This window comes from Pseudomonas sp. PDNC002 (assembly GCF_016919445.1).
Lineage (GTDB): Bacteria > Pseudomonadota > Gammaproteobacteria > Pseudomonadales > Pseudomonadaceae > Pseudomonas.
In genome coordinates this window covers 5,793,750-5,903,221 of the sequence record NZ_CP070356.1, presented here as the reverse complement: position 1 = coordinate 5,903,221, position 109,472 = coordinate 5,793,750, and the positions used below count along the sequence as shown (strand labels likewise).

The following is a 109,472-nucleotide window of genomic DNA, read 5'->3' as shown; positions in this document are numbered from 1 at the left end:
TTCGACCAGGGCTCGGTCGGAAACCGGGCTGCCGTCCACCGCTACCAGAATGCGCTCGTACATGATGTGTTCCTCAATGAGTGGCTTGGTAAGAAAACTCTATCCCTCCGAGGGCGAGATTCCCTTGCGCAGCGTCAATGGTAGTCGGTGTCCCCGAATGTGCCGGGAATAGAGCGGCGTAACGAGGTGTTTCGGTGTCACGGGGCGTAGGAGCAACTGTCTTTTCGGGGAAGTCCGTGCCGGTGCTTTCCCCTCACCCCAGCCCTCTCCCCAGGGGGAGGGAGCTGATCGTGCCGGCTGACACCGAAGATTCATCCTGCACCGAACGGTCCCCTCTCCCCCTGGGAGAGGGTTAGGGGGAGGGCTGACCGGAGCGCGGACCGATCAGGCAGGAGCGGACTCTGTCCGCGATCGTGTCATCCACGCGTCTGTCTTGCCCACGGAGCCGCCGATTCGACATCGCGGACGGAGTGCTCCTACGCGGACCGGCATGGATAGGCGCCCATGAAAAAAGCCGCCACCGGTTACCCGGTGGCGGCTTCTTCAACACTGCTGCTGCGCGGTCAGCCGGCGACCAGCACGCGGATCGCTTCCAGGCGCAGCGAAGCCTTGTCCAACATCGCCAGGCTGTCGTCACGCTGCTTGCGCACGGCCTCCAGCTCGCTGTCGCGCACGCTGGGGTTGACGGCTTTCAGTGCGGTCAGGCGCGCCAGCTCTTCGTCCAGGGTCGCTTTCAACTGCTGGCGAGCCAGCTCCACGCGCTCGGCATGGCGCGGAGTGATCTTGGTCTCGGCCACGGCGAACTGCTTGGCCAGCACATCGCGCTGGGCCTGCACGAACTTGTTGGCACTCGCGCGCGGCACGGCTTCCAGCTGGTCGTTGAGGGTATCGAAGGACACGCGGGCGGACAGGTCGTTGCCGTTGGCATCCATCAGGCAGCGCAGCGCCACCGGCGGCAGGAAGCGGCCCAGTTGCAGCTTGCGCGGCGCCACGGCCTCGCTGACGAACAGCAGTTCCAGCAGCACGGTGCCCGGCTTGAGTGCCTTGTTCTTGATCAGCGCCACCGAGGTGTTGCCCAGCGAGCCGGACAGCACCAGGTCCATGCCGCCTTGCACCATGGGGTGTTCCCAGGTGAGGAACTGCATGTCTTCGCGGGCCAGGGCCTGGGCGCGGTCGTAGGTGACGGTCACGCCTTCGTCGTCGCCCAGCGGGAAGCTGGCGTCGAGCATCTTCTCGCTCGGACGCAGGATCAGGGCGTTCTCGGAGTGGTCCTCGCTGTCGATGCCGTAAGTGTCGAACAGGCGCTCCATGTAGATCGGCAGGGCGAACTGGTCGTCCTGTTCCTCGATCTCGGCCACCAGCGCCTCGCCTTCGCCGGCACCGCCGGAGTTCAGCTCCAGCAGGCGGTCGCGACCGCTGTGCATCTCGGCTTCCAGGGCTTCGCGGGCGGCGGTGCCTTCGGCCAGCAGGGCGGCGAAGGCATCGTCGTCGCCGCCGTCCAGCAGCTCCACCAGGCGCGGACCGAAGCGATGCTGCAGGGCGTTGCCGGTGGGGCAGGTGTTGAGGAAGGCGTTCAGCGCCTGGTGGTACCACTGGAACAGACGTTCCTGCGGGCTGTTCTCCAGGTGCGGCACGTGAATCTGGATGGTGTGCTTCTGGCCGATCCGGTCCAGGCGGCCGATGCGCTGTTCCAGCTGGTCCGGGTGGGCTGGCAGGTCGAACAGCACCAGGTGATGGGCGAACTGGAAGTTGCGGCCTTCGCTACCGATTTCCGAGCAGATCAGCACCTGGGCGCCGAACTCTTCATCGGCGAAGTAGGCGGCGGCGCGGTCACGTTCGAGGATGCTCATGCCCTCGTGGAACACGGTGGCCGGGATGCCGGACCTCAGGCGCAGGGCGTCGCCCAGGTCCATGGCGGTCTCGGCGTGGGCGCAGATCACCAGCACCTTGTACTGCTTGAGCATCTTCAGGGTGTCGATCAGCCACTCGACGCGCGGGTCGAAGCGCCACCAGCGGTTGTTTTCGTCGCCGTCGTCGGCCTGGGCCTGGAAGCTGACTTCCGGGTAGAGGTCCGGGTGCTCGCCCAGCGGCAGTTCCATGTACTCGATCGGGTTGGTCAGTACGTAAGGATGCAGCTGGCGCTCCGGGAAACCCTGCACAGCGGCGCGGGTGTTGCGGAACAGCACGCGGCCGGTGCCGTGGCGATCGAGCAGCTCGCGCACCAGGCGCGCGCGGGCTTCTTCGTTGCCGCTCTCGACGCTGGCCAGCAGGTCGTCGCCCTCGTTGCCGAGGAAGCCGTGGATGGCCTGGCGCGCGGCGGGGGAGAGGGTGCCCTGGTCGATCAGTTCCTGCACCGCCTCGGCGACCGGGCGGTATTGGCTGCTTTCGGCGCGGAAGGCGTCCAGGTCGTGGAAGCGGTCCGGGTCGAGCAGGCGCAGACGAGCGAAGTGGCTGTCCAGGCCGAGCTGTTCCGGGGTCGCGGTGAGCAGCAGCACGCCGGGAATGACCTGGGAGAGTTGCTCGACCAGTTGGTATTCCGGGCTGGCCTGTTCCGGATGCCAGACCAGGTGATGCGCCTCGTCCACCACCAGCAGGTCCCAGCCGGCGGCAAAGGCGGCGTCCTGGGCCTTTTCATCCTCGCGCAGCCATTCCAGCGCCACCAGGGCCAGTTGGGTGTCTTCGAAGGGATTGCTGGCATCGCTCTCGACGAAGCGCTCGCGGTCGAACAGCGCGACTTCCAGGTTGAAGCGTCGGCGCATCTCCACCAGCCACTGGTGCTGGAGGTTTTCCGGTACCAGGATCAGCACGCGGCTGGCGCGGCCGGAGAGCAGTTGGCGATGGATCACCAGGCCCGCTTCGATGGTCTTGCCCAGGCCCACTTCGTCGGCCAGCAGAACGCGCGGCGCCATGCGGTCGGCGACTTCGCGGGCGATGTGCAACTGGTGGGCAATGGGTTGCGCGCGGGCGCCGCCCAGGCCCCAGAGCGGGGATTGCAGCAGGCGGGTGCGGTGTTCCAGGGTGTGGTAGCGCAGGCCGAACCAGGACATCGGGTCGATCTGCCCGGCGAACAGGCGGTCGCTGGCCAGGCGGAACTGGATGAAGTTCGACAGCTGGGTTTCCGGGACGGTGTGCTGCTCGTTCTGCGCGGTGAGACCGTGGTAGATCAGCAGGCCGTCGACCTCGTCCACTTCGCGGACGGTCATCTTCCAGCCTTCGAAATGGGTGATTTCGTCGCCCGGTGCGAAGCGCACACGGGTCAGCGGCGCATTGCGCTCGGCGTACTGGCGGGTATCACCGGTAGCCGGATAGAGCACCGTGAGCATGCGGCCGTCCAGAGCGAGGATGGTCCCCAGCCCAAGTTCCGCTTCACTGTCACTGATCCAGCGTTGACCGGGTTGATACTGCGCCATGGACACCTCCCAAAAAAAGCCGGCTATGGTACCGGAACGCGCAGCGTTCAGCGATGGCGATCGACGCCTCCGGTCGTCCGAAATGTCGCTGGGGCCGCCGGCAGGTGCCGGGTTTCACGGCAGATTCATCGCGAATCGAAGAAAGTGTAGCGAGGCGGGCTCAAGTCTCTAGCGATCCCGCCGATAGCCTGACCAGAGGACTTCCCACTGTGCTTCCCGTAGGAGCATCCGGATGCTGCCGCTTGTCCCACCCAGTCTGACACCCGTCACTGCCCAGCAGGACGTGCCCAGGCCGCGACCCGATGTCGCCCCGGTGACCCCGCCTGCTCCCAGCGCGGGAAATGCCGGCGTGGAGCTGGAGCGTCGCCCCGACGAGCAGGCGTTGAAGGAGGAATACCAGCGCCGCCGCAAACGCCGCCAATTGGCCGATGGCACGCCGGAGGGCGAGGCGCTGGAGGAGCTGGAGGAAGTCGAGGAACTGGGCGACGAGTTACAGGCCGCGCCGCGCAAGGGGTTGTGGATCGATGTCGAGGTCTGACGGGCTGGTCCGGCGCGGTAAACTCACCATTGTGCTGATCACCCCGAGCCTCCGATGCTGTTCGACGACGCCCCCATCCTGCTGCCTGATGCCCAGCTGCGCCTGATACCCGACTGGTGCGAGCCGGGGCTGGCCGAGCGTTGGCTGGAGCACTTGCTGGCCGAGACGCCCTGGGAACGACCGGTCGTGCACCTGCATGGGCGCGACTACCCGGTGCCGCGCCTGGTCAACTGGTACGGCGATCCCGAGGCCTTCTATACCTATTCCGGCCTGACCCACGCGCCGCTGCCCTGGACGCCGCTGCTGGCCGATATCCGTGCCCGCGTCGAAGAGACGGCGGGACAGCGCTTCAACGGCGTGCTGCTCAACTACTACCGCGACGGCCAGGACTCCATGGGCTGGCACAGCGACGACGAGCCCGAACTGGGGCGCAACCCGGTGGTGGCGTCCCTGAACCTGGGCGGCACGCGGCGCTTCGACCTGCGGCGCAAGGGACGAAACACAATCGAACATTCCATCGAGCTGTCTGGCGGTTCGCTGCTGGTCATGTCCGGCGCGACACAGCATTATTGGCAACATCAGGTCGCCAAGACGCGCCGCCCGGTCGCGCCCCGACTGAATCTGACTTTCCGCCTGGTGCATGCCCTGCCATGAGCAACGACGACAAGCTGATCGACTTCACCGCCGAGCGCGACAAGCGCATCCACGACGTGCACGAAAAGCGCCTGCAGGACGTGCGCAAGGCCTTCGAGCAGGCGCTGCCGCTGGCCAAGTCGCGCAAGAAGGGCAAGAACAAGCCGAAGAAGCGCTGAGCTTCTTCACATTCAGACGCCCGTTTTACCCGCAAAACCCCGCTCTGCGCGGCTTCCCGCCGCACCCGACCCCCTCCGAAACTTGACCTGCGTCAGTGCTCCGGCCCTCCCCGGAAAGCGCCTTGTCGACCATTGATCCAGGTCAAATTGCCCCGCCCGGCCACCGGTAATCTGCACACATCCCCAGACGATGTAGGCAACAGGAGGCCAGCATCATGTTCATCGACGAAGTGGTTCTAGCAGGCATCCTTACCGTCGGACTGATGGTTGTTTTCTTCGGTGGGGTCGGAATTTTCATCTGGAAGGACAGCAACAAGAAAAGCTGATTCCTACAGATACACAGAGCACGCAAGGCACTTCGGGCGACTTAGGTCGCCCGTTTTTTTTTGCCTCGACGAAAGTCGGGATGACATATTGTTAGCTTGCTAATAATATTATCGACAACAATCCAGTCATCCCGTTGCCGGCTATCTTTACCCGATAGACCCGGACCCTTTCGAGAGACCGCGTGCGACCTACGCTACAGGCATTCCTCGCGCCGGATACGCTGGCGCTGAAATTCGCGATCAAGACCCTCCTGGCCGGCGGCCTGGCGCTCTGGTGCGCCTTTCGTTTCGACCTGGAACAGCCGCAGTGGGCGCTGATGACCGTGTTCATCGTGTCCCAGCCACTGTCGGGCATGGTCGTCGCGAAGGGGCTGTTCCGCCTGATCGGCACCTTGTTCGGAACCGCCATGTCGGTGGTGTTCATCGCGCTCTTCGCCCAGACGCCCTGGCTGTTCCTGCTGGTCATCTCGCTGTGGCTTGGCCTCTGTACGGCGGCCTCGACCAGCCTTCGCAACCATGTTTCGTATGCTTTCGTGCTGTCGGGCTACACCGTGGCGATCATCGGGCTGCCGGCGATTTCGCACCCGCTGGACGTCTTCGACCAGGCGGTGGCGCGCAGTACGGAAATCTGCCTGGGGATTCTCTGCGCCTCCGCGGTCAGTGCCATCCTCTGGCCGCGCCGGGTCGAGGCCAACCTCGACAAGCAGGCCCGCGCCACCTGGCTCAGCGGGATGCGCGCCGCGCGCAGCGAGATCGACGCCGACGCGCGGGAAATCAAGGGCCTGCTGCTGGCGCTGGGCAAGATCGTGGAAGTCGACGTGCAGCGCGACCACGCCTGGTTCGAAGGCTATCGCGGGCGCATGCGTTCGCGGGCGTTGCGGATTCTCTCCCGCGACCTGCTCAGCCTGCTGCGCACCGCACGCGGCGTGGCACGCCAGCGCAGCGTACTGGACGCCGAGGATCGCGCACGTCTGCAACCCTGGATCGATGAGCTGCGCGCCGTGCTGGAGGACCCGCAGGTCGAGGCCATGCGCTCGCTGCAGGAGCGGTTGCAACTGGCGGGGCTGGACGAGAGCTATTCCAACGACCTGCGCTACTGCCTGACCCGTTGCGCGCTGCTGCTGCTCAAGGCGCTCGGCTCGGAGCGGACCATGCAGGCGGTATCGGATGGGCGCGTCGACGACGTCGCCACCGGCACCCTGTCCTGGCATCGCGATTGGCTGATGGCGCTGTTCTACGGTTCGCGCAGCGCCCTCGCGCTGCTGGGCATGTCGGCGTTCTGGATGGCCACCGCGTGGCCCGCGGCAACCGGCGGCATGCTGCTGGCGGCGGTGATCTGCAGCCTGTTCGCCAATCGCGACAATGCCGTCGCCATCGGCCTGGGCTTCCTGCGCGGCATCCTCTATGCAATTCCCGCGGCGGCCATCGTCAGCCAGTGGCTGCTGCCGCAATGGAACGGTTTCCCGTTGCTCTGCGTGGCGCTGGGCGTGCCGCTGTTCTTCGCCGCGCTGGGGATGGCGACGCCGGCCCTGGCGGGTACCGCCACCTCGTTCTCGATCCACTTCATCACCCTGGTGGCGCCCAGCAACGTGATGAAGTACGACCTCGCCAATCTGCTCAACTCCGCCCAGGGTATCGTCATCGGCGTGGGCTTCGCGGTGCTGGTGTTCCGCCTGTTGACGCTGCCGGCCAACTGGCTCAACCGCCGACTGATCCAGGCCACCTGCGAAGATCTCGGGCGCCTGACGCGGCGGCCGCTGGCCGAGGCGGAAAACTGGTTCGGCGGGCGTATGGCCGACCGCCTGATTCGCCTGGCGCGGCACTACACGCTGCTGCCCAGGACGGAGCAGCGGCGCTGGCAGGACGGCCTGCTGGCGTTGGACCTGGGTAACGAACTGATCCACCTGCGCGCCTGCCTCAACGGTGCCCAGGGCCAATTGCGCAAGCGCCGCGACGTGTTCCTCGGCGCACTTGCCGGCGTGCTGGAGAAAGGCCCCGGGGCTGGGCGCGAGCAGCGCCTGGAGACATTGTGCCCAGCGCTGGAAGAGGCGCTCGCCCGCGATCTGCAGGGCGATAACGAACCCAACCGCCTGGCCCGTGCCGCGCTGGCGCAACTGCGCCACACCTGGCGCCAGTGGTGCCGCCTGGAGGAGCCCCATGGGACTGCATGAGTTCGCCTGGGGCGGCATCTACATCGGCCCGCTGTTCATCTATGCGTTGCTGGCGCTGGGGCTGACCCTGGTCCTGCGCTTGCTGCTGCAGACCACGCCATTCGGGCGCTGGATCTGGCATGAAGCCTTGTTCGACTGTGCCCTGTTCGTGCTGATCCTGTGCGGCATCACCTGGGCGCTGAGTGGAACACCTTGAGAGGAGACGCTGTATGCGCGGATACCTTCGCGTAGCCATTACCCTGATCCTGGTCGCCGCCGCGATACTGGCCGGCACCTGGCTCTGGCGCTACTACATGCTGTCGCCGTGGACCCGCGATGCGCGGGTGCGCGCCGATGTGGTGGTGATCTCGCCGGACGTGTCCGGCTGGGTGACCGACCTGGCCGTGCAGGACAACCAGCAGGTCAAGGCCGGCGACCTGATCATGCGCATCGACCACGAGCGCTACGCCGCCAACCTGGAGCAGGCCAAGGCCGTGGCCGAGACCCGCCACCAGCAGTACCTGCTGCGTGTGAGCGAGGCATCGCGGCGCAGCAAACTGGGCATCGCCGCGATCAGCGCCGAGGACAAGGAAACCGCGCAGATCAACGCCGCCATCGCCAAGAGCGAGTACGACGAGGCGCAGGCCCAGGTGCGCCTGGCGCAACTGAATCTGACCCGCAGCGAAATGCGCGCCCCGCGTGACGGCCAGGTGACCAACCTGCGCCTGGCCCAGGGCAACTACGCCCAGGCCGGCCAGCCGGTGATGGCGCTGGTGGACCAGAAGTCCTTCTACGTCACCGCCTATTTCGAGGAAACCAAGCTGCCCGGCATCCGCGTCGGCCAGCATGCCCAGGTAGTCCTGATGAGTGGCGACACGCCCATCGACGGCACCGTGGAAAGCATCAGCAGCGGCATCACCGACCGCAACACGACGCCCGACAGCCAATTGCTGGCCAACGTCGAACCGACCTTCAACTGGGTGCGCCTGGCCCAACGCATCCCGGTGCGCATCCGCCTGGACAAGTTGCCCGACGGCGTACACCTGAGCGCCGGGATGACCGCCAGCGTCACCGTGAAGGCGCACTGAACCCCGCTGCCTGCGGTTCGCGTGCGAACCAGCAGGACAGCGCCGCGCACAGCACCGATACCGCCACCAGGCCGATGCCGACCCAGGGCGTCCAGGCGATGCCCGCCAGGCTGATCACCGCGCCACCCAGCGCCGCGCCGAGGGCCACGCCCAGGTGCATGGCCGAGGTGTTCAGCGCCACGCCCGCGCTGCCGCTGGCGGGATCGCTGGCCAGCAGGTAGCTCTGCACCGCTGGCGAAATCATCCAGCTGATGGTGCTCCAGACCATCAGCGCCACCAGCAACAGCCAGGGATGCCCGAGGCTCAGCGGGATCGCCGTCATCGCCAGGGCGAACGACACCGGCACCACGACCAGTGCACGGCGATGGCCGAGGTGGTCGCTCAGCCAGCCGCCCAGGTAACCGCCACCGATGGCCGCGAGGCCGATCAGCAGCAGGGTGAGGGCGATGCCCTGGCTGTCGGTGATCCCGGCGACCTGCTGGAACCACGGCGTGATGTAGGCGAACAGGGTGAAGTGCCCGCCCAACAGGAGGATCGACACCAGTTGCGCCAGGTTCAGCGCCGGGCTGCGCAGTTGACGTTTGTAGGCCGCGCCATTGGCCGGGCTGTCCAGCGCGCGGCGGGGCAGGGCGATCAGCAGCAGGGCGGCCAGGGGCAGCGAGTAGAGGGCGATGGCGGCGAAGATCCAGCGCCAGCCGAACCAGTCGTTGACCAGCACGCCGGCCGGTACGCCGAACACCAGCGAACCGCTGATGCCCATGAAGATCAGGCCGATGGCGCGCCCGCGCTGGGCCGGCGGCGCCAGCTCCACCGCCAGCAGGCTGGCCTGCATGATCAGCAGCCCGCAGCAGGCGGCCATGCCGATGCGCATCAACAGCAGCGTGGTGTAGCCAGGGCTCAGCGCTGCGCCAGCGTTGAATGCGGCGAATACGAGCAGGGTGATCACCAGCAGCCGTCGGCAATCGGCGCCACGGGTCAGCCAGCCGAGCAGCGGCGCGGCGATGGCGAAACTCAGGGAAAACAGGCTGGTGAGCTGGCCGGCGAGGCTGAGGGAGACGTGCAGGTCGGCGGCGAGCGAGGGCAGGATGCCGGTAAGAATGGCCTCGGCGAGGCCCGCGGCGAAGGTGCAGAGCGATAGCAATAGCAGTCGAAGGTCCATGGCGGCTCCGATTCCCGGTGAGGGGTTTCGGGCACGAAGCCTTCGGTTATCCCGGATGGATATGAGGTGACGGGGGCAGGGTAGTCGAGCGGGAAACTGTATACAAGTTTCCGGGGCCGGATGGCCGGCCCCGGAGCGTCCGTCAGCCGATGGTGATCGGCGGCAGGACAGGCAGTTCGATGTTGAGTTTCTCAGCGGGCGCCATCACTTCGGCCTCGCCTTTCACCACGGCTTTGCCGTCCTGGTTGAGCACCACGGTGCCGATGCGCACGCGGTTCTTCGGCAGCTTTTCCAGCACTTCCAGTTCCACCGTCAGTTCGTCACCGAGCTTCACCGGGCGGGTGAACGTCAGGTTCTGGCCGAGGTAGATGGTGCCCGGGCCGGGCAGGGTGGTGGCGATCGCCGCGCTGATCAGCGCGCCGGTGAGCATGCCGTGGGCGATGCGCTCCTTGAACTGGGTGGTGGCGGCGTAGTCGGCGTCCAGGTGCACCGGGTTGCGGTCGCCGGAGACCTCGGCGAACAGCTGGATGTCGCGCTCGCCGACGCTGCGCTTGAAGTTGGCCTTCTGGCCGACTTCGAGTTCTTCATAGGGGACGTTCTGCACGGAAGTCATAGGGGTTCCTCGGATTTCTCGACCTGCGGGACCGGGCACTGCACGCCCAGCCAGTCGATCAGGTTGTGGATGACCTCGTCGCGGTTGCTCTCGTTGAACAACTCGTGGCGAGCGTCGGGATAAATCTTCAGTTGGACGTCACGAACCCCGGCGCGGGTCATCGCCTGGGCGAGATCGCGCAGGCGCTTGCCCTGGCTCACCGGGTCGCGTTCGCCGCCGATTACCAGTACGGGCAGGTCGTTGCGGATGCGCGACAGGTGCTCCACCGGAGTGATGTCGGCCAGGCCGCCGAGCAGGTCCACCCACAGCTGGTTGCTGCAGCGGAAGCCGCAGAGCGGGTCGGCGACGTACTTGTCGACTTCGACCGGGTCGCGGCTGAGCCAGTCGAAGGCGGTGCGATTGGGCTTGAAGGCCTTGTTGAACGAGCCGAAGGACAGGAAGTCGATCAGCGCGCTGTGCCCCAGCGGGCCCTGGCGCCAGCGTTCGAAGCGGGCGATGGCGCGGGCGCTTTTGTACAGCGCGACCGGCTGGTAGTTGGAGCCGGAGAGCACCGCCGCCTTCACGCTGGCGCTGTGCTGCATCAGGTAGGCGCTGCCGATGTAGCTGCCCATGCTGTGGCCGAGCAGGATGATCGGCAAGTCCGGGTGTTCCTCGCGCACATGCTGGTTGAGCGTGTGCAGGTCGCCGATCACCTTGCCCCAGCCGCCGCGATCGGCGTAATGGCCCAGCTCGCCGTTCTCGGCGGTGCGGCCGTGGCCGCGCTGATCGATGGCATAGAGGTGATAGCCGGCGGCGTTCAGCGCCAGCCCCAGGCGCTCGTAGCGGCCGGCGTGCTCGGCCATGCCGTGGGACAGCATCAGGGCGCCGCGGGACGGGCCTTCCGGCGCCCAGTGGCGGGTGTAGAGCGGTGTCTCGTCGCTGGCGGCAAGCCAGTAGGCGGCGTAGGGCATGGGGTCCATCCTTGTTCTTGTTCGTCGATTCTTATTGGAATGGGGGCCATGGAACGGGCCGGATGGGGCGATTCTGCCACGCCGAGACATCTTCTGTATGGATTGCTGACAGCGCCCTGATGGTGTCGTGTAAGGCCCGTCCTAGGCGGCCGTCAGCTCTATCCCGCGCCATGCCGGGATGGTGGCGCAAGATTCACGCAGTCTATGACGCCGCCTGGAGTCTTTGCGATGACCAAAGGAACTGCTAGCTTCCGTCGAATGACCGCAATGACGGTTCGGTTTCGCTCAGGTATGAGGACAAGAATAAATGCAACCTGATTTCTGGAACGACAAACGCCCGGCCGGCGTGCCCAGCGACATTGACCTGACCGCCTACAAGTCGGTGGTGGAAGTCTTCGAACGCTCCTGCAAGAAGTTCGCCGACCGCCCGGCCTTCAGCAACATGGGCGTGACCCTGACCTACGCCGAGCTGGATCGCCTGTCCGCCGCCTTCGGCGCGTACCTGCAGAAGCACACCGACCTCAAGCCCGGCGACCGCATCGCCGTGCAGATGCCGAACATCCTGCAATACCCCATCGCCGTGTTCGGTGCCCTGCGCGCCGGCCTCATCGTGGTCAACACCAACCCGCTCTACACTGCTCGCGAGATGCGCCACCAGTTCAAGGATTCCGGCGCCCGCGCGCTGGTCTACGTGAACCTGTTCGGCAAGCTGGTGCAGGAAGTGCTGCCCGATACCGGCATCGAGTACCTGATCGAAGCCCAGATGGGCGACCTGCAGCCAACGCTTAAGGGCCTGCTGGTCAACACCGTGGTCAAGTACGTGAAGAAGATGGTGCCGGAGTACAACCTGCCCCAGGCCGTCTCCTTCAAGTCGGCCCTGCGCCAGGGCCGCGGCCACGGCCTGCAGCCGGTCAAGGTCGGCCTGGAAGACATCGCGGTGCTGCAGTACACCGGCGGCACCACCGGCGTGGCCAAGGGCGCCATGCTCACCCACGGCAACCTGGTGGCCAACATGCAGCAGGTGCATGCCTGCCTGCAGCAGCATGGCCCGGACGGCAAGCCGCTGATGCAGGTCGGCAACGAGGTGATGATCGCGCCGCTGCCGCTGTACCACATCTATGCCTTCACCGCGAACTGCATGTGCATGATGGTCAACGGCAACCACAACGTGCTGATCAGCAACCCGCGCGACATCCCCGGCTTCATCAAGGAACTGAAGAAGTGGCGCTTCTCCGCGCTGCTGGGCCTGAACACCCTGTTCGTCGCCCTGATGGACCGCCCGGAATTCAAGGAGCTGGACTTCTCCAACCTGAAGGTCACCAACTCCGGCGGCACCGCGCTGGTCACCGCCACCGCCGAGCGCTGGAAGGCCATGACCGGCTGCACCGTCGTCGAGGGCTATGGCCTTACCGAGACCTCCCCGGTGGTCAGCACCAACCCCTACGGCGACCAGGCGCGCCTGGGCACCGTTGGCATCCCGGTGCCGGGCACCGCGCTGAAAGTGATCGACGACGACGGCAATGACGTCGGCCTGGGCGAACGCGGTGAGCTATGCGTGAAGGGCCCGCAGGTGATGAAGGGCTACTGGCAGCGCGAAGAAGCCACCGCCGAGGTGCTGGACGCCGATGGCTGGCTGCGCACCGGCGACATCGCGGTGATCGACCCGGACGGCTTCACCCGCATCGTCGACCGCAAGAAGGACCTGATCATCGTCTCCGGCTTCAACGTCTACCCCAACGAGATCGAAGACGTGGTCATGGCCCACCCGAAAGTCGCCAACTGCGCGGCGGTCGGCGTGCCGGACGAGAAATCCGGCGAGGCGGTGAAACTCTTCGTCGTGGCCCGCGAGGGCGGCGTGACCGTCGAGGAGCTCAAGGCCTACTGCAAGGAAAACTTCACCGGCTACAAGGTGCCCAAGCACATCGTGCTGAAAGACGCCTTGCCGATGACTCCGGTGGGCAAGATCCTGCGCCGGGAGCTGCGCGAAACCGCCTGAGTCGAGCGTGAATGAAAAAGGGGGCTGATCTTGGATCAGCCCCCTTTTTATTTATGGCGGGTTGTCGGCCAGCCCTAGTCAACCACCGCAGCCGCCACAGCAGCCGTCCTTCTTGCGCAGAATCTCGTAGAGATCGTCCTTGAGCTGCAGTTTCTGCTTCTTCAGCGACTCGATGGTGTCGTGCGATGCGGGGGTGATGCCGGCTTCCATGTTCTTGATCTCCTGGTCGAGATCGTTGTGACTATGGAAGAGCTTGGCGAAATGCGGGTCCTCGGCTTTGAGGCGGGTAATCTTTTCACGGTATTCGGGAAACATGAGGGTTCTCCAGGAGAGGGCAGTAGCACTTTGCGAGATCCCGACCTGGATAGTGTTGAGGTAGATCAGTGAAGGCGCCGCGTGGAGCGGGGCGAAACCGCCTGATCGGACTCCGACGATCTACCCCGTCATGGCGACCGGTCCGGCGACCATTTCCCATCCTTTTTGCCGGTTTCATTTCCCTGAAATCCACTTTGTCAGACAATCCAACAAGGCTGCGAGCCTTCTGGGACGGGCTTTTCCGACGAATGGAAGGTTGGTGACCGGAAAGCCTGTCTCTGGTCATTTTTCTTACGGGCAAGCCTGTGTTTGGTGCTGGTCGCTGTTTATCAAAGCTGATAATCTCGGCCCGCTTTTCGCTCCCCGAGCAGGGGAAAGCGACATAAACACAACAAAGAACCGCGAACGCGGTAAAGATGAGCTGTTGCTTAGGAGTGGGCTTCCATGACCGACAATTTCTGGAAGGACAAATACCCAGTGGGGATCGCTGCCGAGATCAACGCTGACCAGTACCCGAACATCCTCGCGGTACTCAAAGAATCCTGCCAACGTTTTGCAGACAAGCCTGCCTTCAGCAACCTGGGCAAGACCCTGACCTACGGTGAGATGTACAAGCTCTCCGGGGACTTCGCCGCCTACCTGCAGCAACACACCGATCTCAAGCCCGGCGACCGCATCGCCGTGCAACTGCCCAACGTGCTCCAGTACCCGGTCGTGGTCTTCGGCGCCATGCGCGCCGGCCTGGTCGTGGTCAACACCAACCCGCTGTACACCGCGCGGGAAATGGAGCACCAGTTCAACGACTCCGGCGCCAAGGCGCTGGTGTGCCTGGCGAACATGGCGCACCTGGCCGAGGAAGTGCTGCCCAAGACCGGCATCCGCAACGTCATCGTCACCGAAGTGGGTGACATGCTGCCGCCGCTCAAGCGCTTCATCGTCAATTTCGTGGTCAAGAACATCAAGAAGATGGTCCCGGCCTACAACATCGCCAACGCGCAGAAGCTCACCGACGTCCTGGCCAAGGGCCGTGGCAAGGCGGTGAAGGAAGTCTCGCCGCACAACGACGACGTCGCCGTGCTGCAGTACACCGGTGGCACCACCGGCGTGGCCAAGGGCGCGATGCTGACCCACCGCAACCTGGTCGCCAACATGCTGCAGTGCAAGGCACTGATGGGCGCCAACCTCAACGAAGGTTGCGAGATCCTCATCACCCCGCTGCCGCTGTACCACATCTACGCCTTCACCTTCCATTGCATGGCGATGATGCTCACCGGCAACCACAACATCCTGGTAACCAACCCGCGCGACCTGGCCAGCATGGTCAAGGAACTGTCGCAGTGGAAGTTCACCGGTTTCGTTGGCCTGAACACCCTGTTCGTCGGCCTGTGCAACAACGAAGGCTTCCGCAAGCTGGACTTCTCCGCGCTGAAGCTGACCCTCTCCGGCGGCATGGCTCTGCAACAGGCCGCTGCCGAGCGCTGGAAAGACGTCACCGGCTGCGCCATCTGCGAAGGCTACGGCATGACCGAAACCAGTCCGGTGGTCTCGGTGAACCCGTTCCAGAACATCCAGATCGGCACCATCGGCATCCCGGTTCCGTCGACCCAGTGCAAGGTCATCAGCGATGACGGCCAGGACCTGCCGCTGGGCGAGCGTGGCGAGCTGTGCGTCAAGGGCCCGCAGGTGATGAAAGGCTACTGGCAGCGCCAGGAAGCCACCGACGAGATCCTCGACAAGGACGGCTGGCTGCGTACCGGCGACATCGCGATCATCCAGGAAGACGGCTACATGCGTATCGTCGACCGCAAGAAGGACATGATCCTGGTGTCGGGCTTCAACGTGTACCCCAACGAGCTGGAAGATGTGCTCGCCACCCTGCCGGGCGTGCTGCAGTGCGCCGCCATCGGTATCCCGGACGAGAAATCCGGCGAGGCGATCAAGGTCTTCGTGGTGTCCAAGCCGGGCGTCACCCTGACCAAGGAGCAAGTCATGCAGCACATGCACGACAACCTCACCGGCTACAAGCGTCCCAAGTCCGTGGAGTTCCGTGACAGCCTGCCGACCACCAACGTCGGCAAGATCCTGCGCCGCGAATTGCGCGACGAAGAGCTCAAGAAGATCAGGGCCTAAGCCGATATACAAGAAACCCGCCGCAAGGCGGGTTTTTTGATGGGGCAAGGAAGCCATGTCCCTTATCCGCCTGAGGTGAACGCCTTGAACACTGCCCTCCGTTTGCGCGCCAAGGTCCTGCTCCTGGCCATCGTGCCGATCCTGATCCTCACCCTGCTGTTGTGCGCCATCGCCACCGTCGCGCTGAAGCAGTTGGCGACGCAGCAGGAAGCGCAGATCCGCGAGAACCTGACCCAGGATCGCGAAGCCCAGCTGAAGAATTTCGTCGATGTGGCGCTGGCCGCCGTCGGCCCGGTCTATCAGGCCGCAGCCCAGGGCGATGCTCAGGCCCGCGAGCAGGGCATAGCGATCCTCAAGCGTCTCGAGTACGGCAAGGGCGGCTACTTCTGGGGCTACGACACCCGCGCCGTACGTGTCTTCCAGGGCACCAGCGACGAGCGCCTGGGGGAAGATTTCAGCGGCTATCGCGACCCCAACGGCGTCTATGCCATCCGCGAGTTGGTCAGCGCTGGCCAGGGCGGCCAGCACTATGTGCGCTACAGCTTCACCCTGCCCGGCGGCAACACCGTCGTACCGAAGATCGGCTACGCCCACTATCTGTCCAAGTGGAACCTGGTATTCGGCACCTCGCTGAACCTTGACGACGTCGAGCGCGAAGTGAAGGAAGCCGGCGCCGCCTTCGACGCCAAGATAGACAACCTGCTGCTGCTCATGGGCGGAGCGGCCCTGGCGCTGGTGGTGGTGATCGGCCTGCTCGCCGGGCTGTTCAGCCGCACCATCGTCCAGCCCATCGTCCAGGTGCGCGACAACCTCGACGACATGGCCGCCGGCGACGGCAACCTGACCCACCGTCTGAACCTCGGCCGCCACGACGAACTGGGTGAACTGGCCGGCTCCTTCAACCGCTTCGTCGAGAAGATCCACGTGCTGGTGCAGCAGGTGGCCGGCACCACGAATCAGTTGTCCGGACTGGTGGGCGACGTGGCCCAGCAGGCGCAGCGCTCCGAGCGCGCGATGGACGGCCAGCGCCATGAGACCGACCAGGTTGCCACCGCCATCAACGAAATGACCGCCGCCGCCCAGGAAGTGGCGCGCAGCGCGCAACAGGCGGCCGACGCCGCCCAGCAGACCGACCGTGAGGGTCAGGCCGCCAAGCGCGAGGTGGACCTGTGCGTGGCGCAGATCAACGACCTGGCTGGCGAGGTGCGTAGCAGCAGCGATTCCCTCGACACGCTGCGCAAGGACGTGCAGGGCATCGTTGGCGTGCTGGAAGTGATCCGCTCCATCGCCGAACAGACCAACCTGCTGGCGCTCAACGCGGCCATCGAGGCCGCCCGCGCCGGTGAGGCCGGGCGTGGTTTCGCCGTGGTCGCCGATGAGGTCCGTGCGCTGGCCAGCCGCACCCAGCAGAGCACCGGCGAAATCCAGCAGATGATCGACCGCCTGCAGGGCACCACCGCCGGCTCGGTGAACGCCATGCAGCGCGCCAGCGAGATGGCCGAGCGCACCCGCGGCCAGGCCAACCAGGCCGGCCAGTCGCTGGATGCCATCGCCCAGCTGATCGGCACCATCAACTCGATGAACGCGCAGATCGCCAGCGCCGCCGAAGAGCAGACCGCCGTGGCCGAGGAGATCAACCGCAGCGTGCACCAGATCGCTGGCGGCGTGGAAAGTGTCGCCGACGATGCGGCCAAGGGCGCGCGCACCGCGACCGAGCTGAACGGGCTGGGCGAGCGCCTGCGCCAGCTCGTGGGGCAGTTCCGCATCTGATCCGGGCGGGGCGCAACGCCCCGCCAATCCAGGCCGCGACGCAATCGGCGTGGCGGCCCTTGCCGGTCCTCTGCGACAATCCCCGGATTGTCGCCATGACAGCCCATTTTCCGGGACCGGCCACGCTCGTTTGCGCTGCGCCGCTTCCCGCGCATACGCCAGCGAAGCCGATGACCCCAGAAACCACGCCGACTCCCGATCAACTCCTGCAGCGCATGGATCATGCGCTGATCCGCGACCGCCATCGCCTGCGCCGGCAGCTCCACGAACTGCGCAAGCACCCGGACGACGCCAAGCTGGCGCAGTGGGCCGAACGCTTCCAGGCCTCCTGCGCCAAGGTCGAGGCGCGCCGCGCGAGCATTCCGAAGATTCGCTACGACGACAGCCTGCCGATTGCCGCCAAGCGCGACGAGATCAAGGCCGCGCTGGAAAAGAGCCAGGTGGTGGTGATTGCCGGCGAAACCGGTTCGGGCAAGACCACCCAGCTGCCGAAGATCTGCCTGGAGCTGGGCCGCGGCACCCACGGCCTGATCGGCCACACCCAGCCGCGCCGCCTCGCCGCGCGTAGCGTGGCGACCCGCGTTGCCGAGGAAATCGGCACGCCGCTGGGCTCGCTGGTCGGCTACCAGGTGCGCTTCGAGGACCAGAGCGACGAAAGCACGCTGATCAAGCTGATGACCGACGGCATCCTGCTGGCCGAGACCCAGCATGACCGCTATCTGGAACGCTACGACACGATCATCGTCGACGAAGCCCACGAACGCAGCCTGAACATCGACTTCCTGCTCGGCTTCCTCAAGACGCTGCTGCCGCGTCGGCCCGACCTCAAACTGATCATCACCTCGGCGACCATCGATCTGGAGCGTTTCTCCAAGCACTTTGGCGACGCACCGATCGTCGAGGTCTCGGGCCGTACCTACCCGGTGGACACCTGGTACCGCCCGCTCGCCGCGGAAGTGGACGAGGACGGCGAAGCCCTGTTCGACGACCTGTCCGTGGACCAGGGCATCCTCCGTGCGCTGGACGAGATCGCCGCCCACGAACGTGAGATCGGCAAGCGTCCCGGCGACGTGCTGGTATTCCTCCCCGGCGAGCGCGAGATTCGCGACGCCGCCGATATGCTGCGCAAGGCCAACCTGCGCCACACCGAAGTGTTGCCGCTGTATGCGCGCCTGACGCCGGCCGAGCAGCAGAAGATTTTCGCGCCCATGCCGGGGCGCAAGATCGTGCTCGCCACCAACGTCGCCGAGACCTCGCTGACCGTGCCGGGCATCCGCTACGTGATCGACAGTGGCACCGCGCGCATCAGCCGCTACAGCTACCGCGCCAAGGTCCAGCGTCTGCCCATCGAAGCCGTTTCGCAGGCCAGCGCCAACCAGCGCAAGGGCCGTTGCGGCCGGGTCGAGCCGGGCATCTGCGTGCGCCTGTACAGCGAGGAAGACTTCAACGGCCGCCCGGCCTTTACCGATCCGGAGATTCTGCGCACCAACCTCGCGGCGGTGATCCTGCAGATGCTCCACCTGCGCCTGGGCGACATCGAGGCCTTCCCCTTCATCGAGCCGCCGGATGGCAAGGCGATCAACGACGGCTTCACCCTGCTGCAGGAACTCTCGGCAGTGAACCGCGAGGGCCAGCTCACGCCGCTGGGCCGCCAGCTCGCGCGCCTGCCCATCGACCCGCGCCTGGGCCGCATGCTGCTGGAAGCGGCGCAACTGGGCAGCCTGCCGGAAGTCCTCACCGTGGCCAGCGCGCTATCCGTGCAGGACCCGCGCGAGCGGCCGATGGATCGCCAGCAGGCCGCCGACCAGGCCCACGCCCAGTGGAAAGACCCGGACTCGGACTTCGCCGCGCTGATCAACCTCTGGCGCGGCTTCGAGGAGCAGCGCCAGGCGCTGGGCTCCAACCCGCTGCGCAATTGGTGCCGGAAGAACTTCCTGAATTACCTGCGCCTGCGCGAGTGGCGCGATGCACACCGCCAGTTGACGCTGATCTGCCGCGAATTGCAGCTGCCTTTCGGCTCGAAGTCGGACGGTGCCCAGCGCAAGAACGAACCCGTCCGCGAGCAGGCCAAGCCGCACGACAACCGTGGCCGCCAGCCGGTCGCCAAGGCGGATGAGCCGAAGGCCCGCGACATCGACTACGCCGCCGTGCACAAGGCGATCCTCTCCGGCCTGCTCAGCCAGATCGGCCAGAAGGCGGAGGAGGGCGACTACCTCGGCGCGCGCCAGCGGCGCTTCTGGATTCATCCCTCCAGCGTGATCGGCCGCAAGAAGCCGCAGTGGATCATGGCCGCCGAGCTGGTGGAGACCACCAAGCTGTTCGCCCGCATGGTCGCCAAGATCGAGCCGGACTGGCTGGAACCGCTGGCTGGGCATCTGGTGAAGAAGAACTACCTGGAACCGCATTGGGAGAAACGCCGCGGCCAGGTGGTGGCCTACGAGCAGGTCACCCTGTACGGCCTGATCATCATCGGCCGCCGCGCCGTGCATTACGGCCCGATCGATGCGCCGGTGTCCCGCGAGATGTTCATCCGCGAGGCGCTGGTGCGCGGCGAGATCAACAGCCGTGCCAAGTGCCTGTCGGCCAACCGCCAGTTGCTGGAGAAGCTCGACGAGCTGGAAGCCAAGGCGCGCCGGCGTGACATCCTCGCCGATGAGGAAACCCTGTTCGCCTACTACGACGAACGCCTGCCGGCGGACATCTACCAGTCCGCCAGCTTCGAGAAATGGTACGAGCGCGAGCACAAGGCAAAACCGGACCTGCTGATCATGCGCGAGGAAGATGTCCTCGCGCGCGATGCCAGTGAAGTCACTGCCGGTCTTTACCCGGATCGCCTGCAACTGGGTGAGCTGCAGTTGCCGCTGACCTACCATTTCGAACCGGGCCACGTGCGTGACGGCGTGACCCTGCGCGTGCCGGCGCCACTGTTGCCGCAACTGCCCGCCGAACGCCTGGAATGGCTGGTGCCGGGCCTGCTGGAGGCCAAGTGCATCGAGCTGGTGCGCAGCCTGCCCAAGGCGATCCGCAAGAACTTCGTGCCGGTGCCGGACTTCGTCCGCGCCGCGCAGGGCAAGATGGTCTTTGCCGAGGGCGCGTTGTCCGAATCCCTCGGCCGCGAGCTGCAGCGCATGACCGGCAGCCGCGTGCCGGAAGAGGCCTGGGCGGAGGCCGAGACCCAGGTGGAAAGCCACCTGCGCATGAACATCGAAGTGGTCGACGCCCGTGGCAAGTTCCTTGGCGAGGGCCGCGATCTGGCGGAACTCACCGCGCGCTTCGCCGAGGCCAGCCAGGCTGCGCTGGCGATCCCGCAGGCGGACAAGCCGCAGAAACCGGTGGAAGCCAAGGGCTTCGCCGGGGTGGCGGAAAAGGTCCAGCAGAAGGTTGCCGGGCTGTCGATGACGGTCTATCCGGCGTTGGTGGAAGAGGCCGGCGTGGTGAAGGAAAACCGCTTCCCGACCCAGGCCGAGGCCGACTACCAGCACCGTCGCGCCCTGCAGCGACTGCTATTGCAACAGCTCGCCGAGCCGGCGAAGTTCCTGCGCAGCAAGCTGCCGGGGCAGACCGACATGGGCCTGCTCTACCGTGAGCTGGGCCGCGTCGAGTCGTTGGTCGAAGACATCCTGCTGGCCAGCCTGGACAGCGCCATTCTCGAGGGGGAAGCCAACCTGCCGCGCGATGGCGCCGGACTCGCGTCGCTGGCCGAGAAGAAGCGCGGCGCCTGGACCGAGCACGCCGAACGCATCGCCCGCCTGACCCTGGAAATCCTCAAGCTTTGGCACGGCCTGCAGAAGCGCTTCAAGGGCAAGGTCGACCTCGCCATGACGGTGCCGCTCAACGACGTGAAGGGGCAGTTGGCCAAGCTGGTCTACCCCGGCTTCGTGCGCGACACGCCGCTGGAGTGGCTGAAGGAAATCCCGCGTTACCTGAAGGCTGTCGAGCAGCGTCTGGACAAGGTCGCAGGCCAAGTCCAGCGCGACCGCGTGTGGAGCGGCGAGATGGCCGGCTACTGGGAACAGTATTCGGCGCGCCTGGCCAAGCACGCCCAGGAAGGCAAGCGCGACCCCGAGCTGGTGCTCTATCGCTGGATGCTGGAGGAGTACCGCGTTTCGCTGTTCGCCCAGCAGTTGGGGACGAAGCTACCGGTGTCGGACAAGCGCCTGTCGAAGCAGTGGAGCCAGGTCGAGGCCTGATTCTGTGGGAGCGAGCTTGCTCGCGACCGGCTCGCCGATGACTCTGGTAGTCGGCTGGGGTCCCTTCCCTCACCCTAACCCTCTCCCAGAGGGAGAGGGGACTGATCGGTGTGGACGGGAAATGGCAGCGTTAGCCGGAACCTGAGTTGCCGGCTGAAACCTGAACGTTCAGTTTGCACGGACAACCCCCTCTCCCCCTGGGAGAGGGCTGGGGTGAGGGGCGCCGCAAGGCGGCTCTGCCCCGAACCTCAATCCCGCTTCGGAATCGACAGCCCCCGCTGCACCGCCGGCCGCGCCAGGAAACGCTCCAGCACGCGCTTCACATTGGCAAATTTGTCGAACTCCACCAGCTCGCCCGCCTCATAGAAACCAATCAGGTTACGAATCCACGGGAAGGTGGCGATGTCGGCGATGGTGTAGCGCTCGCCCATGATCCAGTCGCGGCCTTCCAGGCGCTGGTCGAGCACGCCCAGCAGGCGCTTGGCTTCGTCCACATAGCGCTGCAGCGGGCGCTTGTCCTCGTAGTCCTTGCCGGCGAATTTGTTGAAGAATCCGATCTGGCCGAACATCGGGCCGATCCCACCCATCTGGAACATCAGCCACTGCAGCGTCTCGTAGCGACCGCTGGCGCCGGGGGCGATCAGCGAGTCGGTCTTGTCGGCCAGGTAGACCAGGATCGCGCCGGACTCGAACAGCGCCAGCGGTTTGCCGTCCGGGCCGTTGGGATCGAGGATTGCGGGGATCTTGTTGTTCGGGTTCAGCGAGAGGAATTCGGGGGACATCTGGTCATTGCGTTCGAAGCTGACCAGGTGCGGCTCGTAGGGCAAACCCAGCTCTTCCAGCATGATCGACACCTTCACGCCGTTGGGCGTGGGCAGCGAATACAGCTGCAGGCGGTCAGGGTGCTCGGCGGGCCATTTCTGAGTGATAGGGAACGCGGAAAGGTCTGACATGCATGCTCCGGTCAGGGTGCGAGAAAGGCCTCAGGATAGCCCTCCCCACGCCACCGGTCATGACCCGCGCGCGACAAAAAGGTATGGTGCGGCCCCATAGTCACCGGAGAAGGAACCCACCATGAGTCTGCAAGGCACCTACGATCCGCAGAACATCTTCGCCCAGATCATTCGCGGCGAGGCCCCCTGCTTCAAGCTGTACGAGGACGACGACGTGCTCGCCTTCCTCGATCTGTTCCCGCAGTCCTACGGCCATGCCCTGGTGATTCCGAAGAATTCGCCGGCGCGCAACATCCTCGAAGTCGACGCCGATGCGCTGGCCAAGGTGATGCGCGTGGTGCAGCGCCTGACCGGCGTGATCGTCGAAGAGCTGAATCCCGATGGCGTGCAGGTCGCCCAGTTCAACGGCGCGCCGGCCGGGCAGACGGTGTTCCACATCCACGTGCACATCGTTCCGCGCTACGCCGGCGAGGGCCTGGGTATCCACGCGGCGAACAAGGCCGATGCGGGGGAGTTGGAGAAGCTGCAAGCGCGCCTCGTTGCCCGTCTGAACGGCTGAGGCGCGCCCGTGCGGTCGAGGACTTACTCGACCGCCGGCTTGATATCGAAGCCGGTGCGGTTGTCGCTGACGATGCGGAAGGCGTTGTTGCCGTCCGGTTCGAGCGGTACCAGCAATTCGCGGCGCAGCATGGCCTTGCTGCACAGGCCGTCGCCGTCCTTGTCGCCGATGATGCCCACCACATGCTTGCCCGCCGGTACGTGGAAGCTGGCCGACTCGCCCTTGCCGATCCGCGCCGCGATTTCATGGTCGATGGTGACGGCGACGTAGCAGCCGCCGCCGATATAGCCCACGTCGCGGGTGACGTCGACCTTGACGCTGTCCTTGCCCGGTTGCTGGTAGGCCAGCAAACGGTCCGCGGGTACGGGGTGGACTTCATCGGCCTGGTAAGAGGCACAACCGGAGATCGCGAGCACGGACAGAGCGGCAAGAATCGAACGCATGGACTTCCTCCACAGATGATGCAGCGAAGGCTAGTCCATCCGGCGGGCTTCTGTCGGTTTGGCAACGCATTGTAGGAATTTGGAGTAGTCTTCAGGGACGTGGAGCGGGCAGGATAGCCCGGAGATCGCCATTCAGGACGACCCCGCGGACGGTCGAGCCAAGGAGCAGGGCGTGATGCACCGCAACAGCGACCCCGAGCAGATGTTCGAATCCACCGCCGGCCCGACCGGCCTGGAGGAAGCCGATCATCGACTGCTGATGCGCCTTATCTTCACCTGCACCGGGGCGACCCTGGGGCTGTTCTCGATCCTCCAGTTCTTCGCCGGCAATTACTGGCTGGCCGGCGCCGAACTGACCACGTGTGGCCTGCTGTTGTGGGCGACACAGCGGCTCAAGCGGGTGACGCGCCTGGTGCCGTGGATCATCGCCTACCTGCTGCCCACCTTCTGTTTCATCCTCTACATCATCGTCATGCCCAACGCCTCGGCCACGGCCTTCGTCTGGGTCTACCTGATGCCGGTGATGGCCTACCTGCTGCTGGGGAAACTGCGCGGCTTCCTGCTCGCCGTCCCGTTCATGCTGATCGCCACGGTGATGTACCTGCGCGCCAACCAGGTGCACCTCGATGCGCCGGGGCTGATCGATATCGGCAATGGCATCTTCTGCGGCGTGCTGGTGATCGCCTTCATGCACGTCTACGAAGGGCGCCGCGCGGAGGCCTACAAACAGTTGCGCCAGTTGGCCCTGACCGACGCGCTGACCGGTGTAGCCAGTCGCGAGAGTTTCCAGCGCGCCCTGCAGCGCTGCATCCAGGAAGCGGCACGCTACGACACCCGCCTGGTGCTGGTGGTGCTGGATGTCGATCACTTCAAGAACATCAACGACCAGTGGGGCCACGACGCCGGCGACAAGGCGCTGCAGCACCTGTGCAATCGCCTGCGCCATCGCCTGCGCGCCACCGACCTGATCGGCCGGCTCGGCGGTGAGGAATTCGGCCTGCTGTTGCCCTTCACCGATCGTTTCGATGCGCAGCCGCTGGTGGAATCCCTACGCCGTGAAATCGCCGAGGCGCCGTTACAGTACCAGGGGCAGCGCATCCCGATTTCCGCCACCTTCGGCCTCGCCGAGTGGCCGTGCGACGGGCTGGATGCGGACGAGCTCTACCGCTGCACCGACCGCCGCCTGTATCGCGGCAAGGCCGAAGGGCGCAACCGCCTGGTCTACACCGATCCGGCCTGAGCACGTCGCGCCGCGATGGGTTCCGCCACCCGCGCATAGGCAGCACGCACCCGTCGTGCCATGCGCCGTTCCACCCACTCATAGCTCAGCCAGGACAGCAGCAGTATCGCCGGTACGCTGAGGCCCAGTGTCTGGTACGGCGTCAGGCCCAGCCGCTCGTGCAGCCAATAGGCCGCCAGCCACAGCACGATCACATGCAGCAGGTACACCGAGTAGGACCAGTCGCCCAGCGCGTGCAGCACCTTGTTGCGCTCGAACAACGGCTCCAGGGCCACGCAGGCGGCGAGCAGCGCGGCGGCGGGCAGGCCCCAGGTGAGCAGGCGCCACGGATGGTCGGCGGGGAACAGCGCGATGGTCGCCACCGCCCCGGCCACCATCGTCAGGGCCAGCGGTCTGGGCAGGTTCAACCAGCCGCGCCGGTACAGCGCCGCGAGGCCCAGGCCGAGCAGGAACTCGAAGATGATCGGATTGCGGTAGAAGTTGCTGATCCAGGGTTCGCGCGCCAGCACCTGTGCCACCAGCAGTACCAGCGCGGTCACCAGCCACGCTCGCCAGCGCTCGGCGACCAGAAAGGAGAGGGCGAACAAGGCGTAGAAGAGCATCTCGAAATTCAACGTCCAGCCCACCGGTAGCACCGGGTAGAGGCCGAAGCCGCCGGGGTTCTGGCTGGGAATGAAGAGCATCGACAGCAGCAGCGATTTGCCGCCGACGCCATACACCGGCATCACATCGGCGAAGGCGTGGATGATCAGTGCGGTGATCGCCGTGTACAGCCAATAGGCCGGGGCGACACGGGCCAGGCGCTGGACCAGGAAGGTCAGCGGCGACATCGGTCGCCCGGCGCTGGAGAGATGGATCACGAAGCCACTCAGGACGAAGAAGATGTCGACGCCGACCTGGCCGCGCGTGGAGAGCAATCTGCCGCCGAGGCTGTCGGCGTGGAAATCGAAGAACACCTGCATGAAGTGATGGAACACCACCAGCCAGGCGGCCAGTGCCCGCAGTGCCTGAAGCGAAACCAGCATGGGTGGGCGAGCCCTCCGTCTGTGGATAAAAGAAAAGGGCGCGACTCTGCGCGCCCCTTTCCTCGACAGTACGGCTTCGCCGATCGTTCACCGAGCCTGCTGGACGGTCGCCGCCGACATCGCCGGTCCGCGCTCCAGGCGCAGGCACAGCAGCGCCGTGGCGATAGCCGCGACCGGCAGCAGCGCGCCGACCCAGGGCAGCGCGGCGAGGCCGGGGCCATGGTCGATGGTCATGCCGCCGAGCCAGGCGCCCAGGGCGTTGCCCAGGTTGAACGCGGCGATGTTGAAACTGGCCGCCACGCTCTGCCCGGCCCCGTGGGCCTTCTCCAGCACCCACATCTGCAGCGGCGGCACAGTGGCGAAACCGGCGGCGCCGAGCAGGGCGATGAACACGATCACCGCGATCTTGTTGTCCAGGGCGAAGCTCATCAGGCCCAGCACCACCGCCAGCGCCAGCATGCTGCCGAGCAGGGTGGGCACCAGCTTGCGATCGGCCAGCTTGCCGCCGAGCAGGTTGCCCAGCACCAGGCCACCGCCGAACACCAGCAGCACCGGCGACACGGCGCTCTCGGAGAACCCGGCCAGGCGAGTGAGCAGCGGCGACACGTAGCTGAACACGGTAAACACGCCGCCGAAGCCGAGCACCGTGGTCAACAGGCCGAGCAGCACGGCCGGGCGCTTCAGCACGCGGAAGTCGTCGCGCAGGTTGCCGGCGGCGGGCGGGGCGCTGTCACGCGGCAGGTAGATCGCCAGGATCGCCAGGGCCAGTACGCCGATGCCGGTGACCACCCAGAAGGCCGCGCGCCAGCCATAGAGTTGGCCGAGCCAGGTGCCCAGGGGTACGCCGAGGATGGTGGCGACGGTGAGGCCGGTGAACATCAGGGCGATGGCGGAGGCGCGGCGTTCGGCCGGCACCAGGCTGGTGGCGACCACCGAGCCGACGCCGAAGAAGGTGCCGTGGGCGAAGGAGGTCAGCACCCGCGCCGCCATCAGCGTGGCATAGTCCGGCGCCAGGGCACAGGCCAGGTTGCCGAGGGTGAAGATCACCATCAGCCCGAGCAGAGTGTTGCGTTGCGGCCAGCGCGCGGTGAGGGCAGTGAGCAGCGGCGCGCCGAGCACCACGCCCAGCGCGTAGCCGGAGATCAGCAGGCCGGCGGCGGAGATCGACACACCGAAGTCCTGGCCGACCTCCAGCAGCAATCCCATGATCACGAATTCGGTAACGCCGATGCCAAAGGCACCGGCGGTCAAGGCATACAAGGCAATGGGCACGATGGCTCTCCCAGATGATTCGTAGAATGGGCGCCACCTTATCCCCGTGCGTATTGCTGATATAGACTGCCTTTGAGCAAATCACCTGTGAATTGAATTCAACATGGCCCGGCCCGACGTCAATCGCTTCGGCGAAATGGAAGTGTTCATCCGCGTGGTGGAAACCGGTGGTTTCACTGCCGCCGCGCAGCAATGCGGCATGACACCGTCCGCAGTGAGCAAGCTGGTGGCGCGCCTGGAAGATCGCCTCGGCGCGCGACTGTTCAATCGCTCCACCCGGCGCCAGCAGCTCACGGCCGAAGGCGCAGCCTTCTACGAACGCAGCCTGCGCATCCTCGCCGACCTGGACGAAGCCGAGCGTGAAGCCTCGGCCAGTGCCGAGCCGCAGGGCAGGGTACGCATCAGCTGCAACCTGCCGGTTGGCCGGCAATTCCTGATCCCCGCGCTGCCGCTGTTCTTTGAGCGTCACCCCGGCGTCAGCCTCGATCTGCAACTGACCGATGAAGTGGTGGATCTGCTGGAAGTCCGCGCCGACGTGGCCGTGCGCAGCGGCCCGCTGCAAGACTCGCGGCTGGTGGCGCGCTCGCTGGGTGAGTCCGGGCACAAGATCGTTGCCGCGCCCGAGTATCTGTCGCGGCACGGCGCGCCGCAGCATCCGCGTGAACTGGGCGGATACAACTGCGTGGGCTTCAGCTACCGGCGCGTCGAGCCGGACTGGCCGTTCCTCGGCAAGCAGGCGGGTGATCCGGAGCCCAGCGGCAACCTGCTGGCCAGCGATGGCGACAGCGTGCGCCATCTGGCGCTGGCGGGACTGGGACTGGCACGGTTGGCAGAGTTTCAGGTGCGCGAGGATATCGCCGCCGGACGGCTGGTGGAGGTGCTGGCGGACTTCAACCCCGGCGACCGCAAGCCGATGCACGCGCTTTACCTGGGCAAGCCGGGTCACCTACCCGCGCGGGTGCGCGCTGTGCTCGACTTCCTCGCCGAGCACGTGCGCATCGACTGACTCAGGCCGCTTCGAGCAGCGCCAGGGTGTCGGTCGCGCCCATCATCTTCGCCGCGGCCAATGGCGTCAGGCCGCTGGCATCGCGGGCCTCGCGGTTGGCACCGTGTTCCAGCAGGCAGCGGACGATCTCCGGGCGGTTGAACATGGCGGCCATCATCAAGGCGGTCTTGCCGTCGGGAGAGGCGCCTTCCACCTGGGCGCCTCGGCGCAGCAGCAGGCGCACCATCTCCAGGTCACCCTTGAAAGCGGCGCCAGCCAGCGGCGTCTGCCCGGCGTTGTTGCGCAGGTCCGGGTCGGCGCCGTGGTCGAGCAGCGCCGCCACCGTGTCGTGGTGGCCGTAGTAACTGGCCAGCATCAGCAGGCTGTCGCCCTTGTGATTGCGCAGGTTGGCCGGCAGCCCCTGGCGGAGCAGGTCGATCAGGCGCTCGGTATCGCCCTGGCGGGCCAGATCGATCACCTGATTGGCGAATTCCAGGGTCTGTTCATCCATTTCCGGGCGGATTGCTTCGCTCATCCTGAAGTCTCCATGGCTAGGTCGGGAATGCTCCGAAGGATAAGGATTGACGCGCGCGGGCGCGCTAACGCCGTCCCTATGATGCCGGTGGAAAAAATCAATCCGTTGCCTCAAGGCAGGCTCGACGTGATCTGCGTCCGTAAACTTGCCGGATTGTCATCTTCGTGTGGGCGACTTTTCGGCGAAATTTGCAGCATAATCAGCGACCAGCGGTTGCACCCGGGTGACACCGCGAACCGCCGGGCGGCCAAAGGTGTCGCCCACCCCGAGGGATGGCAAACTGCCCGGTTGCGGGGATCGCCATCCCGACGCCTTCGCGCCACGATGCGAAGGCCTACGAATATCCAGTGCCGGCCACCGCGCGGGCACCTTGATGCCTAACCATGCTGCCGGGCCCGGTGGCCCAGATTGAGAAGAGGATTGACCGTGCATAAAGTCGTGATCAGCGGAACTGGCCTGTATACCCCGCCGTTCAGCATCTCCAACGATGAACTGGTGGAATCCTTCAACAGCTACGTCCGCAGCTACAACGACCAGCACGCCGACGCTATCGCCAAGGGCGAAGTGGAAGCACTCTCCGAGTCCAGCTCGGCGTTCATCGAGAAGGCTTCCGGCATCAAGAGCCGCTTCGTGGTGAACAAGGAAGGCATCCTCGACCCGCAGCGCATGGCGCCGCGCATTCCGGAACGCTCCAACGAAGACTGGGGCATCCTCTGCGAGATGGCCGCCCATGCCGCGAAGGAAGCCCTGCAGCGCGCCGGCCGCAAGCCCGAGGACATCGACGGCGTGATCGTCGCCTGCTCCAACCTGCAGCGCGCCTACCCGGCCGTGGCCATCGAAGTGCAGGCCGCCCTTGGCATCCAGGGCTTCGGCTACGACATGAACGTCGCCTGCTCCTCGGCCACCTTCGGCATCCAGGCCGCGGTGAACAGCGTGCAGCTGGGCCAGGCCCGGGCCATCCTGATGGTCAACCCGGAAATCTGCACCGGCCACCTGAACTTCCGCGACCGCGACAGCCACTTCATCTTCGGCGACGCCGCCACCGCCGTGGTCATCGAGCGCGCCGACCAGGCGATCTCCAAGCACCAGTTCGACGTGGTCAGCACCAAGCTGCTGACCCAGTTCTCCAACAACATCCGCAACAACTTCGGCTTCCTCAACCGCGCGGCGGAAGAGGGCATCGGCACCCGCGACAAGCTGTTCGTCCAGGAAGGCCGCAAGGTGTTCAAGGACGTCTGCCCGATGGTGGCCGAGCTGATCGGCGAGCACCTGGCGCAGAACGACATCCCGGTCAGCGACGTGAAGCGCTTCTGGCTGCACCAGGCCAACCTCAACATGAACCTGCTGATCACCCGCAAGCTGATCGGCCGCGACGCCGAAGCCCACGAAGCGCCGGTGATCCTCGACACCTACGCCAACACCAGCTCGGCCGGTTCGGTCATCGCCTTCCACAAATACCAGGACGACCTGCCCGCCGGCTCCATCGGCGTGCTGAGCTCGTTCGGCGCCGGTTACTCCATCGGCAGCGTGATCCTGCGCAAGCGCTGATCGTGCAGAGCGACGACAGCGAGCTGTTGTCGCGCCTGCTGGCCGGAGACCAGCAGGCCTTCCGCACCCTGGTAGCCGCCTACCAGGGCGCGATGCGCGCCGTGGCCATCGCCATCGTCGGCAGCACCCACGCCGACGAAGTGGTGCAGGACGCCTGGCTCGCCGCCGTGCGCAACCTGGACGGTTTCCAGGGGCGCTCCAGCCTCAAGACCTGGCTGCTGACCATTACGGCCAACACCGCCAAATCCCGCCTGCGCAAGGTCCGCCGCGACGTCTCGCTCGACGACCTGCCCGCGCCCCACGGCAGCATCGACGATAGCCGTTTCGCCGCCGACGGCCATTGGAGTGCCGCGCCCTTGGCCTGGCACGAGGACTCGCCCGAAGCCCTGCTGGCGGAAGACGAACTGCGCGAATGCCTGGAAAAGACCCTGCTCAGCCTGTCCGACCTGCAACGCAGCGTGTTGCTCCTGCGCGAACGCCAGGGGCTGGAATTGGAGGAGATCTGTAATCTGCTGGAGGTTTCGCTCTCCAATGTGCGGGTGCTGCTGCATCGCGCACGGCTGAAGGTATTCGCCACCGTGGAGCACTTCGAGGAGACCGGGGAATGTTGACCTGCAAGGAACTGGTGGCCCGCTCCAGCGACCTGCTGGACGAACAGCTGGGCTGGCGCGAGAAGCTCGCGCTGCGCCGGCACCTGTTGCTGTGCCGCAACTGCCGGCGTTACTTGCGGCAGATGCGCCTGACCCAGGCGACCCTGCGCCTGCTACCAGAACCGCCTCGCCCGGACTCGGAGCGCCTGGCTGACCATCTCGCCGAACTGCGCCGGGACAGCGCGCGCCGCTGAGCGGGCACGCTCTTCGTAGGAGCGGACCTTGTCCGCGAAAATCTGACCGCCGCGTCCCGACGCCGAGCGACTGGCTGACCATCTCGCCGAGCTGCGCCGGGACAGCGCGCGCCGCCGAGTGGGCACGCTCTTCGTAGGAGCGGACCTTGCCCGCGAAAATCTGACCGGCGCGTTCTGAACACCCCGACAGAAAGCGAAACCGATCGCGACCAGAACCGCCGCGTCCCGACGCCGAGCGACTGGCTGACCATCTCGCCGAGCTGCGCCGGGACAGAGCGCGCCGCTGAGCGGGCACGCTTTTCGTAGGAGCGGACCTTGTCCGCGAAAATCTGACCGGCGCGTTCTGAACACCCCGGCAGAAAGCGAAACCGATCGCAGACAGAGTCCGCCCCTACGCCGTTTGGTTGCTTCAGGCGGAGGCCTGCGCCCGCCACGCATCCAGCCCACCTGACAGCGCCCACGTACGCGCATGCCCGGATGCGTTCAGCCGTTCCGCCAACATCGCCGCGGAAAGCTCGCGCGGGCAGGCGCAATAGATCACCACGTCGCGGTCGCCCAGGCTCCCGCGCAATTCATCCAGTGGCGCGTCGATGTTGAACGCGATAGACCCGGGAATCGCCTCATCGTCGAACTGCGCACGCACATCCAGAATCAGCGGCGGCTTGCCGGCGTCCAGGCGGGCGCGCAGCTCATCGACGCTGATCCGTGGAATCCGCGAAGTGCGGCGCAGCAGGTTGGCGCGCTGCCAGAGCTTCCAGGCGATGAACAGGGCGAAAGCCCCCAGCAGCGCCGCGATGCCGACGCTGGCGTACTGCGTCAGCCAGCCGAGGACGCGATCCACCGCCGAGCTGAAGATGCTGCCGAGCATCAGCGCGGAGCCGGCCCAGAGCGCCGCTCCAGCGCAGTCGTAGGCAAGGAAGCGCGGCAGCGGCGTGCGCATCATGCCGGCCATCGTGGTGGTCAGCGCGCTGGCGCCGGGGAGGAAGCGCGAGATCAGCAGCGCGCGCGGGCCGATACGCAGATACAGGCTCTGGCTCTGGCGGATGCAGCTGTCCGGTGACAGCGACACCTTGCACACGCTGCGCAGCATGAAACCGCCGAAGCGCCTGCCGGCGCAGAACCAGATCAAATCGGCGATCAGGCAGGCGCACACCGCCACCGCCAGCGCCTCGCCCAGGGGGACGCCGCTGCCTTGCAGGGCGAGGGCACCCGCAACGATCAGCGCCGGATAAGCCGGAATCGGCAGGCCGAGCTGTTCCAGCAGGACGTTGAAGAACAGCAGGGTCAGACCGTGCTGCTGGATCAGGGGTTGCAGTTCATGCATGGGGTAGCCCGAGCGAGAAGGTCGATCAGGGGAGGCGATAGCATACCGGCAAAGCGGCCTTCAGAAACCGCCTGCAAGCCTAGTGGCACATGGCCTAGGACCGTTATTCGATAAAGAAATCAAAAGTTCCTCTGTAATAAAAGTTTTATCTAGGAGCAACTGATCTGAAATAACCCCTCGCCAAGATTCCCAGCAACACAAACGGGGGCCGCCAGAACGGCCTGTGCGAGTCCTTGGGGGGCGCGCAGCAGCCAGGCACTCGGCGTGTTCAACGCAAATACCATTAAGGGGAATCTTCGATGATCCGTAAGCACTTCGCCGGTTACGCCGCCACTGCCCTGGCACTGGCCGTTTCCGCCCAGGCTTTCGCAGGCACAGTCACCACCGATGGCGCCGATATCGTTATCAAGACCAAAGGCGGCCTTGAGGTCGGTACCACCGACAAAGAATTCAGCTTCAAGCTGGGTGGCCGTCTGCAAGCGGATTACAGCCGCTTCGATGGTTTCTACACCAAGAACGGCAACGACGGTGACGGCGCCTACTTCCGCCGCGCCTACCTGGAACTGGGCGGCACTGTCTACAAAGACTGGAAATACCAGATCAACTACGACATGTCCCACAACTCGGGTAACGCTGACAACGGTTACTTCGACGAGGCTTCCTTCAGCTACACCGGCTTCAGCCCGGTCACTCTGAAGTTCGGCCGCTTCGACCCGGACTTCGGTCTGGAAAAAGCCACCAGCTCCAAGTGGGTCACCGCCACCGAGCGTACTTCGGCCTACGAACTGGCTGACTGGATCAACACCCACCAGGACGGCCTGGGTGCCCAGGTTGGCGGCGTGATCGCCAACATGGCCTACGTCGATGCCGGCGTGTACGCCAAAGATGCTGACGACACCGACGGCGACAGCGTCAAGCAGTTCAACTTCCGCGGCGTGTTCGCACCGATGAACACCGACGGCAATGTCCTGCACATCGGTGTGGATTACGCATACCGCGACCTGGATGACGTAGCCTTCGACTCCCGCATCCGTCCGCGTCTGGGCATGCGTGGTATCGCCACCAACGGCGGTAACGATGCTGGCGACAACGGCAACCGCGCCACCTTCGGCGGCGCCACCCTCAGCCCGGCCGGTTCCTACAAGGACGACTCCACCTGGGGTGGTGAATTCGCCTACGCCATCGGCCCGTTCTCCGCTCAGGCTGAATACCTGAAGCGCAAACTGAAAGCCGATGCCGCTGCCTTCGAAGACATCAAGGCTGACGGCTACTACGGCCAACTGGCCTACACCATCACCGGTGAATCCCGCGTGTACAAGCTCGATGGCGCCAAGTTCGACACCATCAAGCCGTCCAACAAGGAAATCGGTGCCTGGGAAGTCTTCTACCGTTACGACCACATCAAGGTGGATGACCCGAACGTGGTCGTGGCGACTGCCACCCGCGACGTGGGCGACACCAAGGCCAGCACCAACACCATCGGTGTGAACTGGTACGCCAACGAGGCGGTGAAGGTTTCCCTCGACTACGTCCACGTCAAGACCGACGGCATCCGCAACGCCAACGGTGATGACGACGGCAACGGTGTCGTAGGCCGCCTGCAGTACGTGTTCTAAGAACAACTCGCTGTACCGTTGACTCCTTTGTGTGAACCCCCGCCTCGGCGGGGGTTTTTTTATGGGAGCCGGGAAATTGCTTGCGAATGAGCGCCGAACATCCCGCTTGTGTAGGAGCGGATTCATCCGCGATTGGCCCGCCTCACGTCGAGGATGAAATCATCGCGTACAAGATCAACAGCCCCTCACCCTGACTCTCTCCCGGGGGGAGAGGGGACCGTGCGGTGCAGGATGAAACCCTCGCGTCAGTCGGCTCGGGCTGCCCCCTCTCCCCCAGGGAGAGGGCTGGGGTGAGGGGGATGCATCGGTATGGACTTCCCTGAATAAGACAGTTGCTCCTACACCCGTGCTGGATTAGCGGAGCAAGGGCCCAGCCGGGCGCCGGCGGAATTCGAACTCGAGCAACTCGTCGAATGGATTGCCCATTTCCAGTCGCGTCCAGCCCAGCTTGATGAGGAAAGCCAGAGCCCCTGGGTTGTCCGGCCTCACGCTGGCCCGCCACAAGGGGCTGCTCTGCAGTTCCGGTCGGCTCATCGTCAGCGCCATCACCGTGCGCCCGACGCCGGAGCCGCGCAACTCCGGGCGCACGGCAAGGTCGGTGACGAAGTAGTACGGATGCGCTGGGTTGGGCAGGCAAATCCCCACCACCGCCACCAGTAGGTCGCCACGCAGAATGCTGTACTGAGCCTTTTCCGCATCGCTCAGCACCTGTTCCAACCAGTAACTATCCATCGGGCCCAATTGCGCGTAGAGCACCGGATCGTCGAACCAGCTTTCGTACGGCGGAATGTCCTCGGCCTGGAAACGGCGAATCTTCATGCGGGCGCTCTCCGTGGGCGCTGCGCGACGTTTCACACTGGCATCCATTGGGCGATTGCGTCAATCGACCCTGAGCGCTCGCGTCATTGAGGCCGCGCGCACCCAGCACCTACCCTGCGGGCACTCAACCCACCGGGAGTCGATCATGCTGCGCAATCACTTCGAGACCGAGCACAACCTGTTCCGCGATGCGTTCCGAGCTTTCCTCAACAAGGAAGTCGTGCCCCACCAGGAAGAATGGGAAGACGCCGGCGTGGTGGATCGCAGCGTCTGGCGCAAGGCAGGGGAGATGGGCTTCCTGCTGCCCTGGGCGGAAGAAGAGTACGGCGGCACCGGTCTGAAGGATTTCCGCTACGAACAGATCATGTGTGAGGAACTGGCCGCCATCAACGAGCCGGGCTTCATGATCCCGCTGCACTCGGCGCTGTGCGGCCCCTACATTGCCGAGTACGGCAACGCCGAGCAGAAGGCCCGCTGGCTACCGGGGATCATCCGTGGCGAGAGCATCCTGGCGGTGGCGATGACCGAGCCGTCCGCTGGCTCCGACCTGGCCGGCATGCGCACCACGGCGGTGGACAAGGGCGATCATTACGTCCTCAACGGCTCCAAGGTGTTCATCTCCAACGGTCTGCTGGCCGACCTGGTGATCGTTGCCGCGAAGACCGATCCGGCGAACAAGCACGCCATGGGCTTGTTCGTCGTTGAGCGCGGCATGGAAGGCTTCGAGCGCGGGCGCAACCTGAAGAAACTGGGCATGAAGAGCCAGGACACCGCCGAGCTGTTCTTCAACAACGTGAAAGTGCCGAAGGAAAACCTGCTGGGCGACGCCAAGGGCGGCTTCTTCTACCTGATGAACATGCTGGCCCAGGAGCGCCTGACCAACGCCTGTGGCGCGGTGGCTGGCGCCGAGGCGGCGTTGAACACCACCATCGACTACGTGAAGGAGCGCAAGGCGTTCGACCGCCCGGTGGCGCATTTCCAGAACACCCGCTTCAAACTCGCCGAGATGCGCACCCAGATCGACGTGGCGCAAGTCTTCACCGACCGCTGCGTGATGGACCACAATCAGAAGAAACTCACCCCCGAAGTGGCCGCCGAGGCCAAGCTGTTCACCACCGAACTGCTGTGCAAGGTGGTCGACGAAGGCGTGCAACTGCACGGCGGCTGGGGTTACATGTGGGAGTATCCGATCTGCAAGATGTACGCGAACGCGCGCATCCAGCGCATCTTCGCCGGTACCTCGGAGATCATGAAAGAGATCATCAGCCGCGGCATGAAGCTCTGAGGCGCGGCGCCCACGCATCGATTGAGCGAAACAGGAGTGCCCATGAACGGCCCGCTCGCCTCCCTGAAGATCCTCGATTTCTCCACCCTGCTGCCGGGGCCGTTCGCCTCGTTGCTGCTGGCGGACATGGGCGCGCAGGTGCTGCGCGTGGAGTCGCCCACGCGCATGGACCTGGTGCGCGTGCTGCCGCCGCACGTGGATGGCACCTCCGCCAGCCACGCCTACCTCAACCGCAACAAGCGTTGCATTGCGCTGGACCTCAAGCAGGCGCAGGCGGTGGAGGTGGTGAAGCAACTGGTGCAGGAATACGACATCGTGCTGGAGCAGTTCCGTCCCGGCGTGATGGACAAGCTGGGCGTGGGCTACGAAGCGCTCAAGGCGATCAACCCGAAGCTGATCTACGTGTCGATCACCGGCTACGGTCAGACCGGGCCGTTCCGTGATCGCGCCGGGCATGACATCAACTACCTGGCGCTGGCCGGCGTGGCCAGCTACACCGGGCGGCGCGAGAGCGGTCCGTTGCCCTTGGGCGTGCAACTGGCCGATATCGGCGGCGGCTCGCTGCATGGCGTGATGGGCTTGCTGGCGGCGGTCATCCACCGGCAGCAGACGGGGGAGGGGCAGCAGGTCGACGTGAGCATGACCGACTGCGCCTTCAGCCTGCACGGCATGGCCGGCGCCGGCTATCTCGCCGCTGGCGTCGAGCCGCAGATGGAGAATCTCGCGCTCAACGGCGGCAGCTTCTACGACTACTACCGCACACGCGATGGCCGCTGGTTCTCAGTGGGCAGCCTGGAGCCGCAGTTCATGCAGCAGTTCTGCGCCGCCATCGGCCGCCCGGAGCTGGCCGCGCGCGGGCTGTCGCCCAAGCCGGAGGACCAGCAGGCGCTCAAGCGCGAAATCGCCATCGAATTCGAGAATCGCGATTTCCACGATTGGCAGGAGCGCTTCGCGGCGCTGGACGCGTGCGTCGAGCCGATGCTGTCCCTCGCCGAAGCGGTGGAACATCCGCAATTGCGCGAGCGTGGCGTGGTCACGCGGGTGCCCACTGGCAAGGGCGGGGAGCAGCTGCAGGCGGCTTGCCCGATCCGGTTCTCCGCCGGCCTGCCCGAGCCGCGCCATATCGGCGCTGCGCTGGGAGCGCACACGGCCGAGGTGATGGCGGAGTTGGGCTATTCGACCGAGCAGGTCGAGGCGTTGAAGGCGGCGAAAGTCATCGCCTGAGCGATATCACTCGCGGCGGGTTTCGCCGGTGAACACCAGGGTCGCGCGGCATCGCCGGCAATAGTAGCGGCGACCCTGGGCGACCAGGTTGTGACGCTGGGATGAGAAGGGGAATTCATTGCCCTCGCCGCAGTGGCAGCGATACAGGTAGCGAGTGGCGCGGCGGCGCTTGATCTCGTAGGTGTGGCAGCGGTCCGGCGGCAGCCCGTAGATGCCGCGCATGATCAGTTGCCACTCCTCGCCGTGGGGGCGAATGCGCGGACCGAACATCTGGTGGGCGATCAAGTGCGCCACTTCATGGGCCACGGTCTGCTGCAGGAAGTGTTCGTGGTTTTCCCGGTACAACTGCGGGTTGAAACGCAGCAGGTTTTCATCCAGGTGGGCGACGCCGGCCTTCTGGCCGCGTAGCCGGAAGCTCACTTCCGGGCGGGGAAAGCGCCGCTGGAAGAAGACTTCGGCCTGCTGGTAGCAGGCTTCGATGCGAGCGTTGAGCTGTTCAGGCATACAGTGGTTCTCCGACGGGGCCAGATTATGCCCGCAGTCGAAGCGTGGGTGGAGGATTTCTCGCGCCCGCTCGTCCGGCCCGCAGATTCAGGCAAGCCTGGCGAGTTTCAGGCAAGCACCGCTTTCTGTAGGAGCAAGCAAGCTCACTCCTACAGGATCTACCTGTGCATCGATGCAAGTCAGCCTTCGCGGACAAGGTCCGCTCCTACACAGCACCCACATGCTCTTGTAGGAGCGGATCTCATCCGCGACCCGGCCGCCAGGCCGGCCCAAAGAGCCCCCACAATATCCCCCAACAAGAAACCACCGAACAAACGAAAACCGGGCCACATGGGCCCGGTCTATCGTTTCAAGGTTGCGTATCAGGTGTACTCCGGCCCTCGGTGCGAGGCAGCCTTCGCGGACAAGGACCGCCCCCTCACGACAACCGCATGCTCTTCGTAGGAGCGGATCTCATCCGCGACCCGGCCGCCAGGCCGGCAAAAATCCCCCCACAAGAAACCACCGAACAAACGAAAATCGGGCCACACAGGCCCGGTCTGTCGCTTCAACGTTGCGTATCAGGCGTATTCCGGCCCTCGGTGCGAGGCAGCCTGCGCGGACAAGCTCCGCTCCTACACAGCAACCGCATGCTTTTGTAGGAGCGGATCTCATCCGCGATCCGGCCGCCAGGCCGGCCAAAAGAGCCCCCACAAAATCCCTCAACAAGAACCCACCGAACAAACGAAAACCAGGCCACATGGGCCCGGTCTATCGTTTCAAGGTTGCATATCAGGCGTATTCCGGCCCTCGGTGCGAGGCAGCCTTCGCGGACAAGGTCCGCTCCTACACGGCACCCGCATGCTCTTGTAGGAGCGGATCTCATCCGCGACCCGGCCGCCAGGCCGGCCAAAAGAGCCCCACAATATCCCCCAACAAGAACCCACCGAACAAACGAAAATCGGGCCACACAGGCCCGGTCTGTCGCTTCAACGTTGCGTATCAGGCGTATTCCGGCCCTCGGTGCGAGGCAGCCTTCGCGGACAAGGTCCGCTCCTACACGGCAACCGCATGCTTTTGTAGGAGCGGACCTTGTCCGCGATCCGGCCGCCAGGCCGGCCAAAAGAGCCCCCAACCAAATCCCCCCAACAAAAAACCACCGACCAAACGAAAACCGGGCCACATGGGCCCGGTCAGTCGTTTCAACGTTGCGTATCAGGTGTACTCCGGCCCGACGCCGCTGCCCCAGAGGATGACCGACAGGGCCATCATCGCCACCAGCACCACCAGTCCCACCGCCAGCACCGAGCTGGAGAACAGGAACCCTTCATCCTTGGGAATGTTCATGAAGGTCGGGATGCCGACGTAAAGCAGGTAGACCGTGTAGCAGATCGCGGCGGTGCCGATGATCATGCCCAGCCATAGGTGCGGATAGAGCGCCGCCAGCCCGCCGATGAACAGCGGAGTCGCGGTGTACGCAGCGAACACGATGCATTGGGTCAGCGATGGCGAAGCGTCGTACGTACGAGCCATCCAGTGGATGAAGGCGCCCATCACGGCGACGCCGGCGAGCATGGCGATATAAGTCATGATGGTCAGCTGTATCGCGCTGGCGGCGGTCAGCTTGACCGGTCCCGCATTGCCCAATACCCAGCCAACCTGCGTGGTGCCGATGTAGGCGGAAATGACCGGGATGGCAGCGAGGATCAGGACGTGGGTCAGATACATGTGGCTGATGGATTCTTCCTCGCCACGGATGTCCTGCCATTCCTGATCGGGATGGGTGAAGAGCCCCCACACATGATGGATCATGTCAGCATTCTCCTCTTCTTATAGAAGGTCGCCCCCCAGCAAGGCGCCTGATTCGCGTAGCCAGCGACATCCGGTGCCCGGCCGACCAATGCGACCTTATGACGCAGTATAGGAATGGCGGGATGCCACGTCGTCGGAGGGTTTAGAGCAAATGGAAGTTTCAGGGGCGGCTGTAATAGCGCTCCAGAATTTCCATTGCCTTGTTGATCGACTGCAATCGCGTGGTGCTGCCACCCCGGTCGGGGTGATGCTGGCTCACCAGTTGCCGGTAGCGCAGCTTGATCAGCGCATAGTCCACCGGGCCGTCTTCCAGTTCGAAGAGGGCCAGGGCGGCGGCCTTTTCTTCGTTCCCCTGCATGCGCGTCCAGAAGCTTTCCAGCAGCTTCTCCACGTCGCGTTCGGTGGTTTCCTTCAGATGCTTCTCGTCGAGATAGTAGACGCGCAGGGCGTCCTGCTCGCCCAGCGCCTGCGCCCCACTTATATAAGGAGAGAGACGAATCTGCAGTGGCCCTATCTCCAGGTGCGCTGCGTTGTCCGCCCAGAGCCGGTCACGCAAGCGGTACAGCGCGTTGAATACCAGGAAGTGCGTGCGGAACAGCACCAGCTTGTCGATCAGCGGCAGGTTGGGAACATGGGTGGAATGGCGCGCCTTCAGCTGCTGGATCAGCTGGAACTCGGAAATTCCGTCAGGCGACTCGCGCAGCAACTGCAGGAGTTGGTCGGCGAGATCGAGGCCAGGGTCGAGGTCGGTGGTCATGCTGTCAGATTAGCAGCAGCTCGATCTGGAGAACGGGCATACATCGCCTTGCGCATCGAAACGCGAGCGCGATCCGCCAGCAGGACGGCAGGGAGCGCTTGGGCACGTGAAGACGGACTACGGCGGAATGTGATGAGGGGAGGGCCGACTGATCCGGCATTCCCTCCGCGCGTCATGGAACGAGAAAAGGCACCCGAAGGTGCCTTTTCATCCAGAGAGGTTTCCGCTCGCCCGAACAGCGGGGGCTGTCAGGCGAGCGTCAGGTACGCATCACTGGTAGGTCAACCGCAACTCGACGATCCCTTGGACCTGGCCGCCGGTCACTGCCGCCGGGCTACCTTTGAGGTAGTAGGAGACGCGCAGGGGAAGCGGCAGCGCGGTGTTGCCCGAGGCGTTGTTATAACCCGCCAATGAGTAACTGCCGCTGTTCAGGACTATAGGATTACCCAGGCTGCTGGTCAGGCGCAGCCCGACGCCGTTGGCCTTGTCCGCTCCGGTATAGCCATTGTCGAAGGTGCCGTTGCTCGCATCGAGGATCGTGCTGAGCGGGCTCAGCGACCACAGGACGTTGTTCATCCCGGCGTCGCAGTTGAACGTGAACTGGAAGGGCGTGTCCTTGGGCGTCGCGGTGCCGGTGAAGTCGCTCTTCATCACCGGGTCCAGGTTCACAATCTGGTTCCCGACGGTGCAGGTGGGGGAAACGAACGACACCGATCCGAAGCTGTAGGTGGCAGTGCTCCCCACTTGTGCGTTTAGCTGTAAATGGGCCGCAGAAAGGTTCCCATCACCAGCCACCGTGTTCTTGAACATACCGGCCGACAGCACTGACCTTCCGGTCATGGTCCCGGAGCTGATGGCGCCCAGTTGCATCAGCCTCATCTCGACCTTCAAACCGTATGGTCGGTTCTGGTAGGCGGGCCAGGTCGGATCGGTGGAGGTAGCCGCCATTCCGCAAGCATAGGTTTGTGAATAGGTTGAGTTGGTCGGATATCCAAAGCTCGTATTTGAATACGTGATATCGAAAGGGCCAAATGTGGGGCATGGACCATCAGGCGTAAACGTCCAGCGTATCTCCACGGCAACGTTGGTATATCCGGTGGCGTACATGGTGAACCCCTCCGAGTCCGTTCCCACCGAAGTTAGCGTCGGCAGGGTTAAGCCGGGCCCTATACCCCAACGCTGACTGGCGGCCCCCGATGAGTTCCAGACTGCGCTGCAGGTTGCCCAGGCGCCTGAACTGACTGCTACCCAACCACCGATGGGGCGTGGATATGTCCCGCCTGGCGCGACTATTACGGGGCTTGGGAAGTTGATCATTGTCGAACCCGCCGAGCCCGCGGTGCAGTTCATGTCCGCCATGGCCTGGTGGCTCGACAGCAAGGACAGGCAGGCCAGTAGACACGTGAATAGCCACATGCGCACCTTACGAACATGAGTGTCGGTCGCATGGGATAGCTGGTGGTTCATTTCTCGCTCCGGCTCTACCTGGGCAGATGCATCAGAAGTAACGGTGAGTAATCGGCAAATCAGAACGGATTGGCGATGCACGGCCCAATGGCCTGGGTGCAATGGAAGTCAGAATCGACGCCCTGGTTGATTTGGGCGGCGCTCGATAAAGCTTTCGTCAAGGGAAAGTATTCATCGCGTGTCTGATTGCTGATGTCGGGCTTGCCTAAATCGCCTATCGGATTGTTCCTTGCAGCCCCGGATGGAAATCAATCCATCCGAGGGCTTCCTGTAACTGAACCGGGGGTCAGTTATAGGTAAGGAACAGCTGAGCAATAGTCTTCAGGTCGCCCGCAGTCGGCGCCGATACGGGGTAGTACTGGGCGTTGAAGTTGTAGCTTTGGGAGGTGCCGGTGAAGCTCACGCCCGGGTCGGTCACCAGGTTGATGGGCGTAGTGCCGTCAGCCTTGAGGATGCGGACGTTAACGTTGGTGCCGCCCACGATGGTGTTTTTCAGCGTGCCGGTTGTGGTGTCCACGTTCGTGACCGGGTCCCACTTCATGGTGGTGGTCGCGGCCGGGCAGTTGGTGAGGGCGATGCTGAACGGCTTGGTGCCATAGCCAGTGAAAGCGGACAGGGCGGTACGCTGCACAGTATCCAGGGTCACGGTGATCTGTGCCGGAGCCGCCTGGCCGTTGACCAGGCAGGTACCGTCGATGACGCGGCCGTTGATGGTGACCTGGGCGTCCGGGCCGGCGGCCATCGCAACCGAGGCGACCGAAGACAGCAGGGTGACAGCTAAGAGCTTTTTCATGGTGATGTCCTTCATGTTGAAATTTGGGCGGGAGTCTCAGCTCGCACCACTGTTGAAACACCGGTGATCCTCAAACCTGCCCATACGCCTTAAGAGCGGGATCACGTCATGGGCGAATCGTTTGCCTGCAAGTCCTGGCCGTTCGTCCTTGATGCCCGCCGCGAACCGTGCAGCGAGCTGCTTTGCCAGGCATCTGAACGCCAATCAGCGTTGAGCGACCTGCGGCTTACCGAGAATCATCTGGCAAGCGCCAGTGGCTTTCAGGAAGGGCGCGCCCTTGTCCTCGGTGGCTGGCAACTGGTAATTCACCTGGCAGCTCTGGCCGGATTCACTGCCCCATTTGACGATCAGCTCGCCCTTGGGCTGGAGGCCGCGCAGGAAGACGTTGCCGCCCTGGCCGACCATGCTCAGGCTGTTGCCTTTGCCGTCGAGCACTTCGGCACCCAACGGAATTGCCTGCCCATCGCTGCGCGAGACTTGCATCAGGATCGGCGCACCGATGACGGTGTCGTACTTGAGCAGGACCACCGCACCGAATCGCGGAGCGACCTGTTGCGAGGAGACTTCCAGCTCCACGTCCTTGGAGGTTCCCTTCGGGTCCAGGGTGATTTCGTTCTGGCGGTAAGGCGTCAAGCCGCCGACCACGGTGTAGCCGTTGCCGGTGACCTTGGCGCCGACGTTGCTGTTCACCGCCGCGCCTTCGGCGCCCTTGGCTTCGACAATGGCCATGGTCTCGCTCTGGTTCTGCGAGAAGTTGATGCCACCGGCGTGGGCAACAAGGGAGCCGCGCGCGCCGACGCCTATCTGCTTGTAGTCCTGGCCGTTGCTGAAGTTCGCGTTGAGCATGGTTTGCGGCAGGCTGTAGTTGACGTTGCCGCCACCGCTGAACTGACGGTCGCCGTCGTTCTTGTTGCCGCTGCCGTAAACGCTGTAGGAGAGCTCGTTGTTATCGCCCGAGGTGCCACTGAGCGTGGTCTGGATGGTGTTGTTCTTGCCGTTGGTGAAGTTGACGTTGTGCGACAACATCAGCGGATGCTTTCTCTCCATGCCGATAGGCACGTTCACGTTGAGCATGTAGGCGTTTTCGAAGTCGCCGTTCTGGTTGCGGGTACGCGAAGCGCCGATGGCGATGCTGCCCCAGTTGAAGCCAGTGTTGAAACCGGCCTGGAAGCTCGAGTCGCCGCTGCTCCTGTTCCAGTAGTTCTGCTTGGAGCCCGTGAAGTACAGGCTGCTGCGCTGGCCGATCGGCTGGTTGACCGAGAGCTGGTAACGGTTGCGCTGGCGATAGCCGCTGTAATCGTTGGTGCTGTCGTTGCGGGTACCCCACGCCTGGGCGAAGTCCGTGAAGCTCAGGTAGCCCTCACTGTTGAAGCGGTAGGCGGCGATGGTCATGTTGGTACCGGTGGCCTGCAGCAGTTTGCTGTAGGTCACGCGGTAGCTCTGGCCATTCATGCTGCTCTTCACGCCGTACTGGTGGTCGTCCAGGTTCTTGGCACTGGACTGGGTCACGTCGGACGCGAGCGCGCCGAAGGGCGTACTGAAGGCGAGACCGGCCTGGCCGGAGATGTAGTCCTCGGCCACGATGCCGCCGGTGTAGGCGGTCATGTAGTTGTTGACGCCGTACTGGTAAGTGCCCTGGGCGAAGTTCGGCTCGCGGTCCAACTGATCGTTGCGGTATTTGCCGGCGGTGAGGCTGTAGCGGGTGACACCGGGGCGGACCAGCTGGTTGATCGAGGCGTAGGGCACCAGGAAGGATTTCACCCGGCCGTCGGCCTCGGTGATTTCCACCGTCAGGTCGCCTGCGTAGCCCGTGTTGTAGAGGTCGTTGATCTCGAACGGACCGGGGGCCACGGTGGTTTCATAGAGAATATTCTGGCCCTGCTTGACCCGGACCTTGGCGTTGGTGTCGGCCACGCCGCGGATCACCGGCGCGAAGCCGCGTTGCGAGTCCGGCAGCATGCGGTCGTCACTGGCGAGTTGGACACCGGTATAGGGCACCGAGTCGAACACCGCGCTATCGGTGTAGTACTGGCCGGCGGTGAGCTGCGACTTCAGGTTGGTGATATCGCGCTGCGCATAGCTGCTGATGGAGGTGTACTTGCTCTGCGTCTTGGAGCCGTCGCCTTCGCTACGGTTGTAGTTGCCATTGTGGCGCAGGCGCCATTCACCCACGTTGAGGCCGGCATTGAGGCCGGCGTAGTAGTTGGTGGTGTTGGAACCGTTGTAATCATTGTCGTAGGCGTTGGCGTCGTACATGACGAAGCCCGCGGTCACGCCGCTGTCCCAGTCTGCCGGATCGACGTAACCCTGCACCTTGCGGCCCAGGTAAGCCTGCGGGATGGACACGTGGGCGGTGAGGTCGGAGAGGTCGACGCTCAACGTACCGTCGGGGACGGCGGCCCTCACGCTGACGCAGTCTCCCACCACGAGCATCTGGTTCGCGGGTGGCAGCTTGGTGACGTCCACGCCCATTTCGGCGAACTGCGAGGCCTTGATGCAGTAACTTGCCGGCTCGTCCTTGCCTTTGGCCACGGCGCGAATCGGCATGCGGCCGACCCAGGAATCATTGACGTAGACGTCCAGGCGATAGAGGCCCGGCTCGACCGGCGTCCCTTGCTCGAAGCGCTTGACGTCCACGGTGGGCACGCTGCCGCCATGGTCGAAGAAGCTCGGGTTGAATTCGGCGACTTCCAGCGAGTCGGTGTCGCGCTTGCCGGTTGCGGGTGCATCCGCTGCAATCGCGGAACCTGCGCCCAGGGTAAGCAAGGTTCCGTACAACAGGCAGAGCCCCATGGCGTCCGGGATGCTTGCCTGGGTCTTGGCAACGGCAGACGCGAGGAGGGTACGCTGATGGGGAAGAAATCCTTGCTTGCTTTCCATGATCGTAATCTCTGAGTTTCCGCCTTTGCGCGGACGAGCTGATCCACACCCCGCCGATGGCGGGGTGAAAAATGTCAGGTGTTTGAGCTAGCTAGAGCAGCCAGCCGAGCGATGGGCTCGGCTGGCGATGGGGCTAGAGCTTGGCTTCCAGCTTCTGTGCCGAACCCCAGTCATTCACCCATTCGAAATCCACCTGGGTGCCTGGGCCGGGCGGAGCGTTCAAGCTCTGCACGGGTAGATCCACGCTGCCGCCGGGAGCGACCATCTTCATGTCCTCAGGCTTGACCTTGAAAATCTTGCCATTGGTGGTGACGGATACAGTGGACAGGGAGACGTGGTAGACACCGTCGTTCTTGGCGCGCAGTGCATAGTTGGAGCCGGACTGGACAAACGACCACTTCAGCCCCTGGGCTGCATCGGAGGGAGTGCCCACCAGGCCCTCGGGGCGGTAGAAAATCTTCAGGCGCGACCGAACGGCGACCTGCATGAAATTCGAGTCCTTGTCTTTCGGCATGGGCGGAACGTCGAGCACGTTCAGCCAGAAAACTGTTTCCTGCTTCTGGGAAGCAGCGGCATCACCGGTGTAGACCAGGCGCAGCGCCTGCCCTTTGTTGGCCTCAACACGGGTGATGGGGGGAGTGATCAGGAACGGCCCGTCGGCTTTGTCCGGAGTCAGGTCAGCATTGCCTTTGTCTACCCAGGCCTGAACCAGGGCGGGCTGGCTCGAGCGGTTGGTCATCTTGACCGTTACTTCCCTATCCTTGGCGGGGTACACCACGCGAGAGCCCGAGATGACGATGCCTGCACTGGCGAGGCTCGACCAAACGGTCGCGATACTCAGAAAGCCGGCGACCCAGATGGATTTGGAGGAAAACGCTGTCATAACACACCAACCTTTACAGTGAGACCGCCAGGGGGCATGCCCCCTGGCGGGTAGTGCAGTTACCCTAAATGCGGCCCGAAGAGCCGCCCTACGATTAGTAGGTCAGGGTTACCAGACCGTAGGTCTTGACCAGGCCGGTAGTGACCGGAACGACCTTGGCGTAGTACTGCGCGAAGTAGTTCAGGGTTTTCGAGGCGCCGGTGAAGGTGATGCCCAGGTCGTTGTTCATGTTGATCGGGTTGTACGCAGCGTCCAGAACGCGGATCTGGGCGTTGGAGCCGCCGACTTCCTGGTTGATCAGGGCGCCAGTGGTGGCGTCGACGTTGATGAAGGGTTCCCAGCGAACGGTGGTGCTGGCTGCGGTGCAGTTGGTCAGCTCCAGGGAGAACGGAGTGTTCTGAGCCCAGTCACCTACGTTTTTCAGGGCGCTTTTGCTGATCTTGGCCAGGGTTACGTCGATGATGGAGAGGGAGCTCGAGCCGTTGATCAGGCAGGTATCGTCGCCCACTTCACCGTCGAAGTTGACTTGTGCGTCGGAGGCGAAGGCGCCAACGGAAGCGGTGGACAGGAGGGCAGCAATGAGCAGCTTTTTCATTTGATTTTCTCAGCGATGCTAGGCAGTTGGGGAGCCCGCCTGACGGATACAAGCCACATCCATGTCCCCGTGGCATTGAGCGCTGCCGAAAGTGGGCTAGCGACAATGCGAATTGTGCTGAATGAGCGCTTTTAACTCTGTCGGCGAACCCCTCTACCATGGTCAGAATGTTCTGCTACCCGATTTGAGTGACATTTTTGTCTGTGTGAATCGGCCCGTGCCTGACTGCGAGTCGGCTCTTTATCTGTGGCGGAAGGCCCGAAAACTCTGATGTTCAGGCCATTTTTTCGCGGATTTTTCCGGCTGCTGCGCGGGGGGGAGGGCAGGCTGTCGACGTGCTTTTACACTCGATTGGCATCCTCCCCACTCAGCTGAAATCTGCTCATGCAGGGATGCGCCGACCTGGCGATATCGATTACGCCATTTCCCTGTCCAGAAGTGTCTTTAGCGTCTGTAGGAATCGGCTTGGATCAAGTCGCTGTCCGGGTTTGGCGATTGCGCGTAAAATGGCCAGCTTTTCGTCTTGCCCCCGGATTCCAGAGCACCATGGCCAGCACTCTTTCGGTCAACCAGAACAAGCTGCAGAAACGCCTGCGCCGCCAGGTCGGCGAAGCGGTCACCGACTTCAACATGATCGAGGACGGTGACAAGGTCATGGTCTGCCTATCGGGCGGCAAGGACAGCTACACCCTGCTGGATATCCTGCTTTATCTGCAGAAGGTGGCGCCGATCCAGTTCGAGATCGTTGCGGTGAACATGGACCAGAAGCAGCCCGGTTTCCCCGAGCACGTGCTGCCGGCGTACTTGGAGTCCATCGGCGTGCAGTACCACATCATCGAGAAGGACACTTACTCGGTGGTGAAGGAGAAGATCCCCGAGGGCAAGACCACCTGCTCGCTTTGCTCGCGCCTGCGCCGCGGCACTCTCTATACCTACGCCGACGAGATCGGCGCGACCAAGATGGCGCTGGGGCATCACCGCGACGACATCCTGGAGACCTTCTTCCTTAATATGTTCTACGGCGGCACCCTCAAGGCCATGCCGCCCAAGCTGCTGTCCGACGACGGCCGTAACGTGGTGATCCGTCCGCTGGCCTACTGCAACGAGAAGGACATCGAGGCGTACTCGGTGCTCAAGGAGTTCCCGATCATCCCGTGCAACCTGTGTGGCTCGCAGGAGAACCTGCAGCGCCAGGTGGTCAAGGAAATGCTGCTGGACTGGGAGCGCAAGTCGCCGGGCCGCACCGAGATCATGTTCCGTGCGCTGCAGAATGTGGTGCCGTCGCAGCTCGCCGACCGTAACCTGTTCGACTTCACTAGCCTGCGCATCGACGAGGCCGCTACGCCGCGCTTCCTCGATGTGATGAATCTGTAAACGCCCGCAAGGACGCCTGATGCGCGATTACCAGTGGCTGCACGAATACTGTCTGAACCGCTTTGGCTCGGTCGAAGCCCTGGAGGCCCGTCTGCCACAGGCAAAGTCGCCGGCCGAGCTGGCGGCGGTGGGTGATGATCGCTATCTGTCACTGATCAGCCTGCGCATTTTTCGCGCAGGTCTGAAGCACAGTCTCGTGGACGCCAAGTGGCCAGCCTTCGAGGAGGTCTTCTTCGGCTTCGATCCGGAGAAGGTCGTGCTGATGGGCGGCGAGCGCCTGGAAAACCTGATGCAGGATACGCGGCTGATTCGGCACCTGGGTAAGCTCAAGAGCGTGCCGCGCAACGCCCAGATGGTTCTCGATTTCGCTCGTGAGTACGGTAGCTTCGGCAAGCTTCTGGCAGGCTGGCCGTCCACCGATATCGTCGGGCTCTGGAAGCTGCTGGCGAAGCGCGGCACTCAGTTGGGCGGCATGTCCGCACCGCGCTTTCTGCGCATGGCCGGCAAGGATACCTTCGTGCTTGGCGACGACGTGGTGGCCGCCCTCAAGGCCCAGGACATCGTCGACAAGGCGCCGACCAGCCAGAAAGACCTGGCGCTGGTTCAGGCTGCCTTCAACGCCTGGCAGGAGCAGAGTGGCCGTCCCTTGTGCCATATATCGATGATGTTGGCGTTCACGGTCAATCACTGACACGCAGCCCAGCTGCGGAGGAGGGCGCATGGATCCGGCGATCGAACGCACCGGCGCGGCACTGGCCCGCGCCGAACGCATCCTGGTGATTACCGGCGCTGGCGTTTCCGCGGACTCCGGTATGCCTACCTATCGTGGTCTGGGCGGTCTCTATAACGGCAGGACGGCGGAAGGCTTGCCCATTGAGGCGGCCTTGTCCGGCCCCATGCTGCGCGATGATCCGGCGCTCTGCTGGAAGTACCTGGCCGAACTGGGCCAGGCTTGTCTCGCGGCACAACCCAACGCCGGCCATGAAGCCATCGCCGAGCTGCAGCGGCTCAAACCCCAGTGCTGGGTGCTGACGCAGAACATCGATGGCTTCCATCGTCGCGCGGGTTCGCCACCGGAGCGGTTGATCGAGATCCATGGTGAGCTGGCGCCGCTGTACTGCCAATCCTGCGGCCAGGAGAACGCCGATCTGGCGCAGCACCTGGCTGGTCCGCTGCCGCCAACCTGCGCGCGCTGCGCGGGTGTATTGCGCCCGCCCGTGGTGCTGTTCGAGGAGATGTTGCCGGAGGCGGCGATCGACACGCTCTACGCCGAATTGCGCAAGGGATTCGATGCCGTCTTGCTGGTGGGGACCACCGCGAGCTTCCCCTATATCATCGAGCCGGTGCTGCGCACGCGGGCCGCGGGAGGCTTCACCGCGGAGGTGAATCCGGGGCTTACCGACCTGAGTTCGGTGGTCGAAGAAAGAATGGTGGGTCGAGCCTTAGACATTATGCCGCGCCTGCTGAGTCACATTCCGCGATAAAAAACTTGCATTACCCCCATTGAGCGGGCAAATTAGCCCGCTAATAAATGGAACTAATGAGACACGGTCGTGCCCATGCTTAAACGCTTAGCACCCCTCGTGCCCATGAGTTTCGTTCTGCTGCTGGCAGCTTGTGCCAGCCATTCGCCGGAATCGCAGCCGAACCAGGTCGCTTCAGCGCCTGCCACTCGAGCGGCAATTCAGATTGACCAACACAGGTCGACATTGGCGATTGAGTCGCAGGACGAGGGGGCCAAAAACGATAACGGCAGTTCGACTGCCCATATATCCGACATTCTGGACCGCGCGTTCTCGCTGATCGGTACTCCGTACCGCTTTGGTGGGAAGTCGGAGCGGACCGGCTTCGATTGCAGCGGCTTCGTGGGCTATCTGTTCCGCGAAGAAGCAGGCATCAGCCTACCGCGCTCCACGCGGGAGATGATCAATATGGATGTCCCGCTGGTCTCGAAAGAAGACCTGCAGCCGGGCGACCTGATCTTCTTCAACAACCGTGGTCGCGGTCGGGTTAGCCACGCTGGCATCTATATCGGTGACGGCCAGTTCATCCATTCGGCAAGCCGCCGTGGCGGTGGAGTACGGGTGGATAGTCTGGACGAGAGCTACTGGCGCTTGAGCTACATGGAAGCCAAGCGCGTACTCGAGCCGGGCTACGAGCCGAAGACGGTGACTCGCTGAACTTAAAGTTTTACTTTAAGTATTGCGCTTAACTCACTGTTGGTACAAAGTGATGGCACTCCTTGACGGGATGCCATCACATGCTCGTTTTTCAGCGCATCATCCTCCTCGCTGTACTCGCCTCCCTGGCCGCCTGTGCCAGTCGTACTCCGCCTGCGCCGCCGCCCGTGGTCCGCGCGACGGTTGCTCCCGTCTACAACACCCAGGCTGCCGATGACGTCCTGATCCGTGCCATCGGCCTGGTCGGTACGCCCTATCGCTGGGGCGGCAATACGCCTGATGGTGGTTTCGATTGCAGCGGCCTGATCGGCTATGTGTATCGCGATGCCACCGGCCTCCTCCTGCCGCGCTCCACGCGCGAGATGATCACCATGCGCGCGCCGACGGTGGGTCGTGAGTCCCTGCAGAGCGGGGACCTGGTGTTCTTCGCCACCAATGGTGGACGTGGCGTCAGTCATGCGGGTATCTATGTCGGGGAAGGGCGCTTCGTTCACGCGCCCAGAACGGGCGGGACCGTACGCCTGGACAGCCTCGACAGCGCCTACTGGCAGAAGACTTTCCTGGAAGCCAAGCGCGTCCTTGCCGTACAGAGTCTCGCCCTGCATCCCTGATTGTCAGGAGGGCTGATGACCACCCGTACGCTGAATCTCGACGACGCGCTCTACCACTATCTCCTTGATGTCTCCCTGCGCGACACGCCGCTGAAGGCGCGACTTAGGGCCGAGACGGCCAATCTGCCGATGTCCCGGTGGCAGGTCGCGCCGGAGCAGGGGCAGTTCCTCGCCTTACTGGTGAAGCTGACTGGCGCCAGACGTATCCTCGAAATCGGCACGTTCACTGGCTACAGCGCCTTGTGTATGGCAGAAGCATTGCCCGAGGGCGGCCATCTTCTCTGTTGTGACCTGCCGGGCGAATACAACGACATCGCGCGCAGCTACTGGCATGACGCGGGCGTCGATTCACGCATCGAGCTGCGCCTGGGGCCTGCGCTGGCCACACTGGAAGCCCTGAGGGCTGGCGATCAGCAAGGCAGCTTCGACCTGGTCTTCATCGATGCCGACAAGGCCAACTATCCCGTCTATCTGGAGCATGCCCTGGCCTTGCTACGCGAAGGTGGGCTGGTGGTCTTCGATAACGTGCTTTGGAGTGGGCGGGTGCTGGAAGCGGATTCGGCAAGCCCGGACACCCGCGCGATCCAGCAACTCAATCGCGCATTGAAGGACGACGCACGGGTCGATTATTCCCTGGTGCCGATTGGGGATGGGATGAGTCTTTGCCGTAAGCGCTGAGCGTGGCGGGCCCCACCATGGCGGTGGGGCAATGCACGTCAGATGTTGAGCTTGTTGAAGATCATGGCCGGCATGTGGCGGATTACACACATGATCAGTTGCCATTTGCGCGGGGTGTAGAGGGTGGGGACGCCCTTGTCGGTGGCCTGAACGATGTCGCTGGCAACATCCGCTACCGGAGCGAGCTTGGCGCCGTCTCCTTTCAGGTGGGCGGTCATGGGGGTGTCGGTGGGGCCGGGTTTGACCAGGGTAACCCGCACTGCGCTGCCGGCGAGTCGATGCTGCAAGCCTTCTGCGTAACGATCGACCAGGCCTTTGGCTGCGCCATAGACATAGTTGGACTTGCGCCCGCGATCGCCTGCGACGGAGCCGATCAGGACCAGTGAGCCTTTGCCGCTGCGTTCCATGTGGTTGGCAAACGCCTCGGCAAACAGTACGGGGGAAATCCCGTTGATTTCGAGCGCCTGCCGTGCGGTTTGCAGATCGCCCTGGCAACTGGCCTGATCGGGAAGGGAGCCGTGGGCGATCAGAACGATGTCTGCCGCTCCGCCTGCCAGCAATGCATTGACGGTACCCTGGATGGCTTCGGGTTCCAGAAAATCCGTGGTCAGGCAGTGGATGCCGCTGTTGGGACTGCGGACCCGGAGGTCGGTCGCAATGCGTTCCAGGTGTTCCTGGTTGCGTCCCACCAATGTCATCTCGACCTCTTGTCTCTGCGCCCAGAGTCGAGCGCAGTGCTCGGCGATGGAGGAGGTGGCGCCGATGATGATGATGCGTTTCTTGTTCACGTCAGCTTCCTAGTAGACGGCGAGAGAGTCCGGAGCTGATGCCCGGATCGCGGAATGCGTTGAATTCGGTCAGCCGGGGATAGCCGGACAGGAACAGCTCGCGAGGCATGCGCGCATCCTTCGCGGCGTACAGACGGCCGCCTGCTTCCGCCACGATGGCATCCAGGCGCCGCAGTAGCCCCAGCGTTCGCTCGCCGCGATTCGGGAAGTCCAGTGCCAGCGTCACTCCGGGCTGTGGAAAGCCGAGCATTCCCAGTGAATGGCGATTACCGAAGGTCTTCAGCACGGCGAGGAAGGATCCTTCCCCCGCTGATGCGATGGCTTGCAGCATCGCCTGGACGGCATCCCGGCCGACAGCTCGTGGTACCACGCTCTGGTACTGGTAGAAGCCTTTCGGGCCGTACATCCGATTCCACTCGAGCACATTGTCCAGTGGATAGGAGAAGGGTTCGTAGTGGGCGATGCTGCGCCCTGCGCGCCGCTGATTCAGGTAGAAATACGCGGCGTTGAAGGGACGCAGCGAGAGGCCGTTTACCAGCGACACCGGGGGTACGAAGGGGATGCTCATCCTGCGCCCCTTGGGGGCGGTTGCAGGGCCCGTTTCGGCAGGGTTGGCCCGCATGAAGATGCCCCGGCTGCTGCTGCCGGAAAGGCAGTCGATCCAGGAAACGGTCTGCTCCCAATTGGCCTCCGATCCGTCGGCCAGGGCGAAGAATTCATCCAGGTTGGCGTACGGAATCGTCTCGGTGTCCAGCCAGGGGCTCGCTACCTTCCGCAATTGCAGTTCGGCTGCGACGATTACCCCGGTGAGCCCCATGCCGCCGACCGTGGCGGCGAACCAGTCGGGGTGATGTTCCGGGCCGCACTCGATCAGCGTGCCGTCTGTTCGCGCCAGTGTCAGGTGTTTTACGTGATCGCCGAATGAGCCACAGACATGATGGTTCTTGCCATGCACGTCGTTGGCGATGGCTCCGCCCACGGTCACGAGCTGGGTGCCGGGGGTGACGGGAAGCATCCAGCCGCGCGGCACCATCAGGCGCTGGATATCGCGCAGGAGTACGCCGGCTTCGCAGGTCAGGCGACCGCTTTGCTCATCGAAGCGCAGCAGGTGATCCATTCCAGTGGTGGTCCATAGGGTGCCATTGGGGTTCAGGCAGACGTCGCCATAGCTACGCCCCATCCCGTGCGCCAGGCCTGGCAGTTGGCTGCGTTGAAGGTCGCTGACGACGCGTTCGCGCGCGGACAACGGAATGACCTCATGAAGAGGCGCGTCCAGCCTGCCCCAGGAATTGATGGGTCTCATGCAGCCTCCGTGCGAAATACATAACGCTTGTCCAGGTGGTACTTGGTGACGTAGCCAATGGCCAGGCCGATCACGCCGCCGAGATAGCGCATACCGTCGGATTGGAAGATGTGCTGGAAGGCGAACTCGAAGCCCCAGAAGATCACGGTGGTCAGTAGGCCCATGACGGTATAGAGCAGGAAAGTCTGGCCGTCGTGCGCGGCATTGCGGGCGCGGAAACGGAAGATGTAGCGCTTGTCCAGCACGTACTTGATGACCAGGCCTACGCCCGTACCGACGATAATCGAGAGCAGGATGGCATAGGGGCCGGGATAGATTTTGATAACCAGATCCTGTGAACCGATGTTTGCTGCGGTAGCGATTAATGCAAGAATTGCGTAGATAAAGGCGAGTTTCATCAGTAATCAACAAGTGATAATAGGATTGTGATGTTATGCAGGAGTCGTTGGTGACTCGCACTGCCGGTGCTCAGTTGCAAGGCCTGATCACGCTGATGCGCCCTAAGCAATGGGTCAAGAATGGGTTTGTCTTCGCCCCGCTGGTATTTTCCGGCGAGTTTCTCAACTCCACTGCGGTTAGTCACGCAGTCTTGGCGGTCCTGCTCTTCTGTATTGCGTCGTCGGCAACCTACATCATCAACGATGTTCACGACATCGAACGCGACCGACTGCACCCGGTGAAGTCGAAGTCACGTCCACTCGCTGCCGGCGTCGTTTCCGTACCATTGGCAATGGCGCTGCTGCTTGGTCTCTATGCGCTGCTGGTGTGTGGGTGGTTTGTATTTCCGAAGGTCCTGGCCGTCATATTGGCCTACATGCTTCTGAATCTTGCCTACACCTTTGTCCTCAAACACCAGCCAGTTGTTGATATCTTCACCATCGCTATCGGATTCGTCCTTCGGGTTTACGCTGGCGCCGTGGCGCTGAGTGTCCCTATTTCGTCCTGGATGTTCGTCACGACACTCTGCCTGGCCCTGTACCTGGCAGCGGTCAAGCGTCGGCAGGAGTTGAGCAAGAGCGGAGCGGGCGCACGCAAGGTGCTGGAGAAGTATTCGATCTCACTGGTCGACAGATATGCGGAGATATCCGCCACCGGCGCGCTGTTGTTCTACAGCATGTTCGTGATGACGGCTAAACCGGATCTGGTCATTACCGTTCCCCTGGTGCTGTTCGGCCTGTTCCGCTACTGGTATGTCGTGGAGGCCCTGGATGGCGGTGAGTCGCCCACCGATGCCTTGCTGGCCGACTGGCAACTGCTGCTGACCGTGGTGGTCTGGGTAGGCACCTGTGTCTGGGCGCTCTGGCCGGGGATGCCTGCATGAGCACCTGGTCGTATCTATTGACGCCGATCCTGGCGTGGCTGGTCGCCGGGTGCAGCAAGTTCGCGATCAACAGTATCAAGGCTGGCAAACCGGCATTCGGCTTGATTGGATATGGCGGGTTGCCGAGTAACCACAGTGCAATCGTCAGCAGCATGGCGGCGCTGATTGCGTTCAAGCAGGGAATGGACCAGCCGGCATTTGGTGTCGCGCTGACCTTGGCCTTCATCGTCATGCTCGATGCCAACAGCCTGCGGCGCCAGGTCGGCAAGCATGCCGCCGCGATCAACGTGCTGGCGGCGGCAGCCGCCACCCACGAGCCATTGCGCGAGCGGATGGGGCACACTCGTGTAGAGATTGCCGCTGGAATCCTGGTGGGCATACTTGTCGCTGCCGTGGTCAACGCGATCGGCCTCTGAGGGCCCGGCACAAAAAAAGGCACGCCTGTTGGCGTGCCTTTTTCATTTCACGGCAAGAGCGATCAGGCGACATCCACCAGAATCACCTCGCTGTCCTCCAGCGCTGTCACCCTTATCACCGCTTCGTCAGCAATGGCCGCACCATCGCGGGCCAGCAGCTCGACGCCGTTGACCTCCACCTTGCCGGTGGCCGGCACTAGGTACGCGCGACGTTCGCCACCCAACTCGTACTCGGCACTTTGGCCGGCCTTCAAGGTCGCTGCGACCATGCGCCCTTCGGCGCGGATGCGCAGGGCATCGATGTCGTTTTCATAGCCGCTGGCGAGCGTCACGAAACGGCCGGCGCGGTCGCCCTTCGGGAAGGGTTTGGCGCCCCAGGACGGCGTGCCGCCACGTACCGAGGGGATGATCCAGATCTGGAAGATCTTGGTGACATCCTTCTCCAGGTTGTACTCGGAGTGTACGATGCCTGAGCCAGCGCTCATCACCTGCACGTCGCCCGCTTCGGTACGGCCCTTGTTGCCCAGGCTGTCCTGGTGGGTGATCGCGCCCTGGCGGACATAGGTGATGATTTCCATCTCACGGTGCGGGTGCGGCGGGAAGCCAGTGCCCGCGGCGATTTCGTCATCGTTCCAGACGCGGAGGTTGCCCCAGTCCATGCGCTCGGCGTCGTAGTACTCGGCGAAGGAGAAGTGGTGCTTGGCGTTGAGCCAGCCGTGGTTGGCGCCGCCGAGTTGCTGGAAGGGTCTGCGTTCGATCATGACTTAGTCCTCGTGGGGCGCGGCTGGCGTCGGGGCCAGTTCGCGCGGTTCATAGGACTATGTTCTCTCGCATTAGATCGATAAAAAAGCGCAAATATCGGAGTGTATTTATCGATTAATTCGATTTTATTCCGGAGCGCGCTTTTCGCCCCCATCGAGGAATTTGCTGAGGAACTGGCGGGTGCGCTCTTCCCTGGGATTGGCGAAGAGCGCCTTGGCATCGCCCTGTTCGACGATCACGCCTTTGTCGATGAAGATCGCCCGGTTCGCCACATCCCGCGCGAAGCTCATTTCGTGGGTGACGATGACCATGGTGCGGTTTTCCTGGGCCAGGCCGCGAATGGTCGCCAGCACTTCGCCGACCAGCTCGGGGTCCAGCGCCGAGGTGGGTTCATCGAAAAGGATCACGTCCGGCTGCATGGCGAGCGCGCGCGCGATGGCTACGCGTTGCTGCTGGCCGCCGGAAAGACGCTTGGGATAGGCGTCTTCCTTGCCGGCCAGGCCGACCTTCGCCAGCAACTGACGGGCGCGCTCGATGGCCTGGGCGCGCGGCTCCTTCTTCACGATGATCGGGCCTTCCACCACGTTCTCCAGCGCAGTGCGGTGGGGGAACAGATTGAAGTTCTGGAAGACGAAGCCCACGTGCTGACGCAGCTTGCGGATCAGCCCCTGCTGTCCGCTGAGCGGGCGAGAGGCGTCGATACGGATGTCGCCAACCTGGATGGTCCCGCCGTTGGGGGCTTCCAGCAGGTTGAGGCAGCGCAGCAGGGTGGTCTTGCCGGAGCCGCTGGGGCCGATGATCGCGACCACTTCGCCGGCCTTGACGGTCAGGTCGATGCCCTTGAGCACCTCCTGGCCGCGGAACTGCTTGGTCAGCTGGCGGACTTCGATCATGCGTCTTGCTCCCGGTCGTGGCGGTTGACCCGGTCTTCCAGGCGGTTCTGCAGGTGCGACAGGATGCTGGCGAGTATCCAGTAGATCAGTGCGGCGGCGAGGTACATGGTGAACACCTCGAAGGTGCGCGCGGTGATCAGCTGAGCCTGGCGGAACAGTTCAGGCACCTGGATGGTGGCTGCCAGTGCGGTGTCCTTGACCAGCGAGATGAAGCTGTTGCCCAGCGGCGGCAGTGCGGTACGCGCAGCTTGCGGCAGGATTACCCGGCGCAGGGTTTCGGCGCGGGTCATGCCGATGCTGGCGGCGGCTTCCCATTGGCCGCGGTCGATGGAGCCAATGGCGGCTCGCAGGATTTCGCATACGTAGGCAGCCATGTTCAGCGAGAAGCCGATCAGTGCCGCCGGCAGCGGGTCGAGTTCGATTCCGGCCTGGGGCAGGCCGTAATAGATCATGAAGAGCTGGACCAGCAATGGCGTGCCGCGGAAGAACGACACGTAGATGCGCGCGATCCAGCGCACGGGAGTGAATCCGTACAGGCGCATCAGCGCCAGTACGAATCCGAGCAGCAAGCCGAAGAACATGCCGCCGATACTGAGGATTACCGTGAAGACCGCGCCCTTGAGCAGGAAGGGCGCGGAGTCCAGCGCAAGCTGGAGGCTTTCCTCGATCATTGGGTGACGTCAGCCTGGAACCATTTCTCCGAGAGTTTCTTCAGTGTGCCGTCAGACCTGAACTTTGCGATGGCCTTGTTCAGCGCCGCGAGCAGCTCCGGGTTGCCTTTGCGCAGGGCGATGCCGGCTTCCTGGCGGGCGAAGGGGGCGCCGGTCAGGGCCATGGCGCCTTTGGTTTTGTTGACCATGTCGAAGGCGGCCAGGCGATCCACCAGGATCACGTCGATGCGACCGCTACGCAGGTCCTGGAACTTGGTCGGATCGTCTTCGTAGGTGCGTACGTCGGCCTGCGGTACGTGCTCGCGGAGCCATTGTTCGTAGTTGGTGCCCAGGCCCACGCCGACCTTCACGCCGGCGAGTTTTTCCGGAGTGTCGTACTTGCCTTCGTCGCCCTTGCGCACCAGCGCCTGGATGCCCGAAACGGTATACGCGTCAGAGAAATCGTACTTCTTCTTGCGCTCCTCGGAGATGGTCACCTGGTTGATCACCAGGTCCAGGCGCTTGGATTCCAGCGCAGCGAGAATGCCGTCCCATTTGGTCGGTTGCAGTTTGGCGGTGGCGCCCAGTTCCTTGGCGATCAGCTCGGAGAAGTCCACTTCGAAACCGGCGAGCTTGCCGTTTTCATCCTGGAAGCTGAAGGGCGGGTAGGTACCTTCCAGGCCAATGCGAACCTGGCCCTTCTCCTTGATCTGCGCGAGAAGGTCGTCGGCGGCCTGGGCCTGGCCGAACAGGCCGGCGCCGAGGGTGAGGGTCAGGCTGGCAAGCAGGAAATGACGTCGCAGTGCGGAGAAGGTCATGGTGGTCCCCGTTTTTGGTGTTTTAAGCAGGTTAGTCAACGCGAGGCGACTATAGGGTCGGAATCGTTATGCAATAAAATAATAAAAAATTACATGCCTAGTTCTGTTTGGCATGTAAGTCAAGTCGCCGAATGATAGGCGAACAATGCCGGCGACCCGCCGGTGTGCAGGAAGAGGATAGGCCCGGGTTTCACAAAGCGATCACGGCGGATGCCGTCGAGCAATCCGGCCATGGCCTTGCCGGTGTAGACCGGGTCCAGCAGCAGGCCTTCCTGGCTCGCCAGCAGGCGCACCGCCTCCAGTGTGCCGGCATTGGGCTCGCCGTAGCGCGGGCCGAAATACTCGTCCCATAGTTGTATGGTCGGCTGGGCAGACGCGTTGTGGCCGAGCAGTTCCAGCGTGGACCCAACCAGCCCTTCCACCTTCGGCCGCTGCGCGGCGTCGGTGCGCGAGACGGTCACCCCGATGACGTCCAGTTCCGGCAAGGCATCGGCCAGCGCAATCGCCAGGCCCGCATGGGTGCCCGCACTGCCGGAGGCTAGCACCACGGCGGAGAACTCCTGGCCGCCGACACGAATCTGTTCTGCCAGCTCGAGCCCAGCGCGCACATAGCCCAGGGCGCCCAGCGCGTTGGAGCCGCCAATGGGCACGAGGTAGGGCTTGCGACCTTCGCGGCGCAGACGTTCGCCGGTCTGCGCCAGCAACTCGTCCGCGTTGTCGAGATTGGGCACGAGTTCGACTTCGGTGCCAAACAGGTCCAGCAGCAGGCGGTTGCCGTTGCTCAGGTAATTGCGGTCATCGGTGCCAATCGGGTTTTCCAGCAACGCCACGCAGCGCAGGCCGAGCTTCGCCGCGACGGCGGCAGTCTGGCGCACATGGTTGGACTGGATCGCGCCAGCGGTGACCAGCGTATCGGCGCCGGCCTTCAGGGCATCGGCGGCGAAGAATTCCAGCTTGCGCACCTTGTTGCCGCCCAGCGCGAAGGGCGTGGTGTCGTCACGCTTCACGTACAGGTCGCGACCCAATTGCGCGCCGAGACGCTCGAGCTTTTCCAGTGGCGTTGGGCCGCCGGCCAGGTCTAGGCGGGGAAAGCGGGCGAGGGCTTCGCGCAGATCGCTCATGGCAGGGTCTCGGTTCAGCGACGGAGACTCACGATAGAGCGCGTGCGTACGGGTCGCAACGTGTTGGGCGAGTGGTGACGCGGCGTTGCATGGGAATGTCGCGTGCGGGGCGATCGGTTGGGCGGTGAGCTTCGACGATCATGAATCCCGGATGCTGTGAATCAATGTGCGGACATTGCCGCGGCGAACCGCTACGCTCCACCCTCAGATCCGGATCTGCAACCGGACAGATGATGAAAACAGGAAACCAGGGCGGGGACTCCAATGATTTCAGCGGTACTTTCACGCACTTCGCTGCAACGATGGTCGATCCGGCTGCTTGGGGCCTTCGCCCTGCTGCTGGGGATGAGTGCGCCGGCGCTGGCCGATCGAGTGATTCCTTCAGGGATGATGGTGGGCTTCGTCGACAGCGCGGCATATCCGGTCATCACGCTGAAACGCCCGAAACCGAGCCTGCTGCGCCGGGTGATGACACTCGGGTTGTATCAGAAGACCGTCAGCTATCCGCTCTCCGTCTCCGTTCGTATCCGTGACCAGAACAACCGCTTCATGGTCTATGGCCTGCTGCCGCAAATCACCGGAAGGTTCGTTGGCATTAAGGTCGGCCTGGATAGCCGCATCAGCCAGATCTGGGTGCTGACCGATAAGGAAGCAGCCGAGTATGTGATGCGTCCGGATACCAAGTTCCCGCCGAGCTGAAGGTCGAATCTGAAAGGCCGTCGGCACCGCTCGTGAGATTCCTCCGAGCGGACAGCAGCGTGAATAGGGCTTCTTCGGCTATCATGGGCGCCGGTCAAACTCTTTCAATTCGGTTCACCCATGACGTCCTCTCAGCAGCCGCCGCGCGATGACAGCGCGGACAACACTCAGGAACAACCCCAGCTGTCCCTGGCCGAACTGGCCAAGGCCGCGCTGGCCGCACAGAAGCAGGCCGCCTCCGGCTACCAGCATCGCAAGGCCCACGACAAGGCGGAGTTCCGCCCACCGCATCCGCGCGGTTCGCGTCGCTCGATGGGCAAGCGCTGAGGCGACCTCTCGTCCGAAACCCCGTCAGCCAGCGTCCTTGCGGGTCCGCTGGCTGAACTGCGCCGATTGTCTTCAGTCGTATGCGCATCCACCTGGCCATGCCGGCTGGCATTTCCCGCACTCGCGAACACGTCACGGAACGACAATCGCGCCGCCCTGCGGTGCCTCGCGTCCATGGAGACCTCATGAAGCACATCGCCCCGATTCTGTCCCTGCTGGCTCTCACCGGCTGCATCACCATGACCGGCAACTACGAGGTCAGCGCCCACGATGAAAGCGGCAAGGAACTGGGCAAAGGCAAGTTCCTCGCCCAGGGCAGCGGCATCTATACCGTCCGAAACTCGCTGTGCTCGGTCTATCCGAAGGCCATCGTCACCATCAGGGACGTGGAGACGGAGCAGGAGCTAGAGAGCGAAAGCCCTTACCAGTGCCATTAGTTCGCGTGATGGCGGCGCCAGGCCCGGGCCGCCATCTCTCAGGAGTCAATGCTGGTCTTTCAGCAGTTCCCCGCAGCGCTGCCTAACGCATTCGTCAGGGTCTGACTGCTGGCATTTACGAAGCATCGGCAGTGCGTCGCCCGGCCAGATTTCTCGCGGCCAGGCCGAAATTGCCTTGAGCGCCATATTGCGGTTGCGCACTGTCGGGCTTTGAAGGCCTATGCGAATCAGGTCCCAGCCCTCGCCGGGGAAACGATCGAGGTCCTGCAAAATGAGGTCGAGGTCACTGTGTTGACGGTACGCCGGGCCCAGCCCGAGGGTCTCGCCCGGGCCACTGGCAATGGCGGCCAGATCCAGCTGCTGCCTCGCCAGGTCCAGTACTCGCCGCATGCGCTCGTTGTCATCCGTTTGCATCAATTGGTACCAGTGCTCGCCGCGTCCTTCAGCCTGACGCAGGAGGAGCGGCTCCCAGATGTCCAGATCAAGCAGTCTTGCGGCGGATATTCCCTGCCAGACCTTCTGCCCGTCGTCCTGCTGCAACGCCGCCAGCACTGCTCTTGGCCAGGTGGGGTTGTTGATGAAGGCCTGCGCTCGGGCAGTCAGGCGCTCACGAGCTTGGAGCGTCCAGCCGGACTTTGCCAGGGCGTCCCAATCTTCATTGCCTTTCAGAAACTCGAGAATCTGTCCGGTGGTTTCCAGTGATTGCAGGGAGTCGCTCCGGCGATTGGTCACTTGCAGGAGATAGCTGTCGCAAGCCCAGGCACCGTCGGCATAGTCGCGAATATCACGGGCAGGACCCCCGCACAGTAAGGCGGAGAGGATTTCCGCCGCAGAGTTCAGCAGCTCGTCATCCAGTCCGACGGCAGGTACCGAGAGCGCGGCGGCCAGTTGTCCACCAACCGCGCAGCTATAGGCGAGGTACTCGTACATCACGCCGTTGCGATAACCCTCTCGCAGTAGCCAATCTCTGATCTGCAAGTTGTGCGTTTCTGCCAGGCGCTCGACCAGATGGATGCGTCCCCAGGCATGCACCTTGCGGGCAAGCTGCCACTGTTGCTGCTCTGCCTCCGCTGAGGGCAGCAGGTTCCCCAGCGCCACGGCCGCGTACAAAGTGAACTCTTCATGCAGGCCGAGTGTGGTGAGGATGTCGACATGACTCCTGTTTCCCAGAACCCCCAGCATCGCCATGGCGAATTTCACCGGGGCGCGGTCGGGAGCTTCGGTTGCCAGCCAGAGCGACAGCGACTCCAGTTTGTCTCTGCTGATACCAGGGAAATCCGGCAGGCGCTCGATCAATGCGTCGAGATATTCCAGGGGAGAGGCGCGGCAAAGGTGTTCGTACAGCGCGTTCGTGGCAGGGGAGTCGGGGCTGTCGCAAGCCGCGCGCAGTTCGCCCAGCAGTTGCTCTACCTCCTCCGATTGCCCGGTATTGCCATGGTGGCCAAATACGCCATCCAAGGCACCGGCGCTCCAGCGCAATTCTCCCTCTGCCGTGGGGACTTCATCCGGCAGCGTCGTTGCGTCGTCGGGAAGACCGTCAGGCTGGTCCGCGAAGCGGGTGAGAAAACCGTAGAGACTCTGGCGCTCCGCGGGCCAGGCTTTCAGGGGGCGGTCCTGAAGAAGGATCACGTTGGTGTCGATCGTCTCCGCAGGGCGTCCCAGCAATCTGCGGAGCCAGGCGTTCATGTCCATATGCGAACTTCCGTGTCGGTGAAATCCCGCGAGCTTGAGCCATCACACGACAAGCGCACAACCTGCCCTGAGCAGGACGTGATGCGGTTGTCTTCAGGCTATCGGGTGCTGCCATCCTGTGGGCGATTCAGTTGCCCCTGCTGCAACGTCCACTCCACGACCTGCGCGGAAAGATGGTCGGCAGCCTTGCCGAAGGCATTGACCACTTCGGGCACCTGTTTACCGTCTACAGGCTGGCGGACCTCGAAGGTGCGGGCGGCGACGATGCGTTGGCCGAGCGTGCGCACCAGACGCGCGTCATAACGGATGTGGACCACCGGTTTGCCGTTCTGGTATTCGCTCTGGAACGCGCGCAACTCGCCGGTCAGGTCCAGGTCGGCCTGCAGGCTGGCTTCGTCGCTGCTCAGGGCGTGGACGCTGCCGTTGGCGGTGAAGGCGTCGATCAGGCGATCACGCAGCAGGCCCGGAGCGCGGTTGCTCCAGCGCGCGCCCTGGTAGCTGCTCAGCTGGCTGCCCTGCGGGACCACGGCGATGCGATTGCTGTCCAGCGCCAGACCCGCGGTGGGTGCGCTGACCCGCAGCGACCAATCCACCGCCGCGCTGCTGCGCGCCGGTTGCTGGGTGGCCGGCAGCAGGTAGAAGTCCGGGCTTTCCGCTTCCGGGAGGATCGAGCAAGCGCCCAGCAGACTGACCAGGGCGGCGGCGCCGAGCAGGCGGGGAAGGGCGGTCATGGCTGGAACTCCTTGTTGCGTTCGCGGCCGAGCAGGTAGCCGGTGGGGTTTTCCTGCAGGCGGCGGGTGACGCCGCGCAGGTCTTCCAGGGTGGAGCGCAGTTCGCGGATCGCCGGGCCGATTTCGCCCAGGCCATTGAGGCCGCCGTTCACCGAGTCGTAGTTGCTGTTCAGCAGTTGCTCCACCCGTTCGCTGCTGGTGCGCAGCGCGGCGAGGGTCTTCTGGGTGTCGTCGAGGATCGTCTGGCCCTTGCCGCCCAGGGTCTGGTTGGCGCGGTCGAGTAACTGGCTGGCATTGGCCAGGGTGATGCGCGCCTGCTCGCTGGCGGCAGCCAGTTCCTTGAAGGTTCGACGGATGTCGTCGCGCTGTTCGGCGACCACGCCGGTTGCCTGGTCGATGTGGTCCAGGGTGCGGCTGATACGGTCGACGTTCTCCTGGGAGAACATGCGGTTCACGTTGTTGATCAGGTTGTTGATGTTGGTGGCGATGTCCTCGCCGTTGGCCAGCAGCTTGGCGAAGGGCGAGGGGATGGTCTTGATCACCGGGATTCCACCATCCTTGCTTTCCAGTGACGGGCTGTCCTGGCCGGCGCTGGAGAGCTGGATGATGGCCTGGCCGGTGACGCCGGTGAGGGCCAGCTTGGCGCGCGTGTCCTCGCGGATCGGCGTGCTGTCGTAGACGCGGATGCGCGCGCGGACCTTGCGCGGATCGTTCGGGTCCAGGCGCAGCGAGACCACGTCGCCGACGCGGATGCCGCTGTACTGCACGGTGCCGCCTTCGGACAGACCGGTCACCGCCTCGCTGAAGATCACGTCGTAGATCTTGTAGCGCTGGTCGTTGCTCGACTGTGCCAGCCAGAGCGCGAAGAGCAGCGCGCCGATCGACACGACGAGGGTGAACAGGCCGATCAGCACGTGATGGGCACGGGTTTCCATTTTCAGTTTTCCTCCCGCAGGTGTTCGGTGGCCTGCAGCGCGGCACGGCCGCGGGGGCCGTGGAAGTAGTCCTGCACCCAGGCATCGTCGGTCTGGGCGACCTGATCCAGTGGGCCGACCACCAGCACCCGCTTCTGCGAGAGCACGGCGACGCGGTCGCAGATGGTGTAGAGGGTGTCGAGGTCGTGGGTGACCAGGAACACGGTGAGGCCGAACGCGTCGCGCAGGGTCAGGATGAGTTGGTCGAAGGCCGCCGCGCCGATGGGGTCGAGGCCGGCGGTGGGTTCGTCGAGGAACAGGATGTCCGGGTCCAGCGCCAGGGCGCGGGCCAGCGCGGCACGCTTGACCATGCCGCCGGACAGCTCGGCCGGGTATTTGGCGCCCGCGTCCGGTGGCAGGCCGGCGAGGGAGATCTTCACCTTGGCCATGAACTCGGCATCGCTGCGCGACAGGCCGGCGTGCTCGATCAGTGGCAGGCAGATGTTCTCGCTCACCGTCAGCGAGGAGAACAGCGCGCCGTTCTGGAACAGCACGCCGAAGCGTCGTTCCAGCTTGGAGCGCTCCAGCGGCGCCAATGCCGGCAGGTTCTGCCCGAACACGTGGACGCTGCCTTCGCTGGGCTGGCGCAGGCCGATGATGCTGCGCAGCAGCACGGATTTGCCGGTGCCCGAGCCGCCGACCACGCCGAGGATCTCGCCCTTCATCACGTCGAGGTCCAGGTGCTCGTGCACCGCGTGGGTGCCGAAGCGGTTGGCCAGGTCGCGGACGACGATGATCGGTTCGCTCACCAGCCCATCTCCATGAAGAACAGCGCGAACATCGCATCCAGCAGGATCACCACGAAGATCGACTGGACCACGCTGGAAGTCGTGTGCTCGCCCACCGACTGCGCGCTGCCGCTGACGCGGAAGCCTTCCAGGCAGCCGATCACGGCGATGATGAAGGCGAATACCGGGGCTTTGACGATGCCGACCAGGAAGTGCTGCACGGCGATGTCGTTCTGCAGCATGTAGAGGAACATGCGCGGCGAGATGTCCAGGCTCAGCGCACAGACCACGCCGCCGCCGAAGATGCCGGAGATCATCGCCAGGAAGGTCAGCATCGGCAGGGTCAGCAGCAGGGCCAGCACGCGCGGCAGCACCAGCAACTCCACCGGGTCGAGGCCCAGGGCCTGGATGGCGTCGATCTCCTGGTTGGCCTTCATCGAGCCGATCTGTGCGGTGAAGGCACTGGCGGTGCGGCCGGCCAGCAGGATCGCGGTGAGCAGCACGCCGAATTCACGGAGGAAGGAGAAGCCCACGAGGTCGACGGTGTAGATCTGCGCGCCGAATTTCTGCAGCACCGTGGCGCCGAGGAAGGCCACCACCGCGCCGACCATGAAGGTGAGCAGGGCGACGATGGGCACGGCGTCCAGCCCGGTTTCTTCCATGTGCGCAGCCAGTGCGGTCAGGCGCCAGCGCCGTGGGCGGAGCAGGTTGCGCACCAGCGTCTGTAGCGTCAGGCCGATGAAGCCCAGCACGCCGATCAGATGGTCCTTGAAGGTCAGGGTGGCGACGCCGATGCGCTCCAGCACGTCGACCAGTGCGTTGCCCGGCGCCGGGCCTTTTTCGTCCAGGCGGCACTGGGTGATGGCGCTGCCGACGGTGCGCAGCAGTGCCTGGCGCTCGGCTGGGAGGTTGCGGGCGATCTGGTCGAGCTGGCTCATGCGCGCGCCGCCGATTATCTCCGCGAGCAGCGCGGCGCCGGCGGTATCCAGTGCGCCGAGGCCGGTGAAGTCCAGCAAGGCGGGGGATTCGGCGTGCCGCTGGGCGGCCACCTGGGACTCCAGCGTGGCGAAGTGCGCGAGCGTCCAGTCGCCGCTGATGTGCATCAAGGGCGGGGTCGCGGCGGAGTCGAGCTGAAGCTGGCCGGGTTGGGCAGTCGTCGTCATGAGACGCATTCTAGCGGAGTTCGCCTTTGCCACCAGTGTGCTTGTGCTGGCCTTTTTAGACGCCTGCATGACTTGGCTCAAGGCAATGGCGACATCCTGTTCAATTGACGCCTCAGCCCGCCAACCACTAAGCTGCGCGCCTGCTTCAGGTGCCCGCGGCGCAAGCCAAGGGTGAAACAGGGAAGCCGGTGAATTCGATCCTTGCATCGACCATTCCGGCGCTGCCCCCGCAACGGTAAGCGAGTCTGGAACCGCACTGAGCCACTGTGCCACTGGCATGGGAAGGCGTGGTTTTCCGAAAGCCCTCGGGCTTCACTCGCAAGCCCGGAGACCGGCCTGCTGCATCGCATGGCATCGCGGGAGGCGCTGCCGATCGTCGTGGCGCTCCCTGGCGCCGCGCGTTCGATGTCCTCCGCCTGCCCCGACTGGTCAGTGCCGCGCGGGTGAGAGCGGCGGAGAATCCTTCAGGTGAATTCCCTGTTTCCCAAGCCGACAGCCTTCGCGCTGAGCGGCCTTTACCGCATGGCGTCGCTGCGCGCCGGCGGTTCGTTCCTGTCCATCCCATTTTTCGCTCGCTGCCGCCCGGCCGGCGAGCTGGCGCGTGCGCGCTCCCTTTCTAGAGGCAATCCCCATGACTGAATCCCCTGAAAAGGACGAACGCCACCGTTCGCGCATGCAGCGCAAGAAATCGGTGATCGACGAGAAGATCGCCCAGGCCCAGGGCGAACGCGGTGTGTTCCTGGTCAACAGTGGCAACGGCAAGGGCAAGAGCAGCTCGGCCTTCGGCATGGTCGCCCGCGCGCTGGGCCACGGTATGAAGGTTGGCGTGGTGCAGTTCATCAAGGGCGCCGCGACCACCGGCGAGGAAGCGTTTTTCCGCCGTTTCCCCGAGGAAGTCAGCTTCCATGTGATGGGCGAGGGCTTCACCTGGGAAACCCAGGATCGTCAGCGCGATATCGCCAAGGCGCAGGCGGCTTGGGACGTGGCGCGCCAACTGCTGGCCGATCCGCAGATTGGCCTGGTAGTGCTGGACGAGGTGAACATTGCCCTCAAGCACGGCTATCTGGAGCTGGACACGGTGCTCGCCGATATTGCTGCCCGTCCGCCGATGCAGCATGCGGTCGCCACCGGTCGGGGGGTGCAGCCGGCCATGGTCGAGGCCGCCGATACCGTGACCGAGATGGGCCTGGTGAAACATGCCTTCAAGGCTGGGATCAAGGCGCAGAAAGGGGTGGAGTTCTGATGTTCGTGGCTTGCCCTCACCCCAGCCCTCTCCCAGGGGGAGAGGGGGCCGTTCGGCGTGCAGTCGGACTGCGGCGCTCGCCGGTCGATGCTGTTGGCGGGCTCGGTGGTGGCGCGATAGTCGTGCATCGGACACAACTGCTGCAGATGGCACCCAACTGCCCCCTCTCCCCCTGGGAGAGGGTTGGGGTGAGGGTGCTCTTCGCCTTTTCTGCTACTACGGAGCGCGCCTGATGCTCGATGCGCGCCAATGCCCCGCCCTACTGATCGCCGCTCCCGCCTCCGGCCAGGGCAAGACCACCGTGACCGCCGCCCTGGCGCGCCTGCATACGCGCCTCGGGCGCAAGGTGCGGGTGTTCAAGTGCGGCCCGGATTTCCTCGACCCGATGATCCTCGCTCGCGCCAGTGGCGCGCCGGTCTATCAGTTGGACCTGTGGATGGTCGGCGAGAGCGAAAGCCGCCGGTTGCTCTGGGAAGCGGCCGGTGAGGCCGACCTGATCCTCATCGAAGGCGTGATGGGCCTGTTCGACGGCTCGCCCTCGGCCGCCGATCTCGCGCGGCGCTTCAACGTGCCGGTGATGGCCGTGATCAATGGCCAGTCGATGGCCCAGACCTTCGGCGCGATGGCCGTTGGCATGGCCACCTACCAGCCGGACCTGCCGTTCTCCGGCGTGCTCGCCAACCGCATCGGTAGCCAGCGCCACCGCGACCTGGTGCGCGATAGCCTGCCCGAGTGGATTCGCTGGTATGGCGCACTCCCGCGTGACACCGAGGTCGAGTTGCCAAGCCGTCATCTCGGGCTTGTGCAGGCCGATGAACTGGCCGACCTCGACGCACGCCTGGACGCCGCCGCCGATGCCCTGGCTGCCAGTGCCAGTACCGAGCTGCCCTTACCGGTGAGCTTTGCCGTGCCCGAGCCGCGCAGCGAATCTTCCGGTCTCGACGGCGTGCGTATCGGCGTGGCGCGGGACAATGCTTTCGCCTTCCTCTACCAGGCCAACCTCGACCTGCTGCGCGAACTGGGCGCCGAGCTGGTGTTCTTCTCGCCGCTGCGTGACGAATCGCTGCCGGAGGTGGATAGCCTCTACCTGCCCGGCGGCTACCCGGAATTGCACCTGCAAGCGCTGGCCGACAACCGCGCCATGGCCCAGGCGATTCACGCCCACCATGAGATGGGCAAGCCGATCCTCGCTGAGTGCGGCGGCATGCTCTATCTGCTCGATGCCCTGACCGACGTGGCCGGCGAACGCGCGGAGCTGCTCGGCCTGCTGCCGGGCGAGGCGCGCATGCAGAAGCGCCTGGCCGCGCTGGCGCTGCAGGCCGTGACGCTGCCCGAAGGCACCCTGCGCGGGCACACCTTCCACCATTCGTTGCTCGACAGCGCGGAAGTACCGCTGGCCCGTGGCGTATGTCCGAACGACAAGCCGGTGGCCGAGGCGGTATTCCGCCGTGGCCGTCTCACGGCGTCCTATATCCACTTCTACCTGCCATCCGATCCGGATGCCGCGGCCGCACTCTTCAGACCATGACCGACCACGCCTACAGCCCCGAGGAACGCGCCGCGCTTTACCGCGCCATTGCCGAGCGCCGCGACATGCGCCACTTCAGCGGCGGCGAGGTGGCGCCCGAGTTGCTCGCGCGCCTGCTGGAAGCCGCGCACCAGGCGCCCAGCGTCGGGCTGATGCAGCCTTGGCGCTTTATCCGCGTGACCTCGAGGGCGTTGCGCCAGTCGATCCATTGCCTGATCGAAGAGGAGCGCGTGCGCACGGCCGAGGCGCTGGGTGAGCGCTCCGACGAGTTCATGAAGCTGAAGGTCGAGGGCGTGCTCGATTGCGCCGAAGTGCTGGTGGCCGCCTTGATGGATGGCCGCGAAGCGCACGTCTTCGGCCGTCGCACACTGCCGAACATGGACCTCGCTTCGCTCTCCTGCGCCATCCAGAATCTCTGGCTGGCCTCGCGCGCCGAAGGGCTCGGCATGGGTTGGGTGTCGCTGTTCGATCCTGTCGCAATGGGCGACCTGCTTGGCCTGCCGGACGGCGCCGAGGCGGTTGCGGTGATCTGCCTGGGGCCGGTCAATGAGTTCTACCCGGCGCCGATGCTGGCCCTGGAGGGCTGGCGCCAACCGCGCTCGCTGGACGAGTTGGTGTTCGAAAACCGCTGGGGGGAGAAGGCATGAGCCTGGCCTTGCTGAGCGTCCTCGGCGTGGCACTGGACGCCCTGCTGGGCGAGCCGAAACGCTGGCATCCGCTGGTGGCTTTCGGGCGCCTGGCGGATCGGTTGGAGCGGCGCTTCAATCGTTCCCGGGTTCCGGAGCACCCTCTCCCTAACCCTCTCCCTGAAGGGAGAGGGGACTGTTCAGTTTCAGGCGAAACGCTGAGCAGGTCGGCAACTCCGATCTGCTCCCTCTCCCTTCAGGGAGAGGGCTGGGGAGAGGGCGTATCAGCGAGCACCACTACGCCCAAGAGTGACACCCCCGGCCTCGGCTGGCGCAGCCATGGCGTCACCGCGTGGATCATCGCGGTCATCCCGCTGACCCTCATCGCGCTGTTGCTGAGCCTGCTGCCCTACGTCGGCTGGATCGTCCAGGTGTTGGCGCTGTACGCCGCGCTGGGCTTGCGCAGCCTGGGCGAGCACGCCGACCCGGTGGTGCTGGCGCTACGTAGTGGCGACCTGAACGAAGCGCGCCTGCGCGTGGGTTACGTGGTCAGTCGCGAAACCGCCGAGCTGGACGAAACCGCCGTGGCCCGCGCGGCCACCGAATCGGTGCTGGAGAATGGCAGCGATGCGGTCTTCGCCGCGCTGTTCTGGTTCGCCGTGGCGGGAGCGCCGGGCGTGGTGCTCTATCGCCTGAGCAACACCCTCGACGCCATGTGGGGCTACCGCAATGCACGCTTCGAACGCTTCGGCTGGGCGGCGGCGAAGATCGACGATGTGCTGAACTACATTCCGGCGCGCCTGGTGGCCTTCACCTACGCGCTGCTCGGCCACACCCGGCTGGCCCTGCGCTGCTGGCGCACGCAGGCGCCAAAATGGGACAGCCCCAACGCCGGTCCGGTGATGGCGGCCGGCGCGGGGGCGCTGGGTGTTTCGCTCGGCGGTTCCGCCCGCTACCACGGCGAACTCCACGAGCGTCCGCAGTTGGGCGAAGGCCCGGCGCCGACCGCTGTGGACATCTGGCGCGCGCTTGCCCTGGTGCGTCAGGGAGTGTTGTTGTGGTTGCTGATCATCCTGATTCTGGGAGTGCTCTGATGCTCGAACATGGCGGCCGGTTGCGCAAAGCGGCGCAGCAGTACGGAATTCCGCTCTCTGAGTGGCTGGACCTGTCCACCGGCATCTCTCCCTGGCCCTGGGCGCTGCCCAGCGTGCCGGCGGCAGCCTGGATGCGCCTGCCCGAAGACAGCGATGGCCTGGAAGCCGCCGCGCGCCGCTACTACGGCGCCGAGAAGCTGCTGGCTCTGCCCGGCAGCCAGGCGGCGATCCAGCTGTTGCCGCGCCTGCGCAGGCCCGGCAAGGTCGGCGTGGTTTCGCCCTGTTATGCCGAGCACGCCGAATCCTGGCGCGCCGCCGGACACATCCTGCGCGAAGTCAGCGACCAGGAAGTGCCTCATCACCTGGAGCGCTTCGACGTGCTGGTGGTGGTCAACCCGAACAACCCCACGGGGAAGCGCATCGAGGCTGGCGTACTGCTGGAATGGCACGCGCGCCTTCAGGAGCGCGGCGGCTGGCTGGTGGTGGACGAAGCCTTCATGGACTGCACGCCCGAGCACAGCCTGACGCCCAGTTGCGCCAGCCGGCCGGGGCTGATCGTGCTGCGTTCCTTCGGCAAGTTCTTCGGCCTGGCCGGTGCGCGGCTGGGCTTCGCCTTCGCCGAACCGCGGCTGCTGGAGAGCCTGGCGAAACTGCTCGGCCCCTGGGCGGTGAACGGCCCCACGCGCTGGGTTGCCCAGGCGGTGCTGGGCGAGTTCCAGGAGCAGATCCAGCGCCGCCGCGACCTCAACGAGGCGAGTCGGCGCCTGGCTGGCCTGCTGGGCGACCACGGCTTCGCGCCCCAAGGCGGCACATCATTGTTCCAGTGGGTGGTGTCCATGCGCGCCCACGCGCTGCGCGATCACCTGGCGCGCCAGGGCATTCTCGTGCGCCTGTTCGAGACGCCCGGCAGCCTGCGTTTCGGTCTCCCACCGGACGAAAAGGGCTGGGAGCGCCTGGAGCACGGCCTGCGCACCTTCAACCAGATGGAGAGCCTGCGGTGACATTGTCCAGTGCTCAGAGCGCGACCTTGATGGTGCAAGGCACCACCTCGGATGCCGGCAAAAGCACGCTGGTGACGGCGCTGTGCCGCTGGTTGCGCCGTCAGGGCGTAGCGGTGGTGCCGTTCAAGCCGCAGAACATGGCGCTCAACAGTGCGGTGACCGCCGACGGTGGCGAGATCGGCCGCGCCCAGGCGGTGCAGGCTCAGGCCTGCAATCTGGCGCCGCACACCGACATGAACCCGGTGCTGCTCAAGCCCAACAGCGACACCGGCGCCCAGGTGATCATCCATGGCCGCGCGGTGACCAGCATGAACGCCGTGGCCTACCACGACTACAAGCGCGTGGCGATGCAGGCGGTGCTCGAGTCCCACCAGCGCCTGAGCGCGCAGTACCCGGTGGTAATGGTGGAAGGCGCGGGCTCGCCGGCGGAGATCAACCTGCGCGCCAACGACATCGCCAACATGGGCTTCGCCGAGGCGGTGGACTGCCCGGTGATCCTGATCGCCGATATCGATCGTGGCGGCGTGTTCGCCCACCTCGTGGGCACCCTGGAGCTGCTGTCCGAAACCGAGCGGGCGCGGGTGAAGGGCTTCGTCATCAACCGTTTCCGCGGCGACATCGCCCTGCTGCAGAACGGCCTCGATTGGCTGGAAGAACGCACCGGCGTACCGGTGCTGGGCGTGCTGCCGTACCTGATGGATTTCCATCTGGAAGCCGAGGATGCCATCGACACTCGCCAGGCCACCAAGACTGGCGAGCGACTGCGGGTCGTCGTGCCGGTGCTGCCGCGCATCAGCAACCACACCGACTTCGACCCGCTGCGCCTGCACCCACAGGTGGAGCTGACCTTCGTCGGCCCCGGCCAGCCGATCCCGCCGGCGGACCTGATTATCCTGCCCGGCTCCAAGAGCGTACGGCCGGATCTGGCCTTCTTGCGCGCGCAAGGCTGGGACGTGGCGATCCAGCGCCACCTGCGCTACGGCGGCAAAGTGCTGGGCATCTGCGGCGGCTTGCAGATGCTCGGCCATACGCTTGCCGACCCGCATGGCCTGGAAGGCGCGGCGGGGGAGAGCGAAGGACTTGGCCTTCTGGACCTGCGCACTGTGCTGGAACCGGAGAAGCAACTGCGCAACGTCAACGGCCGGCTGGCGCTGGAAGACGCGCCGGTGAGCGGCTACGAGATTCACGCCGGCGTCACCGAAGGCCCGGCGCTGGCCAATCCCGCCGTGCACCTGAGCGATGGCCGTGCCGATGGTGCGTTGAGCGACGATGGCCAGGTGATGGGCACCTATCTGCACGGGCTGTTCGAGTCCTCCGCCTCCAGTGCCGCGCTGCTGCGCTGGGCCGGGCTGCGCGAGGTGCAGCACATCGATTACCACGCCTTGCGCGAACGCGACATCGAGCGCCTGGCCGATCAGGTCGAGGCGCATCTGGATACCGAAAAACTGAGGTTGTTATGCGGACTGCAGGGCGCATGACCGTTCGCGGTTATCCGCCATCCCGCCTCGCCGTGAAGTCGACGGATAACGCCGGAGACACGCTTTTTTGTAGGAGCGAGCTTGCTCGCGAACCGCATGACTCCGGCGTGACCGGAAACCTCTGTTCGCGAGCAAGCTCGCTCCTACAGGGGCTGACCTACTGGAAGAACCCATGCTTGAACTGATCCTCGGCGGCGCCCGCTCGGGCAAGAGCCGCCTGGCCGAGCGCCTGGCGCAGGAAAGCGGCTTGCCGGTCACCTATGTCGCCACGGCCCAGGCTGGCGACGGCGAGATGTCCGCGCGCATCCTCCAGCACCGCGAGCGCCGCCCGGAACACTGGGGCCTGGTGGAAGAACCGCTGGCCCTGGCCGACGCACTGGAGCGCCTGGCCGCCCCCGGCCACTGCGTGCTGGTGGATTGCCTGACCCTGTGGGTTACTAACCTGCTGATCCATGAAGACGGCTGGCGCCTGCGCGGCGAGATCGACGCGCTGCTGGAAGCGCTGCCGCAACTGCCGGGGCGGATCATCCTGGTCAGCAACGAAACCGGGCTGGGCGTGGTGCCGATGGGCGAACTCAGCCGCCGATATGTCGACGAGGCCGGCTGGTTGCACCAGTCCCTGGCCGAGGTCAGCGAGCGCGTGGTGTTCACCGTCGCCGGCCTGCCCATGGTGTTGAAGGGGGAAGCGTTATGAGTCTGCAATGGTGGCTGCAAGGTACCCAGCCGATCGACCGCGTGGCGCAGGACAAGGCCGCCGCGCGCCAGGACCAATTGACCAAGCCACGCGGCGCGCTGGGCCGGCTGGAAGAGGAAACCATCCGCCTTGCTGGCCTGCAGGGGCGCGAGCGACCGGGCCTGGAACATGTCTGGATCGCCCTGTTCGCCGGTGACCACGGTGTGGTCGCCGAAGGTGTGTCGGCCTATCCGCAGGCGGTCACCGTGGAGATGCTGCGCAACTTCGTGCGCGGTGGCGCGGCGATCAGCGTGCTGGCCCGCGACCTCGATGCGCGCCTGGAGGTCATCGACCTCGGCACGGCAACGCCGCTGGAGCCGCTGCCGGGCGTACTGCATGTGATGGTTGGTGCTGGCACCGCAAACTTCACCAAGGAGCCGGCGATGACCGCCGCGCAGTGCCTGATCGCCCTGGAGACCGGCCGCGAGTCCGTGCGCCGCGCGCAACAGGCCGGCGCCGAGCTGTTCATCGGCGGCGAGATGGGCATCGGCAACACCAGTGCCGCCGCTGCGCTGGCCTGCGCCCTGCTCGACGAACCGGCCCGGGCGCTGGTCGGCCCTGGCACTGGATTGGACACGCAGGGTGTTGCCCGCAAGGTCGAGGTGATCGATCGCGCGCTGGCGCTGCACCGCGCGCATTGCGACGAGCCTTTCGAGGCGCTGTGCCGCCTGGGCGGCTTCGAGATTGCCGCGCTGGTCGGCGCCTACCTGGCGTGCGCGCAGAAGGGCATACCTGTGCTGGTGGACGGCTTCATCTGTAGCACTGCCGCGCTGTGCGCGATTCACCTGAATCCCGCTTGCCGCGACTGGCTGTTGTTCGCTCACGCCGGTGCCGAGCCGGGACACAACCGTGTGCTGGCTGCGCTCAACGCGCAGCCGTTGCTGGACCTGGGCCTGCGCCTGGGTGAGGGCAGCGGCGCGGCGCTGGCGGTGCCGCTGCTGCGTCAGGCCTGCCGGCTGCACAGCGAGATGGCGACCTTCGCCGAGGCGGCGGTATCGGATCGCCCGGCGTGACGCTGCGCCTGGAGCTGTTGCGCCACGGCGAGACCGAGCGCGGCGGCGGCTTTCGCGGACGGCTGGACGACACGCTGACCGAGACCGGCTGGGCACAGATGCGCGCGGCGGTGGGGGATGAGTGTCGCTGGTCGGCGCTGGTCAGCTCGCCGTTGCAGCGTTGCGCGGCCTTCGCCCAGGAGCTGGCGGCGCGCCACGGCCTGCCGCTGGGCTTCGAGGCGGGATTGCAGGAGCTGGATTTCGGCCAGTGGGAAGGCATTTCGCCAGCTAAGCTGATGGAGACGGATGCCCAGGCGCTCGGGCGCTTCTGGGACGATCCCTACGCTTTCCCTCCACCTGGCGGCGAGGCTATGGGCGATTTCGAGTCCCGCGTCTTCGCGGCGCTGGAGCGGCTCTACCAGGCCCATGCCGGATCTTCTGTACTGGTCGTCACCCATGGCGGTGTGATGCGCCTGTTCGGCGCGCTGGCCAGCGGCCTGCCGGCGAAGCGTCTGCTGGAAGTGGTGGTGGCCCACGGCGAATGCATGGTGCTGGACGTGACCCACGAGGGTGACGGCTGGCGTATCCAAAAAGCGCAACCATAAGTCGACCCCTGATGAACAACCCGCACCCGGAACGCGACCAGGAAGCACCCGAGCCGCCTGCTGAAGAGAGTGACGAAGACGCGCGCGCCGCCCAGCTCAGTGACTGGTGCCTGCCGCTGGTGGCGTTGCAGTTCCTGACTCGCCTGCCGGTGCGCCTTGGGCACATGCCGACGCCGCAGCAGTTCGGCCGGGCCACGCTGTATTACCCGCTGGTGGGTCTGCTGATCGGTGCGGTGCTGTTCGCCATGGGCGAGTTGCTCAGCGGCGTGCACCTGCTGTTGCAGGCGGCACTCATTCTTCTGGTGTGGGTGGCCTTCACCGGCGCGCTGCACCTCGATGGCCTGGCCGACACGGCGGACGCCTGGATCGGCGGGCTGGGTGACCGCGAACGTACGCTGGCGATCATGAAGGACCCGCGCTGCGGCCCGGCCGCTGTCGTCGCGCTGGTGCTGTTGTTGTTGCTGAAGTTCGCGGCGATCACCGCCATTCTCGGCAACCATCAGCACTGGGGGTTGCTGCTGGCGCCCTGGCTGGGGCGCTGCGCGTTGCCGCTGCTGTTCTATACCACCGATTACGCCCGCAAGGGCGGCCTGGGCCAGGCGCTGGCCGATCATCTGCCGCGCAGCGCGATGCCCTGGATGCTGGCGGCCAATGCTGTGTTGATGGTGTTGGTGGGCCTGACCGGCATGCTGGCGCTGGCGGTCGCGCTGGTGGTGTTCGTCTGGTTGCGCAGCCGCTTCATCGCCCGCCTGGGTGGCACGACCGGGGATACCGCCGGGGCGATGCTGGAGATGATCGAGTGCGCGGTGCTGGTGGCGTTGGCGCTCTGATCCCACCTTCGGAAATAGCTGGTGGGAGCCCCTCTCCCTAACCCTCTCCCTGAAGGGAGAGGGGACTGTATGGTACAGGTTGAAACCCCGGTGTCAGCCGGCACGGGCAGCTCCCTCTCCCTTCGGAGCGGGGCGCGCAGCCAGGGCGGGGGAGAGGGAATGCTTTGCGCCGAACTTCAGGATGGGGATCACGGCCGTAACCGGTTTGTCCGTCAATCGAACGCAAAATGCTCCGTCTTCAACCCCATGATCGACCGCACCGGCTTGGCCATCGCTGACGCGTGCCCCTTGGCGCGCGGCAGCAGGCGGGCGAAGTAGAAGTCGCTGGTGGCGATCTTGGCCTTGTAGAAGTCGCTCGATTCGCTGCCGCCCTGGCGCAGGCGCTTGCGTGCAGCGGCCTCCTGCAACGCCCAGGAATAGGCCAGCGCGGCATAGCCGGAGAACATCAGGTAGTCGTGGCTGGCGGTGCTCACCAGGTCACGCTGTTTGCGGGCGGTGAGGGCGATGCGCAGCGTGAGGATGTTCCATTGTGCGCAGAGCTTGAGCAGCGTGAGCGCGCGGCCGCGCATGGCCGGTTCCTGCTTGAGCAGGTCGACGGCAAACTTCGCCACCTGGCGGGTGAAGTCGCGCACGGCCTTGCCCTGGGTCATCAGCAGCACCTTGCGGCCGAGCAGGTCCAGCGCCTGGATGCCGGTGGTGCCCTCGTAGAGCGTGGCGATCCGCGCGTCGCGGACGATCTGCTCCATGCCGTGTTCCTTGATGTAGCCGTGGCCGCCGAATACCTGCATGCCCAGGTTGGCGCTCTCCAGGCCCAGTTCGGTCAGGCAGCCCTTGAGGATCGGCGTGAGGAAGCCGAGTTTGTCGTCCCAGCGGTCGTACTCGGCGGTGGAGTGGGTCAGCAGGCCCTGGATCATCTTGTCGGCGTACTGGGTGGCGAGATAGATCAGCGCGCGGCCGCCCTCGGCCACGGCTTTCTGGGTCAGCAGCATGCGGCGCACATCGCCGTGGTGCATCAGCGTGTCGGCGATCTCGCCCGGCTCCTTGGTGCCGGAGAGCGCGCGCATGGAGCGGCGTTCGCGGGCATAGGCCAGCGCGCCCTGGTAGGCCAGTTCGGCGGTGGCCACGCCCTGGATGGCGGTGCCAATGCGCGCGCTGTTCATAAAGGTGAACATGCACTCCAGGCCCTTGTTCGGCTCGCCGATGAGGTAGCCGGTGGCGCCGTCAAAGTTCATCACGCAGGTGGCCGAGGCCTTGATGCCCATCTTCTTCTCCAGCGCGCCGCAGGTCACGCCGTTGCGCGGGCCGAGCGCGCTGCCATCACCCGGCAGGAATTTCGGCACGATGAACAGCGAGATGCCGCGTGTGCCCTTGGGAGCATCCGGCAGGCGCGCGAGGACGATGTGCACGATGTTCTCGGTGAGGTCGTGCTCGCCCGAGGAGATGAAGATCTTGGTGCCGGTGATGGCGTAGCTACCGTCGGCGTTGGTTTCCGCGCGGGTCTTCACTTGGCCCAGGTCGGTGCCGCACTGCGGCTCGGTGAGGCACATGGTGCCGCCCCAGCGGCCTTCGGTGAGCGGGGTGAGGTAGGTCTGTTTCTGTTCCTCGGTACCGTGCTGCATCACGGTATTCATCGCGCCCAGCGACAGGCCCGGGTACATGGAGAACGGCCAGTTGGCGGTGCCCAGCATTTCCTGCTTGAGCGCGCCCAGGCTCATCGGCAGGCCCTGGCCGCCGTACTCCACCGGGTGCGAAAGGCCCTGCCAGCCGCCGGCGACGTAGGCGTCGTAGGCTTCCTTGAAACCCTTGGGCGTACGCACTTCGCCGTTCTCCAGGTGGCAGCCTTCCTCGTCGCCGCTGTGGTAGAGCGGGGCGATCACTTCTTCGCAGAGCTTGGCGCATTCGCCGAGGATGGCATCGACCATGTCCGGCGTGGCTTCTCCGCCGTTCACCAGGTTCTGGTAGTGGCCGGGGAAGTCGAAGACTTCGTTGAGCAAGAAGCGGGTGTCGCGCAGCGGAGCTTTGTAGACGGGCATCGGGGACCTCGGACCGTGATGCGCCCCGTCGAAAGCGCGGGGCTGGATGCCCGCAGTTATACGGTTGGCGCAGCGCGGTGCCCTTGGCTGCGCCAACGCCTGGCGTTGGCAGATGGGACAATCGGTCGCGCTGGCCATTGCGCTTGATCGATTGCGGGTATATACACGTATCCCATGCTGACCACCCAATGTCTCTGTACCAAACTGCGCCGCTCGGCCCGTGCCGTGACCCGGGTCTACGACGATGCCTTGAAAGGCGTCGGGCTGACGACTGCGCAATTCTCCCTGCTGCGGCATCTGTCGCGGCTGGAGCAGCCGAGCATTTCCGACCTGGCCGAGGCCATGGGGCTGGACCGCAGCACTCTCGGGCGCAACCTCAAGCCGCTGGAGAGCGAAGGCTTGGTGTGCCTTGAGGAAGGTGAGGATCAGCGCAACCGAATAGTCGTGCTGACCCCGGCGGGCCTCGAGCGCATCGTGCGTGGCCGGGACGCCTGGGACACGGCGCAGCAGGATGTGGCTTCCCACCTGGGCGATGAAAAGCGTCGCCAACTGGAAGCCCTGCTGGATGAACTGGCCGCGCTGGAGAGCTAGCGCGGGCCTGCGTGCATTGGATACGAACGATTAGAAGCGGGTATATACCCGTGTAGGAGCAAGTGATGTCGAAGCTGTCGCGTACGGGGTTCTGGATACTGCTATCCGGCGCCCTGATCCTCGCCCTGTCCCTGGGCACCCGCCACGGCTTCGGCCTGTTCCTGGCGCCGATGAGCGCCGAATTCGGCTGGGGGCGCGAGACCTTCGCCTTCGCCATCGCCCTGCAGAACCTGATCTGGGGCATCGCCCAGCCGTTCACCGGGGCTATTGCCGACCGCTTCGGCGCGATGCGTACGGTGCTGGTGGGCGGCATCCTCTACGCGATCGGCCTGGTGCTGATGGGTTTTTCCGACTCGGCGTTCAGCCTGTCCATGAGCGCCGGTCTGCTGATCGGCATCGGCCTGTCTGGCACGTCGTTCTCGGTGATTCTCGGTGCGGTCGGCCGTGCGGTGCCGCTGGAGCAGCGCAGCATGGCGATGGGCATCTCGGCGGCGGCTGGCTCGTTCGGCCAGTTCGCCATGCTGCCCGGCACGCTCGGGCTGATCAGCTGGCTCGGCTGGTCCGCCGCGCTGCTCGCCCTTGGCCTGATGGTGGCGCTGATCGTGCCGCTGGCCGCGCTGATGAAGGACAAGCCGCTGCCGATGCAGGGACATGAACAGACGCTGGGCGAGGCGCTGCGCGAGGCTGCCGGGCATTCCGGCTTCTGGCTGCTGTCCCTGGGCTTCTTCGTCTGCGGCTTCCAGGTGGTGTTCATCGGCGTGCACCTGCCGGCCTATCTGGTGGACCGCCACCTGCCCGCAACCGTCGGCACCACCGTGTTGGCGCTGGTGGGGCTGTTCAACGTGTTCGGCACCTATATCGCCGGCTGGCTCGGCGGGCGAATGAGCAAGCCCAAGCTGCTCACCGGCCTGTACCTGCTGCGCGGCGTGGTGATCGTCGCCTTCCTCTGGGCGCCGCTGACGGTGTGGACGGCTTATGCATTCGGCATCGCCATGGGCCTGCTGTGGCTGTCCACGGTGCCGCTCACCAACGGCACGGTGGCCACGCTGTTCGGCGTGCGCAACCTGTCGATGCTTGGAGGCATCACCTTCCTGTTCCACCAGATCGGCGCCTTCCTCGGCGGCTGGCTGGGTGGCTACGTGTATGACCACACCGGCAACTACGACATGGTCTGGCAGATTTCCATCCTCCTCAGTCTGCTGGCCGGCCTGCTCAACTGGCCGGTCCGCGAGCGCCCGGTCGAACGCCCAGCGCTGGGGGCGGTGTGAGGCGCCCACTGCTGATCGCACTGGTGCTGGGCCTTGGCCTGGCGCTGGCCGGTCTCGCCTGGTGGGGTTGGCAGCGCGGTGGGCTGGCGCTGATGCAGTTGGGCATGGGCAGTTGCTGATGCCCGTCGTGCGGGGTAGCGTGACGGGATAATTCGAGGATCACTGCCATGCGTCTTTCCCTGCTCGCCCTCTCTCTTCTCTTGCCGCTGGCGGCCCAGGCCGCCGATTGCCCGGCGCTGCTCAAGACCCAGGGCGAACTGCCCAAGCTGCGCTCCAAGGATGTGCTCGACCTGTGCGAGCTTTACGCTGGCAAGCCGCTGGTGGTGGTGAACACCGCCAGCCACTGCGGCTTCACCCCGCAGTTCAAGGGCCTTGAAGCGGTCTACCAGAAGTACAAGGGCCAGGGCCTGGAAGTGCTCGGCGTGCCCTCCGACGACTTCAAGCAGGAAGATGCCGACTCCGCCGAGACTGCGAAGATCTGCTACGGCAACTACGGCGTGACCTTCAACATGACCTCGGTGCAGCACGTCAGCGGCGATGAAGCCATCCCGCTGTTCAAGGACCTCGCGCAACAGGCTGACCAGGTACCGCGCTGGAACTTCTTCAAGTACGTGGTGGACCGTCAGGGCAAGGTGGTGGCGGAGTTCTCCAGCCTGACCAAGCCGGATGATCCCGAGCTGCAAGCGGCAATTGAAAAGGCCATCGCCAGCCAGCCGTGAGGGCAGCCCTCATGTAGGAGCAAGCTCGCTCCTACAGGTGAATGTTGGCTCAGTGCCCGAATGCGGAAATTTCCTGTTACAGACCGACTGGGTCAGTGAGACAATCCGTGCCCGGCGCCACCACGGGTGGCCGCCGATGTCATGGATTCGATTCAGGAGATTCACCTCTATGGATGGCAAAGCCCTCTTCCTCGTTGCCTTGCTCGCCCAGGCCGTCGCCGCCCCGGCGTTTGCTGCACCTGCTACCTCCAACCAGAGCGAAGCCCCTGCGGCTGCCGCTGCTCCCGCCGCCGAGTCGGACGAGGAGATGTCGCCCGAGACCTTCGTCGCCAGCCTGCACTTCCAGAAGGGCAAGGTGGTAGTCGGCGATAACCTCGCGACTTTCGACCTGCCGGACAATTTCGTCTTCCTCGGCAGCGCCGATGCCGAGCGTGTGCTCGAAGCCTGGGGCAATCCACCCAGCTCCGAGCCGCCGTTGGGCATGCTGATGCCGGCCGGTGTCTCGCCCTTCGACGCCGCCTCCTGGGCGGTGACTGTGCAGTATGAGGAGAGCGGCTACGTTTCCGACGAGGACGCGGCGAAGATCGACTACGCCGAGATGCTCAAGGAAATGCAGGCTGATCTGAAGGAAGCCAACCCGCAGCGCGAGCAGCAAGGCTTCGAGGCCATCCAGCTGATCGGCTGGGCGGCGCCGCCGCGCTACGATGCCGCCGAGAAGAAACTCTACTGGGCCAAGGAGCTGCAGTTCGGCGACGCCAAGGACCATACGCTGAACTACAACATCCGCGTGCTGGGCCGCAAAGGTGTGCTGGTGCTGAACTTCGTTGCCGGGATGGAGCAGTTGCCGGAGATCGAGAAGAACGTCGGCAAGGTGCTGGCCATGACCGAGTTCAACCCGGGCAACCGCTACGTCGACTTCAACCCCAGCATGGACAAGGTCGCCGCCTACGGCCTGGGCGCGCTGATTGCCGGCAAGGTGGCCGCCAAGGCGGGCCTGTTCGCCACGTTGCTGATCCTGCTGAAGAAGCTGTGGATCGTGCCGGCGCTGGCCATCGGCTGGATCGCTCGCCGCTTCAAGCGCAAGCCGTCGAACGAGGGCTGATTCGCCGCCTGATTCTCCAGGCAAGGAAAAGCCGGGCGTTGCCCGGCTTTTTTATTGGCCGCTCAATGCGGCGTACGGCTCTTCGTAGGACCGAGGGGGACGCCCAGTCCTTGCTCGCGAACACTGTGCCCGGCGGCATTGGTGCCAAGCGGTTCGCGAGCAAGCTCGCTCCTACAGGCCCTGCGCTCCGCGTGGCGCAGATATGAAAAAGCCGGGCAATTGCCCGGCTTTTTCTTTGCGCAGAAGGATCAGCCTTTCTCGCCCTGAACAGCCTTGCCGTTCACGGTGCCTTCCTTGAGCATGATCTGGTATTCCTTGCCGTCGGACTCCTGCTGGTACAGGCGCACGAGGAGGTAGTCCCAATCCTTGGCGAACCAGAGGATGGTCTTGCGGTTGCTCTTGGTGGGGTCGCGTACGCGCTCGACCTTGATGGCGGTGATCAGGCCGGCCTGGGTGCGGACCTTTTCCTCGCCGAGCACACGGAAGTCGTAGGTATCGACGTCGGTGCCCTCGATCACTTGATAGCTCATGCTCTTCTTGCCGACGGCGACGTCGTGCTGCAGCGCGAGCTGGTAGGTGGACTTGTCCAGTTGGCCCTTGTTCAGCGGCTGGCGCACCTGGTCGCCACGGTCGCTGCCCAGTACCTGCTTCTCGGCCCAATCGAAATCGAGCTCGGTCTGCTTGTTCTTGCCCAGGCCTTCACGGGCCCAGCGGTAGGTCAGTGGCAGGTAGGTGTCGTTCTCGACCTTGAAGGTACTGTTCTCGGTCAGGCTGGCGAGCAGCATGGACGCCTTGAAATTCAGTTCCCAACGGCCGCCATCGCCTTGCTTCAGGCTGCGGGAGGCGGTGCCGCTGATTGGCATCTGTTTCCAGTCGGCGGTGTAGCTGGCCTCGAACGGCTCCAGCTCGAAAGCCTGTGCCGGCAAGGTCAGTACTGCCATCAGCAACAGCAGGGCTCTACGCATCACGAATCTCCTAGGTTCGGTACGGATAGCCGGAGGCGGGGAGCATCTCCCCATCCAGCGTGGCGCCTTGTTCGCCCAGCCGTACCCGGCCCTCGGCGAACCAGCGCATGGCCAGCGGATAAATCACATGCTCCTGCACGTGAACTCGTTGGGCCAGCGTTTCCGGCGTGTCGTCAGACTCTACCGGGATTGCCGCCTGTACGACCAGAGGACCACCGTCAAGTTCCTCGGTGACGAAGTGCACACTGCAGCCATGCTCGGCGTCGCCTGCTTCCAGCGCGCGCTGGTGGGTGTGCAATCCCTTGTACTTGGGCAGCAGGGACGGATGGATGTTCAACAGGCGGCCCTGGTAGTGGCGCACGAAGTCCGCGCTGAGGATGCGCATGAAGCCGGCGAGCAGCACCAGGTCGGCGTCGAAGCCATCGATGGCCTGGATCAGCGCGGCATCGAAGCTTTCGCGGTCGGTGTAGGCCTTGTGGTCGAGGAAACGGGTCTCGATACCGGCCTGGCGTGCGCGCTCCAGGCCGTAGGCGTCCGCGCGGTTGGAAATCACCGCGCGGATCGCTGCCGGCGAATCACCGCCGGCGAGACTGTCGATCAGGGCTTGCAGGTTGCTGCCGGAGCCGGAAATCAGCACCACGACATTGCAAGATTTGGACATCAGTGGCCTTTCAGGTTGTTCAGGACCACGCGCTCGGCATCGGCGGCGCAAGCGTCGATGCGGCCGATGACCCACGGCTGCTCGCCGGCGTCACGCAGGGACTTCAGGGAAGCCTCGACCTGATCCTGGGCGACGCAGATGACCATGCCGACGCCGCAGTTCAGTACGCGGTGCATCTCGGTCTCGTCGACGTTGCCTTTCTCCTGCAGCCAGTCGAAGACCGCCGGGCGCTGCCAGCTGGCCACGTCGACCACCGCCTGGGCATTGTCCGGCAGTACGCGCGGGATGTTGTCCAGCAGGCCGCCGCCGGTGATGTGGGCCATGGCCTTGACCGCGCCGGTGTTCTTGATCAGCTGCAGCAGCGGCTTCACGTAGATGCGGGTCGGTGCCATCAGCAGGTCGGCCAGGGGCTTGCCGTTGAGCTGGGTGGATTCGATGTCGGCGCCGGAGACTTCGATGATCTTGCGGATCAGCGAGTAGCCATTGGAGTGCGGGCCGGAGGAGGGCAGGGCGATCAGGGCGTCGCCGGCAACCACTTTCGAGCCGTCGATGATTTCCGATTTTTCCACCACGCCAACGCAGAAGCCTGCCAGGTCGTAGTCTTCGCCTTCGTACATGCCCGGCATCTCGGCGGTCTCACCACCGACCAGGGAGCAGCCGGCCAGCTCGCAACCGGCGCCGATACCGGTGACCACGGTGGCGGCTACGTCGACGTTCAGCTTGCCGGTGGCGTAGTAGTCGAGGAAGAACAGCGGCTCTGCGCCGCACACGACCAGATCGTTCACGCACATGGCGACCAGGTCCTGGCCGATGCTGTCGTGCTTGTTCAGGTTCAGCGCCAGGCGCAGCTTGGTGCCGACGCCGTCGGTGCCGGAAACCAGCACGGGTTGCTTGTAGCCGGCCGGGATTTCGCACAGAGCGCCAAAGCCACCCAGGCCGCCCATCACTTCAGGACGCGCGGTGCGCTTGGCGACGCCTTTGATGCGTTCGACCAGGGCTTCGCCGGCGTCGATGTCCACACCGGCGTCCTTGTAGCTCAACGAGGGTTGCTTGTTGCTCATAAATCCAGGCCTATAGAAGGGATGATTCGTCTTGCCGCCGGGTGCGCCGTTCGCGCTTCCCGGCCTGCGCGGGAGGCGCGGGATTTTATCAGGCTTGCCCGGCAGCGGCCATCTCGCGCTGTTGCCGCTGGCCGGACGGCTGTTTAAGGTATAGGCCTTCCTTGCCGTCGCGTTTGTCGACGGCGCCTTCGTTTTCCTGCGCGAGAACCCGCCATGCGCCTGACCGCCCGCCTGTTGATCCTCTGCTTGTCGCTGCTCAGCCTGCCGTCCTTCGCTGAAACGCTGGGCAACCTGTACCAGGTGCACGAACCGGTCGCTTCCCAGCAACCGGACGAGCGCAACGCCGGCCTGACCCGTGCGCTGCAGACCCTGGTGCAGCGCCTGACCGGCGACAGCCGTGGCCTGCAAAGCCCGGCGCTGGCCGGCTACTTCAAGGACCCGCAGCAACTGATCAGCCAGTACGGCTTCGAGAACGGTCCGCCCATGGCCCTGGTGGTGGACTTCGATCCCACCGCCACCGACAACGCCCTGCGCCAGGCCGGCCTCCCGGTGTGGGGGGCCAGCCGCCCGAGCGTGCTGGCCTGGTGGCTGAATGAAAGCGCCAATGGCAGCAGTCTCGTGGGTGACAGCCAGGAGGCCTCGGCACCGCTGAACCGCGCCGCCCAGCGCCGTGGCCTGCCGCTGCGCCTGCCGATGGCCGACCTCGGCGAACAGCAGGTCGGCACCGCCGAGAATCTCAATGCCGCCCAGCCTGACGCGCTGAAAGCCGCCTCCGAGCGCTACGGCGCCGATGCGCTGCTGGCGGTGGACGCCAAGGAAGCCGACGGCAAATGGACCGCCACCTGGCGTGTCTGGATGGGCGATAGCCGCGAACAGGGCCAGGCCCAGGGCGATACGCCGGACGCGCTGGCCGATGCAGTGATGCTGGGCGTTTCCCAGCGCCTGTCGCAGCGTTTCGTCGGTTCCTCCGGAGCGGCGTCGGCCCAAGTCCTGCAGATCGAAGGCGCCGACCTGGCCCGCTACGCCGAAGTATCGCGCCTGCTCGAACCCATGGGTGCCAAATTGGTTGAAGTGCAAGGTAGCAACCTGCTCTACCGTGTGACCGCCAGCCCCGAGCAGCTGCGTGCACAATTGGCGCTGGCGCGTCTCCAGGAGGCCCCGGCCGAGCCCGCGCAGCCGGCGGTCGACGCCAATGGCCAACCGGTGCCCAATCCTGCCGTGCCGACCCAGAATACCCTGCGTTTCCACTGGTAATTGGCGCGTCAGGGGCGGGCAAAGTCCCATCCCTGGCGCGCGAGCGCTCTGATCCGCACTGGGTAGCTGCGTTATCCTTCTGATTTGGATAAACTTTCAGTCACCCAGGCTCACCACAAGCGATTGAAGAAACGCTCGGCCCGCATGACTCCTATGCAGCTTCCCCTAAGCGTACGACTGCGTGATGACGCAACGTTCGCCAACTACTACCCCGGTGCCAATGCCGCGGCGCTGGGCTATGTCGAGCGTCTGTGCGAGCCCGAAGCGGGTTGGACGGAGAGCCTGATCTATCTCTGGGGCGCCGAAGGCGTGGGCCGCAGCCACCTGCTGCAGGCGGCTTGCATCCGCTCCGAACAGCTCGGCGAACCTTCCGTCTACCTGCCGATGGCCGACCTTGTGCCCTACGGCCCGGAAATCTTCGACAACCTCGAACAGCGCGAGCTGGTCTGTCTGGACGACCTCGACGCCCTGGCCGGCAAGCGCGAGTGGGAAGAAGGGCTGTTCCACCTGTTCAACCGCCTGCGCGATTCCGGTCGCAAGCTGCTGCTCTCTGCCTCGGTATCGCCGCGCGAACTGCCGGTGAAGTTGCCGGACTTGAAATCCCGCCTGACGCTCTCGCTGATCTTCCAGCTGCACCCGCTGACCGACGACGAGAAGCTCCGCGCCCTGCAACTACGCGCCTCACGCCGTGGCCTGCACCTGACCGACGAAGTGGGGCGCTTCATCCTCACCCGCGGCGCGCGCAGCATGCAGTTCCTCTTCGACCTGCTGGACGAGCTGGACAAGGCCTCGCTGCAGGCGCAGCGCAAGCTGACCATTCCCTTCCTCAAGGAAACCATGGGCTGGTAAGCCCAGGTTTCCTCGATTTCCCGATCAGGCGTTCGTCGCTTCTTGCTGCGGTTCCTGGCCTTCGCCGGCCAGCTTGCGGTCGTACTGGAAGCGCCAGCGCGTGTACATCAGTGCCGAGCAGAACAGCGACACGCTGAGGATGATCTCCGCCCAGCCGAAGATGGCGTGGTTGGGATCGAAGGCGTTGAGCACGCCGAGGATGAAGTACAGGTTGATCACGTAGCACGCCCAGGCATGGCCGCGGGCGCTGCCGAGCAGGATACCAGGCGCTACCACCAGCAGCGGCAGCAGCTTGAACGCCAGGACTGCCCAGGGCACCCAATGCGCGGCACCGTGAGCGTCAGCGAACAGCAGGTCCCAGATGACGATGAGCAGGATCAGCCCGATGAAGCTGCCGAGGGCGACCGCGCGGCTCGCGGACAGCCGGGGTTTCAGCCATTCCATGGGCGGCAGCGGTTTGTTCTTGCGGGCCATTCAACTCTCCAGTTTGCGGGCGACGTCGGCCAGGCGCTTTCCGAGCGCGCGGCACAGGGTGATTTCGTGCTCGTCCAGGCTGCGCTTGCCATCCGCACCGGCGAAGTGGCTGGCGCCATAGGGCGTGCCGCCGCCGCGAGTCTCGAGCAGCGCGGGTTCGCTGTAGGGGATGCCGGTGACGATCATGCCGTGGTGCAGCAGTGGCAGCAGCATGGACAGCTGGGTGGTCTCCTGGCCGCCATGCAAGCTGGCGGTGGAGGTGAAGACGGCGGCGGGCTTGCCCACCAGACCGCCGGTCAGCCACAGGCTGCTGGTGCCGTCGAGGAAATACTTGAGGGGGGCGGCCATGTTGCCGAAGCGCGTCGGGCTGCCCAGGACGAGGCCGGCGCAGTCCTTCAGGTCGTCCAGGGTGGCGTAGAGCGCGCCTTCGGCCGGGATGTCCGGGGCGACGGCTTCGCACTCGGTGGAGACCGCCGGCACGGTGCGCAGGCGCGCTTCCAGGCCGCCCTGCTCGACGCCGCGGGCGATCTGCCGGGCCATCTCGGCGGTGGCGCCGTGGCGGCTGTAGTAGAGCACCAGGATGTAGGGCGCGCTCAAGGCAGGATCTCCAGTACCTTCTCCGGCGGCCGACCGACCACCGCCTTGTCACCCACGATGACGATGGGACGCTCGATCAGCTTGGGATGCTTGACCATCGCCTCGATCAATTGCTCGTCGCCCAGCGCGGGATTGGCCAGGTCGAGGGTCTTGTATTCGTCCTCGCCGGTGCGCAGCAACTGGCGCGCGCCGATACCGAGCTTACCGAGCAGTGCCTTGAGTTCGGCAGCGCTGGGCGGGGTTTCCAGGTAACGCACGATCTGCGGCTGGATTCCCCGCTCTTCGAGTAGTTCGAGGGCGCTGCGGGATTTCGAGCAGCGCGGATTGTGGAAAATTGAAATCTGGCTCATGTGCCGGGACTCGCAAGGCCGATGAAGTGGCGGCTATTCTAACCGCCTCCTCGGACTGGACTGAACCGCTGTCGTTCGCCGGGATCCATGAGGACGGTTTTTCAGTGCAGCCAAAGGACAATTCATGCACGAACGCTTGCAGGGCCTGGTCGAATTCGGCCGCTATCTGGTCCAGCGCTTCCTGGCCGACAAGGCGCCCAACAGCGCGGCGGCCCTGACCTACACCACGCTGTTCGCGGTCGTCCCGATGATGACCGTGACCTTCGCCATGCTCTCGGCCGTGCCGGCCTTCGAGGGGATGGGGGAGCGCATCCAGCTGTTCGTGTTCCGCAATTTCGTGCCATCCACCGGCGAGGCGGTGGAGGCCTACCTGCGCAACTTCACGACCCAGGCACGTCACCTGACCTGGCTGGGGGTGGCTTTTCTGGCCGTCACCGCGTTCACCATGCTGGTGACCATCGAGAAGGCGTTCAATGCGATCTGGCGGGTCCGCCAGCCGCGGCGGGGTGTTGCGCGCTTCCTGCTGTACTGGGCGATCCTCAGTCTCGGGCCGCTGCTGCTGGGGACGGGGTTCGCCGTGTCGACCTACATCACGTCGCTGTCACTGCTGTCCGGCCCGCACGCGCTCCCGGGCGCGGCGATGTTGCTGAAGTTCATGCCGCTGCTTTTCAGCGTGGCGGCTTTCACCCTGATCTATGCGGCAGTGCCCAATGCCCGCGTGCCGGTCCTGCACGCACTGGCAGGCGGGGTGTTCACGGCAATCCTGTTCGAGGCGGCGAAATCGCTGTTCGGGCTCTATGTCAGCTTCTTCCCCGGCTACAAGCTTATCTACGGCGCCTTCGCCACGGTGCCGCTGTTCCTCCTGTGGATCTGGCTGTCCTGGCTGATCGTGCTGTTTGGCGCGGAGCTGGTGTGCAACCTGTCGTCGACGCGGCTGTGGCGGCACCGCGCGATGCCTCGCCTGCTGGTGGTCCTGGGCGTTCTGCGGGTGTTCTTCGATCGGCAGCGACACGGTTTGCCGACCAGGCTGTCGCATCTGCATCGCGCGGGCTGGCTGCTGCCGGAAGATGAGTGGGAAGAGGTGCTGGATTTCCTCGAAAGCGAGCAACTGGTTTGCCGTGCGGGTGCGGCCAACGCTGCCTGGGTGCTGTGTCGTGATCTTGGCAGCTACAGCCTTCACCACCTGCTCAATCGTTGCCCGTGGCCGCTGCCCTGCCTGGAGTCGCTGCCGGCGACACTCGACGAGCCCTGGTATGCGGAACTGCGGGCCACACTGGAGCGCTATCAGTCGGATCGGGAGGCGCTGTTCGGCGACAGCCTGGCCAAATGGTTGAAGCCGTCACATTCCGAGTGACACAAAACGTCAGTTTGCGGCGTTTCTGATGCTTGGGAAGTTTCGACAGAATTCTCGGACGTGTAATTCTGCGGCATTTCAAAATTGGCATGCTTCTGGCTACAGGGGAAACAGGACATAGATGTCCTCCAGAAGTTCCCCTCAAGGCCAGTGCATTCCATGAAAAAAGACCAGAACAACGTAGTACACCTGCATCAGCGTGACCCGATGAGTGCTCTGGAGCGGTTGAATAGAATCACTGGTCTGCAATTCAGCAGCTGGCCCGAGTCACTGCTGCCCTCCGCGGCGCAGGAACTGGCGGAGCCCGTTGCTACTGCGCAAGCTGACGCTGCGGCCCCGGTACGTCAGCTGGGCTGATCCCTCAAAGGCTGGTCACCAGCGGCCGGGCGCTGCTGGGTTGCTGTTCCACCGCCTGCATGAATACCTCTTCAGCGATGACGCGCGACAGCGCGATCGCTGAGCGCACCTTGATCTGCGCATCCTCGATCCGCTGGCTGAACGGTAGCCGCGCGATGCCCGACAGCAGGATGCGACTCTGGCCATTCACCGTGCCGTGATCAATGACGACTTCCCGCGTGCGTTCACCGTCGCGATAACTGACGAGCAGCGTCACCGGTAACTCCGCTACCCCCGGCAAGTGCAGCCAGACCGCCACGTTGTAGTCGGCGAGACGTCCTCCATTGGCCGCATTGGCCGGCCGTGCGCTGGCGACAATATGGCTGGGAACCTTACTGACGAGCTGGTCTGTGGGCTGCATCTGGCTGTCCTGTCGATGAAGGGCGGCGTACGTGGCGCCTGCCGCGTTCTGAAGGCGGTGATCTGATTAGCGTGCGAGATTCGTCCCGAAAGTCAGAACGAACGTTCGAATTATACGGGCGCTCCCTCAGAGCAATCCGGGCCTATTGCCGATCTTGCCTGTGACTCCTCTCCCAAATTTGCTAATCAGGCGAGGCGCAAGGGATGGCGCGCCACCAGTGGGGTACTGAGATTGGCGGCGGGTAGCGGCAGGATCGTCTGATTGTCGAAACTGGCCAGTTGCAGCCAGAGATTTTCGCCTTCGACGAACTGGCCGTGGGCGACCCACAGGCCGTGATACCAGCCATTGCCGGGCTCGGGCGTGCTTTGCAGTACGCCGGGGTGACGCTGTGCGTCCGGCGCGCGGCGGAGCCATACGGGTCGGGGTAGGCCCTTGAGATAGCGAAGTCCCAGATGAAGGCCATCGCTGTTGAGATGCCGCCAGCGCACCACGGCAAGGGTCGGGGTGCCGCCATTACTCGGGATGAGCAATAGTTGGCCGACGGGGAAACTGCCTGCCTGTTGGCCAGGGCAGAGAATTCGCGCCCCGCCAGCGCTGGCATCCATCAAGGCGGCATCGAGGCAGGGTTGGGCGCTGCTGTCGAGCAGGTGGCGCTGGATGGCGGGCAAGCCGACGACCACGCGGCAACTGCCGCTCTGTTCGGCGCGCTCATGGCGCCGAGGCTGATGGCCGAGCCAGTGATGGCGAACGCGCTCCAGCAGCACGCCCTGGTCCAGCCGGCGCAAGGGCGCGGGATCGTGCAGGGCGATGAGCAGGGCGCCCAGTTCCAGGCGACGCAGTTGTTCGGACGGCGCGTTGCTGGCCTGCTCGACGGCCAGGCAGGGTTGGTCCGAGCCGAGGTCAACCACGAAGCCATCCTGTTCTTCATCGTCCCAGGGCAATAGCCGGCCGAGCGCCGCCAAGGGAGCTAGCGCACTGAACAATTGCGGTGCTTCGCCTTCGGTGAGATGAAACGGATTGCTCAGCGCCAGCAGGAGTACCTGCTGGTATAGCCCGCGCAGGGTGCCCGCGGGAACGGGATCGAAAGCCGCGGCCACTGGTTCGTCGAGGCACTCCTGGTGTTCGCCGATCCAATAGAGCAGATGGCTGTCGCGCCACAGGCTTCCGGGCGGCTGCTGATACTGCTGGTAATGGCGCAGCAGCGCCTGGGCGAGAAAATGCTGGGCCATGTACAGGCACCAGGCCATGTGCGGTCGCGATGGCTTGTGTCCATGCAGGATCTGCAGGAGCAGGCGCTTGAAGCCGGCCGCCAGCTCGCCGCAGAAGTGAACGAAGAGCGCCGGCGGCACCTTCTCCAGACGGATCAGTCGTTCGTAATGACGATATTCTTCGCTCAGGCTTTGCAGGGCGCGCTGCCTTTCCAGTAAGGTCAGCGCGCATCGGTTGAGGCGGAACAGCGTGCCGAGAGCCTTCTGCAATCCTTCCTGCAGCGGTTGGCGACGCGATTCCAGGAGCCCGGCCGCCAGGTTGCTCATTGCCTCGGCATCCTCTTCGAGAATGTCCGGCACCTCCAGGCGCAAGGCATCGAGCATCATGACCACCCCGCATACACGAGGACTGAAGGCATGGGAGTGCGGCTCCGTATTGTAATGGGCTTGATGGCCGGCCTGATCCTGGCCGGCTGCTCGGCGGACTATGGCACCGATCAGCATGGACGGAAAGTACCCGCTGCGAGCATGGATGGCCAGTGGCTAGTTATTAATTACTGGGCCGAGTGGTGCGCGCCGTGTCGCAAGGAAATCCCGGAGCTGAACCAGCTTGCCAAAACCGGGGAAGTGCAGCGCTTTCGGGTGGTTGGCGTGAACTTCGATGGCCTGCGCGATGCCGACCTGGCAAAGGCCTCCCAAGCGCTGGGTGTGGAATACACCGTGCTGGCCGATGATCCGGCGCCGCGCTACAGCCTGCCGCGCAGCGAAGCGCTGCCTGTCACCTATATCGTCGATCCTGACGGCAAGATGCGCGAGCAACTGCTGGGCGAACAGACCGCCGCCGGCTTGCAGGCGCGCCTGACTGCGCTACGGGAGGAGAAACACTGAATGGCCAGAATCTGTCTGCACGGCTACGTCAGCGGCAAGGTGCAGGGCGTCTTTTATCGACAGAGCACCCAGGAGCAGGCGGATCGCCTGGAGATCGACGGCTGGGTGCGCAATCTCGACGACGGTCGGGTGGAGCTGCTGATCGAGGGCGAGGAAGATGCGGTGCGCGAGCTGGAGAAGTGGCTGGCTCGCGGTCCGGTGAAGGCGAAGGTTGCGGCGGTTGAACTGCAGCCGATGACGCCCCAGGGCATCACCGGCTTCATCGTTCGCCGCTGAGCGTCAATTGCTGGCGCCGGGGTCCGCTGCCAGGCGACCGGCGTCGGTCATCAGGCTGTGGAGAAACTCCTTCTGCAGCTCCGGATCGTTGCGGGTCAGCTCGATCAGGCTCTGCTCCAGTTCGCTGGCTTCCTCTTCCAGGCCGAGGTCGGAGAGGCGCTTCACCCGATGCACCCAGTGGTGCACATCGTCGCCTTCGAGGTCGTCATAGATCAACGCGTGGGCTTCCTGCAGCTTGCCGCGCAGGGAGCGGCTGACCAAGAGGCTGGCGTCGGCGCGAGTGTCGTCGGACGGGTCCTGGACGCTGAACTGCAGACGGCCGATACGGCTGACTTCGTCATCACTGAAAGGGCCTTCCAGTAGATTCAGACGCAGCACGCCATGGCGGTCAGTGAGCAGTTCCTGGGAGTTCTTGCCGGCGGTGACAGTCACCGGGCGCTCCGACCAGGGCAGGCTGGAGTACTCGGTGCGCTTGTCGCGCTGGCGTTCGTCGATCGCTGCCAGGTTCTGCTCGGCGCGGCCGTTGGACTGGACGTTCATGAACGGGTTCATGCCGTCGATGCCATAGCGGATCCAGCCGCGGGTGACGCTTTCCGGCAGGTTGCCGAGGGCGAACACGTTGACCACGTTGGCACCGATGCCGGCGACGAAGGCCACGACGCCCAGCGGCATTTCGTAGCTTTTGCGCCAGCCCTGGTACGGCGTATAGCGGTCGTAGCGGCGGGTGACTTCGAATTCGGTGACTTCGAAGGTCTTCTGTTCCTGCACGCGAATTCGGCGCTGCGGCAGTTCCAGCGTGCCTGGGGTGCCTACGTCGATCTGCAAGCTGTGGTCGAGCAACTTACGCTCGACGCGCTCTTCGTGCTCGCTGCGTTGCGGCAGCTGGTTAGCGCAGCCGCTCAGCAGGAGGCTGCCGCACAGGGCGGCAGCCACGAGGCTGGAGGTACTTCGGGTGAACATTGCTCTGCTCAGTTGCGGATCTTGGCCGTGATAAAGGCTTGCAGGTCGGACAGGGCGACGGGCTGCGACTCGGCGTCACGGCGACCTTTGTACTCCAGGGTGCCTTCGTCCAGGCCACGCTCGCTGACGACGATGCGGTGCGGGATGCCGATCAGTTCCATGTCGGCGAATTTCACGCCGGGGCTGGTCTTCTTGTCGCGGTCGTCCAGCAGGACTTCGAAGCCGGCCGCGGTGAGGTCGGCGTAGAGCTTGTCGGCGGCGGCGCGCACGGCTTCGTTCTCGTACTTCATCGGCACGATGGCGATCTGGAAGGGCGCCAGGGCGGCCGGCCAGAGGATGCCGCGGTCGTCGTAGTTCTGCTCGATAGCGGCGGCGACCACGCGGGATACGCCGATGCCGTAGCAGCCCATGATCAGGGTGACCGGCTTGCCGCTCTCGCCCAGTACGGAAAGCTTCATGGCTTCGCTGTACTTGGTGCCGAGCTGGAAGATGTGGCCCACTTCAATGCCGCGACGGATGATCAGGGTGCCTTTGCCATCCGGGCTCGGGTCGCCTTCCACGACGTTACGCAGGTCGGCGACTTCCGGTACCGGCAGGTCGCGTTCCCAGTTCACGCCGAAGTAGTGCTTGTCGTCGACGTTGGCGCCGGCGGCGAAGTCGCTCATCAGGGCGACGGAGCGGTCGATTATGCAGGGCAGCGGCAGGTTCAGCGGGCCGAGGGAGCCGGGCGCGGCGCCGATGGCGGCCTTGATGTCCGCTTCGCTGGCCATCTGCAGGGGGCTGGCCACCAGCGGGTGGTTACCGGCCTTGATCTCGTTGAGCTCATGGTCGCCCCGGACGATCAGGGCGATCAGCTTGCCTTCCTCGGCGGCATGCACGACGAGGGTCTTGATGGTCTTCTCGATCGGCAGGCCGAACTTCTCTACCAGGGCGGCGATGGTCTTGGTGTCGGGGGTATCGACCAGGCGCAGCTCTTCGCTGGCCGTGCCACGAGCGGTTTCGCGGGGCAGGGCTTCAGCTTTCTCGATGTTGGCGGCGTAGTCGGTGGATTCGCCGAAGACGATATCGTCTTCGCCGGAGCCGGCCAGCACGTGGAATTCGTGGGAGCCGCTACCGCCGATGGAGCCGTTGTCGGCCTGCACGGCGCGGAAGTCCAGGCCGAGGCGGGTGAAGATCTTGCTGTACGCGCCGTACATGACGTCGTAGGTCGCCTGCAGCGAGTCCTGGCTGGCGTGGAAGGAGTAGGCGTCCTTCATGATGAACTCGCGGCCACGCATCAGGCCGAAGCGCGGACGGATCTCGTCACGGAACTTGGTCTGGATCTGATACATGTTGATCGGCAGCTGCTTGTAGCTGTTCAGCTCGTTGCGCGCGAGATCGGTGATGACTTCTTCGTGGGTCGGGCCAACGCAGAAGTCGCGGTCATGGCGGTCCTTCAGGCGCAGCAGCTCGGGGCCGTACTGCTGCCAGCGGCCGGATTCCTGCCACAGCTCGGCGGGCTGGATGGCCGGCATCAGCACTTCCAGGGCGCCAGCGGCGTTCATCTCTTCGCGAACGATGGTCTCCACCTTGCGCAGTACCCGCAGTCCCATTGGCAGCCAGGTGTAGAGGCCGGACGCCAGTTTGCGGATCATGCCGGCGCGCAGCATCAGCTGGTGGCTGATCACGACCGCATCGGAAGGGGTTTCTTTCAGGGTGGACAGCAGGTACTGACTGGTACGCATCTTTGGCCGTTTTGTCGGTTGCGAAGGGGAATATAGGCTGGGCATTGTACGGTGCAGGTCTGGCTGCGTACAGGGCGCGGCGGGCGGAGACGGAGGAGTGGCGTGAGTCGTTTGAATGCAGCACAGGTACAGGCGTTCATCCGCGCGGGATTGCCCATGGCGGACGACATGGATCTGCGTATCGACGCACTGGAAGGGCGCAGCGCCTTCGTGCGGGTGCCTTTTCATGGTCGGATGGTTCGCCCGGGCGGCACGGTATCCGGGCCGACCATCATGGCGCTGGCGGATGCGGCGATGTACGCGGTGATCCTGGCACAGCTGGATAACGTCGAAATGGCCGTTACTTCCAATCTCAATATCAACTTTCTCAGCAAGCCGAGGCCGGAAGACCTGTTGGCGGAGGCGAAGATACTGAAGCTTGGACGCCGGCAAGTGGTTTGCGAGGTTGCTGTCTACTCGGTCAGCAATCCGCAGGAGTTGGTCGCCCATGTAACGGGAACCTATGTATTGCCGGTGTAACAGATACGTTCGAAGTTGTAGGTAAGTTGCAATAAAAAAGCCCGGCCGGAGCCGGGCTTTTTAATTACCTGCAGTTCGCTCTGTATTACAGAACGGACAGCGGGTAGTCGACGATCAGACGGAACTCGTCGATATCACCTTCAGCCTGGTCGGTGTTGCCACGGTGCCAGGACTGACGAACGCGGAAGGACAGGTCCTTCGCAGCGCCTTCCTGTACAACGTACTTGGCTTCCAGGTTGGTTTCGTGGTGTTTGCCATCCGGGCCGTAGCCGTAGGCAGCGTACGGGCTGTCGGCGTCGATCTTGGTGCCGTCGATGTCCTTACCGTTGATGTAACGGCCCATGAAGGTCAGGCCAGGTACGCCGTACTCTTTCATGTTCAGGTCGTAACGAGCCTGCCAGGATTTTTCACCCGGACCGTTGAAGTCAGAGTACTGAACGGAGTTGGCGAGGAAGATCGAGTCGCCACCCTTGTTGTTGTCACCCACGCCGATGTAGTCGAACGGAGTGTTTCCGTTCACTTTCTGGAAGGCCAGGGTGAAGGTGTGGGCGCTCAGGGTGTACGCAGCAGCCAGCGAGAAGGTGTTGTTGCTGATGTCGCCAGCATTCGCCTTGCCTTCGTCGGAGGTGCGGTAGTAGTTGAAGTCGAAGCCCAGCGACTGATCGTCGGCGATCGGCAGGGTGTAGTTCAGGTTGACGTAGTACTGGTTCCAGATGTCTTCCAGCTTGGCGCCATACAGGGAAGCGCTGAAGCTGTCGGAGAACGCGTACTTGCCGCCAACGAAGTCGGCAGTCTTGGCGGTTACGCCAGCGTAGTTGGCCCACAGTTCACCATCGCGAGCGTCGGCGTTCTGGCTGGTAGCGGAGTAGTAGTGGCCGCCTTCGACGTCCAGACCTTGGATCTCGCTGCTCATGATGGCCAGGCCGCTAGCGGTCTGCGGGAGCAGGCGGGTGCCGCCAACGGCGAACACCGGAGCGGTCGGTTGCATGTCACCGGCTTTCAGCTCGGTCTTTGAGACGCGAACTTTGACTGCGCCGCCGGCTTTGCCGAAGGAGTCTTCCGGAGTGCCATCGCTGCTGATGGCAAGGTTTTCGGTACCGGTACGGCCGCGGCCGGAATCAAGTTTCAGGCCCAGGTAGCCGAATGCGTCGACGCCGAAGCCTACGGTGCCCTGGGTGAAGCCCGAGCTGTAGTTGCCCCAGAAGCCTTGGGTCCATTCTTCGCGATAGCCGTTCTTGTAACCGCTGGCCTTGGATGCATCGGCAACGTTACCGCCGCCATTGCGTTGATCGCGATTGAAGTAGTAGTTGCGAACCAGGAAGTTCAGGCTGCTGTCTTCGACAAAGCCTTTGGATTCAGCCTGATTACCTACGAAGGGTTCGGCCATTGCCAGTTGCGTGGTGCCTGCAGAAACCGCCAGGGCGATGGCGCTCCACTTCATCACTTTCATTGTGATTGCTCCTTTGGTTTTGAAATTATCTGCCATCACAGTGCCGCGGTGACGGCTCATTCTTTTTGTCGGCGCTAACTTATAGCACGCGTGTTCAGTTGGCGATAGTTGGCCAAATAATCACGCAAAAACTTTACGGGACTGTCGCAAACCTGCATGACGTATGTCGCATTCACGCAGTTCCGATGTTGCAAAAAGAGGTTCCCCTGTTTGCTGCATTGTTGCGTCAGTCGGTGTGGTTCTGTACTTCCATGGACCACTTCATTATTCCGCCGCTGTCGCGCCCACTTCTTGAGATGGTGGCCGTCGGAGCGATGTCCTCGTCTCTAGCAACATCCGTGCACAAACGCTTCGGAGTGCCGTTCACAGTGTCCGTCTTTCGACGTGTCGACGCATTTCACGGCTTCTGTTGAGGATTTGCAACATGGACGCGCGCCAATGTCGTTTTCTGGCATCTCGCATTTTCTGCTGTTTAATCGATTTTTCAGCGTGGATGGCGGCGATTGGCGTGCGAATTACTGCACGCACCTGCTGTCGGGATATGCCAATTCGCGTCATGCCCCATCCTGGGGCGACACCGTGGCGCGGCTGCGCTGCCAAGGGGCGCTCGTCAGGCGTATGCCTTCTTGTGCCTCTCTAGTATTCTTCGCGCCCTTCGGCTCCGTCGTGGGGCTAGGCTAAAACAAGCTCGTCGAACAGGAGAGGTCATATGTTCGCACTCGATTCCCGTCTCCAGCAGGACTGCGTATTAGTGGGGGATTTTCCCCTGAGCAGTTTGTTGTTGATGAACGATTCGCAGTACCCCTGGTTCATCCTGGTGCCGCGTCGCGAGGATGTCAGTGAAATTTTCCAGCTCGACGCTGATGACCAGCGGCAGTTGTGGCACGAGGCCACGCAATTGGCCGAAATCCTCAAGGACACCTTCGACGCCGACAAGATGAATGTGGCCAACCTGGGGAATGTCGTCAGCCAGTTGCACGTGCACGTGATCGTGCGAAAGATCGACGATGCGGCTTGGCCCGGTCCGGTCTGGGGAAAGCATCCGGCGGTTCCCTACAATGAAGAACAGCTGGGCCGGGTTCGCGAGAAGCTGCGCATGGCGCTGGGCGATGGTTTTCGTTTCAGCCAGGAGTAGGTGATGGATCTGGAAAATCGGGTTGCGGACCTGGAGAGCCGGCTGGCTTTCCAGGATGACGCGCTGCAGACCTTGAGCGATGTGGTCTACGAGCAGGAGCGAGTGATCGAGCGTCTGCGTATGCAGATGCAGGCGTTGCTCAAGCGCCTTGAGGACCTGCAGGGGCAGGTCGGTGTTGCCGACGATGATGCTCCGCCTCCGCACTATTGAGTGTCGGAGCATGAAAAAGCCCGCCAATTGGCGGGCTTTTTCATGGGGTAGATATATCAGCGCCGGTTGGGCAGTGCGGCGATGACGTCTTCCGCCTGCAGCCCCTTGTCGCGTTGCACCACGGAGAACTCAACCCGCTGGCCCTCGATCAGGATGCGGTGGCCTTCTCCACGAATGGCTCGGAAGTGGACGAAGATGTCTTCTCCCGAGTCGCGGGAAATGAATCCGAATCCCTTGGAGGTATTGAACCACTTCACGGTGCCAGTCTCGCGATTCTCGTCGACGAAAGTATCGCTCGTCGCAGTGACGTAGGGCTTGCCGCGGCCGGCCAGCCATTGCAGAACGACTGCGCCAGCGAGGCTCAGTAGCGGCAGCACGATCGCGGGCTGTTCGCCGATGAAAGGCAGTGGTGCGAGCAGAATCAGCACTTGCAGGACAACGGCCAGGACAAACAGGGCGGTGGCCAGGCTCTGCAGGGCAGACGGATGCTTCAGGTTGGTGCTCGGGGCGAGCAGGAGGCTGGTCAGGCCGAGCAGTGCCAGGTAGATGGCATCGCTCTGTTGCAGGTAAGGCAGGGCATCACTACGCAAACTGGGGACGAAAGACAGCAGGAGTGCGGCGACGCCCGTCACGAGATGGACGATCTTAAGCATGGCTACGGATTCACCTTGAGCGGGTAACGAAGAAGTAGCCGTCCGCCGATGCGACGCCGAATGAATAAATGAAAGCGTGCTGGACGGCCTATGCAGGAAATGCACGGCGGTTATTTAACAGCAAACCACTTGCCTTCACAAATCAACCGCTTAGGCCATTCGTAGGGGGAAGCCCACTCGCCAGTGGGCTTCCTTATATAAGGAGGGATCAGTCGTCGAGCAGGCTGCGAAGCATCCAGGCGGTCTTTTCGTGCACCTGCATGCGCTGGGTCAGCAGATCCGCGGTGGGTTCGTCGGCAACCTTGTCTGCCAGCGGGAAGATGCTCCGGGCGGTGCGCACCACTGCTTCCTGGCCTTGCACCAGCAGGCGAATCATCGCCTTGGCGTCCGGCACGCCTTCCTCCTCCTTGATGGACGACAGGCGAGCGTATGCGGCATAGGTGCCCGGCGCCGGGAAGCCGAGAGCGCGGATGCGTTCGGCGATGCTGTCCACGGCCAGCGCCAGTTCGGTGTACTGCCCTTCGAACATCAGGTGCAGCGTATTGAACATCGGTCCGGTGACGTTCCAGTGGAAGTTGTGGGTTTTCAGATAGAGGGTGTAAGTGTCGGCCAGTAGTCGGGAAAGGCCCTCGGCGATGGCGGCGCGGTCCTGTTCGGCGATTCCGATGTTGATTTCCATGGCGATCTCCTCATCGTTGGCATGGCGATTCAAAGGGTTGAAATTGAGGCTACCACTGAGGATGGTGCGAAGCTCTTGGTCTATATCAAGATAATCGATTGAGGATTTCTATTAAAAGATTGCGCGCTTGTACCGCCATTCCGGTCGCTGCCACCCGGCTGCAACCTGCGGATTTTTCAGGCTATAATCGGCCTCTTTGCCGCGGGATGCGGACCCGTGGCGTCGATACAGCCAAGGTGTTCCATGCCGATTTACGAGTACCAGTGCCAGTCCTGCGCGCATCAGCTGGAATCGCTGCAGAAGATCAGCGATGCGCCGTTGGTCGATTGTCCGGCCTGCAAGGCTCCCGAATTGAAGAAGATGTTGTCGGCTCCAGGCTTCCGTCTGGGCGGCAGCGGTTGGTACGAAACCGACTTCAAGACCGGAGCGAAGAAGAACCTGGCCTCCGGCGATGCCCCAGCGGCCTGTCCGGCCACCGGTTGCGGTGGTGGCGGCTGCTCCGCCAGCGAATGAGCGGTTCCCTAGAATTCAAGACTTTCGAGAAGCGAAACACACCATGATGCGCAGCCACTATTGCGGCCAGTTGAACGAGAGCCTGGACGGCCAGGTAGTCACTCTTTGCGGTTGGGTACACCGTCGCCGCGACCACGGCGGGGTGATCTTCCTCGACGTGCGTGATCGCGAGGGCCTGGCCCAGGTCGTATTCGACCCGGATCGCGTCGAGACCTTCGCCAAGGCTGACCGTGTGCGCAGCGAGTACGTGGTGAAGATCACCGGCAAGGTGCGTCTGCGTCCTGAAGGTGCTCGCAACTCGAACATGGCTTCCGGCGCCATCGAAGTGCTGGGTCACGAGCTGGAAGTGCTGAACCAGGCCGAAACCCCGCCGTTCCCGTTGGACGAATACTCCGACGTAGGTGAAGAAACCCGCCTGCGCTACCGCTTCATCGACCTGCGCCGCCCAGAAATGGCCGCCAAGCTGAAGCTGCGTGCGCGCATCACCAGCAGCATCCGTCGTTACCTGGATGACAACGGCTTCCTCGACGTGGAAACCCCGATCCTCGGTCGTCCGACTCCGGAAGGTGCGCGTGACTACCTGGTGCCGAGCCGCACCTACCCGGGCCACTTCTTCGCCCTGCCGCAGTCGCCGCAGCTGTTCAAGCAGCTGCTGATGGTGGCCGGCTTCGACCGTTACTACCAGATCGCCAAGTGCTTCCGCGACGAAGACCTGCGTGCCGACCGCCAGCCGGAGTTCACCCAGATCGACATCGAGACCAGCTTCCTCGAAGAAAGCGACATCATCGAGATCACAGAGAAGATGGTGCGCCAGCTGTTCAAGGAAGTGCTGAACGTCGAGTTCGACGAATTCCCGCACATGCCGTTCGAAGAGGCCATGCGCCGCTACGGTTCGGACAAGCCTGACCTGCGTATTCCGCTGGAACTGGTCGACGTGGCCGATCAGCTGAAGGATGTCGAGTTCAAGGTCTTCTCCGGCCCGGCCAACGATCCGAAGGGCCGCGTTGCCGCCCTGCGCGTTCCCGGCGGTGCGAGCATGCCGCGCAAGCAGATCGACGACTACACCAAGTTCGTCGGCATCTACGGCGCCAAGGGCCTGGCCTACATCAAGGTCAACGAGCGCGCCAAGGGCGTGGAAGGCCTGCAGTCGCCGATCGTGAAGAACATCGCCGAGCCGAACCTGAACGAGATCCTCGATCGCGTCGGTGCGGTCGATGGCGACATCGTGTTCTTCGGCGCCGATAAGGCCAAGATCGTCTGCGACGCCCTGGGCGCGCTGCGCATCAAGGTCGGCCATGACCTCAACCTGCTCACCAAGGAGTGGGCGCCGATGTGGGTCGTGGACTTCCCGATGTTCGAAGAGAACGACGATGGCAGCCTGACCTCCCTGCACCACCCGTTCACCGCGCCCAAGTGCAGCCCGGAAGAGCTGGAAGCCAATCCGGCCAACCAGCTGTCCCGTGCCTACGACATGGTGCTCAACGGCACCGAGCTGGGCGGCGGTTCCATCCGTATCCACGACAAGTCCATGCAGCAGGCGGTATTCCGCGTGCTGGGCATCGACGACGCGGAGCAGGAAGAGAAGTTCGGCTTCCTGCTGGACGCCCTGAAGTACGGCGCACCGCCGCACGGTGGCCTGGCCTTCGGCCTGGACCGTCTGGTGATGCTGATGACCGGCGCGGCGTCGATCCGCGAAGTCATCGCCTTCCCGAAAACCCAGAGCGCCGGCGACGTCATGACCCAGGCTCCGGGCACCGTGGACGGCAAGGCGCTGCGCGAGCTGCACATCCGCCTGCGCGAGCAGCAGAAGGCCGCCGAGTAAGTCGATTCAGATTGCAGCGGCGCCCGCATTCGGGCGCCGGCTGCGAAGAAAACAAGTGATACGGAGTGAGTTATGGCTGGTCATTCCAAATGGGCCAACATCAAGCACCGCAAGGAACGTCAGGACGCCAAGAAGGGCAAGATCTTCACCAAGCTCATTCGTGAGCTGACGGTCGCTGCCAAGCAGGGCGGCGGGATCCCGGCGGACAACCCGCGTCTGCGCCTAGCCGTGGACAAGGCGCTGACCGCCAACATGACCCGCGACACCATCGACCGCGCCATCCAGCGCGGCGTGGGCTCCAGCGAAGCGGACAACATGGCCGAGCTGACCTACGAAGGCTACGCGCCCAGCGGCGTGGCGATCATCGTCGAAGCCATGACCGACAACCGCAACCGCACCGCGGCCGAAGTGCGCCATGCCTTCAGCAAGTGCGGCGGTAACCTGGGTACCGATGGCTCGGTGGCCTACATGTTCGAGCGCAAGGGGCAGATCAGCTATGCGCCGGGCGTGAACGAAGAGGCCCTGATGGATGCCGCGCTGGAAGCTGGCGCCGACGATGTAGTGGTCAACGACGACGGTTCCATCGACGTCTTCACCACCTTCGCCGATTTCATCTCGGTCAACGAAGCGCTGACCGAAGCGGGCTTCAAGGGCGAGGATGCGGAGATCACCATGATCCCGTCGACCGTGGCGACCCTGGACCTGGACACCGCGCAGAAGGTCATCAAGCTGATCGACATGCTCGAAGACCTGGACGACGTGCAGAACGTCTACTCCAATGCGGATATCCCGGACGAGGTGATGGCTCAGCTGGGCTGATCCCACCCACCGGCGATGCTCTGAAGCCGGAAGCGGGAGTGGTCGTAAGCGGCGCCTCCCGCTTCCGGTTTTTGTTATTTGAAGTGCGCGTGGCAGAAGGTTGATCGGACGGACATGACCCTGATTCTCGGCATCGACCCAGGTTCACGGATTACCGGCTTCGGCGTGGTGCGTGACACCGGCCGTGGTTGCGAATACGTGGCTTCGGGCTGCATCCGCACCGGTAATGGCGAGCTGTTCGAGCGCCTGCAGATCGTCTTCCGTGGTGTGCGCGAGGTCATCCAGACCTACCGGCCGACCATGATGGGCATCGAGCAGGTGTTCATGGCGCGCAATGCCGACTCGGCGTTGAAGCTGGGGCAGGCGCGCGGCGCGGCGATAGTCGCGGCGGCGGAAGAGGGGTTGCAGATCGCCGAGTACACCGCCAGCCAGGTCAAGCAGGCTATTGCCGGCACTGGTGGCGCGGACAAGCAGCAAGTCCAGATGATGGTCATGCACCTGCTCAAGCTGGTGCAGAAACCGCAGATCGATGCCTCCGACGCCTTGGCCATCGCCCTGTGCCACGCACACACCCGGCAGAGCCTGGTGCCGCATGGCCTGGTCGGGGCTCGTCGTCGTGGCGGGCGCCTGCGCCTGTGATATCCGGACAAACTTTCTTCAAGGACTCTGACTCGTGATTGGACGCTTGCGTGGCACCCTGGCGGAAAAGCAGCCGCCGCACCTCATCGTCGACGTGAATGGCGTGGGCTATGAGCTGGAAGTACCGATGACCACGCTGTACCGTTTGCCGAGCCTGGGTGAGCCGGTAACCCTGCACACCCATCTGGTGGTGCGCGAGGATGCTCATCTGCTCTACGGCTTCGCCGAGAAGCGCGAGCGTGAGCTGTTCCGCGAGCTGATCCGTCTCAATGGCGTAGGGCCGAAGCTGGCACTGGCATTGATGTCGGGGCTGGAAGTGGATGAGCTGGTGCGTTGTGTGCAGGCGCAGGATACTTCCACCCTGGTGAAGATCCCGGGCGTTGGCAAGAAAACCGCAGAGCGCTTGCTTGTTGAGCTGAAGGATCGCTTCAAGGCGTGGGAGAATATTCCCTCCATCGCACCGTTGGTGGTGGAACCCAGGCTGGTTGGCGCAGTCTCAAGCGCCGAGTCCGATGCGGTCAGTGCGCTGATCGCCCTGGGCTTCAAACCCCAGGAGGCGAGCCGCGCCGTGGCCGCCGTGCAGGAGGAAGGCTTGTCCAGCGAAGAACTCATCCGCCGTTCCCTCAAGGGTATGGTCTAGGTAGATATTGATGATCGAAGCCGATCGCCTGATTTCCTCAGCCTCCAGTCGCGACCGCGAAGAGCAGTTCGACCGCGCCATCCGCCCGCTCAAGCTGGCGGACTACGTCGGTCAGCCGGTGGTGCGCGAGCAGATGGAGCTGTTCATCCAGGCGGCCCGCGGGCGCCAGGAAGCCCTCGATCACACGCTGATCTTTGGCCCGCCCGGCCTGGGCAAGACCACTCTGGCAAACATCATCGCCCAGGAGATGGGTGTCTCGATCAAGAGCACCTCCGGCCCGGTGCTCGAACGGCCCGGCGACCTGGCGGCAATATTGACCAATCTCGAACCGAACGACGTGCTGTTCGTGGACGAGATCCATCGCCTGTCGCCCATCGTCGAAGAAGTGCTGTATCCAGCCATGGAAGATTTCCAGCTGGACATCATGATCGGTGAAGGGCCGGCGGCGCGCTCCATCAAGCTCGACCTGCCACCCTTCACCCTGGTTGGCGCGACGACGCGCGCCGGCATGCTGACCAATCCGCTGCGTGACCGCTTCGGTATCGTGCAGCGTCTTGAGTTCTACGGTGTGGACGACCTGTCCAGCATCGTTGCCCGTTCGGCGGGCATCCTGGGGCTGGAGATCGAGCCGGCGGGGGCTTATGAAATCGCCCGGCGCGCGCGGGGTACGCCGCGGATCGCCAACCGCCTGCTGCGCCGGGTGCGGGACTTTGCCGAGGTGCGTGGCACCGGTCATATCAGCCGCGACATCGCCGACAAGGCGCTGAACCTGCTGGACGTGGATGAAAGAGGCTTCGATCACCAGGATCGCCGCCTGTTGCTGACCATGATCGACAAGTTCGACGGTGGTCCGGTGGGCATCGATAACCTCGCCGCGGCCATCAGCGAAGAAAGACACACGATTGAAGATGTGCTGGAGCCCTATCTGATCCAGCAAGGCTATATCATGCGCACACCTCGGGGGCGTGTAGTGACCCGGCATGCTTACCTGCATTTCGGCTTGAACGTGCCGAAGCGGATGGGGGAGGCGGCGACACCGGATCTGTTCGCCCCTGAAGATGGTAATTAATTGCATTTGTAGGCGATTGCCGATTGGCAAAGCCAGGACTTGGTTTTAGAGTATGCGCGCGCAACACGGGGGTCAGCCGTTCCAGCAGCGGTATCGGGTCTATTACGAGGACACCGATGCCGGCGGCATCGTCTACTACGTCAACTACCTCAAGTTCATGGAGCGGGCTCGTACCGAGCGGCTGCGTGACCTGGGCTTTGCCCAGTCGCAGCTGGCGGGGGAGAACCTGCTTTTCGTCGTTCATTCGGCCGAGGCGCGCTATCACGCGCCGGCCCGCCTGGACGACGAGCTGCTCGTCAGCGCCGAAGTGGAGGAGTTGAACCGTGCGAGCCTGAAGTTTCGTCAACAGGTTCGACGGGCGTCGGATTCGACCTTGCTCTGCGAGGGGCGATTCCTGGTGGCGTGCGTGCGGGCGGACAACCTGAAACCCCGCGCTATCCCAGATGTGTTGCGTGCGGCATTTGCCGGCAGTCCGGACACCCTTTCAGCAGGAGATTAACGTGGAACCGAACGTCGTCGACCATACTTCCATGTGGAGCTTGATCAGTAACGCCAGCGTCGTGGTACAGCTGGTGATGCTGACCCTGGTGGCCGCATCGGTCACTTCCTGGATCATGATTTTCCAGCGCAGCAACATGATGCGCTCGGCGAAGAAGGCCCTGGAAACCTTCGAGGAGCGCTTCTGGTCGGGTATCGACCTGTCCAAGCTCTATCGTCAGGCGGGCAGCAACCCCGATCCGGATTCGGGGGTCGAGCAGATCTTCCGCGCCGGCTTCAAGGAATTCTCCCGTCTGCGCCAGCAGGCCGGCGTTGACCCGGATGCAGTGATGGAAGGCGTCTCTCGCGCCATGCGCGTCGCCATTTCCCGTGAGGAAGAGAAGCTGGAAACCAGCCTGCCGTTCCTCGCCACCGTTGGTTCCACCAGCCCGTACATCGGCCTGTTCGGCACCGTCTGGGGCATCATGAACTCCTTCCGTGGCCTGGCCACCGTGCAGCAGGCCACTCTCGCCACCGTAGCACCGGGTATCGCCGAAGCGCTGATCGCCACCGCCATCGGCCTGTTCGCGGCCATCCCCGCTGTCATCGCCTACAACCGTTTCGCCGCTCGCTCGGAAATGCTCATCGGCCGTTACTACACCTTCGCCGACGAGTTCCAGGCCATCCTGCACCGCAAAGTGCACACCAGCGACGATTGAAGACGACCAAGAGGTAAGCCGTCATGGCAAGAGTTCGTCACAAGCGCAAGCCGGTCGCCGAAATGAACGTGGTGCCCTACATCGACGTGATGTTGGTGTTGCTCGTCATTTTCATGGTGACCGCTCCGATGCTGAACCAGGGGGTCAAGGTCGACCTGCCCAAGGTGTCCAGTGAGGCGCTGCCGCAGGATAACGATTCCCGCGTGCTCACCATCTCCATCAAGGCCGACAAGACCTACTACTGGAACATGGGCTCGGAAGTGGACCCGGATCAGGGCAAGGGCAGCCAGACTGCCGTGGACCTCGATCAACTGGTCAACGCCGCCACCGGCATCATGGCCGAGAACAGCCGCCAGGGTAAGAAAGTCCAGGTCTTCGTCCGTGGGGACAAGGCAGTCGACTATGGCTCGGTCATGGCCGTCATGGGCGGTCTGCAGAAAGCCGGAGTCGGCAACGTCGGTCTGATTACCGAGGCACCAGGTAGTTGATGCACCAGCTCGAGCGCTCTCAATCGGAAGGCTACTTCTGGCCAACGGTCCTGGCCGTGGCCCTGCATGTCCTGATCTTCGCCATGCTGTTCGTCAGCTGGGCCAGCACGCCTGAATTGCCGCCTTCGCGGCCGATCGTCCAGGCGACCCTGTACCAGCTGAAGTCCAAGAGCCAGGCGACCCAGCAGACCAACCAGAAGATAGCCGGCGAGGCCAAGAAAACTTCGGCCAAGCAATACGAGCAGGAGCAGCTCGAGCAGAAGAAGGCTGAGCAGCAGGCATTGGCTGCTGCGAAAGCCGAGGAACAAAAGAAGGCCGATGCGGCTCAAAAGGCTGCAGATGCAGCCGAGAAAGCTGCGGAAGCCAAGAAGGCAGACGACGCCAAGAAGGCGGCCGATGCCGCCGCGGCCGCCAAGAAAGCGGCTGAGGCCAAGGCTGCCGAGCAGAAGCAGCAGGCGGATATCGCCAAGAAGAAAGCCGAGGAAGAGGCCAAGAAAGAGGCCGCTGAAGAGGCGAAGAAGAAAGCTGCCGAGGACGCCAAGAAGAAGGCCGCCGAGGACGCGAAGAAAAAAGCCGCCGCGGATGAAGCCAAGAAGAAGGCTGCCGCGGTCGAGGCTGCGAAGAAGAAGGCTGCCGCGTCAGCCGCTGCCGCAGCTCGCAAGGCCACGGAAGACAAGAAGGCCCAGGCCCTGGCCGATCTGCTGTCTAACGACACGCAACGGCAACAGGCCCTGGCCGACGAGCAAGGTAACGAGGTGGCGGGCAACTTTGATGATCTGATCATCAGCCTGGTTAGCCAGCAGTGGAGCCGTCCTCCTTCAGCTCGTAACGGAATGAGCGTAGAAGTGCTGATTCAGATGTTGCCGAGCGGCGCCATCACCAGCGTGAGCGTGACTCGCTCCAGTGGTGACAAGCCGTTTGACGATTCGGCGGTGGCGGCGGTCAAAAACGTAGGCCGTATTCCCGAACTGCAAAATCTGGATCGCGCCACTTTCGACAGCCTGTATCGTCAGCGCCGTATGGTCTTCAAACCGGAGGATTTAGATCTGTGAGTACCCTGATTCGCTTCGCGCTCTTCGCCCTGGCCCTGGTGGCTGGCGCAGCGCAGGCCGCCGACCCGCTGGTGATCTCCAGTGGTCGTGACTCGGCCGTCCCTATCGCCGTGGTTCCGTTCGGCTGGCAGGGCGGCAACGTGCTGCCCGAGGACATGTCGAGCATCATCGGCAACGACCTGCGCAACTCCGGTTACTTCGAGCCGATCCCGCGCCAGAACATGATCAGCCAGCCGGCCCAGGCCAGCGAAGTGATCTACCGCGACTGGCAGGCTCTCGGCGCGCAGTACGTGCTGGTGGGTAGCATCGTGCCCAGCGGTGGCCGGCTGCAGATCCAGTACGCGCTGCTCAACGTCGCCACCCAGCAGCAGGTCCTGACCGGCAGCGTGGGCGGCACCACTGACCAACTGCGCGACATGTCGCACTACATCGCCGACCAGTCGTTCGAGAAGCTCACCGGCATCAAGGGGGCGTTCTCCACCAAGCTGCTCTACGTAACTGCAGAGCGCTTCTCGGTCGATAACACCCGCTACACCCTGCAGCGTTCCGACTACGACGGTGCCCGCCCGGTGACCCTGCTGCAGTCGCGTGAGCCGATCCTCTCGCCGCGCTTCTCGCCGGATGGCCGTCGCATCGCCTATGTGTCCTTCGAGCAGAAGCGTCCGCGCATCTTCATGCAGTACGTCGATACTGGTCGCCGCGAGCAGATTTCCAACTTCGAAGGCCTCAACGGCGCCCCGGCCTTCTCGCCGGACGGCAACCGCCTGGCCTTCGTGCTGTCGCGTGACGGCAACCCGGAGATCTACGTGATGGACCTGGGCAGCCGCCAGCTGCGTCGCCTGACCAACAACTCGGCGATCGACACCGAGCCCTTCTGGGGGGCGGATGGCTCGACGCTGTACTTCACGTCGG

Annotated in this window: 114 protein-coding genes and 1 riboswitch (2 of these 115 cut by a window edge); of the genes, 66 read left to right on the top strand and 48 right to left on the bottom strand. The window is 64.2% G+C overall.

The annotated features are described in order from the left end of the window. Nucleotides 1–63: the 5' portion of a universal stress protein gene (locus JVX91_RS26695; protein WP_205337045.1), read on the bottom strand. The gene continues 390 nt to the left of window position 1, outside the view; only the first 63 of its 453 coding nucleotides appear in the window; the start codon lies at nt 61–63; its stop codon lies off the left edge, out of view. A 500-nt stretch (nt 64–563) separates the two neighbouring features. Beyond that, nucleotides 564–3,416, bottom strand: coding sequence for an RNA polymerase-associated protein RapA (gene rapA, locus JVX91_RS26690; protein ID WP_205337044.1), 2,853 nt, complete (start codon nt 3,414–3,416; stop codon nt 564–566). A gap of 226 nt (nt 3,417–3,642) precedes the next feature. Between rapA and JVX91_RS26685 the strand changes: the two genes are divergently transcribed. The 7 genes from JVX91_RS26685 to JVX91_RS26660 all read left to right on the top strand — a co-directional run bounded on the left by JVX91_RS26685 (nt 3,643) and on the right by JVX91_RS26660 (nt 8,324). Beyond that, a complete protein-coding gene (locus JVX91_RS26685; protein ID WP_205337043.1) occupies nt 3,643–3,948 on the top strand; it encodes an aspartate-semialdehyde dehydrogenase in 306 nt (101 codons plus the stop codon). Nucleotides 3,949–4,002: 54 nt separating this feature from the next. After that, nucleotides 4,003–4,602, top strand: coding sequence for an alpha-ketoglutarate-dependent dioxygenase AlkB (locus tag JVX91_RS26680; protein ID WP_205337042.1), 600 nt, complete (start codon nt 4,003–4,005; stop codon nt 4,600–4,602). Continuing rightward, nucleotides 4,599–4,760 carry a hypothetical protein gene (locus JVX91_RS26675; protein ID WP_205337041.1) on the top strand — a complete coding sequence of 54 codons (162 nt, stop codon included), beginning with the start codon at nt 4,599–4,601 and terminating at the stop codon, nt 4,758–4,760. The genes JVX91_RS26680 and JVX91_RS26675 overlap by 4 nt, the downstream gene beginning before the upstream one ends. A 215-nt stretch (nt 4,761–4,975) precedes the next feature. Then, the gene (gene ccoM, locus JVX91_RS29210; protein WP_345890266.1) at nt 4,976–5,086 is read left to right on the top strand and encodes a cytochrome c oxidase subunit CcoM; all 111 of its coding nucleotides are present in this window, start codon (nt 4,976–4,978) and stop codon (nt 5,084–5,086) included. A gap of 182 nt (nt 5,087–5,268) precedes the next feature. Beyond that, nucleotides 5,269–7,257 carry an FUSC family protein gene (locus JVX91_RS26670; protein ID WP_205337040.1) on the top strand — a complete coding sequence of 663 codons (1,989 nt, stop codon included), beginning with the start codon at nt 5,269–5,271 and terminating at the stop codon, nt 7,255–7,257. After that, complete coding sequence (locus JVX91_RS26665; protein ID WP_205337039.1) at nt 7,244–7,453, top strand: DUF1656 domain-containing protein; 210 nt, start codon at nt 7,244–7,246, stop codon at nt 7,451–7,453. The genes JVX91_RS26670 and JVX91_RS26665 overlap by 14 nt, the downstream gene beginning before the upstream one ends. A 13-nt stretch (nt 7,454–7,466) precedes the next feature. Beyond that, nucleotides 7,467–8,324, top strand: coding sequence for an HlyD family secretion protein (locus JVX91_RS26660; RefSeq protein ID WP_205337038.1), 858 nt, complete (start codon nt 7,467–7,469; stop codon nt 8,322–8,324). On the opposite strand, the gene JVX91_RS26655 is transcribed toward JVX91_RS26660, so the two are convergent. The 3 genes from JVX91_RS26655 to JVX91_RS26645 form a co-directional block, all read right to left on the bottom strand. Further along, entirely contained in the window at nt 8,305–9,483 is a 1,179-nt protein-coding gene (locus tag JVX91_RS26655; protein WP_205337037.1) for an MFS transporter, read from the bottom strand. The two genes, JVX91_RS26660 and JVX91_RS26655, sit on opposite strands and share 20 nt — an antisense overlap. Nucleotides 9,484–9,625: 142 nt before the next feature. Beyond that, nucleotides 9,626–10,096, bottom strand: coding sequence for a MaoC family dehydratase (locus tag JVX91_RS26650; RefSeq protein ID WP_169937181.1), 471 nt, complete (start codon nt 10,094–10,096; stop codon nt 9,626–9,628). Further along, nucleotides 10,093–11,046: an alpha/beta hydrolase gene (locus JVX91_RS26645; protein WP_205337036.1), complete on the bottom strand. Its 954-nt coding sequence runs from the start codon at nt 11,044–11,046 to the stop codon at nt 10,093–10,095. Before JVX91_RS26645 ends, JVX91_RS26650 begins: the two co-directional genes overlap by 4 nt. Nucleotides 11,047–11,353: 307 nt before the next feature. On the opposite strand from JVX91_RS26645, the gene fadD2 reads away from it, so the two are divergent. Further along, complete coding sequence (fadD2, locus tag JVX91_RS26640) at nt 11,354–13,042, top strand: long-chain-fatty-acid--CoA ligase (protein WP_205337035.1); 1,689 nt, start codon at nt 11,354–11,356, stop codon at nt 13,040–13,042. A gap of 78 nt (nt 13,043–13,120) precedes the next feature. Here the strand turns inward: fadD2 and JVX91_RS26635 are convergent, their stop codons facing one another. After that, complete coding sequence (locus tag JVX91_RS26635; RefSeq protein ID WP_054907419.1) at nt 13,121–13,357, bottom strand: YdcH family protein; 237 nt, start codon at nt 13,355–13,357, stop codon at nt 13,121–13,123. A gap of 444 nt (nt 13,358–13,801) precedes the next feature. Between JVX91_RS26635 and fadD1 the strand changes: the two genes are divergently transcribed. From fadD1 to hrpA, 3 genes are all read left to right on the top strand, one after another. Further along, nucleotides 13,802–15,487, top strand: a complete 1,686-nt coding sequence (gene fadD1 / locus JVX91_RS26630) for a long-chain fatty acid--CoA ligase (protein ID WP_205337034.1) — start codon at nt 13,802–13,804, stop codon at nt 15,485–15,487. 84 nt (nt 15,488–15,571) lie between these two features. Further along, the gene (locus JVX91_RS26625; protein WP_205337033.1) at nt 15,572–17,257 is read left to right on the top strand and encodes a methyl-accepting chemotaxis protein; all 1,686 of its coding nucleotides are present in this window, start codon (nt 15,572–15,574) and stop codon (nt 17,255–17,257) included. 170 nt (nt 17,258–17,427) lie between these two features. Then, nucleotides 17,428–21,447, top strand: coding sequence for an ATP-dependent RNA helicase HrpA (gene hrpA / locus JVX91_RS26620; protein WP_205337032.1), 4,020 nt, complete (start codon nt 17,428–17,430; stop codon nt 21,445–21,447). Nucleotides 21,448–21,695: 248 nt separating this feature from the next. Here the strand turns inward: hrpA and JVX91_RS26615 are convergent, their stop codons facing one another. Next, nucleotides 21,696–22,400: a glutathione binding-like protein gene (locus tag JVX91_RS26615; RefSeq protein WP_205337031.1), complete on the bottom strand. Its 705-nt coding sequence runs from the start codon at nt 22,398–22,400 to the stop codon at nt 21,696–21,698. Between the two features lie 121 nt (nt 22,401–22,521). On the opposite strand from JVX91_RS26615, the gene JVX91_RS26610 reads away from it, so the two are divergent. After that, nucleotides 22,522–22,959 (top strand): HIT family protein, encoded by a 438-nt coding sequence (locus JVX91_RS26610; protein WP_205337030.1) that lies wholly within the window; start codon nt 22,522–22,524, stop codon nt 22,957–22,959. Nucleotides 22,960–22,982: 23 nt separating this feature from the next. Here the strand turns inward: JVX91_RS26610 and JVX91_RS26605 are convergent, their stop codons facing one another. After that, the gene (locus JVX91_RS26605) at nt 22,983–23,402 is read right to left on the bottom strand and encodes a 3-isopropylmalate dehydratase (protein ID WP_205337029.1); all 420 of its coding nucleotides are present in this window, start codon (nt 23,400–23,402) and stop codon (nt 22,983–22,985) included. Between the two features lie 175 nt (nt 23,403–23,577). On the opposite strand from JVX91_RS26605, the gene JVX91_RS26600 reads away from it, so the two are divergent. Then, a complete protein-coding gene (locus JVX91_RS26600; RefSeq protein ID WP_205337028.1) occupies nt 23,578–24,642 on the top strand; it encodes a GGDEF domain-containing protein in 1,065 nt (354 codons plus the stop codon). On the opposite strand, the gene JVX91_RS26595 is transcribed toward JVX91_RS26600, so the two are convergent. Beyond that, complete coding sequence (locus tag JVX91_RS26595; protein ID WP_205337027.1) at nt 24,624–25,667, bottom strand: acyltransferase; 1,044 nt, start codon at nt 25,665–25,667, stop codon at nt 24,624–24,626. The genes JVX91_RS26600 and JVX91_RS26595 overlap by 19 nt on opposite strands. An 87-nt stretch (nt 25,668–25,754) precedes the next feature. After that, nucleotides 25,755–26,939: an MFS transporter gene (locus tag JVX91_RS26590; RefSeq protein WP_205337026.1), complete on the bottom strand. Its 1,185-nt coding sequence runs from the start codon at nt 26,937–26,939 to the stop codon at nt 25,755–25,757. 103 nt (nt 26,940–27,042) lie between these two features. On the opposite strand from JVX91_RS26590, the gene JVX91_RS26585 reads away from it, so the two are divergent. Beyond that, on the top strand, nt 27,043–27,945 hold the full coding sequence (locus tag JVX91_RS26585; protein WP_205337025.1) for a LysR family transcriptional regulator: 903 nt from the start codon (nt 27,043–27,045) through the stop codon (nt 27,943–27,945). 1 nt (nt 27,946) lies between these two features. On the opposite strand, the gene JVX91_RS26580 is transcribed toward JVX91_RS26585, so the two are convergent. Beyond that, nucleotides 27,947–28,459: an ankyrin repeat domain-containing protein gene (locus JVX91_RS26580; protein WP_205337024.1), complete on the bottom strand. Its 513-nt coding sequence runs from the start codon at nt 28,457–28,459 to the stop codon at nt 27,947–27,949. Between the two features lie 426 nt (nt 28,460–28,885). On the opposite strand from JVX91_RS26580, the gene JVX91_RS26575 reads away from it, so the two are divergent. From JVX91_RS26575 to JVX91_RS26565, 3 genes are read left to right on the top strand one after another with little or no spacing between them, the layout of a single operon-like run. Beyond that, nucleotides 28,886–30,007: a beta-ketoacyl-ACP synthase III gene (locus JVX91_RS26575; protein WP_205337023.1), complete on the top strand. Its 1,122-nt coding sequence runs from the start codon at nt 28,886–28,888 to the stop codon at nt 30,005–30,007. Nucleotides 30,008–30,009: 2 nt separating this feature from the next. Next, the gene (locus tag JVX91_RS26570) at nt 30,010–30,618 is read left to right on the top strand and encodes an RNA polymerase sigma factor (protein WP_205337022.1); all 609 of its coding nucleotides are present in this window, start codon (nt 30,010–30,012) and stop codon (nt 30,616–30,618) included. Then, entirely contained in the window at nt 30,612–30,851 is a 240-nt protein-coding gene (locus JVX91_RS26565; RefSeq protein ID WP_205337021.1) for a zf-HC2 domain-containing protein, read from the top strand. The genes JVX91_RS26570 and JVX91_RS26565 overlap by 7 nt, the downstream gene beginning before the upstream one ends. 409 nt (nt 30,852–31,260) lie before the next feature. Here JVX91_RS26565 and JVX91_RS26560 read toward each other — a convergent pair whose 3' ends face one another. Beyond that, nucleotides 31,261–32,175 (bottom strand): VTT domain-containing protein, encoded by a 915-nt coding sequence (locus JVX91_RS26560; RefSeq protein WP_205337020.1) that lies wholly within the window; start codon nt 32,173–32,175, stop codon nt 31,261–31,263. Nucleotides 32,176–32,474: 299 nt separating this feature from the next. Here JVX91_RS26560 and JVX91_RS26555 point away from each other — a divergent pair, with 299 nt between their 5' ends. Further along, nucleotides 32,475–33,791: an OprO/OprP family phosphate-selective porin gene (locus JVX91_RS26555; protein ID WP_205337019.1), complete on the top strand. Its 1,317-nt coding sequence runs from the start codon at nt 32,475–32,477 to the stop codon at nt 33,789–33,791. A gap of 354 nt (nt 33,792–34,145) precedes the next feature. On the opposite strand, the gene JVX91_RS26550 is transcribed toward JVX91_RS26555, so the two are convergent. Beyond that, nucleotides 34,146–34,610, bottom strand: a complete 465-nt coding sequence (locus tag JVX91_RS26550) for a GNAT family N-acetyltransferase (protein WP_205337018.1) — start codon at nt 34,608–34,610, stop codon at nt 34,146–34,148. A gap of 145 nt (nt 34,611–34,755) precedes the next feature. On the opposite strand from JVX91_RS26550, the gene JVX91_RS26545 reads away from it, so the two are divergent. Both JVX91_RS26545 and JVX91_RS26540 read left to right on the top strand, forming a co-directional pair. Next, nucleotides 34,756–35,895: an acyl-CoA dehydrogenase family protein gene (locus JVX91_RS26545; RefSeq protein WP_205337017.1), complete on the top strand. Its 1,140-nt coding sequence runs from the start codon at nt 34,756–34,758 to the stop codon at nt 35,893–35,895. Nucleotides 35,896–35,937: 42 nt separating this feature from the next. After that, the gene (locus JVX91_RS26540; protein ID WP_205337016.1) at nt 35,938–37,119 is read left to right on the top strand and encodes a CaiB/BaiF CoA-transferase family protein; all 1,182 of its coding nucleotides are present in this window, start codon (nt 35,938–35,940) and stop codon (nt 37,117–37,119) included. 6 nt (nt 37,120–37,125) lie between these two features. Here JVX91_RS26540 and JVX91_RS26535 read toward each other — a convergent pair whose 3' ends face one another. The 8 genes from JVX91_RS26535 to JVX91_RS26500 all read right to left on the bottom strand — a co-directional run bounded on the left by JVX91_RS26535 (nt 37,126) and on the right by JVX91_RS26500 (nt 46,789). Then, nucleotides 37,126–37,623, bottom strand: a complete 498-nt coding sequence (locus JVX91_RS26535; protein ID WP_205337015.1) for a SprT family zinc-dependent metalloprotease — start codon at nt 37,621–37,623, stop codon at nt 37,126–37,128. A 1,194-nt stretch (nt 37,624–38,817) separates the two neighbouring features. Next, complete coding sequence (locus tag JVX91_RS26530) at nt 38,818–39,414, bottom strand: Yip1 family protein (protein WP_024764594.1); 597 nt, start codon at nt 39,412–39,414, stop codon at nt 38,818–38,820. 160 nt (nt 39,415–39,574) lie between these two features. Continuing rightward, nucleotides 39,575–40,171, bottom strand: a complete 597-nt coding sequence (locus JVX91_RS26525) for a DNA-J related domain-containing protein (protein WP_205337014.1) — start codon at nt 40,169–40,171, stop codon at nt 39,575–39,577. A 270-nt stretch (nt 40,172–40,441) separates the two neighbouring features. Beyond that, on the bottom strand, nt 40,442–41,278 hold the full coding sequence (locus JVX91_RS26520) for a fimbrial protein (RefSeq protein ID WP_205337013.1): 837 nt from the start codon (nt 41,276–41,278) through the stop codon (nt 40,442–40,444). Between the two features lie 646 nt (nt 41,279–41,924). Further along, a complete protein-coding gene (locus tag JVX91_RS26515; protein WP_205337012.1) occupies nt 41,925–42,431 on the bottom strand; it encodes a fimbrial protein in 507 nt (168 codons plus the stop codon). Nucleotides 42,432–42,635: 204 nt separating this feature from the next. After that, the gene (locus tag JVX91_RS26510) at nt 42,636–45,311 is read right to left on the bottom strand and encodes a fimbria/pilus outer membrane usher protein (protein ID WP_240201670.1); all 2,676 of its coding nucleotides are present in this window, start codon (nt 45,309–45,311) and stop codon (nt 42,636–42,638) included. A gap of 133 nt (nt 45,312–45,444) precedes the next feature. Further along, nucleotides 45,445–46,194 (bottom strand): fimbria/pilus periplasmic chaperone, encoded by a 750-nt coding sequence (locus JVX91_RS26505; protein WP_205337011.1) that lies wholly within the window; start codon nt 46,192–46,194, stop codon nt 45,445–45,447. Between the two features lie 94 nt (nt 46,195–46,288). Next, a complete protein-coding gene (locus JVX91_RS26500) occupies nt 46,289–46,789 on the bottom strand; it encodes a fimbrial protein (protein ID WP_205337010.1) in 501 nt (166 codons plus the stop codon). A gap of 546 nt (nt 46,790–47,335) precedes the next feature. Here JVX91_RS26500 and ttcA point away from each other — a divergent pair. The 6 genes from ttcA (at nt 47,336) to JVX91_RS26470 (ending at nt 51,632) form a co-directional block, all read left to right on the top strand. Next, nucleotides 47,336–48,163: a tRNA 2-thiocytidine(32) synthetase TtcA gene (gene ttcA, locus JVX91_RS26495; RefSeq protein ID WP_205337009.1), complete on the top strand. Its 828-nt coding sequence runs from the start codon at nt 47,336–47,338 to the stop codon at nt 48,161–48,163. Between the two features lie 19 nt (nt 48,164–48,182). Next, entirely contained in the window at nt 48,183–48,854 is a 672-nt protein-coding gene (locus tag JVX91_RS26490; protein ID WP_205337008.1) for a DNA-3-methyladenine glycosylase I, read from the top strand. A gap of 28 nt (nt 48,855–48,882) precedes the next feature. Then, on the top strand, nt 48,883–49,647 hold the full coding sequence (locus JVX91_RS26485; RefSeq protein WP_205337007.1) for an NAD-dependent deacylase: 765 nt from the start codon (nt 48,883–48,885) through the stop codon (nt 49,645–49,647). A 69-nt stretch (nt 49,648–49,716) separates the two neighbouring features. After that, nucleotides 49,717–50,343, top strand: coding sequence for a C40 family peptidase (locus JVX91_RS26480; RefSeq protein WP_205337006.1), 627 nt, complete (start codon nt 49,717–49,719; stop codon nt 50,341–50,343). A gap of 80 nt (nt 50,344–50,423) precedes the next feature. Beyond that, nucleotides 50,424–50,954, top strand: coding sequence for a C40 family peptidase (locus JVX91_RS26475; RefSeq protein WP_205337005.1), 531 nt, complete (start codon nt 50,424–50,426; stop codon nt 50,952–50,954). 15 nt (nt 50,955–50,969) lie between these two features. Next, on the top strand, nt 50,970–51,632 hold the full coding sequence (locus tag JVX91_RS26470) for a class I SAM-dependent methyltransferase (protein WP_205337004.1): 663 nt from the start codon (nt 50,970–50,972) through the stop codon (nt 51,630–51,632). A gap of 38 nt (nt 51,633–51,670) precedes the next feature. Here the strand turns inward: JVX91_RS26470 and JVX91_RS26465 are convergent, their stop codons facing one another. The 3 genes from JVX91_RS26465 to JVX91_RS26455 are packed head-to-tail and all read right to left on the bottom strand — an operon-like array spanning nt 51,671 to nt 54,121. Next, the gene (locus JVX91_RS26465) at nt 51,671–52,420 is read right to left on the bottom strand and encodes an SDR family NAD(P)-dependent oxidoreductase (protein WP_205337003.1); all 750 of its coding nucleotides are present in this window, start codon (nt 52,418–52,420) and stop codon (nt 51,671–51,673) included. Nucleotide 52,421: 1 nt separating this feature from the next. Beyond that, complete coding sequence (locus JVX91_RS26460) at nt 52,422–53,723, bottom strand: FAD-binding oxidoreductase (RefSeq protein ID WP_205337002.1); 1,302 nt, start codon at nt 53,721–53,723, stop codon at nt 52,422–52,424. Then, nucleotides 53,720–54,121 (bottom strand): GtrA family protein, encoded by a 402-nt coding sequence (locus tag JVX91_RS26455; protein WP_205337001.1) that lies wholly within the window; start codon nt 54,119–54,121, stop codon nt 53,720–53,722. Before JVX91_RS26455 ends, JVX91_RS26460 begins: the two co-directional genes overlap by 4 nt. Nucleotides 54,122–54,171: 50 nt before the next feature. Here JVX91_RS26455 and JVX91_RS26450 point away from each other — a divergent pair, with 50 nt between their 5' ends. Next, the gene (locus tag JVX91_RS26450) at nt 54,172–55,044 is read left to right on the top strand and encodes a decaprenyl-phosphate phosphoribosyltransferase (RefSeq protein WP_240201669.1); all 873 of its coding nucleotides are present in this window, start codon (nt 54,172–54,174) and stop codon (nt 55,042–55,044) included. Further along, nucleotides 55,041–55,460, top strand: coding sequence for a divergent PAP2 family protein (locus JVX91_RS26445; RefSeq protein ID WP_205336999.1), 420 nt, complete (start codon nt 55,041–55,043; stop codon nt 55,458–55,460). The genes JVX91_RS26450 and JVX91_RS26445 overlap by 4 nt, the downstream gene beginning before the upstream one ends. Nucleotides 55,461–55,522: 62 nt before the next feature. Here the strand turns inward: JVX91_RS26445 and JVX91_RS26440 are convergent, their stop codons facing one another. The 5 genes from JVX91_RS26440 to JVX91_RS26420 form a co-directional block, all read right to left on the bottom strand. After that, nucleotides 55,523–56,221, bottom strand: a complete 699-nt coding sequence (locus JVX91_RS26440) for a pirin family protein (protein ID WP_205336998.1) — start codon at nt 56,219–56,221, stop codon at nt 55,523–55,525. Nucleotides 56,222–56,347: 126 nt separating this feature from the next. Further along, nucleotides 56,348–57,115 carry an L-cystine ABC transporter ATP-binding protein TcyN gene (gene tcyN / locus JVX91_RS26435; RefSeq protein WP_205336997.1) on the bottom strand — a complete coding sequence of 256 codons (768 nt, stop codon included), beginning with the start codon at nt 57,113–57,115 and terminating at the stop codon, nt 56,348–56,350. Further along, nucleotides 57,112–57,783, bottom strand: a complete 672-nt coding sequence (tcyL, locus tag JVX91_RS26430; protein ID WP_205340111.1) for a cystine ABC transporter permease — start codon at nt 57,781–57,783, stop codon at nt 57,112–57,114. The genes tcyN and tcyL overlap by 4 nt, the downstream gene beginning before the upstream one ends. Continuing rightward, on the bottom strand, nt 57,783–58,583 hold the full coding sequence (gene tcyJ, locus JVX91_RS26425; RefSeq protein ID WP_205336996.1) for a cystine ABC transporter substrate-binding protein: 801 nt from the start codon (nt 58,581–58,583) through the stop codon (nt 57,783–57,785). Before tcyJ ends, tcyL begins: the two co-directional genes overlap by 1 nt. Before the next feature lie 119 nt (nt 58,584–58,702). Then, nucleotides 58,703–59,704 carry a D-cysteine desulfhydrase gene (locus tag JVX91_RS26420; RefSeq protein WP_205336995.1) on the bottom strand — a complete coding sequence of 334 codons (1,002 nt, stop codon included), beginning with the start codon at nt 59,702–59,704 and terminating at the stop codon, nt 58,703–58,705. 345 nt (nt 59,705–60,049) lie between these two features. On the opposite strand from JVX91_RS26420, the gene JVX91_RS26415 reads away from it, so the two are divergent. The 3 genes from JVX91_RS26415 to JVX91_RS26405 all read left to right on the top strand — a co-directional run bounded on the left by JVX91_RS26415 (nt 60,050) and on the right by JVX91_RS26405 (nt 61,167). Then, on the top strand, nt 60,050–60,403 hold the full coding sequence (locus JVX91_RS26415; protein ID WP_345890299.1) for a hypothetical protein: 354 nt from the start codon (nt 60,050–60,052) through the stop codon (nt 60,401–60,403). A 120-nt stretch (nt 60,404–60,523) separates the two neighbouring features. Continuing rightward, entirely contained in the window at nt 60,524–60,730 is a 207-nt protein-coding gene (locus JVX91_RS26410; RefSeq protein WP_205336994.1) for a hypothetical protein, read from the top strand. 185 nt (nt 60,731–60,915) lie between these two features. Further along, nucleotides 60,916–61,167 carry a hypothetical protein gene (locus tag JVX91_RS26405; protein WP_205336993.1) on the top strand — a complete coding sequence of 84 codons (252 nt, stop codon included), beginning with the start codon at nt 60,916–60,918 and terminating at the stop codon, nt 61,165–61,167. A 45-nt stretch (nt 61,168–61,212) separates the two neighbouring features. On the opposite strand, the gene JVX91_RS26400 is transcribed toward JVX91_RS26405, so the two are convergent. From JVX91_RS26400 to JVX91_RS26380, 5 genes are all read right to left on the bottom strand, one after another. Then, on the bottom strand, nt 61,213–62,859 hold the full coding sequence (locus JVX91_RS26400; RefSeq protein WP_205336992.1) for a hypothetical protein: 1,647 nt from the start codon (nt 62,857–62,859) through the stop codon (nt 61,213–61,215). Nucleotides 62,860–62,957: 98 nt separating this feature from the next. Continuing rightward, nucleotides 62,958–63,590, bottom strand: coding sequence for an ABC-type transport auxiliary lipoprotein family protein (locus JVX91_RS26395; protein WP_205336991.1), 633 nt, complete (start codon nt 63,588–63,590; stop codon nt 62,958–62,960). Then, nucleotides 63,587–64,525, bottom strand: a complete 939-nt coding sequence (locus JVX91_RS26390; RefSeq protein WP_205336990.1) for an MlaD family protein — start codon at nt 64,523–64,525, stop codon at nt 63,587–63,589. Before JVX91_RS26390 ends, JVX91_RS26395 begins: the two co-directional genes overlap by 4 nt. Before the next feature lie 2 nt (nt 64,526–64,527). Then, nucleotides 64,528–65,313 carry an ATP-binding cassette domain-containing protein gene (locus JVX91_RS26385; protein ID WP_205336989.1) on the bottom strand — a complete coding sequence of 262 codons (786 nt, stop codon included), beginning with the start codon at nt 65,311–65,313 and terminating at the stop codon, nt 64,528–64,530. Beyond that, on the bottom strand, nt 65,310–66,455 hold the full coding sequence (locus JVX91_RS26380) for an MlaE family lipid ABC transporter permease subunit (protein WP_205336988.1): 1,146 nt from the start codon (nt 66,453–66,455) through the stop codon (nt 65,310–65,312). Before JVX91_RS26380 ends, JVX91_RS26385 begins: the two co-directional genes overlap by 4 nt. A 130-nt stretch (nt 66,456–66,585) precedes the next feature. Then, nucleotides 66,586–66,810, top strand: a riboswitch (cobalamin riboswitch). 276 nt (nt 66,811–67,086) lie between these two features. On the opposite strand from JVX91_RS26380, the gene cobO reads away from it, so the two are divergent. From cobO to JVX91_RS26330, 10 genes are all read left to right on the top strand, one after another. After that, nucleotides 67,087–67,698, top strand: coding sequence for a cob(I)yrinic acid a,c-diamide adenosyltransferase (cobO, locus tag JVX91_RS26375; RefSeq protein WP_205336987.1), 612 nt, complete (start codon nt 67,087–67,089; stop codon nt 67,696–67,698). A 232-nt stretch (nt 67,699–67,930) separates the two neighbouring features. After that, on the top strand, nt 67,931–69,226 hold the full coding sequence (locus JVX91_RS26370; RefSeq protein ID WP_205336986.1) for a cobyrinate a,c-diamide synthase: 1,296 nt from the start codon (nt 67,931–67,933) through the stop codon (nt 69,224–69,226). After that, nucleotides 69,223–69,873, top strand: coding sequence for a 5,6-dimethylbenzimidazole synthase (bluB, locus tag JVX91_RS26365; protein ID WP_205336985.1), 651 nt, complete (start codon nt 69,223–69,225; stop codon nt 69,871–69,873). The genes JVX91_RS26370 and bluB overlap by 4 nt, the downstream gene beginning before the upstream one ends. Then, nucleotides 69,870–70,946 (top strand): adenosylcobinamide-phosphate synthase CbiB, encoded by a 1,077-nt coding sequence (cbiB, locus tag JVX91_RS26360; protein ID WP_205336984.1) that lies wholly within the window; start codon nt 69,870–69,872, stop codon nt 70,944–70,946. The genes bluB and cbiB overlap by 4 nt, the downstream gene beginning before the upstream one ends. Then, nucleotides 70,946–71,947: a threonine-phosphate decarboxylase CobD gene (gene cobD, locus JVX91_RS26355; RefSeq protein WP_205336983.1), complete on the top strand. Its 1,002-nt coding sequence runs from the start codon at nt 70,946–70,948 to the stop codon at nt 71,945–71,947. The genes cbiB and cobD overlap by 1 nt, the downstream gene beginning before the upstream one ends. Nucleotides 71,948–71,976: 29 nt before the next feature. Next, nucleotides 71,977–73,425 (top strand): cobyric acid synthase, encoded by a 1,449-nt coding sequence (locus JVX91_RS26350; protein ID WP_205340109.1) that lies wholly within the window; start codon nt 71,977–71,979, stop codon nt 73,423–73,425. Between the two features lie 172 nt (nt 73,426–73,597). Next, nucleotides 73,598–74,119, top strand: coding sequence for a bifunctional adenosylcobinamide kinase/adenosylcobinamide-phosphate guanylyltransferase (gene cobU, locus JVX91_RS26345; RefSeq protein ID WP_205336982.1), 522 nt, complete (start codon nt 73,598–73,600; stop codon nt 74,117–74,119). Further along, nucleotides 74,116–75,171 carry a nicotinate-nucleotide--dimethylbenzimidazole phosphoribosyltransferase gene (gene cobT / locus JVX91_RS26340; protein WP_205336981.1) on the top strand — a complete coding sequence of 352 codons (1,056 nt, stop codon included), beginning with the start codon at nt 74,116–74,118 and terminating at the stop codon, nt 75,169–75,171. The genes cobU and cobT overlap by 4 nt, the downstream gene beginning before the upstream one ends. Next, nucleotides 75,168–75,755 (top strand): alpha-ribazole phosphatase family protein, encoded by a 588-nt coding sequence (cobC, locus tag JVX91_RS26335; RefSeq protein WP_205336980.1) that lies wholly within the window; start codon nt 75,168–75,170, stop codon nt 75,753–75,755. The genes cobT and cobC overlap by 4 nt, the downstream gene beginning before the upstream one ends. Nucleotides 75,756–75,766: 11 nt before the next feature. Then, a complete protein-coding gene (locus JVX91_RS26330) occupies nt 75,767–76,585 on the top strand; it encodes an adenosylcobinamide-GDP ribazoletransferase (RefSeq protein WP_205336979.1) in 819 nt (272 codons plus the stop codon). A 212-nt stretch (nt 76,586–76,797) separates the two neighbouring features. Here the strand turns inward: JVX91_RS26330 and JVX91_RS26325 are convergent, their stop codons facing one another. Beyond that, nucleotides 76,798–78,618, bottom strand: a complete 1,821-nt coding sequence (locus tag JVX91_RS26325) for an acyl-CoA dehydrogenase C-terminal domain-containing protein (RefSeq protein WP_205336978.1) — start codon at nt 78,616–78,618, stop codon at nt 76,798–76,800. Nucleotides 78,619–78,792: 174 nt separating this feature from the next. Between JVX91_RS26325 and JVX91_RS26320 the strand changes: the two genes are divergently transcribed. The 5 genes from JVX91_RS26320 to JVX91_RS26305 all read left to right on the top strand — a co-directional run bounded on the left by JVX91_RS26320 (nt 78,793) and on the right by JVX91_RS26305 (nt 82,298). Next, nucleotides 78,793–79,209: a MarR family winged helix-turn-helix transcriptional regulator gene (locus tag JVX91_RS26320; RefSeq protein WP_205336977.1), complete on the top strand. Its 417-nt coding sequence runs from the start codon at nt 78,793–78,795 to the stop codon at nt 79,207–79,209. Nucleotides 79,210–79,283: 74 nt separating this feature from the next. Next, nucleotides 79,284–80,477: an MFS transporter gene (locus JVX91_RS26315; RefSeq protein ID WP_205340108.1), complete on the top strand. Its 1,194-nt coding sequence runs from the start codon at nt 79,284–79,286 to the stop codon at nt 80,475–80,477. Further along, entirely contained in the window at nt 80,474–80,596 is a 123-nt protein-coding gene (locus JVX91_RS29165; protein ID WP_275892394.1) for a hypothetical protein, read from the top strand. Before JVX91_RS26315 ends, JVX91_RS29165 begins: the two co-directional genes overlap by 4 nt. Nucleotides 80,597–80,644: 48 nt before the next feature. Next, nucleotides 80,645–81,196, top strand: coding sequence for a glutathione peroxidase (locus JVX91_RS26310; protein WP_205336976.1), 552 nt, complete (start codon nt 80,645–80,647; stop codon nt 81,194–81,196). A 169-nt stretch (nt 81,197–81,365) separates the two neighbouring features. Beyond that, complete coding sequence (locus JVX91_RS26305) at nt 81,366–82,298, top strand: DUF2167 domain-containing protein (protein WP_205336975.1); 933 nt, start codon at nt 81,366–81,368, stop codon at nt 82,296–82,298. 248 nt (nt 82,299–82,546) lie between these two features. Here JVX91_RS26305 and JVX91_RS26300 read toward each other — a convergent pair whose 3' ends face one another. From JVX91_RS26300 to purM, 3 genes are read right to left on the bottom strand one after another with little or no spacing between them, the layout of a single operon-like run. Beyond that, a complete protein-coding gene (locus JVX91_RS26300) occupies nt 82,547–83,263 on the bottom strand; it encodes a DUF3108 domain-containing protein (RefSeq protein ID WP_205336974.1) in 717 nt (238 codons plus the stop codon). Nucleotides 83,264–83,273: 10 nt separating this feature from the next. Further along, nucleotides 83,274–83,924, bottom strand: a complete 651-nt coding sequence (gene purN, locus JVX91_RS26295; RefSeq protein WP_205336973.1) for a phosphoribosylglycinamide formyltransferase — start codon at nt 83,922–83,924, stop codon at nt 83,274–83,276. Next, entirely contained in the window at nt 83,924–84,985 is a 1,062-nt protein-coding gene (gene purM / locus JVX91_RS26290) for a phosphoribosylformylglycinamidine cyclo-ligase (protein ID WP_205336972.1), read from the bottom strand. The genes purN and purM overlap by 1 nt, the downstream gene beginning before the upstream one ends. Before the next feature lie 213 nt (nt 84,986–85,198). On the opposite strand from purM, the gene JVX91_RS26285 reads away from it, so the two are divergent. Both JVX91_RS26285 and hda read left to right on the top strand, forming a co-directional pair. After that, entirely contained in the window at nt 85,199–86,239 is a 1,041-nt protein-coding gene (locus JVX91_RS26285) for a DUF2066 domain-containing protein (protein ID WP_205336971.1), read from the top strand. A gap of 144 nt (nt 86,240–86,383) precedes the next feature. Further along, on the top strand, nt 86,384–87,088 hold the full coding sequence (hda, locus tag JVX91_RS26280) for a DnaA regulatory inactivator Hda (RefSeq protein WP_152221526.1): 705 nt from the start codon (nt 86,384–86,386) through the stop codon (nt 87,086–87,088). A 24-nt stretch (nt 87,089–87,112) separates the two neighbouring features. On the opposite strand, the gene JVX91_RS26275 is transcribed toward hda, so the two are convergent. The 3 genes from JVX91_RS26275 to arsC are packed head-to-tail and all read right to left on the bottom strand — an operon-like array spanning nt 87,113 to nt 88,509. After that, a complete protein-coding gene (locus JVX91_RS26275; protein WP_205336970.1) occupies nt 87,113–87,562 on the bottom strand; it encodes a DUF2069 domain-containing protein in 450 nt (149 codons plus the stop codon). Further along, nucleotides 87,563–88,159: an NAD(P)H:quinone oxidoreductase gene (gene wrbA, locus JVX91_RS26270; RefSeq protein WP_205336969.1), complete on the bottom strand. Its 597-nt coding sequence runs from the start codon at nt 88,157–88,159 to the stop codon at nt 87,563–87,565. It lies immediately after the preceding gene. Continuing rightward, complete coding sequence (gene arsC / locus JVX91_RS26265; RefSeq protein ID WP_205336968.1) at nt 88,156–88,509, bottom strand: arsenate reductase (glutaredoxin); 354 nt, start codon at nt 88,507–88,509, stop codon at nt 88,156–88,158. The genes wrbA and arsC overlap by 4 nt, the downstream gene beginning before the upstream one ends. 124 nt (nt 88,510–88,633) lie before the next feature. On the opposite strand from arsC, the gene JVX91_RS26260 reads away from it, so the two are divergent. Beyond that, a complete protein-coding gene (locus JVX91_RS26260; protein WP_205336967.1) occupies nt 88,634–89,863 on the top strand; it encodes a YihY family inner membrane protein in 1,230 nt (409 codons plus the stop codon). A gap of 159 nt (nt 89,864–90,022) precedes the next feature. Further along, complete coding sequence (locus JVX91_RS29065; protein WP_240201667.1) at nt 90,023–90,220, top strand: hypothetical protein; 198 nt, start codon at nt 90,023–90,025, stop codon at nt 90,218–90,220. Nucleotides 90,221–90,224: 4 nt separating this feature from the next. Here the strand turns inward: JVX91_RS29065 and JVX91_RS26255 are convergent, their stop codons facing one another. Further along, the gene (locus JVX91_RS26255) at nt 90,225–90,620 is read right to left on the bottom strand and encodes a hypothetical protein (RefSeq protein WP_205336966.1); all 396 of its coding nucleotides are present in this window, start codon (nt 90,618–90,620) and stop codon (nt 90,225–90,227) included. A 185-nt stretch (nt 90,621–90,805) separates the two neighbouring features. Continuing rightward, entirely contained in the window at nt 90,806–92,215 is a 1,410-nt protein-coding gene (locus JVX91_RS26250) for a PilZ domain-containing protein (RefSeq protein WP_205336965.1), read from the bottom strand. A 30-nt stretch (nt 92,216–92,245) separates the two neighbouring features. On the opposite strand from JVX91_RS26250, the gene JVX91_RS26245 reads away from it, so the two are divergent. Both JVX91_RS26245 and JVX91_RS26240 read left to right on the top strand, forming a co-directional pair. Then, nucleotides 92,246–92,716 carry a TlpA disulfide reductase family protein gene (locus tag JVX91_RS26245; RefSeq protein WP_205336964.1) on the top strand — a complete coding sequence of 157 codons (471 nt, stop codon included), beginning with the start codon at nt 92,246–92,248 and terminating at the stop codon, nt 92,714–92,716. Beyond that, a complete protein-coding gene (locus tag JVX91_RS26240; protein WP_205336963.1) occupies nt 92,717–92,992 on the top strand; it encodes an acylphosphatase in 276 nt (91 codons plus the stop codon). It abuts the gene before it with no gap. A 3-nt stretch (nt 92,993–92,995) separates the two neighbouring features. Here JVX91_RS26240 and JVX91_RS26235 read toward each other — a convergent pair whose 3' ends face one another. Both JVX91_RS26235 and JVX91_RS26230 read right to left on the bottom strand, forming a co-directional pair. Next, nucleotides 92,996–93,952, bottom strand: coding sequence for a hypothetical protein (locus JVX91_RS26235; protein WP_205336962.1), 957 nt, complete (start codon nt 93,950–93,952; stop codon nt 92,996–92,998). Nucleotides 93,953–93,960: 8 nt separating this feature from the next. Further along, nucleotides 93,961–95,676, bottom strand: coding sequence for a proline--tRNA ligase (locus JVX91_RS26230; protein WP_205336961.1), 1,716 nt, complete (start codon nt 95,674–95,676; stop codon nt 93,961–93,963). 111 nt (nt 95,677–95,787) lie between these two features. On the opposite strand from JVX91_RS26230, the gene JVX91_RS26225 reads away from it, so the two are divergent. Beyond that, nucleotides 95,788–96,195: a PaaI family thioesterase gene (locus JVX91_RS26225; RefSeq protein ID WP_205340107.1), complete on the top strand. Its 408-nt coding sequence runs from the start codon at nt 95,788–95,790 to the stop codon at nt 96,193–96,195. 85 nt (nt 96,196–96,280) lie between these two features. Here JVX91_RS26225 and JVX91_RS26220 read toward each other — a convergent pair whose 3' ends face one another. Beyond that, nucleotides 96,281–97,645, bottom strand: a complete 1,365-nt coding sequence (locus tag JVX91_RS26220) for an OprD family porin (RefSeq protein WP_205336960.1) — start codon at nt 97,643–97,645, stop codon at nt 96,281–96,283. A gap of 709 nt (nt 97,646–98,354) precedes the next feature. Between JVX91_RS26220 and JVX91_RS26215 the strand changes: the two genes are divergently transcribed. Together JVX91_RS26215 and JVX91_RS26210 are read left to right on the top strand one after the other, a co-directional pair. After that, entirely contained in the window at nt 98,355–98,780 is a 426-nt protein-coding gene (locus JVX91_RS26215; RefSeq protein WP_205336959.1) for an HIT domain-containing protein, read from the top strand. 3 nt (nt 98,781–98,783) lie between these two features. Next, nucleotides 98,784–98,990 carry a SlyX family protein gene (locus tag JVX91_RS26210; protein ID WP_205336958.1) on the top strand — a complete coding sequence of 69 codons (207 nt, stop codon included), beginning with the start codon at nt 98,784–98,786 and terminating at the stop codon, nt 98,988–98,990. A 56-nt stretch (nt 98,991–99,046) separates the two neighbouring features. On the opposite strand, the gene JVX91_RS29160 is transcribed toward JVX91_RS26210, so the two are convergent. Beyond that, on the bottom strand, nt 99,047–99,643 hold the full coding sequence (locus JVX91_RS29160; protein ID WP_205336957.1) for a cold-shock protein: 597 nt from the start codon (nt 99,641–99,643) through the stop codon (nt 99,047–99,049). A 208-nt stretch (nt 99,644–99,851) separates the two neighbouring features. After that, nucleotides 99,852–100,322 carry a Dps family protein gene (locus JVX91_RS26200; RefSeq protein WP_205336956.1) on the bottom strand — a complete coding sequence of 157 codons (471 nt, stop codon included), beginning with the start codon at nt 100,320–100,322 and terminating at the stop codon, nt 99,852–99,854. A 243-nt stretch (nt 100,323–100,565) separates the two neighbouring features. Here JVX91_RS26200 and JVX91_RS26195 point away from each other — a divergent pair, with 243 nt between their 5' ends. The 11 genes from JVX91_RS26195 to tolB form a co-directional block, all read left to right on the top strand. After that, complete coding sequence (locus JVX91_RS26195; protein WP_015478285.1) at nt 100,566–100,835, top strand: FmdB family zinc ribbon protein; 270 nt, start codon at nt 100,566–100,568, stop codon at nt 100,833–100,835. A gap of 43 nt (nt 100,836–100,878) precedes the next feature. Further along, nucleotides 100,879–102,657 (top strand): aspartate--tRNA ligase, encoded by a 1,779-nt coding sequence (gene aspS / locus JVX91_RS26190; protein ID WP_205336955.1) that lies wholly within the window; start codon nt 100,879–100,881, stop codon nt 102,655–102,657. 72 nt (nt 102,658–102,729) lie between these two features. Then, a complete protein-coding gene (locus tag JVX91_RS26185; protein ID WP_205336954.1) occupies nt 102,730–103,476 on the top strand; it encodes a YebC/PmpR family DNA-binding transcriptional regulator in 747 nt (248 codons plus the stop codon). A 114-nt stretch (nt 103,477–103,590) separates the two neighbouring features. Next, entirely contained in the window at nt 103,591–104,115 is a 525-nt protein-coding gene (ruvC, locus tag JVX91_RS26180) for a crossover junction endodeoxyribonuclease RuvC (RefSeq protein ID WP_205336953.1), read from the top strand. Nucleotides 104,116–104,149: 34 nt separating this feature from the next. Continuing rightward, entirely contained in the window at nt 104,150–104,755 is a 606-nt protein-coding gene (gene ruvA / locus JVX91_RS26175) for a Holliday junction branch migration protein RuvA (RefSeq protein WP_205336952.1), read from the top strand. 10 nt (nt 104,756–104,765) lie between these two features. Next, nucleotides 104,766–105,824 carry a Holliday junction branch migration DNA helicase RuvB gene (ruvB, locus tag JVX91_RS26170; protein ID WP_205340106.1) on the top strand — a complete coding sequence of 353 codons (1,059 nt, stop codon included), beginning with the start codon at nt 104,766–104,768 and terminating at the stop codon, nt 105,822–105,824. A 52-nt stretch (nt 105,825–105,876) separates the two neighbouring features. Next, nucleotides 105,877–106,323: a tol-pal system-associated acyl-CoA thioesterase gene (gene ybgC / locus JVX91_RS26165; RefSeq protein ID WP_192430549.1), complete on the top strand. Its 447-nt coding sequence runs from the start codon at nt 105,877–105,879 to the stop codon at nt 106,321–106,323. A gap of 1 nt (nt 106,324) precedes the next feature. Next, nucleotides 106,325–107,020, top strand: coding sequence for a protein TolQ (tolQ, locus tag JVX91_RS26160; protein ID WP_045210353.1), 696 nt, complete (start codon nt 106,325–106,327; stop codon nt 107,018–107,020). A 23-nt stretch (nt 107,021–107,043) separates the two neighbouring features. Beyond that, the gene (tolR, locus tag JVX91_RS26155) at nt 107,044–107,508 is read left to right on the top strand and encodes a protein TolR (RefSeq protein ID WP_024763368.1); all 465 of its coding nucleotides are present in this window, start codon (nt 107,044–107,046) and stop codon (nt 107,506–107,508) included. Continuing rightward, complete coding sequence (tolA, locus tag JVX91_RS26150) at nt 107,505–108,560, top strand: cell envelope integrity protein TolA (RefSeq protein ID WP_205336951.1); 1,056 nt, start codon at nt 107,505–107,507, stop codon at nt 108,558–108,560. The genes tolR and tolA overlap by 4 nt, the downstream gene beginning before the upstream one ends. Beyond that, a protein-coding gene (tolB, locus tag JVX91_RS26145; protein WP_205336950.1) for a Tol-Pal system beta propeller repeat protein TolB crosses the window boundary here: on the top strand, nt 108,557–109,472 show its 5' portion. The gene runs 383 nt beyond the window's last position; 916 of the gene's 1,299 nt are visible here — the first part of the coding sequence; it begins with the start codon at nt 108,557–108,559; its stop codon lies off the right edge, out of view. The genes tolA and tolB overlap by 4 nt, the downstream gene beginning before the upstream one ends.

Excerpts from the sequence above, each read along its gene's own strand:
- JVX91_RS26685 (WP_205337043.1), top strand. The coding sequence starts at position 3,643 with ATGCTGCCGCTTGTCCCACCCAGTCTGACACCCGTCACTGCCCAGCAG.
- JVX91_RS26680 (WP_205337042.1), top strand. The coding sequence starts at position 4,003 with ATGCTGTTCGACGACGCCCCCATCCTGCTGCCTGATGCCCAGCTGCGC.
- JVX91_RS26675 (WP_205337041.1), top strand. The coding sequence starts at position 4,599 with ATGAGCAACGACGACAAGCTGATCGACTTCACCGCCGAGCGCGACAAG.
- ccoM (WP_345890266.1), top strand. The coding sequence starts at position 4,976 with ATGTTCATCGACGAAGTGGTTCTAGCAGGCATCCTTACCGTCGGACTG.
- JVX91_RS26665 (WP_205337039.1), top strand. The coding sequence starts at position 7,244 with ATGGGACTGCATGAGTTCGCCTGGGGCGGCATCTACATCGGCCCGCTG.
- JVX91_RS26660 (WP_205337038.1), top strand. The coding sequence starts at position 7,467 with ATGCGCGGATACCTTCGCGTAGCCATTACCCTGATCCTGGTCGCCGCC.
- JVX91_RS26655 (WP_205337037.1), bottom strand. The coding sequence starts at position 9,483 with ATGGACCTTCGACTGCTATTGCTATCGCTCTGCACCTTCGCCGCGGGC.
- JVX91_RS26650 (WP_169937181.1), bottom strand. The coding sequence starts at position 10,096 with ATGACTTCCGTGCAGAACGTCCCCTATGAAGAACTCGAAGTCGGCCAG.
- JVX91_RS26645 (WP_205337036.1), bottom strand. The coding sequence starts at position 11,046 with ATGCCCTACGCCGCCTACTGGCTTGCCGCCAGCGACGAGACACCGCTC.
- fadD2 (WP_205337035.1), top strand. The coding sequence starts at position 11,354 with ATGCAACCTGATTTCTGGAACGACAAACGCCCGGCCGGCGTGCCCAGC.
- JVX91_RS26635 (WP_054907419.1), bottom strand. The coding sequence starts at position 13,357 with ATGTTTCCCGAATACCGTGAAAAGATTACCCGCCTCAAAGCCGAGGAC.
- fadD1 (WP_205337034.1), top strand. The coding sequence starts at position 13,802 with ATGACCGACAATTTCTGGAAGGACAAATACCCAGTGGGGATCGCTGCC.
- hrpA (WP_205337032.1), top strand. The coding sequence starts at position 17,428 with ATGACCCCAGAAACCACGCCGACTCCCGATCAACTCCTGCAGCGCATG.
- JVX91_RS26615 (WP_205337031.1), bottom strand. The coding sequence starts at position 22,400 with ATGTCAGACCTTTCCGCGTTCCCTATCACTCAGAAATGGCCCGCCGAG.
- JVX91_RS26610 (WP_205337030.1), top strand. The coding sequence starts at position 22,522 with ATGAGTCTGCAAGGCACCTACGATCCGCAGAACATCTTCGCCCAGATC.
- JVX91_RS26605 (WP_205337029.1), bottom strand. The coding sequence starts at position 23,402 with ATGCGTTCGATTCTTGCCGCTCTGTCCGTGCTCGCGATCTCCGGTTGT.
- JVX91_RS26600 (WP_205337028.1), top strand. The coding sequence starts at position 23,578 with ATGCACCGCAACAGCGACCCCGAGCAGATGTTCGAATCCACCGCCGGC.
- JVX91_RS26595 (WP_205337027.1), bottom strand. The coding sequence starts at position 25,667 with ATGCTGGTTTCGCTTCAGGCACTGCGGGCACTGGCCGCCTGGCTGGTG.
- JVX91_RS26585 (WP_205337025.1), top strand. The coding sequence starts at position 27,043 with ATGGCCCGGCCCGACGTCAATCGCTTCGGCGAAATGGAAGTGTTCATC.
- JVX91_RS26580 (WP_205337024.1), bottom strand. The coding sequence starts at position 28,459 with ATGAGCGAAGCAATCCGCCCGGAAATGGATGAACAGACCCTGGAATTC.
- JVX91_RS26565 (WP_205337021.1), top strand. The coding sequence starts at position 30,612 with ATGTTGACCTGCAAGGAACTGGTGGCCCGCTCCAGCGACCTGCTGGAC.
- JVX91_RS26560 (WP_205337020.1), bottom strand. The coding sequence starts at position 32,175 with ATGCATGAACTGCAACCCCTGATCCAGCAGCACGGTCTGACCCTGCTG.
- JVX91_RS26555 (WP_205337019.1), top strand. The coding sequence starts at position 32,475 with ATGATCCGTAAGCACTTCGCCGGTTACGCCGCCACTGCCCTGGCACTG.
- JVX91_RS26550 (WP_205337018.1), bottom strand. The coding sequence starts at position 34,610 with ATGAAGATTCGCCGTTTCCAGGCCGAGGACATTCCGCCGTACGAAAGC.
- JVX91_RS26545 (WP_205337017.1), top strand. The coding sequence starts at position 34,756 with ATGCTGCGCAATCACTTCGAGACCGAGCACAACCTGTTCCGCGATGCG.
- JVX91_RS26540 (WP_205337016.1), top strand. The coding sequence starts at position 35,938 with ATGAACGGCCCGCTCGCCTCCCTGAAGATCCTCGATTTCTCCACCCTG.
- JVX91_RS26535 (WP_205337015.1), bottom strand. The coding sequence starts at position 37,623 with ATGCCTGAACAGCTCAACGCTCGCATCGAAGCCTGCTACCAGCAGGCC.
- JVX91_RS26530 (WP_024764594.1), bottom strand. The coding sequence starts at position 39,414 with ATGATCCATCATGTGTGGGGGCTCTTCACCCATCCCGATCAGGAATGG.
- JVX91_RS26525 (WP_205337014.1), bottom strand. The coding sequence starts at position 40,171 with ATGACCACCGACCTCGACCCTGGCCTCGATCTCGCCGACCAACTCCTG.
- JVX91_RS26520 (WP_205337013.1), bottom strand. The coding sequence starts at position 41,278 with ATGTACGCCACCGGATATACCAACGTTGCCGTGGAGATACGCTGGACG.
- JVX91_RS26515 (WP_205337012.1), bottom strand. The coding sequence starts at position 42,431 with ATGAAAAAGCTCTTAGCTGTCACCCTGCTGTCTTCGGTCGCCTCGGTT.
- JVX91_RS26510 (WP_240201670.1), bottom strand. The coding sequence starts at position 45,311 with ATGGAAAGCAAGCAAGGATTTCTTCCCCATCAGCGTACCCTCCTCGCG.
- JVX91_RS26505 (WP_205337011.1), bottom strand. The coding sequence starts at position 46,194 with ATGACAGCGTTTTCCTCCAAATCCATCTGGGTCGCCGGCTTTCTGAGT.
- JVX91_RS26500 (WP_205337010.1), bottom strand. The coding sequence starts at position 46,789 with ATGAAAAAGCTGCTCATTGCTGCCCTCCTGTCCACCGCTTCCGTTGGC.
- ttcA (WP_205337009.1), top strand. The coding sequence starts at position 47,336 with ATGGCCAGCACTCTTTCGGTCAACCAGAACAAGCTGCAGAAACGCCTG.
- JVX91_RS26490 (WP_205337008.1), top strand. The coding sequence starts at position 48,183 with ATGCGCGATTACCAGTGGCTGCACGAATACTGTCTGAACCGCTTTGGC.
- JVX91_RS26485 (WP_205337007.1), top strand. The coding sequence starts at position 48,883 with ATGGATCCGGCGATCGAACGCACCGGCGCGGCACTGGCCCGCGCCGAA.
- JVX91_RS26475 (WP_205337005.1), top strand. The coding sequence starts at position 50,424 with ATGCTCGTTTTTCAGCGCATCATCCTCCTCGCTGTACTCGCCTCCCTG.
- JVX91_RS26470 (WP_205337004.1), top strand. The coding sequence starts at position 50,970 with ATGACCACCCGTACGCTGAATCTCGACGACGCGCTCTACCACTATCTC.
- JVX91_RS26460 (WP_205337002.1), bottom strand. The coding sequence starts at position 53,723 with ATGAGACCCATCAATTCCTGGGGCAGGCTGGACGCGCCTCTTCATGAG.
- JVX91_RS26455 (WP_205337001.1), bottom strand. The coding sequence starts at position 54,121 with ATGAAACTCGCCTTTATCTACGCAATTCTTGCATTAATCGCTACCGCA.
- JVX91_RS26445 (WP_205336999.1), top strand. The coding sequence starts at position 55,041 with ATGAGCACCTGGTCGTATCTATTGACGCCGATCCTGGCGTGGCTGGTC.
- JVX91_RS26440 (WP_205336998.1), bottom strand. The coding sequence starts at position 56,221 with ATGATCGAACGCAGACCCTTCCAGCAACTCGGCGGCGCCAACCACGGC.
- tcyN (WP_205336997.1), bottom strand. The coding sequence starts at position 57,115 with ATGATCGAAGTCCGCCAGCTGACCAAGCAGTTCCGCGGCCAGGAGGTG.
- tcyJ (WP_205336996.1), bottom strand. The coding sequence starts at position 58,583 with ATGACCTTCTCCGCACTGCGACGTCATTTCCTGCTTGCCAGCCTGACC.
- JVX91_RS26420 (WP_205336995.1), bottom strand. The coding sequence starts at position 59,704 with ATGAGCGATCTGCGCGAAGCCCTCGCCCGCTTTCCCCGCCTAGACCTG.
- JVX91_RS26415 (WP_345890299.1), top strand. The coding sequence starts at position 60,050 with ATGAGTGCGCCGGCGCTGGCCGATCGAGTGATTCCTTCAGGGATGATG.
- JVX91_RS26410 (WP_205336994.1), top strand. The coding sequence starts at position 60,524 with ATGACGTCCTCTCAGCAGCCGCCGCGCGATGACAGCGCGGACAACACT.
- JVX91_RS26405 (WP_205336993.1), top strand. The coding sequence starts at position 60,916 with ATGAAGCACATCGCCCCGATTCTGTCCCTGCTGGCTCTCACCGGCTGC.
- JVX91_RS26400 (WP_205336992.1), bottom strand. The coding sequence starts at position 62,859 with ATGGACATGAACGCCTGGCTCCGCAGATTGCTGGGACGCCCTGCGGAG.
- JVX91_RS26395 (WP_205336991.1), bottom strand. The coding sequence starts at position 63,590 with ATGACCGCCCTTCCCCGCCTGCTCGGCGCCGCCGCCCTGGTCAGTCTG.
- JVX91_RS26390 (WP_205336990.1), bottom strand. The coding sequence starts at position 64,525 with ATGGAAACCCGTGCCCATCACGTGCTGATCGGCCTGTTCACCCTCGTC.
- JVX91_RS26380 (WP_205336988.1), bottom strand. The coding sequence starts at position 66,455 with ATGACGACGACTGCCCAACCCGGCCAGCTTCAGCTCGACTCCGCCGCG.
- cobO (WP_205336987.1), top strand. The coding sequence starts at position 67,087 with ATGACTGAATCCCCTGAAAAGGACGAACGCCACCGTTCGCGCATGCAG.
- JVX91_RS26370 (WP_205336986.1), top strand. The coding sequence starts at position 67,931 with ATGCTCGATGCGCGCCAATGCCCCGCCCTACTGATCGCCGCTCCCGCC.
- bluB (WP_205336985.1), top strand. The coding sequence starts at position 69,223 with ATGACCGACCACGCCTACAGCCCCGAGGAACGCGCCGCGCTTTACCGC.
- cbiB (WP_205336984.1), top strand. The coding sequence starts at position 69,870 with ATGAGCCTGGCCTTGCTGAGCGTCCTCGGCGTGGCACTGGACGCCCTG.
- cobD (WP_205336983.1), top strand. The coding sequence starts at position 70,946 with ATGCTCGAACATGGCGGCCGGTTGCGCAAAGCGGCGCAGCAGTACGGA.
- JVX91_RS26350 (WP_205340109.1), top strand. The coding sequence starts at position 71,977 with ATGGTGCAAGGCACCACCTCGGATGCCGGCAAAAGCACGCTGGTGACG.
- cobU (WP_205336982.1), top strand. The coding sequence starts at position 73,598 with ATGCTTGAACTGATCCTCGGCGGCGCCCGCTCGGGCAAGAGCCGCCTG.
- cobT (WP_205336981.1), top strand. The coding sequence starts at position 74,116 with ATGAGTCTGCAATGGTGGCTGCAAGGTACCCAGCCGATCGACCGCGTG.
- JVX91_RS26330 (WP_205336979.1), top strand. The coding sequence starts at position 75,767 with ATGAACAACCCGCACCCGGAACGCGACCAGGAAGCACCCGAGCCGCCT.
- JVX91_RS26325 (WP_205336978.1), bottom strand. The coding sequence starts at position 78,618 with ATGCCCGTCTACAAAGCTCCGCTGCGCGACACCCGCTTCTTGCTCAAC.
- JVX91_RS26320 (WP_205336977.1), top strand. The coding sequence starts at position 78,793 with ATGCTGACCACCCAATGTCTCTGTACCAAACTGCGCCGCTCGGCCCGT.
- JVX91_RS26310 (WP_205336976.1), top strand. The coding sequence starts at position 80,645 with ATGCGTCTTTCCCTGCTCGCCCTCTCTCTTCTCTTGCCGCTGGCGGCC.
- JVX91_RS26305 (WP_205336975.1), top strand. The coding sequence starts at position 81,366 with ATGGATGGCAAAGCCCTCTTCCTCGTTGCCTTGCTCGCCCAGGCCGTC.
- JVX91_RS26300 (WP_205336974.1), bottom strand. The coding sequence starts at position 83,263 with ATGCGTAGAGCCCTGCTGTTGCTGATGGCAGTACTGACCTTGCCGGCA.
- purN (WP_205336973.1), bottom strand. The coding sequence starts at position 83,924 with ATGTCCAAATCTTGCAATGTCGTGGTGCTGATTTCCGGCTCCGGCAGC.
- purM (WP_205336972.1), bottom strand. The coding sequence starts at position 84,985 with ATGAGCAACAAGCAACCCTCGTTGAGCTACAAGGACGCCGGTGTGGAC.
- JVX91_RS26285 (WP_205336971.1), top strand. The coding sequence starts at position 85,199 with ATGCGCCTGACCGCCCGCCTGTTGATCCTCTGCTTGTCGCTGCTCAGC.
- hda (WP_152221526.1), top strand. The coding sequence starts at position 86,384 with ATGACTCCTATGCAGCTTCCCCTAAGCGTACGACTGCGTGATGACGCA.
- JVX91_RS26275 (WP_205336970.1), bottom strand. The coding sequence starts at position 87,562 with ATGGCCCGCAAGAACAAACCGCTGCCGCCCATGGAATGGCTGAAACCC.
- arsC (WP_205336968.1), bottom strand. The coding sequence starts at position 88,509 with ATGAGCCAGATTTCAATTTTCCACAATCCGCGCTGCTCGAAATCCCGC.
- JVX91_RS26260 (WP_205336967.1), top strand. The coding sequence starts at position 88,634 with ATGCACGAACGCTTGCAGGGCCTGGTCGAATTCGGCCGCTATCTGGTC.
- JVX91_RS29065 (WP_240201667.1), top strand. The coding sequence starts at position 90,023 with ATGAAAAAAGACCAGAACAACGTAGTACACCTGCATCAGCGTGACCCG.
- JVX91_RS26255 (WP_205336966.1), bottom strand. The coding sequence starts at position 90,620 with ATGCAGCCCACAGACCAGCTCGTCAGTAAGGTTCCCAGCCATATTGTC.
- JVX91_RS26250 (WP_205336965.1), bottom strand. The coding sequence starts at position 92,215 with ATGATGCTCGATGCCTTGCGCCTGGAGGTGCCGGACATTCTCGAAGAG.
- JVX91_RS26245 (WP_205336964.1), top strand. The coding sequence starts at position 92,246 with ATGGGAGTGCGGCTCCGTATTGTAATGGGCTTGATGGCCGGCCTGATC.
- JVX91_RS26240 (WP_205336963.1), top strand. The coding sequence starts at position 92,717 with ATGGCCAGAATCTGTCTGCACGGCTACGTCAGCGGCAAGGTGCAGGGC.
- JVX91_RS26235 (WP_205336962.1), bottom strand. The coding sequence starts at position 93,952 with ATGTTCACCCGAAGTACCTCCAGCCTCGTGGCTGCCGCCCTGTGCGGC.
- JVX91_RS26230 (WP_205336961.1), bottom strand. The coding sequence starts at position 95,676 with ATGCGTACCAGTCAGTACCTGCTGTCCACCCTGAAAGAAACCCCTTCC.
- JVX91_RS26220 (WP_205336960.1), bottom strand. The coding sequence starts at position 97,645 with ATGAAAGTGATGAAGTGGAGCGCCATCGCCCTGGCGGTTTCTGCAGGC.
- JVX91_RS26215 (WP_205336959.1), top strand. The coding sequence starts at position 98,355 with ATGTTCGCACTCGATTCCCGTCTCCAGCAGGACTGCGTATTAGTGGGG.
- JVX91_RS26210 (WP_205336958.1), top strand. The coding sequence starts at position 98,784 with ATGGATCTGGAAAATCGGGTTGCGGACCTGGAGAGCCGGCTGGCTTTC.
- JVX91_RS29160 (WP_205336957.1), bottom strand. The coding sequence starts at position 99,643 with ATGCTTAAGATCGTCCATCTCGTGACGGGCGTCGCCGCACTCCTGCTG.
- JVX91_RS26200 (WP_205336956.1), bottom strand. The coding sequence starts at position 100,322 with ATGGAAATCAACATCGGAATCGCCGAACAGGACCGCGCCGCCATCGCC.
- JVX91_RS26195 (WP_015478285.1), top strand. The coding sequence starts at position 100,566 with ATGCCGATTTACGAGTACCAGTGCCAGTCCTGCGCGCATCAGCTGGAA.
- aspS (WP_205336955.1), top strand. The coding sequence starts at position 100,879 with ATGATGCGCAGCCACTATTGCGGCCAGTTGAACGAGAGCCTGGACGGC.
- JVX91_RS26185 (WP_205336954.1), top strand. The coding sequence starts at position 102,730 with ATGGCTGGTCATTCCAAATGGGCCAACATCAAGCACCGCAAGGAACGT.
- ruvC (WP_205336953.1), top strand. The coding sequence starts at position 103,591 with ATGACCCTGATTCTCGGCATCGACCCAGGTTCACGGATTACCGGCTTC.
- ruvB (WP_205340106.1), top strand. The coding sequence starts at position 104,766 with ATGATCGAAGCCGATCGCCTGATTTCCTCAGCCTCCAGTCGCGACCGC.
- ybgC (WP_192430549.1), top strand. The coding sequence starts at position 105,877 with ATGCGCGCGCAACACGGGGGTCAGCCGTTCCAGCAGCGGTATCGGGTC.
- tolR (WP_024763368.1), top strand. The coding sequence starts at position 107,044 with ATGGCAAGAGTTCGTCACAAGCGCAAGCCGGTCGCCGAAATGAACGTG.